The 115,343-nt window shown below is 42.8% G+C and carries 109 protein-coding genes and 2 riboswitches (2 of these 111 cut by a window edge); of the genes, 19 read left to right on the forward strand and 90 right to left on the reverse strand.

The features are described 5' to 3' along the window. From SFC25_RS07730 to SFC25_RS07765, 8 genes are all read right to left on the reverse strand, one after another. On the reverse strand, nt 1-962 hold the 5' portion of the coding sequence (locus tag SFC25_RS07730; protein WP_411214713.1) for a hydantoinase B/oxoprolinase family protein. Its footprint begins 1,012 nt before the window's first position; 962 of the gene's 1,974 nt are visible here — the first part of the coding sequence; the start codon lies at nt 960-962; the stop codon falls past the left edge of the window. Then, complete coding sequence (locus tag SFC25_RS07735) at nt 962-3,016, reverse strand: hydantoinase/oxoprolinase family protein (protein ID WP_411214714.1); 2,055 nt, start codon at nt 3,014-3,016, stop codon at nt 962-964. Before SFC25_RS07735 ends, SFC25_RS07730 begins: the two co-directional genes overlap by 1 nt. Before the next feature lie 178 nt (nt 3,017-3,194). Beyond that, on the reverse strand, nt 3,195-4,148 hold the full coding sequence (locus tag SFC25_RS07740) for a transketolase family protein (RefSeq protein ID WP_411214715.1): 954 nt from the start codon (nt 4,146-4,148) through the stop codon (nt 3,195-3,197). Further along, nucleotides 4,145-4,993 carry a transketolase gene (locus SFC25_RS07745; RefSeq protein ID WP_411214716.1) on the reverse strand — a complete coding sequence of 283 codons (849 nt, stop codon included), beginning with the start codon at nt 4,991-4,993 and terminating at the stop codon, nt 4,145-4,147. The genes SFC25_RS07740 and SFC25_RS07745 overlap by 4 nt, the downstream gene beginning before the upstream one ends. A 29-nt stretch (nt 4,994-5,022) precedes the next feature. Then, complete coding sequence (gene ulaA / locus SFC25_RS07750) at nt 5,023-6,399, reverse strand: PTS ascorbate transporter subunit IIC (protein WP_411214717.1); 1,377 nt, start codon at nt 6,397-6,399, stop codon at nt 5,023-5,025. Between the two features lie 21 nt (nt 6,400-6,420). After that, nucleotides 6,421-6,705 carry a PTS sugar transporter subunit IIB gene (locus SFC25_RS07755; protein WP_411214718.1) on the reverse strand — a complete coding sequence of 95 codons (285 nt, stop codon included), beginning with the start codon at nt 6,703-6,705 and terminating at the stop codon, nt 6,421-6,423. 17 nt (nt 6,706-6,722) lie between these two features. After that, nucleotides 6,723-8,783 carry a BglG family transcription antiterminator gene (locus tag SFC25_RS07760; RefSeq protein ID WP_411214719.1) on the reverse strand — a complete coding sequence of 687 codons (2,061 nt, stop codon included), beginning with the start codon at nt 8,781-8,783 and terminating at the stop codon, nt 6,723-6,725. A gap of 483 nt (nt 8,784-9,266) precedes the next feature. Further along, nucleotides 9,267-9,821 (reverse strand): TetR/AcrR family transcriptional regulator, encoded by a 555-nt coding sequence (locus tag SFC25_RS07765; RefSeq protein ID WP_411214720.1) that lies wholly within the window; start codon nt 9,819-9,821, stop codon nt 9,267-9,269. 412 nt (nt 9,822-10,233) lie between these two features. Here SFC25_RS07765 and SFC25_RS07770 point away from each other — a divergent pair, with 412 nt between their 5' ends. After that, a complete protein-coding gene (locus SFC25_RS07770) occupies nt 10,234-11,730 on the forward strand; it encodes a glycine betaine uptake BCCT transporter (protein WP_411214721.1) in 1,497 nt (498 codons plus the stop codon). Nucleotides 11,731-11,813: 83 nt separating this feature from the next. Here the strand turns inward: SFC25_RS07770 and bglA are convergent, their stop codons facing one another. Continuing rightward, a complete protein-coding gene (gene bglA, locus SFC25_RS07775) occupies nt 11,814-13,253 on the reverse strand; it encodes a 6-phospho-beta-glucosidase BglA (RefSeq protein ID WP_411214722.1) in 1,440 nt (479 codons plus the stop codon). 14 nt (nt 13,254-13,267) lie between these two features. Continuing rightward, complete coding sequence (locus SFC25_RS07780) at nt 13,268-15,169, reverse strand: beta-glucoside-specific PTS transporter subunit IIABC (protein ID WP_411214723.1); 1,902 nt, start codon at nt 15,167-15,169, stop codon at nt 13,268-13,270. Nucleotides 15,170-15,336: 167 nt separating this feature from the next. On the opposite strand from SFC25_RS07780, the gene SFC25_RS07785 reads away from it, so the two are divergent. Then, nucleotides 15,337-16,044 (forward strand): GntR family transcriptional regulator, encoded by a 708-nt coding sequence (locus tag SFC25_RS07785; protein ID WP_411214724.1) that lies wholly within the window; start codon nt 15,337-15,339, stop codon nt 16,042-16,044. A 200-nt stretch (nt 16,045-16,244) separates the two neighbouring features. Here SFC25_RS07785 and SFC25_RS07790 read toward each other — a convergent pair whose 3' ends face one another. Continuing rightward, complete coding sequence (locus tag SFC25_RS07790; protein ID WP_411214725.1) at nt 16,245-17,066, reverse strand: bacteriochlorophyll 4-vinyl reductase; 822 nt, start codon at nt 17,064-17,066, stop codon at nt 16,245-16,247. 354 nt (nt 17,067-17,420) lie between these two features. Next, complete coding sequence (gene fumC, locus SFC25_RS07795) at nt 17,421-18,809, reverse strand: class II fumarate hydratase (RefSeq protein ID WP_411214726.1); 1,389 nt, start codon at nt 18,807-18,809, stop codon at nt 17,421-17,423. A 132-nt stretch (nt 18,810-18,941) separates the two neighbouring features. Between fumC and SFC25_RS07800 the strand changes: the two genes are divergently transcribed. Beyond that, nucleotides 18,942-19,829: a LysR family transcriptional regulator gene (locus SFC25_RS07800; RefSeq protein ID WP_411214727.1), complete on the forward strand. Its 888-nt coding sequence runs from the start codon at nt 18,942-18,944 to the stop codon at nt 19,827-19,829. A 164-nt stretch (nt 19,830-19,993) separates the two neighbouring features. Here the strand turns inward: SFC25_RS07800 and SFC25_RS07805 are convergent, their stop codons facing one another. From SFC25_RS07805 to SFC25_RS07815, 3 genes are all read right to left on the reverse strand, one after another. After that, nucleotides 19,994-20,467, reverse strand: a complete 474-nt coding sequence (locus tag SFC25_RS07805) for a GNAT family N-acetyltransferase (RefSeq protein ID WP_411214728.1) — start codon at nt 20,465-20,467, stop codon at nt 19,994-19,996. A 111-nt stretch (nt 20,468-20,578) separates the two neighbouring features. Next, nucleotides 20,579-21,829: a serine/threonine transporter SstT gene (gene sstT / locus SFC25_RS07810; protein ID WP_411214729.1), complete on the reverse strand. Its 1,251-nt coding sequence runs from the start codon at nt 21,827-21,829 to the stop codon at nt 20,579-20,581. Between the two features lie 133 nt (nt 21,830-21,962). Next, nucleotides 21,963-23,030 carry an SDR family oxidoreductase gene (locus tag SFC25_RS07815; protein WP_411214730.1) on the reverse strand — a complete coding sequence of 356 codons (1,068 nt, stop codon included), beginning with the start codon at nt 23,028-23,030 and terminating at the stop codon, nt 21,963-21,965. A 246-nt stretch (nt 23,031-23,276) separates the two neighbouring features. Here SFC25_RS07815 and SFC25_RS07820 point away from each other — a divergent pair, with 246 nt between their 5' ends. Next, nucleotides 23,277-23,579, forward strand: coding sequence for an aminotransferase yhxA (locus SFC25_RS07820; RefSeq protein ID WP_411214731.1), 303 nt, complete (start codon nt 23,277-23,279; stop codon nt 23,577-23,579). 23 nt (nt 23,580-23,602) lie between these two features. Beyond that, nucleotides 23,603-23,998 (forward strand): DUF350 domain-containing protein, encoded by a 396-nt coding sequence (locus SFC25_RS07825; protein WP_411214732.1) that lies wholly within the window; start codon nt 23,603-23,605, stop codon nt 23,996-23,998. A 28-nt stretch (nt 23,999-24,026) separates the two neighbouring features. Here the strand turns inward: SFC25_RS07825 and SFC25_RS07830 are convergent, their stop codons facing one another. Beyond that, complete coding sequence (locus SFC25_RS07830; RefSeq protein WP_411214733.1) at nt 24,027-24,488, reverse strand: RNA helicase; 462 nt, start codon at nt 24,486-24,488, stop codon at nt 24,027-24,029. 75 nt (nt 24,489-24,563) lie between these two features. On the opposite strand from SFC25_RS07830, the gene SFC25_RS07835 reads away from it, so the two are divergent. Next, on the forward strand, nt 24,564-25,805 hold the full coding sequence (locus tag SFC25_RS07835; RefSeq protein ID WP_411214734.1) for a glutathionylspermidine synthase family protein: 1,242 nt from the start codon (nt 24,564-24,566) through the stop codon (nt 25,803-25,805). 45 nt (nt 25,806-25,850) lie between these two features. Here the strand turns inward: SFC25_RS07835 and SFC25_RS07840 are convergent, their stop codons facing one another. The 3 genes from SFC25_RS07840 to SFC25_RS07850 form a co-directional block, all read right to left on the reverse strand. After that, the gene (locus SFC25_RS07840; RefSeq protein WP_411214735.1) at nt 25,851-26,543 is read right to left on the reverse strand and encodes a hypothetical protein; all 693 of its coding nucleotides are present in this window, start codon (nt 26,541-26,543) and stop codon (nt 25,851-25,853) included. 115 nt (nt 26,544-26,658) lie between these two features. Beyond that, nucleotides 26,659-26,940, reverse strand: a complete 282-nt coding sequence (locus SFC25_RS07845) for a hypothetical protein (RefSeq protein ID WP_411214736.1) — start codon at nt 26,938-26,940, stop codon at nt 26,659-26,661. Nucleotides 26,941-27,216: 276 nt separating this feature from the next. Further along, nucleotides 27,217-27,813, reverse strand: coding sequence for a hypothetical protein (locus SFC25_RS07850; RefSeq protein ID WP_411214737.1), 597 nt, complete (start codon nt 27,811-27,813; stop codon nt 27,217-27,219). A 484-nt stretch (nt 27,814-28,297) separates the two neighbouring features. On the opposite strand from SFC25_RS07850, the gene SFC25_RS07855 reads away from it, so the two are divergent. Further along, on the forward strand, nt 28,298-29,188 hold the full coding sequence (locus SFC25_RS07855; protein ID WP_411214738.1) for a glycine betaine ABC transporter substrate-binding protein: 891 nt from the start codon (nt 28,298-28,300) through the stop codon (nt 29,186-29,188). Nucleotides 29,189-29,237: 49 nt separating this feature from the next. Here the strand turns inward: SFC25_RS07855 and rlmD (SFC25_RS07860) are convergent, their stop codons facing one another. Together rlmD (SFC25_RS07860) and SFC25_RS07865 are read right to left on the reverse strand one after the other, a co-directional pair. Further along, the gene (rlmD, locus tag SFC25_RS07860) at nt 29,238-30,641 is read right to left on the reverse strand and encodes a 23S rRNA (uracil(1939)-C(5))-methyltransferase RlmD (protein WP_411214739.1); all 1,404 of its coding nucleotides are present in this window, start codon (nt 30,639-30,641) and stop codon (nt 29,238-29,240) included. A 198-nt stretch (nt 30,642-30,839) separates the two neighbouring features. Then, the gene (locus SFC25_RS07865; protein ID WP_411214740.1) at nt 30,840-32,366 is read right to left on the reverse strand and encodes an AbgT family transporter; all 1,527 of its coding nucleotides are present in this window, start codon (nt 32,364-32,366) and stop codon (nt 30,840-30,842) included. Nucleotides 32,367-32,949: 583 nt separating this feature from the next. Here SFC25_RS07865 and SFC25_RS07870 point away from each other — a divergent pair. The 3 genes from SFC25_RS07870 to SFC25_RS07880 all read left to right on the forward strand — a co-directional run bounded on the left by SFC25_RS07870 (nt 32,950) and on the right by SFC25_RS07880 (nt 35,682). Then, a complete protein-coding gene (locus SFC25_RS07870) occupies nt 32,950-33,708 on the forward strand; it encodes a DUF5694 domain-containing protein (RefSeq protein WP_411214741.1) in 759 nt (252 codons plus the stop codon). Between the two features lie 230 nt (nt 33,709-33,938). Then, nucleotides 33,939-35,249, forward strand: a complete 1,311-nt coding sequence (locus SFC25_RS07875; protein ID WP_411214742.1) for an MATE family efflux transporter — start codon at nt 33,939-33,941, stop codon at nt 35,247-35,249. A gap of 172 nt (nt 35,250-35,421) precedes the next feature. Beyond that, nucleotides 35,422-35,682: a hypothetical protein gene (locus SFC25_RS07880; protein ID WP_411214743.1), complete on the forward strand. Its 261-nt coding sequence runs from the start codon at nt 35,422-35,424 to the stop codon at nt 35,680-35,682. An 84-nt stretch (nt 35,683-35,766) separates the two neighbouring features. On the opposite strand, the gene SFC25_RS07885 is transcribed toward SFC25_RS07880, so the two are convergent. Continuing rightward, nucleotides 35,767-35,991, reverse strand: coding sequence for a DUF3953 domain-containing protein (locus SFC25_RS07885; RefSeq protein WP_411214744.1), 225 nt, complete (start codon nt 35,989-35,991; stop codon nt 35,767-35,769). 66 nt (nt 35,992-36,057) lie between these two features. Beyond that, nucleotides 36,058-36,717, reverse strand: a complete 660-nt coding sequence (locus SFC25_RS07890) for a hypothetical protein (RefSeq protein ID WP_411214745.1) — start codon at nt 36,715-36,717, stop codon at nt 36,058-36,060. A gap of 329 nt (nt 36,718-37,046) precedes the next feature. Here SFC25_RS07890 and SFC25_RS07895 point away from each other — a divergent pair, with 329 nt between their 5' ends. Next, nucleotides 37,047-37,292, forward strand: coding sequence for a hypothetical protein (locus SFC25_RS07895; RefSeq protein WP_411214746.1), 246 nt, complete (start codon nt 37,047-37,049; stop codon nt 37,290-37,292). Nucleotides 37,293-37,807: 515 nt separating this feature from the next. Here SFC25_RS07895 and SFC25_RS07900 read toward each other — a convergent pair. The 8 genes from SFC25_RS07900 to SFC25_RS07935 all read right to left on the reverse strand — a co-directional run bounded on the left by SFC25_RS07900 (nt 37,808) and on the right by SFC25_RS07935 (nt 46,305). Next, nucleotides 37,808-38,791 (reverse strand): tRNA dihydrouridine synthase, encoded by a 984-nt coding sequence (locus SFC25_RS07900; protein ID WP_411214747.1) that lies wholly within the window; start codon nt 38,789-38,791, stop codon nt 37,808-37,810. 263 nt (nt 38,792-39,054) lie between these two features. Further along, nucleotides 39,055-39,732, reverse strand: a complete 678-nt coding sequence (locus SFC25_RS07905; protein WP_411214748.1) for an N-acetylmannosamine-6-phosphate 2-epimerase — start codon at nt 39,730-39,732, stop codon at nt 39,055-39,057. Between the two features lie 132 nt (nt 39,733-39,864). After that, nucleotides 39,865-40,878 carry a hypothetical protein gene (locus SFC25_RS07910; RefSeq protein WP_411214749.1) on the reverse strand — a complete coding sequence of 338 codons (1,014 nt, stop codon included), beginning with the start codon at nt 40,876-40,878 and terminating at the stop codon, nt 39,865-39,867. Nucleotides 40,879-41,710: 832 nt separating this feature from the next. Continuing rightward, nucleotides 41,711-42,061, reverse strand: coding sequence for a hypothetical protein (locus tag SFC25_RS07915; protein WP_411214750.1), 351 nt, complete (start codon nt 42,059-42,061; stop codon nt 41,711-41,713). Then, nucleotides 42,062-43,909 carry a DUF6792 domain-containing protein gene (locus tag SFC25_RS07920; RefSeq protein ID WP_411214751.1) on the reverse strand — a complete coding sequence of 616 codons (1,848 nt, stop codon included), beginning with the start codon at nt 43,907-43,909 and terminating at the stop codon, nt 42,062-42,064. Beyond that, on the reverse strand, nt 43,906-44,517 hold the full coding sequence (locus SFC25_RS07925; RefSeq protein WP_411214752.1) for a hypothetical protein: 612 nt from the start codon (nt 44,515-44,517) through the stop codon (nt 43,906-43,908). Before SFC25_RS07925 ends, SFC25_RS07920 begins: the two co-directional genes overlap by 4 nt. 291 nt (nt 44,518-44,808) lie before the next feature. After that, on the reverse strand, nt 44,809-45,411 hold the full coding sequence (locus SFC25_RS07930; RefSeq protein WP_411214753.1) for a hypothetical protein: 603 nt from the start codon (nt 45,409-45,411) through the stop codon (nt 44,809-44,811). A 294-nt stretch (nt 45,412-45,705) separates the two neighbouring features. Next, nucleotides 45,706-46,305 carry a hypothetical protein gene (locus SFC25_RS07935; protein WP_411214754.1) on the reverse strand — a complete coding sequence of 200 codons (600 nt, stop codon included), beginning with the start codon at nt 46,303-46,305 and terminating at the stop codon, nt 45,706-45,708. A 245-nt stretch (nt 46,306-46,550) separates the two neighbouring features. Between SFC25_RS07935 and SFC25_RS07940 the strand changes: the two genes are divergently transcribed. After that, nucleotides 46,551-46,880: a hypothetical protein gene (locus SFC25_RS07940; RefSeq protein ID WP_411214755.1), complete on the forward strand. Its 330-nt coding sequence runs from the start codon at nt 46,551-46,553 to the stop codon at nt 46,878-46,880. Nucleotides 46,881-48,383: 1,503 nt separating this feature from the next. On the opposite strand, the gene rlmD (SFC25_RS07945) is transcribed toward SFC25_RS07940, so the two are convergent. Both rlmD (SFC25_RS07945) and SFC25_RS07950 read right to left on the reverse strand, forming a co-directional pair. Beyond that, on the reverse strand, nt 48,384-49,769 hold the full coding sequence (gene rlmD / locus SFC25_RS07945) for a 23S rRNA (uracil(1939)-C(5))-methyltransferase RlmD (RefSeq protein WP_411214756.1): 1,386 nt from the start codon (nt 49,767-49,769) through the stop codon (nt 48,384-48,386). Nucleotides 49,770-49,877: 108 nt separating this feature from the next. Continuing rightward, complete coding sequence (locus SFC25_RS07950; protein WP_411214757.1) at nt 49,878-50,795, reverse strand: diacylglycerol kinase; 918 nt, start codon at nt 50,793-50,795, stop codon at nt 49,878-49,880. A gap of 367 nt (nt 50,796-51,162) precedes the next feature. On the opposite strand from SFC25_RS07950, the gene SFC25_RS07955 reads away from it, so the two are divergent. Then, complete coding sequence (locus SFC25_RS07955) at nt 51,163-51,825, forward strand: O-methyltransferase (RefSeq protein WP_411214758.1); 663 nt, start codon at nt 51,163-51,165, stop codon at nt 51,823-51,825. 37 nt (nt 51,826-51,862) lie between these two features. On the opposite strand, the gene SFC25_RS07960 is transcribed toward SFC25_RS07955, so the two are convergent. From SFC25_RS07960 to SFC25_RS08015, 12 genes are all read right to left on the reverse strand, one after another. Further along, entirely contained in the window at nt 51,863-52,573 is a 711-nt protein-coding gene (locus SFC25_RS07960; RefSeq protein WP_411214759.1) for an alpha/beta hydrolase, read from the reverse strand. Between the two features lie 108 nt (nt 52,574-52,681). After that, nucleotides 52,682-54,112: an Asp-tRNA(Asn)/Glu-tRNA(Gln) amidotransferase subunit GatB gene (gene gatB / locus SFC25_RS07965; protein ID WP_095223450.1), complete on the reverse strand. Its 1,431-nt coding sequence runs from the start codon at nt 54,110-54,112 to the stop codon at nt 52,682-52,684. Continuing rightward, a complete protein-coding gene (gene gatA, locus SFC25_RS07970) occupies nt 54,109-55,575 on the reverse strand; it encodes an Asp-tRNA(Asn)/Glu-tRNA(Gln) amidotransferase subunit GatA (protein WP_411214760.1) in 1,467 nt (488 codons plus the stop codon). Before gatA ends, gatB begins: the two co-directional genes overlap by 4 nt. A gap of 11 nt (nt 55,576-55,586) precedes the next feature. Continuing rightward, the gene (gatC, locus tag SFC25_RS07975) at nt 55,587-55,877 is read right to left on the reverse strand and encodes an Asp-tRNA(Asn)/Glu-tRNA(Gln) amidotransferase subunit GatC (protein WP_093727350.1); all 291 of its coding nucleotides are present in this window, start codon (nt 55,875-55,877) and stop codon (nt 55,587-55,589) included. 278 nt (nt 55,878-56,155) lie between these two features. Next, nucleotides 56,156-56,287 (reverse strand): hypothetical protein, encoded by a 132-nt coding sequence (locus SFC25_RS07980; protein ID WP_411214761.1) that lies wholly within the window; start codon nt 56,285-56,287, stop codon nt 56,156-56,158. A gap of 13 nt (nt 56,288-56,300) precedes the next feature. Continuing rightward, a complete protein-coding gene (locus SFC25_RS07985; protein ID WP_411214762.1) occupies nt 56,301-57,563 on the reverse strand; it encodes a helix-turn-helix domain-containing protein in 1,263 nt (420 codons plus the stop codon). A 218-nt stretch (nt 57,564-57,781) separates the two neighbouring features. Further along, nucleotides 57,782-58,996: a CamS family sex pheromone protein gene (locus SFC25_RS07990; RefSeq protein ID WP_411214763.1), complete on the reverse strand. Its 1,215-nt coding sequence runs from the start codon at nt 58,994-58,996 to the stop codon at nt 57,782-57,784. A gap of 13 nt (nt 58,997-59,009) precedes the next feature. Further along, entirely contained in the window at nt 59,010-61,016 is a 2,007-nt protein-coding gene (gene ligA / locus SFC25_RS07995; protein ID WP_411214764.1) for an NAD-dependent DNA ligase LigA, read from the reverse strand. Nucleotides 61,017-61,030: 14 nt separating this feature from the next. Then, a complete protein-coding gene (gene pcrA, locus SFC25_RS08000) occupies nt 61,031-63,250 on the reverse strand; it encodes a DNA helicase PcrA (RefSeq protein WP_411214765.1) in 2,220 nt (739 codons plus the stop codon). Between the two features lie 13 nt (nt 63,251-63,263). Further along, nucleotides 63,264-63,953, reverse strand: coding sequence for a heptaprenylglyceryl phosphate synthase (pcrB, locus tag SFC25_RS08005; RefSeq protein WP_411214766.1), 690 nt, complete (start codon nt 63,951-63,953; stop codon nt 63,264-63,266). Between the two features lie 139 nt (nt 63,954-64,092). Beyond that, nucleotides 64,093-65,085 carry a Gfo/Idh/MocA family protein gene (locus SFC25_RS08010; RefSeq protein ID WP_411214767.1) on the reverse strand — a complete coding sequence of 331 codons (993 nt, stop codon included), beginning with the start codon at nt 65,083-65,085 and terminating at the stop codon, nt 64,093-64,095. Between the two features lie 14 nt (nt 65,086-65,099). Beyond that, the gene (locus SFC25_RS08015) at nt 65,100-65,402 is read right to left on the reverse strand and encodes a YerC/YecD family TrpR-related protein (RefSeq protein ID WP_411214768.1); all 303 of its coding nucleotides are present in this window, start codon (nt 65,400-65,402) and stop codon (nt 65,100-65,102) included. A 165-nt stretch (nt 65,403-65,567) separates the two neighbouring features. Between SFC25_RS08015 and SFC25_RS08020 the strand changes: the two genes are divergently transcribed. Then, nucleotides 65,568-65,834, forward strand: a complete 267-nt coding sequence (locus tag SFC25_RS08020; protein ID WP_411214769.1) for a YgaP family membrane protein — start codon at nt 65,568-65,570, stop codon at nt 65,832-65,834. Between the two features lie 38 nt (nt 65,835-65,872). Here the strand turns inward: SFC25_RS08020 and purD are convergent, their stop codons facing one another. The 17 genes from purD to SFC25_RS08105 form a co-directional block, all read right to left on the reverse strand. Continuing rightward, on the reverse strand, nt 65,873-67,126 hold the full coding sequence (gene purD, locus SFC25_RS08025) for a phosphoribosylamine--glycine ligase (RefSeq protein WP_411214770.1): 1,254 nt from the start codon (nt 67,124-67,126) through the stop codon (nt 65,873-65,875). A gap of 18 nt (nt 67,127-67,144) precedes the next feature. Continuing rightward, nucleotides 67,145-68,671: a bifunctional phosphoribosylaminoimidazolecarboxamide formyltransferase/IMP cyclohydrolase gene (purH, locus tag SFC25_RS08030; protein ID WP_411214771.1), complete on the reverse strand. Its 1,527-nt coding sequence runs from the start codon at nt 68,669-68,671 to the stop codon at nt 67,145-67,147. A 5-nt stretch (nt 68,672-68,676) separates the two neighbouring features. Beyond that, nucleotides 68,677-69,249: a phosphoribosylglycinamide formyltransferase gene (gene purN / locus SFC25_RS08035; protein ID WP_411214772.1), complete on the reverse strand. Its 573-nt coding sequence runs from the start codon at nt 69,247-69,249 to the stop codon at nt 68,677-68,679. Then, nucleotides 69,246-70,271, reverse strand: a complete 1,026-nt coding sequence (purM, locus tag SFC25_RS08040; RefSeq protein ID WP_411214773.1) for a phosphoribosylformylglycinamidine cyclo-ligase — start codon at nt 70,269-70,271, stop codon at nt 69,246-69,248. The genes purN and purM overlap by 4 nt, the downstream gene beginning before the upstream one ends. A 10-nt stretch (nt 70,272-70,281) precedes the next feature. Continuing rightward, nucleotides 70,282-71,694 carry an amidophosphoribosyltransferase gene (gene purF, locus SFC25_RS08045; RefSeq protein WP_411214774.1) on the reverse strand — a complete coding sequence of 471 codons (1,413 nt, stop codon included), beginning with the start codon at nt 71,692-71,694 and terminating at the stop codon, nt 70,282-70,284. Beyond that, complete coding sequence (purL, locus tag SFC25_RS08050) at nt 71,670-73,892, reverse strand: phosphoribosylformylglycinamidine synthase subunit PurL (protein ID WP_411214775.1); 2,223 nt, start codon at nt 73,890-73,892, stop codon at nt 71,670-71,672. The genes purF and purL overlap by 25 nt, the downstream gene beginning before the upstream one ends. Beyond that, the gene (gene purQ / locus SFC25_RS08055) at nt 73,876-74,559 is read right to left on the reverse strand and encodes a phosphoribosylformylglycinamidine synthase subunit PurQ (protein ID WP_411214776.1); all 684 of its coding nucleotides are present in this window, start codon (nt 74,557-74,559) and stop codon (nt 73,876-73,878) included. Before purQ ends, purL begins: the two co-directional genes overlap by 17 nt. Beyond that, nucleotides 74,556-74,807: a phosphoribosylformylglycinamidine synthase subunit PurS gene (gene purS, locus SFC25_RS08060; protein ID WP_411214777.1), complete on the reverse strand. Its 252-nt coding sequence runs from the start codon at nt 74,805-74,807 to the stop codon at nt 74,556-74,558. The genes purQ and purS overlap by 4 nt, the downstream gene beginning before the upstream one ends. Further along, nucleotides 74,804-75,517 (reverse strand): phosphoribosylaminoimidazolesuccinocarboxamide synthase, encoded by a 714-nt coding sequence (gene purC, locus SFC25_RS08065; RefSeq protein WP_411214778.1) that lies wholly within the window; start codon nt 75,515-75,517, stop codon nt 74,804-74,806. The genes purS and purC overlap by 4 nt, the downstream gene beginning before the upstream one ends. Before the next feature lie 26 nt (nt 75,518-75,543). Further along, complete coding sequence (gene purB / locus SFC25_RS08070) at nt 75,544-76,839, reverse strand: adenylosuccinate lyase (protein ID WP_411214779.1); 1,296 nt, start codon at nt 76,837-76,839, stop codon at nt 75,544-75,546. Continuing rightward, the gene (gene purK, locus SFC25_RS08075) at nt 76,836-77,963 is read right to left on the reverse strand and encodes a 5-(carboxyamino)imidazole ribonucleotide synthase (protein ID WP_411214780.1); all 1,128 of its coding nucleotides are present in this window, start codon (nt 77,961-77,963) and stop codon (nt 76,836-76,838) included. Before purK ends, purB begins: the two co-directional genes overlap by 4 nt. Beyond that, nucleotides 77,950-78,441, reverse strand: coding sequence for a 5-(carboxyamino)imidazole ribonucleotide mutase (gene purE / locus SFC25_RS08080; RefSeq protein ID WP_411214781.1), 492 nt, complete (start codon nt 78,439-78,441; stop codon nt 77,950-77,952). The genes purK and purE overlap by 14 nt, the downstream gene beginning before the upstream one ends. A gap of 101 nt (nt 78,442-78,542) precedes the next feature. Then, nucleotides 78,543-78,642: riboswitch (purine riboswitch) on the reverse strand. Nucleotides 78,643-78,761: 119 nt separating this feature from the next. Next, nucleotides 78,762-78,980 (reverse strand): NETI motif-containing protein, encoded by a 219-nt coding sequence (locus tag SFC25_RS08085; protein ID WP_411214782.1) that lies wholly within the window; start codon nt 78,978-78,980, stop codon nt 78,762-78,764. After that, nucleotides 78,943-79,518 carry a DUF2179 domain-containing protein gene (locus SFC25_RS08090; RefSeq protein WP_411214783.1) on the reverse strand — a complete coding sequence of 192 codons (576 nt, stop codon included), beginning with the start codon at nt 79,516-79,518 and terminating at the stop codon, nt 78,943-78,945. The genes SFC25_RS08085 and SFC25_RS08090 overlap by 38 nt, the downstream gene beginning before the upstream one ends. A 42-nt stretch (nt 79,519-79,560) precedes the next feature. Beyond that, nucleotides 79,561-80,328 carry a TspO/MBR family protein gene (locus SFC25_RS08095; RefSeq protein ID WP_411214784.1) on the reverse strand — a complete coding sequence of 256 codons (768 nt, stop codon included), beginning with the start codon at nt 80,326-80,328 and terminating at the stop codon, nt 79,561-79,563. Nucleotides 80,329-80,491: 163 nt separating this feature from the next. After that, nucleotides 80,492-81,826 (reverse strand): NCS2 family permease, encoded by a 1,335-nt coding sequence (locus SFC25_RS08100; protein ID WP_411214785.1) that lies wholly within the window; start codon nt 81,824-81,826, stop codon nt 80,492-80,494. A 111-nt stretch (nt 81,827-81,937) separates the two neighbouring features. Beyond that, nucleotides 81,938-82,039: riboswitch (purine riboswitch) on the reverse strand. A gap of 96 nt (nt 82,040-82,135) precedes the next feature. After that, nucleotides 82,136-83,650 carry a UDP-N-acetylmuramoyl-L-alanyl-D-glutamate--2,6-diaminopimelate ligase gene (locus SFC25_RS08105; protein WP_411214786.1) on the reverse strand — a complete coding sequence of 505 codons (1,515 nt, stop codon included), beginning with the start codon at nt 83,648-83,650 and terminating at the stop codon, nt 82,136-82,138. Nucleotides 83,651-83,827: 177 nt separating this feature from the next. On the opposite strand from SFC25_RS08105, the gene SFC25_RS08110 reads away from it, so the two are divergent. Further along, complete coding sequence (locus tag SFC25_RS08110) at nt 83,828-84,880, forward strand: FUSC family protein (protein ID WP_411214787.1); 1,053 nt, start codon at nt 83,828-83,830, stop codon at nt 84,878-84,880. Nucleotides 84,881-84,897: 17 nt separating this feature from the next. Here the strand turns inward: SFC25_RS08110 and guaA are convergent, their stop codons facing one another. From guaA to SFC25_RS08145, 7 genes are all read right to left on the reverse strand, one after another. Further along, nucleotides 84,898-86,418, reverse strand: coding sequence for a glutamine-hydrolyzing GMP synthase (guaA, locus tag SFC25_RS08115; protein WP_411214979.1), 1,521 nt, complete (start codon nt 86,416-86,418; stop codon nt 84,898-84,900). A gap of 249 nt (nt 86,419-86,667) precedes the next feature. Beyond that, complete coding sequence (locus tag SFC25_RS08120; protein WP_411214788.1) at nt 86,668-88,860, reverse strand: transglutaminaseTgpA domain-containing protein; 2,193 nt, start codon at nt 88,858-88,860, stop codon at nt 86,668-86,670. Beyond that, nucleotides 88,853-90,097, reverse strand: coding sequence for a DUF58 domain-containing protein (locus SFC25_RS08125; RefSeq protein ID WP_411214789.1), 1,245 nt, complete (start codon nt 90,095-90,097; stop codon nt 88,853-88,855). Before SFC25_RS08125 ends, SFC25_RS08120 begins: the two co-directional genes overlap by 8 nt. After that, nucleotides 90,087-91,055, reverse strand: a complete 969-nt coding sequence (locus tag SFC25_RS08130) for an AAA family ATPase (protein WP_411214790.1) — start codon at nt 91,053-91,055, stop codon at nt 90,087-90,089. The genes SFC25_RS08125 and SFC25_RS08130 overlap by 11 nt, the downstream gene beginning before the upstream one ends. Nucleotides 91,056-91,210: 155 nt before the next feature. Further along, nucleotides 91,211-92,428 (reverse strand): cation:proton antiporter, encoded by a 1,218-nt coding sequence (locus tag SFC25_RS08135; RefSeq protein WP_411214791.1) that lies wholly within the window; start codon nt 92,426-92,428, stop codon nt 91,211-91,213. Between the two features lie 3 nt (nt 92,429-92,431). Further along, a complete protein-coding gene (locus SFC25_RS08140; RefSeq protein WP_411214792.1) occupies nt 92,432-92,929 on the reverse strand; it encodes a cation:proton antiporter regulatory subunit in 498 nt (165 codons plus the stop codon). Nucleotides 92,930-92,940: 11 nt separating this feature from the next. Further along, nucleotides 92,941-93,159 (reverse strand): AbrB/MazE/SpoVT family DNA-binding domain-containing protein, encoded by a 219-nt coding sequence (locus tag SFC25_RS08145; RefSeq protein WP_411214793.1) that lies wholly within the window; start codon nt 93,157-93,159, stop codon nt 92,941-92,943. A 259-nt stretch (nt 93,160-93,418) separates the two neighbouring features. Between SFC25_RS08145 and SFC25_RS08150 the strand changes: the two genes are divergently transcribed. Next, entirely contained in the window at nt 93,419-93,694 is a 276-nt protein-coding gene (locus SFC25_RS08150) for a hypothetical protein (RefSeq protein WP_411214794.1), read from the forward strand. Nucleotides 93,695-93,731: 37 nt separating this feature from the next. On the opposite strand, the gene SFC25_RS08155 is transcribed toward SFC25_RS08150, so the two are convergent. The 3 genes from SFC25_RS08155 to SFC25_RS08165 form a co-directional block, all read right to left on the reverse strand. Further along, on the reverse strand, nt 93,732-94,820 hold the full coding sequence (locus tag SFC25_RS08155; RefSeq protein ID WP_411214795.1) for an N-acetylmuramoyl-L-alanine amidase family protein: 1,089 nt from the start codon (nt 94,818-94,820) through the stop codon (nt 93,732-93,734). Between the two features lie 216 nt (nt 94,821-95,036). Continuing rightward, nucleotides 95,037-95,846, reverse strand: coding sequence for an N-acetylmuramoyl-L-alanine amidase (locus SFC25_RS08160; RefSeq protein WP_411214796.1), 810 nt, complete (start codon nt 95,844-95,846; stop codon nt 95,037-95,039). Between the two features lie 183 nt (nt 95,847-96,029). After that, nucleotides 96,030-96,503 (reverse strand): VOC family protein, encoded by a 474-nt coding sequence (locus SFC25_RS08165; RefSeq protein ID WP_411214797.1) that lies wholly within the window; start codon nt 96,501-96,503, stop codon nt 96,030-96,032. A gap of 129 nt (nt 96,504-96,632) precedes the next feature. Here SFC25_RS08165 and SFC25_RS08170 point away from each other — a divergent pair, with 129 nt between their 5' ends. After that, nucleotides 96,633-98,375, forward strand: a complete 1,743-nt coding sequence (locus SFC25_RS08170) for a methyl-accepting chemotaxis protein (protein WP_411214798.1) — start codon at nt 96,633-96,635, stop codon at nt 98,373-98,375. A gap of 41 nt (nt 98,376-98,416) precedes the next feature. On the opposite strand, the gene SFC25_RS08175 is transcribed toward SFC25_RS08170, so the two are convergent. Beyond that, the gene (locus SFC25_RS08175; protein WP_411214799.1) at nt 98,417-98,629 is read right to left on the reverse strand and encodes a hypothetical protein; all 213 of its coding nucleotides are present in this window, start codon (nt 98,627-98,629) and stop codon (nt 98,417-98,419) included. A 227-nt stretch (nt 98,630-98,856) separates the two neighbouring features. Between SFC25_RS08175 and SFC25_RS08180 the strand changes: the two genes are divergently transcribed. Continuing rightward, nucleotides 98,857-99,144, forward strand: a complete 288-nt coding sequence (locus SFC25_RS08180) for a hypothetical protein (RefSeq protein ID WP_411214800.1) — start codon at nt 98,857-98,859, stop codon at nt 99,142-99,144. A gap of 27 nt (nt 99,145-99,171) precedes the next feature. Here the strand turns inward: SFC25_RS08180 and SFC25_RS08185 are convergent, their stop codons facing one another. After that, nucleotides 99,172-99,669, reverse strand: a complete 498-nt coding sequence (locus SFC25_RS08185; RefSeq protein ID WP_411214801.1) for a GNAT family N-acetyltransferase — start codon at nt 99,667-99,669, stop codon at nt 99,172-99,174. A gap of 459 nt (nt 99,670-100,128) precedes the next feature. On the opposite strand from SFC25_RS08185, the gene SFC25_RS08190 reads away from it, so the two are divergent. After that, a complete protein-coding gene (locus SFC25_RS08190) occupies nt 100,129-100,353 on the forward strand; it encodes a YozQ family protein (protein WP_411214802.1) in 225 nt (74 codons plus the stop codon). Between the two features lie 38 nt (nt 100,354-100,391). Here the strand turns inward: SFC25_RS08190 and SFC25_RS08195 are convergent, their stop codons facing one another. From SFC25_RS08195 to SFC25_RS08270, 16 genes are all read right to left on the reverse strand, one after another. Beyond that, a complete protein-coding gene (locus tag SFC25_RS08195) occupies nt 100,392-101,894 on the reverse strand; it encodes a PH domain-containing protein (RefSeq protein WP_411214803.1) in 1,503 nt (500 codons plus the stop codon). Then, nucleotides 101,894-102,388, reverse strand: a complete 495-nt coding sequence (locus tag SFC25_RS08200; RefSeq protein ID WP_411214804.1) for a PH domain-containing protein — start codon at nt 102,386-102,388, stop codon at nt 101,894-101,896. Before SFC25_RS08200 ends, SFC25_RS08195 begins: the two co-directional genes overlap by 1 nt. Before the next feature lie 226 nt (nt 102,389-102,614). Further along, nucleotides 102,615-104,093 (reverse strand): DHA2 family efflux MFS transporter permease subunit, encoded by a 1,479-nt coding sequence (locus SFC25_RS08205; protein ID WP_411214980.1) that lies wholly within the window; start codon nt 104,091-104,093, stop codon nt 102,615-102,617. A gap of 179 nt (nt 104,094-104,272) precedes the next feature. Then, on the reverse strand, nt 104,273-104,896 hold the full coding sequence (locus tag SFC25_RS08210) for a TetR/AcrR family transcriptional regulator (protein ID WP_411214805.1): 624 nt from the start codon (nt 104,894-104,896) through the stop codon (nt 104,273-104,275). Between the two features lie 158 nt (nt 104,897-105,054). Then, entirely contained in the window at nt 105,055-105,963 is a 909-nt protein-coding gene (locus SFC25_RS08215) for an aldo/keto reductase (protein WP_411214806.1), read from the reverse strand. A 22-nt stretch (nt 105,964-105,985) separates the two neighbouring features. Further along, on the reverse strand, nt 105,986-107,182 hold the full coding sequence (locus SFC25_RS08220) for an ornithine--oxo-acid transaminase (RefSeq protein ID WP_411214807.1): 1,197 nt from the start codon (nt 107,180-107,182) through the stop codon (nt 105,986-105,988). Nucleotides 107,183-107,315: 133 nt separating this feature from the next. Further along, nucleotides 107,316-107,921: a YczE/YyaS/YitT family protein gene (locus SFC25_RS08225; protein WP_411214808.1), complete on the reverse strand. Its 606-nt coding sequence runs from the start codon at nt 107,919-107,921 to the stop codon at nt 107,316-107,318. Beyond that, nucleotides 107,911-108,354 (reverse strand): GNAT family N-acetyltransferase, encoded by a 444-nt coding sequence (locus SFC25_RS08230; RefSeq protein ID WP_411214809.1) that lies wholly within the window; start codon nt 108,352-108,354, stop codon nt 107,911-107,913. Before SFC25_RS08230 ends, SFC25_RS08225 begins: the two co-directional genes overlap by 11 nt. Nucleotides 108,355-108,524: 170 nt before the next feature. Further along, nucleotides 108,525-109,109, reverse strand: coding sequence for a DUF2238 domain-containing protein (locus SFC25_RS08235; protein ID WP_411214810.1), 585 nt, complete (start codon nt 109,107-109,109; stop codon nt 108,525-108,527). Nucleotides 109,110-109,213: 104 nt separating this feature from the next. Continuing rightward, a complete protein-coding gene (gene dltD / locus SFC25_RS08240) occupies nt 109,214-110,374 on the reverse strand; it encodes a D-alanyl-lipoteichoic acid biosynthesis protein DltD (protein ID WP_411214811.1) in 1,161 nt (386 codons plus the stop codon). Then, entirely contained in the window at nt 110,374-110,610 is a 237-nt protein-coding gene (dltC, locus tag SFC25_RS08245) for a D-alanine--poly(phosphoribitol) ligase subunit DltC (protein WP_095230896.1), read from the reverse strand. The genes dltD and dltC overlap by 1 nt, the downstream gene beginning before the upstream one ends. 15 nt (nt 110,611-110,625) lie before the next feature. Then, the gene (gene dltB / locus SFC25_RS08250; RefSeq protein WP_411214812.1) at nt 110,626-111,783 is read right to left on the reverse strand and encodes a D-alanyl-lipoteichoic acid biosynthesis protein DltB; all 1,158 of its coding nucleotides are present in this window, start codon (nt 111,781-111,783) and stop codon (nt 110,626-110,628) included. Next, nucleotides 111,780-113,285 carry a D-alanine--poly(phosphoribitol) ligase subunit DltA gene (dltA, locus tag SFC25_RS08255; protein ID WP_411214813.1) on the reverse strand — a complete coding sequence of 502 codons (1,506 nt, stop codon included), beginning with the start codon at nt 113,283-113,285 and terminating at the stop codon, nt 111,780-111,782. The genes dltB and dltA overlap by 4 nt, the downstream gene beginning before the upstream one ends. Nucleotides 113,286-113,302: 17 nt before the next feature. Continuing rightward, nucleotides 113,303-113,449 carry a teichoic acid D-Ala incorporation-associated protein DltX gene (locus tag SFC25_RS08260; RefSeq protein ID WP_038558452.1) on the reverse strand — a complete coding sequence of 49 codons (147 nt, stop codon included), beginning with the start codon at nt 113,447-113,449 and terminating at the stop codon, nt 113,303-113,305. 15 nt (nt 113,450-113,464) lie between these two features. Further along, nucleotides 113,465-114,136 (reverse strand): response regulator transcription factor, encoded by a 672-nt coding sequence (locus SFC25_RS08265; RefSeq protein ID WP_411214814.1) that lies wholly within the window; start codon nt 114,134-114,136, stop codon nt 113,465-113,467. An 82-nt stretch (nt 114,137-114,218) separates the two neighbouring features. Beyond that, nucleotides 114,219-115,343: the 3' portion of a sensor histidine kinase gene (locus SFC25_RS08270; protein WP_411214815.1), read on the reverse strand. It continues 621 nt past the right edge of the window; 1,125 of the gene's 1,746 nt are visible here — the last part of the coding sequence; its start codon lies off the right edge, out of view — the gene reads right to left on this strand; the stop codon is at nt 114,219-114,221.

Below are 115,343 nucleotides of genomic sequence, written 5' to 3' on the forward strand. Positions count from 1 at the left end.
ATGACCGAGAATGGTCTTGTGATCCCGCCATTATTCGGAATGTGCGGATCAGATGTAATGATGAAGTTGATCAGCCCTTGATAAAGAAAACTATGCTTCTGTCCGTTCGTTACCAAGTTGAATGCTGTTTGTGTTTGTGGATCACTATCCGAGAAATCAAGTGCAATTTCTCCGTCTTTCACACGCAGCGTAACAGCCAGACGGATCGGCACCTCTGATACCATGTCGTCATCCAAGTAATCAGCAAAGGAATACTCTCCGTCAGGAATTTGGCGTAGTACTTCTCGTGAGCGCGATTCTGCTTGCTCCAGCAAATCAGCGATACCATTTTGTACAGCTTCCATTCCAAACTTCCCAATCATGCGATGCAAACGGTTTTCAGCAGTATTGACGCTTGCCACCATTGCATTGATATCCCCTTCATTCAAATCAGCTACACGGCTGTTCAAACGAAGGAATGCCAGTACATCCTTGTTTGGTTTACCTTTGCGATACAGCTTCACAGGCGGAATCCGCAAGCCTTCCTGATGCACATCCGTCGCCGTCGGGGAAATACTTGCAGGCACAAGTCCGCCGACATCACTGACATGAACGAAAGCCCATGCGTAGCTAACCAGCTTTCCATCATGGAAAATCGGCTTGAACACATGCACATCCGGCAGATGGGTAGCAAGGCCATCCGTGGTATACGGATCATTGGTGATGATAATATCGCCTTCCTCGATTTCTTCTCCTACTGATTCAATCGCTTTGCGCAAGCTGAGTCCAAGGAAAATCGTGACACCGACTGATTTCGGATACATGTAAAATTCGCCCTCTGGAGTCGCTAACGCTGTCGCAAAATCGGCGGATTCCTTCACGAACGTTGTGAAGCTAGTCCGCTCGATGACATGCCCCATTCCAGTAGCAATCGCATTGAAATAACTGCGCATAATCTCTAGTTGTGCTGGGTTCGAACGCATTAGTCCATCTCCTTTCTTTGCAGTAACAAGTTGCCTGCTTCATCTGTTTTTGCTTTCCAGCTTGGCAGAACGACAGTCGTTGTATCCTGCTGCTCGATGATAGCTGGTCCCTGTACCTCCATACCTGGCTGGAGTGCTGTTCTGTCAACAATGGTTGCACTGTAAGTCTGTCCATTGATCCGAACGGAACGATCGCCTGGTTCCTGGGATTGTTCATTCCGCATCGTACGGGCATGACTATTCGCTCCTGTTTCTCCAACAATGCGTACTTTAAAGTTCATCAACTCGATGCTTGCGTTGGAATCGCTATGTCCGTATAGGCGCTCATACTGTGCGTGGAAAATTTCCGCTAGCTTCAAACTAGGATCTGCTTCCAGCCATTCCAGCTGAAATGGTACTTCCAGTTCGAATGCCTGTCCTTTATAACGCGCATCAATGGTATAGTGCAGCTGTATTGATTGAAGGAAAGCATCCACTTGCTGGCGGTCAAGCCAATCTGTTGCCTCCTGTTCCATCGCTGAAAAGATTGTATGCCATTCTGCTTTGTCCATATCTTTGAGCAGTACCTGTCTGGAGGTGATTGCATCATAAACGAAATCAGCCGCCAAAGAGCCCTGTGCACAAAGGTTTCCTGGATTTGCAGGTATGATTACTTGCTTAGCTTGTATTTCTTCCGCAACCATATTGGCAAGTACCGGTCCTGCACCCCCGAAAGCCATCAAACTGAAGTCACCTGGATCAATGCCGTGCTGCTCCAAGACATTGCTTAACTCGGTGAACATATTCGCTACAGCTACTTGAATTGTCTGGTCAGCAGCTTCCAGCACATCGCTATTTAAATGGTCAGCAATTTTTTGGAAAGCTGCGGCTGATTTATCTTGATCGAGACCAACGTTTCCTCCTGCAAATGAAGCACTATTTAAGTAGCCACTCAAAAGAAATGCATCTGTAAGCGCCGGCTCCTCTCCGCGTCCGTAGCACGCAGGTCCTGGATCAGATCCTGCTGAAAGCGGTCCGACTTTCAGGATGCCGCCTTTATCAATCCATGCAAGCGAACCGCCGCCAGCCCCAATCGAATAAATGGCCACGGATGGAAGAATCGTCGGCAGTCCGCCCAATTCGTTCGTTTGCGTATAAAGAATTTCTCCGCCTTCAATGAGTGAGATATCCGCACTTGTCCCGCCAACGTCAAAAGTGATGACATTATCGATTCCTGATGCGTCAGCAGCTTGAACTGCTCCCATGACACCAGCAGCAGGTCCTGAGAATAGAGTTTTCACAGGCTGCCCAGCCGCAGCATGGATCTCCATCAATCCGCCATTGGACTGTGTGATGAACGGCTTCGCTTGGATACCTTCCTGCTCAAGACGCTCTACCAATGTTTCAAAATAACGCTTTACATTTGGCTGGATATACACATTCATAGCGGCAATGACCGTACGTTCATATTCCCGCATCTCTGTCCAAATCGAGGAAGAAGCTTCAACATATAGATGCGGAGCACGTTCCCTAATTCGCTCCACTACCTGTAATTCATGTGCCGGATTACGGTAACTGTGTAAGAATGAAACAACAAGTCCTTCCAATCCTGCCTCAACAGCTTGATCGATTGCCTGATCCACCATGTTCATATCCAATGACATGAACACTTCCCCGTCTGCTTGCATCCGTTCTCTTATAGGATAAACATGCTGCCGCTCAATCAAGCTTTCTGGTAATCTAGAATGCAGATCATATGGTACTGGCAGACGCAGGCGCTGAATGGAAAGAATATCCCGGAAACCTTCTGTCACGAATAAGCCAATTCTTGCACCATTTCGCTGCAGCAGTGTATTCAGCCCGATTGTCATCCCATGTACGAAATAGGATATTTTCGTCAAATCAATGCCCTTTTCCTTAAGCAGCTGCAATCCATTGGATATCCCGCTCGCCGGATCTTTAGGCACAGTAGGCGTTTTAACATTCCAAATCCCTGATCCATCTATCTCCTTCAAGGTAAGATCGGTAAAAGTCCCCCCGATATCGATCCCCAACTCGTAGTTTATATCACCCAACACACATCTCTCCTAAATAATAACAATTTCTTATAACCTATAAATCTGACAATATCAATAGGGATTATACCGTTTGCTAATTATTTTGACAAATCAACAGCTTGAACAATAACAAAAGAGATCAAGTGTTACTTGATCTCTTCGTTTAGGTACTTTATTAAAATGAACGTGTTGCTTATTATCTGGCTAACAATTTATTTGCTGCCTCCGCAATATCCTTATCTGTCAATTTATAAAACGACTTCAAATAATCAACTTTACCAACTTGCCCATACTGCTCCCGTACACCTATTCGATACATTGGCACCGGGTGATTCTCCGCTAATACTTCCGAGACCGCACTACCTAATCCGCCGATCACATTATGGTTTTCGGCCGTTACAATTGCTTTTGTCTCCTGGGCATATTCTGTGATTAACTCTGCATCAATCGGTTTGATGGAATACATGTCGATGACAGCTGCTTGAATGCCTTTCTCTTCAAGGATGTCTGCTGCTTGTAAGGCTTCTGCGACCATAATTCCAGTTGCAATGATTGTGACGTCTTTCCCATCTCGAAGCAGTTTTCCTTTACCATCTTCAAAGGTTTCGTTTTCCTTATAAAGCTTGATGGCATTCTTCCGTATTGTACGGATGTAGTGGATACCGCGCTCCTTTTCAATACGTCTAAGCAAGTATCCAAGCATGGTAGAATCGCTAGCTTCATACACATGGGCTTTCGGCACCAGCCTCATCAGCCCAATGTCCTCAAATGTCATATGAGTGCCGCCATTATGCTCTGCCGTAATTCCCGCATCAGACCCGAGGATCTTGATATTGGTTTTAGCATATCCACCAGAAACAAAAAGCTGATCAAATGTCCTCCTTGTGGCAAACTGGCCGAATGTATGCACATAAGGAATCTTCCCAGTAAGTGACAAACCAGCTGCCACACCCATCATGTTGGCTTCCATAATACCGCTGTTAATGAGCTGATTCGGTATCTCTGCCTTAATCTTATTTGTTGTTATAGCACTCATCAAGTCAGCTTCCAAAGCAATTACTTCCGGATTTGCTTTCGCCAGTTCCAGGATGGTTTCAGCATAGACCTGGCGCATCTCTCGTTTTTCCTTTTCATAAACAGTCGAGATCATTTTGCCACCTCCTGCTGCAGTTTCGTTTCCAGCTCATAGATTGCCTGTTCAATTGCTGCTGTATCTGATTCATTTGGTCTGATGTGATGATTATCCGTCAACTCTTCCAAATAACGAACTCCCTGCCCCTTGATAGTATCCAAGATGATAGCTACTGGTTTCTCCTTTTGACTAATACCTTTTGAGATTGCATGATGGATTTCTGCTACGTCACTTCCGTCCACTTTGCAAGAATAAAAGCCAAAGGCATCCATTTTTGCAGTAAAATCGATAGGGTCAATGATATCTTTCGTCAGACCGTCCAACTGCTTCTTATTATCATCAATGAAAACGAATAAATCGTGCAGTTTATGATGGGCAGCGAATTGGAAAGCTTCCCAGCATTGCCCTTCATTCAATTCTCCGTCCCCTACGATACAGAATGTCTTGTTCTTCCGCTCGGAGAGCTTATGAGACAATGCAACCCCTACAGCAGCTGATATACCTTGACCGAGCGAACCAGTGGTCATATCCACTCCTGGTGTGAGGTTTTTGTCTGGATGAGAGGGCAGTTTTGTTCCATTTTCATTTAGTGTATACAGCATCTCTTCAGGAAAATAACCTTTTACAGCGAGTGTCGCATATAGTCCCGGACCGCCATGGCCTTTGGATAGGATGAAATAGTCCCGATCTTTCCAGGCTGGATTCGCCGGATCAACTTCCATCACTTCGCCGTATAATACTGCTAACGTTTCAATGATAGATAAGCTTCCCCCATAGTGGCCAAACCCCAAATGATGAAGTTCTTTCAGTGTCTTCAACCTAATTTCATCCCGGAACCTTTCTACCTTCTCTTTATCCATCATCTATCTTCTCCCTTCTTGTTCAGCATCTATTAGGCACCAATCTGGTTGGAGTCATTCGTCTTTTTATTGCGCTTGAACAATCCGAAGACAACAGCCAAAACTACAAGACCAACAACCGTTATGGTGACACCTGCTGCACCGAACAGTTTCGCCACCTGTCCAAGTACAATGCCAGAAGCCGCAAAGTCTGCATCTGAGAATGTCGTGCTGGCAAAACCGAGATCTCCCAGTACCGGCATCAAAAATACCGGAAGGAAAGTAATCAATAATCCATTCGCGAATGCTCCAATAGTCGCTCCTCTTACACCGCCAGTGGCATTTCCGAAAACGCCAGCTGTAGCTCCTGTAAAGAAGTGCGGTACAACGCCTGGCAGGATGATAACCGCTCCTGCTAGACCGAGTGCCACCATGCCAACAATTCCTCCAAGGAAGCTGCAGAAAAATCCGATAAGCACTGCATTTGGTGCATAAGGGAAAACAACCGGACAATCCAAAGCTGGTTTAGAATTAGGAACTAGTTTCGTAGAGATACCTTTGAAAGCAGGAACAATTTCAGCTAGCACCAACCGGACCCCCGTCAGGATGACGAAAACACCTGCTGCAAATGTGACACCTTGGATGATAGAGAATACAATATAATGAGTGCCTCCACTTAATTCTCTCTCTACAAATCCCGGACCGGCAAATAGTGCGATGATGACATACAGCACAACCATCGTAAGTGAGATTGTAACCGAACTATCCCGCAAGAATCCCAGTCCTTTTGGAAACTTGATATCTTCGGTAGATCTGGATCCCTTTCCGACCACCTTGCCTACCACTCCGGAAAGCGCATAGCCTAAGCTGGAGAAATGACCAAATCCCACATTGTCATTGCCCGTTATCTTCCGCATGAATGGCTGACAGATTGCTGGGAAAGCAGCCATGATCAACCCTAGTGCCAAGGAACCGACAATGATAAGCGGAACTCCCTTCAGCCCTGATACAGCAAGGATTACAGCCAGCATGCAGGCCATATATAACGTATGGTGACCTGTTAGGAAAATGAATTTCAATCTAGTGAAACGCGCGATCAGAATATTGGCTAACATACCAAAGAACATAATAAATGCAGTTGTACTTCCATATTCCGTCAGAGCCATCGCCACGATAGCCTCATTGTTCGGCACGACACCATTTACATTGAAAGCATGCTGGAACATCTGCCCAAATGGATCAAGAGAGCCAACAATGATATTCGCACCCGCCGAAATTACTAAGAAACCAAGAAAGGTTTTCGTTGTGCCTTTAATAATCTCGCTGAGCGGTTTCCTCAGGATGATCAGTCCGACCAAGGAAATCAATGCAACCAATACTGCCGGCGTGCTAAGAATATCAATGACAAGCTTCAGAAATCTTTCGACCATTGTAATCTCCTCCTCTGCTCTTTAGGAAATGATGCCTTTCTGTTGAAAAACCTCTTGCAGTTTTGCCTTGATTCCGTCCATATCAATAATGCTATCTATCACGATTACTTCACCTAAGTGATGCATTCCCTCTGCGATATCCTTGGCAGCAATGAACAAATCCGCATCATCAGGCGTCGCGGAGCTCAGGTCTGAATGACTCACTTCCACTCCAGTGATTCCCAGATCTGACAAAACCTGCTGAACGTTCATCTCCAACATAAAGCTGCTTCCTAGTCCAGATCCGCAAACTGCTAGTATCTTCATGATTACTCCTCCAATTTTCAAGATATAGTTGAATAACTTTTAAATAGTGCAAGTATTTCTTCCTTACTATCAGATTCAATCAGTGTCGCAACATTATCTTTTTCACTTAACAGTTTGGTCAGCTGCGACAGTGCTCTTAAATGGGTTTTATTATCAATCGCCGCGATGCAAAATAACAATCGAACCCCTTTGGTTTGATCTCCAGAAAAATAGACAGGCTCCTTCAACTGGAGAAAACTCATTCCCACTGCATGTACACCCGATTCCGGTCTGGCATGCGGGATGGCAACATCCGGCCCAATCACGACATAAGGCCCCAGTTTTTCTATATTTTCTATCATGGCCTCTACATAAGATTGCGAGATAGATGCATTTTGCAGCAGAGGCTTGGCAGCGCAGGCAATGGCATCTTGCCAGCTCGGTAAACTTTCAGCGAGTTGAATCGTATCTTCATATAACAAGTCCTGTAACACTGGCTGATTCTCCTTTCTGCGTTCTGTTTTACGTTGGAACTGGAGTGTTCGCAGTATGTTTTCTAATTTTCTCTCATCATGGATGGTGGCATATCGGCTGATTTCCTGCAGAAGCTCTCTTACTGATACGCCATCGTATTGGATACCGAATAATGTTTCATACACGCCATTGACCAAAGCACTTTTTTCAGTAGGTGACATGATCGGTTTTACGTGAAAGCACGGGATCCTGGACTGTAAATCAATTGTTGAAAAAATAACGTCATAATCCATTACAGTCCTCTGTTCGAATTGACGAAGCGAGCATGTATCTTCGACCACAATCTCCGAGAATAAAGATTCAAGCATGTATTTCACCATCAGGGACGAACTTATTCCGCTCGGGCAGACAACTAGAGCTCTTTTCTTCCTTGGCATTTGCTGTGTCGGTTTTTCTAATAACGCGCCAAAATGAATCGTAATAAAACCCAGCTCTTCTTCCGAAATCACGATGTTCAGCAGATCTCCTACCGGTTGCATCAGTTCTTGAACAATCAGATACAGCTCTTCATGTTCATTTTTTATTTGCTCTATAAGCGGGTTGTGTATCGGAATACGATATTTCATCCGATAGTAAGCAGGTCTCAGATGTTGATAAAGAGTGCGTACAACATTAGCCCTTCGTTCAAACACAACAGCAGCCTTATTTTCAAAATCCAACACCAATTGTTCACACAGTCTATAAAGCAAGTCTCGTGTATTGTTTTCCTGCTGTATTTGGCCTAATGATAGAGCCAGCAAGTGAATGCTGAAATAACAGATTTCGTTTTCATCAAGCGGCAGTTGGAGCTTTTTAAATACAGAGAGTGTCACATCCCACATTGCATCCTGTTTCATAGTAAGAATTTCATCTTCATGAAAACGTACAATTTTGCCTTCACGAAGTCTGCAGGTATACAACATCAAAAAGTAAGTGAAATGATCCAGCCTTTCCTCGACAAACTGGAGCCCGAATTCCTTTTCCATAGTCTGTAATAGATCTTGCACATCTGCGGCTGTGACATCATTTAGATGTGCTGTAAGATGTTGTACTATTGTTGGGAAGACAGGATTTTGCAGCATCTTCGCTAAATGATTTTGTACTAGAATTCTTTTGTCCGCTTCAGTCCCTATGAGATGATAGCCATTCTGTCTTGTATATCGAATTTCTACAAGGAATGGGCTGATTCGCTGATTGGCGCGTTTGATATCAGCAACCACCGTATTCTTGCTAACTTGGAGCACATGAGTTAAATGATAGGATGATACTGGCTCCTTTCTTATGAACAAATACAGGTAAAGGAATTGCAATCGATCTTCTTCTGTTAAAACAAGCTGCTGAGCCCTTTGAATCAGCTGCTTCTTTTGATAACACTCCACCACCTCCTCAGGAACACGAATGAGTTGTGCACCCTTATATAAAATCTGCGGCAGCTGCTCTGCCGAAAGCCAGTCATTCAGCTTTTCCAAATCATACGTCAGCTGCCTTTTAGATAAATGAGTGAGATCCATGAGCTGCTGCAATGTAATGTGCTGTGAACGGATAAGCTGCTCAAGCAGGATGGCTGGGCGCTTGTCTAGCATCATTGGATTCACCTCCTGATTTCATTCTATAGTAAAGCGCTTACATTTTGACTGGTGATTCGGTACAAAAGTTGTATAGGCCGCAGTACAAAATTGGGATAACGAATTCCAATACTGCAGAACATGGCCAATAAAATAAGCTGACTTCAAGCCAGCCACTGCTAACTGCTGTTATCTGCACGTTTACAACCAGCGGCTTTGCCTTCTATCAGCTTTATATGTTTCCATAAAAAATACCCTCCAAATTAACACTCTGTATCACTTGAAGGGTGTCTTTTTCATGCTAGAGTCTTTTAATCACTGCAGCTTTATTTAAATAGTTAACAGGACAAAATTCTCCTGCTAACAAAAAAATCCGCGTTTCCATTATGAAATGAAATTAGTTGTACTCATATGAATTAAAACTCTCAAAACTTCTTTTCTTTGTTAAAAGCATACAAGCTTGTGTATAAATAAATCCATAACAGTCGTCCGATATGATAAAAATTACGATGTATGCTGAAAGAGTATTTTTGCCATTGCAATTGAGTAGTCTGCAGCTTTATCTGCCCCAATTAAAGTGGTCATGGATGTCGTTCCTTCAAGAAGCAGTGTCAGTTGATTGGCTAAATCCAATGGATTGTTATCCCAATTATCTTGGGCAAGCTGCTGAAAATATTGCAATAATCTTATCTTATGTTCTCTAGCAATGTTTTCAATTTCGTTATCAATCCCTGTATAGTCCTCTATTGCTCTCAGAAACATATCTCCTTTATAGGAATGTTCCTTTAACCAGCGACAGTGCGCTTCTACAGCTAAAATAAAAGGAGAACTTGAACCTTTCTCTATATAAGAATCCAAATAAGACCAATAGCGTTCTTCCCTTCGCTTCAGGACTTCTTCAACCAATTTATTTTTAGAAGGAAAATGGTTATAAAGCGTCATTGTCGCGACATTTGCTTCTTTGATAATTTGCTTAAGACCTACTCCGCGGAATCCATGCTCATAAAATAAGCGTTCCGCTACTTGTAGTAACATATCTTTTTTGGTAGATCGACTCATATGCACAACTGCTCCTTTAATTAAATAGACCTAAACTACAAATTACAACCTACAGTAATTACAAGTCAAACAATTTTTTTCTGCCTCCGAAAAAATCTTACCCTTCCTTGTATTTCACTAAGCAGATACGTATAAGCACAGGTGATGATAGCGGATCCACAATTTATTTAATGTGTCAAAAAAGTATTTTATTATGGGGCATTAACAATGCTGAAACAGCTTAATTGGTTGATTGGATGCACATCTTATGTTAAAAATAGAAAGGTCGTTCTATATATCTCAAATGAGTTACGATTAATTTTATGATTAATAACAGCTGCTTTAGAAAAAGCAACAGCATCAACAATACCATTTCATCATCGATAAAACAGCTGTTATTGGTCATACGCATTTTTGGAAGGAGAATAAATTTATGAATAAAGTAGGTAAAGTTTTTTGGATATCTTTAATCCTTTGCGCTATTTTTGTTCTTTGGGGTGTAATCGCACCAGAGAACATGGATTATATTACTACTGAAGCACAATCCTTTTTGACCTCGAAATTTGGCTGGTTTTATATTCTATCAGTTGCTATCTTTCTAATCTTTTCCATCTATTTGATTTTTAGCCGCTATGGTTCTTTGCGATTGGGAAAAGAAGGAGATAAGCCAGAATTCAAACGTATTACATGGTTTGCCATGTTGTTCAGTGCCGGAATGGGTATAGGACTTGTTTTCTGGGGTACCGCAGAACCGCTGGCTCACTATGCTGCACCGCCAAATGCAGATCCAGAGAGTATCGAAGCGGCTAAGAATGCACTGCGTTATTCTGTATTCCACTGGGGATTACAAACTTGGGGCGTTTATACAGTCATTGGTTTAGCGATCGCTTATTTCAAGTTCCGAAAAGGAGCTCCCGGACTTATCAGTTCGACCTTCCAGCCATTGATTGGAGACAGGACAAATGGATGGATCGGAAAACTGATTGATATCATTGCTGTATTTGCAACTATCTTCGGTGTTGCGACATCTCTGGGATTGGGCGCTTCCCAAATTGCCGGAGGATTGTCGTTCATCAGTGATATAAAGAATAATTTCGGTACACAGTTCATCATTATCATCATTGTTACCATTCTATTTATGGCATCTGCTTGGTCCGGCCTTGGCAAAGGAATCAAATGGCTGAGTAACGCTAATATTGTGCTGGCAGTACTACTTCTCTTGCTAACTTTATTCCTTGGGCCAACACAGTTCATTCTTAACACGTTTATCTCGACAATGGGATCATACGCGCAGTCCCTGCCTTCACTAAGTTTCCAGACAGGCTCATTCAATGATGATTTCAATGGCTGGGTACAAAGCTGGACGATATTCTATTGGGCATGGTTTATTGCGTGGTCACCTTTCGTAGGTACTTTCATTGCGCGTGTATCAAAAGGACGGACTATCCGTGAATTTGTAATAGGTGTCTTGTTCATCCCGTCCATCTTCTGCGCGTTCTGGTTTGTAGTCTTTGGCGGTACTGGTCTGTTCCAAGAAATTCATGGAATCAATACAGGGCTTACTGATCTTGCACAGGAACAATCACTATTTGGTGTATTTGAAGGATTGCCGATGTCTACCTTGCTTTCAGTCGTTGCCTTGTTCCTGATTGGCACATTCTTCATCACATCTGCCGACTCTGCAACATTCGTACTGGGTATGCAAACCGCAGGGGGAAGTCTCAACCCATCAAATAAGATCAAATTGACTTGGGGAATCATCCAAGCGGCAATCGCTTCTGTATTGCTGGCCACCGGCGGACTTAACGCCTTACAGACAGCTTCCATTGTCGCCGCGTTTCCTTTCGCCTTTATCCTCCTGTTCATGGTCTGGTCGCTCATGAAGGCTATGAATGAGGATTGGAAGAAGGAAAAACAAAGTAAGCGATAAGACTTATATAATGAGGAACTTAAAATCCTCGATGCATAAAAAGGACCTCTGGGAAGGTGTCTCCACCTCCAGAGGTCCTTTTTTTACAAGTTTTTTCCATTCGAAGCGATTACTTGCCTATACCAATCAAACGAATCTTTCTTAGAGCGTTTCATTGAACCATTTCCTTCATTATCACGATCAACGTGAATCATGCCATAGCGCTTTTTCATTTCACCAGTTGTGAAGGAAACGATGTCGATGATGCCCCAAGGCGTGTAGCCTAGCAGGTCGACACCATCATAGTTGACGGCTTTCATGAGCTCCTCGATATGGGAGCGCAAGTAATTGATGCGCTGCGGGTCGTGGATGGATCCGTCTTCTTCCACGGTATCTATCGCACCGAAGCCGTTCTCAACGATGAACAATGGAATTTGATAACGATCGTAAAAGCGATTCAATGTGTAGCGCAAGCCTGTTGGGTCAATGGACCAACCCCAATCACTTGCTTTGATATACGGGTTTTCCACACTTTTAGCCAGACTGCCATTTGTGTTATTCGTATCCTGCTCCACTTCTTTATCACTTTTGACTGTCGTACTCATGTAATAACTGAACCCAAGGTAATCCACTGTACCATTTTGAAGAATCTCATCATCGCCTTCTTCAAAAACAATGTCATAGCCTTCCCGTTCAAATTCCTTCAGTACATAGTTCGGGTAGTAGCCACGAACATGTACATCAGGGAAGAAGTAGCGTTCACGCATCAGCTCTTCTGCCAGCATCACATCGCTTGGATTGGAGGAATACGGATAGATCGGTACATGGGATACCATGGCGCCTATTTGGAATTCAGGGTTGATTTCCTTTCCTCTGCTAACAGCTAATGCACTGGCAATAAGCTCGTGATGACCAGCCTGGTACATCACTTCACGTGCATTTTCACCCTCTTTGACAGTTACACCAGAGTTTGTCCAAAGGAACAATGGGTTTTCAGTATCCATCTTGTTATTGATTTCATTAAAGGTCATCCAGTATTTAACTTTGTCTTTGTAACGGTTGAAGCACACTTCTGCGAATCGGACAAAGTGGCGGACAACCTCTCTGCTGCGGAATCCGCCGAATTCACGCGCCAAATGTAATGGCATTTCGAAATGGGAAAGTGTGATAACTGGTTCAATGCCATGCATTAATAGTTCATCGAAAAGATCGTCATAGAACTTCAAACCAGCTTCGTTCGGCTCTGCTTCATCGCCTTTTGGGAAGATACGTGTCCAGCCGATGGATGTACGCAAGCATTTAAGACCCATCTCTGCAAATAACGCAACATCCTCTTTGTAGCGATTGTAGAAATCAATAGCTTCATGGTTTGGATAAAACTTATCCGGTTCTACCGTTTCAGTAAGTTCCCGGGGCACACCGTGTGCACCGGCTGTCAAAACATCAATAACGCTTGGTCCTTTGCCATCTTGATTCCAGCCACCCTCAAATTGGTGGGCGGCAAGTGCGCCGCCCCATAAGAAGTCCTTCGGTAATGTACTCATCTCTCTATCTCCTCCTATTTCACAACCGTCAGCAAGTCATTGCCTTGCGTTGTTGTCTCTGTTTCGTCAATGATGATTTCTTTATAATTAGCTGGATTGGTCACAATGATGGGCGTAATCGTCTGCACACCTGCAGCTTCAATCGCTCCTATGTCAAACTCACTCAATATATCTCCTTTTTTCACACTGTCTCCTTCTTTCACATGCAGTGTGAATGGTGAGCCATCAAGTTTAACTGTATCAAGTCCAACATGGATCAATACTTCCGCACCAGACTTGGAGCGTAATCCGATTGCGTGCTTTGTTGGTGCGAGCATTACAATCGATCCGTCAAATGGCGCATAAACTTTATTTTCACTCGGCTCAATCGCCAGCCCTTTCCCCATTGCACCCGAACTGAAAACTTCATCCGGTACTTCTTCCAATGCAAGCAATTTACCGCTTAACGGCGCATGAACCATTTCTTCATTATTTTCCGCTGCAGATGCTTCTGCTTTAGCATCGCCCGTACCTGCTGCAACGCTGCTGTCAGCTTGTTCTGCAGTATCTTCTCCGAACCCGAAAATCTGGATAAGAATGATTGGCAATACAATAGCGATAGCTACCCCAATCAAAATGCCCCATATACTCATTGGGTAGTCTGAGCTAATACCATTTACAATCGTTAATGGTCCTGGCAGTCCCGCATAAGCAAAATAGAATGGATTGAAGAAACTTGCGACAATTGCTCCAACTGCGCCAGAGATACAACCAATGATAAATGGTTTCTTAAATCGCAGTGTTACACCATAGATTGCTGGTTCCGTAATACCGAAAATACCGGTAATACCTGCCGAAGTACCAATTCTTTTCACTTCTTTACTTTTCGCTTTTAGGATAACGCCGATAACCGCACCAACTTGGGCGATAACTGCAATTGTTTGATAAGCTTGGAATGAATCGCGGCCGTATAGATCATAATTTGCAAGCGCAAGCGGTGTGATTCCCCAGTGTACGCCGAAGATTACGATAACCTGCCAGAAAGCTCCGATAATTGCTCCTGCAAGCCATGGAACATTTTCAGCTAAGAAATTGTATCCGTTTGCAATTCCGTTCGCACCCAATGTCGTAATGGGACCAATAACTATAAGCGTCAACGGAACAATAACTAAAATACTTAGCAAGGGAACTAAAATCGGACGAACAACCTCGTGTATGCGTTTGTTCAAGAAGCACTCCAAGTAGGAAAGGATCCATACCAGGAATAATGGCGGTAAAACTGATGATGTATAGGTTGTCTCTGTTAAAGGCAGCCCAAGGAAATTCATGCTGTTTCCATCTGCAATGCTGGCAGCCATTGTTGCCCAGTCAGGACTGACAAGTGCCGCAGTAGCCGCCACCGCGATATACATATTCGATTTGAAATGTCGGGACGCTGTTATGGCAATGAAAATCGGCAAGAAGGTAAATGGCGCCCATGAGATAAAGCTCAATACCTGATACGTGCTTGTCTCTGCAAAGCTCGGGAATGGCAAGTTGATTAAAATAAGTGCACCTTGCAGAATACCTGCAGCTGCCAAGATATAGATGAATGGTGCAAATACAGCAGACATCGTCGCAATGATACGGTTCAAAATCGAACCTTTTGGCTTATCATCGTCACTATCGGATGTATCTAAATTCACCAGTTTCGCAAACTCATCATATACATCACCGACATGCTGACCAATAACTACTTGGAACTGCCCGTTGTTCTCTACTACAGTAATAACACCCGGAAGACTATTAACCTCTTGTTTAGCCGAAGGCTTGGATCGTTTCAGCACTAAACGCAACCGTGTAGCACAGCGGGTAGCGTTTACAATATTCTCTTCCCCACCGACAGCCTCCAATATATCTCCAGCAAGTTTTGGATAATCCCTTACTTTTTCAGCCACTTGGAACACCTCTTTTTCGTTTAGTATACGCTTACATTATAATTATACCGGTATAATTTATCAAGTATAAACTAATAAAATTAATAGTGCACTATAAAAAAGTAGGGTTTTCGTTAAAGACTTAGTGTGCTAAAATCGCTCTATCTAAACAAATAAGGAATGTAGCTATGTTAAAATATCAGCAAATCGCCAATGAAATCCAACAGGATATCGAAACGAAGGATCTTCCGCAGGGTACTAAGCTACCCGTGCTGGAAACTTTGATGTCCCAATACAAAACAAGCAAAAGCACCGTCATCAAAGCACTCAGCCTGCTTGAACGAAAAGGGCTCGTCTATCAAGTACGCGGCAGCGGAATCTTTGTCCGGCGCCGCAGCCGCAAAGGCTACATCAGCTTCTCGAACCAGGGATTCAGTGACGAACTGAGCGGATTTGATATTTCAGCCAAAGTGCTGGAGCTTGATATCCGGAAACCATCAGCTGAAGTCGCCTTCAATCTGAAAATTGATCAGGAAGATGACGTCTATTACGTCAAACGGATTCGTTATATCAACGGTCAAACACTTTGTCTCGAAGAATCCTATTACAATAAAGCAATCGTCACTTATCTGAATAACGAAATTGCAACAGGGTCTATCTTTGACTATATCAGCAATGCCTTAGGCGCCAAGATCGGCTTCTCTGATTTGTATGTGCATATCCAGAAGCTGAATGAAGATGAGGCACAGCTTCTTGGACTTCTTGCAGGTGATCCAAAACTATTTGTGGAAACAATATTCTATTTGAACAATGGTCAGCCGTTCGACTTCTCACGTATATCGTACAATTACGAGCAGTCGCAGTTCTTCTTCCAGTCGACTGGGTATTCTTTGTAATGGAACAATTCAATTAAGAGTAGGTAAACGGGACAACATAACTCCACCAAAATCAAGAAGCAACCAAGTGCATAAGCTGCCTGGTTGCTTCTTTGTGTCTGAATCTTACGTTCATTCAAAGTATTATTTTTGTATTCTATATATTCTCAATGATAATTTACCAACTTCAAACTTCTGTTAACTATTAATTTAATTAAAAATTAGGACTTATTTAAGATTTTATTTTCTAACTCAATAAAGTCTGCATCAATGATTTCTGGCATTTCTTTCTTTATTTGATTAAAGTCATTTTTCAAGTCAGTCCCAGAATAAGTCATTGACTCATAGAAAACATCATTTAAGCGATTACCCATTTTTTTCATTGATGTATATGTAAGACCTCCAGAAACTACTCCCCCTAAAACAGGTACTACTTTCGCAAAACTCTTAGCAAATGAGTCCTTTGTCATTTTAACCCCTATCATAGCAGCGATTTTTTTAACTATTGGATAAATTAAAGTTTTAGTTAGTGCTTTTTGAGGCAACTTCTTAAGTATTTGCTGAGAAAGCTTGGAAGAAAAAACTTTTAATATAGACGCAGATCCGCCAACTCCAAACATTACGCCGAGAAAAAGTATAAGCTCTCCTTTTACTCGTTCCATATCGATTTGGTTATCTTGCCACATATCTTTGTAACCATACAAATATGCAAGTTCTTGAGCTAATCTTAACGCCACTCCAAAAAATTGAATTGTATCAGCAGGAATTGTTGCTGCCATAGCAACTCCCCCTGGAAGCCCCGCAGCAAAAGAAGCAGTTGATGTTTGTAAAGTGCGTTTCTCTACTATTGATTTTGCAATTCTTTTTAATTGACTTGAAGAAATATTAGCTTCTATAGGCCCTTTTTCTAGTACTAATTTTAATTGATCTGCACTAATTTGATCTGCAAGAGTTTTAGCAAGAAACTCATTTCTATTTACTTTTACACCTGGTAATTTTAAAGCATTTGAAATAATAAGTTCAACTGATGTACTTTCAGCCATATACTAACCTCCTATTTTCTAACAAAGTAATTATTATTTCTCAATTTTAACATATTTATTGTTCATTTTATCTTACGTTTTTCCTATGATATTTTTATTGAACATTTATATTTCTTTATTTTTAAGGAAAAAGTACTGTGTATTTACAGCGTAATTAAATAATTGGATTGCACAACAGTTTTCGGTCGGACAAGTATAGCAAGGTATAAACATCATTTATCTTGATTAAATAATTCTGGAACCAAAAATAAACAGCCAATCGCCGAGTTAATATCGTCAATTGGCTGTTTAATGCTTTTTAGTCTCTTTCTGAGTTAGTAGCTTCATTCATTTCTACAAAAATGGTTTTCTTAGTTAGATATTCGGTTTAACCATTTCCTCCGGCTTCACCATCTCATCAAACTGCTCCTCTGTCAGCAGCTCGAGTTTCATAGCGGCTTCTTTCAGTGTAAGTCCTTCTTTATGTGGAAGCTTAGCGATTTTCGCCGCGTTTTCGTAACCGATATGTGGATTCAATGCTGTTACCAGCATTAAGGAATTTGTTAGATTATCCTGTATCGTTTGCTCATTAGGCTCAATGCCTACTGCACAGTTATCATGGAAAGATACCATGCTGTCACTCAAAAGCTGAACAGACTGCAAAAAGTTATAGATGATCACTGGTTTGAATACGTTCAATTCGAAATTACCCTGACTTGCTGCAAATCCGATCGTCGCATCATTTCCCATGACTTGGATTGCTACCATAGTCAATGCTTCACATTGAGTCGGATTAACTTTCCCTGGCATGATAGAGCTGCCCGGCTCATTTGCAGGGATGATAATCTCGCCGATACCGCAGCGTGGGCCGCTTGCCAGCCAGCGTACATCATTGGCAATTTTCATTAAATCGGCAGCTAGTGCTTTTAATGCACCATGAGCGTATGTCATTTCGTCATGGCTTGTTAAAGCATGAAATTTGTTTGGTGAGCTAAAGAATTCCTGCTCTGTGAATTTGGTGATCTCTTCTGCTACAGTGTCACCAAACTGTGGATGGGCATTGATGCCTGTTCCTACAGCTGTGCCACCAATAGCTAAGGCGCGTAGTTTCTCTGTTGCTTCGGTAACCATTTCCTTTGAACGATCCAGCATATGCACCCAGCCGCTGATTTCTTGTCCGAGCGTTAACGGTGTAGCATCCTGCAGATGAGTACGGCCAATCTTCACGATGTTATGGAACGTTTCCGCTTTTTTATTCAGCGTATCACGCAGCTGTTCCACTGCCGGAAGCAGCTGTTCATAAACAGCTAGTACACCAGCAACGTGCATCGCCGTTGGGAATGTATCATTCGAGCTCTGACTGCGGTTCACATCATCATTCGGGTGCACTACTGTTTCTGAACCTTTTTCTTTCAATAATGCAGTAGCAAGATTTGCAACCACTTCATTCATGTTCATATTACTTTGCGTACCGCTTCCTGTCTGCCATACAACAAGAGGGAAATTATCATCGTACTTACCCGTCAGGATGTCATCACAGACCGCAACAATAGCGTCAGCTTTTTCTCTATCCAGGTTTCCAAGACGCTCATTAGCTATTGCCGTGCTGCGCTTCAATATAGCAAATGCCTTCACTACACGCTCTGGCATTCTTTCTGATCCTATTTTAAAATTCTCTTTACTTCGCTGTGTCTGTGCACCCCAGAATTTATCTGCTGGTACTTTTACTTCTCCAAAAGTATCTTTTTCAATTCTGTATTCCATGGTAATCCTCCTCAGATTTCTTATATCTTTTACCATATAAAAATCGTAACACTCTATCTCTATAATGTATAATGCATAACAAATATGTTTTTAATTACTCTATGTAATACATCATCGTTGGAGGCTTTCAGTATGGAATGGGAACAACTCGAATATTTTCAAACACTAGCACGCGAACAGCATGTCACAAGAGCTGCTCAGATTCTATCCATTACGCAGCCAGCTCTCTCCCGTTCGATTGCCCGATTGGAAAGCCAAATTGGTACACCGCTTTTTGATCGCCAAGGCAGAACGATCAAATTGAATAAATATGGTGAACTCTTATTAAAGCGAGTCGATCTCATCTTAAAGGAATTCCAGGAAGGAAAAGACGAAATCCAATCTTTGCTCGACCCGGACAAAGGAGAAATTTCACTTGGATTTCTGCACACGCTCGGCACAACAATCGTGCCCAATATTATTGCAGCATTTAAAGAGGAATATCCGCACGTCCGTTTTCATTTGAAGCAGAACCACTCAAATTGGCTGCTTGAAAACTTGCATTCCGGCGACCTGGATCTTTGTCTGCTTGCATCATTCCCCGGGGAATCTAAAATGGCATGGACGCCATTATGGCAAGAGGAGCTTTTCTTATTCTTTCCGAAAGATCATCCATTAGCCAAACGGGAATCTATCACTTTAGAAGAAATTGCAGACGAGCCCTTTATCCTCATGGAAGAAGGCTATGCATTACGCGTAACAATTGATTCAATCTTCGAACAGGTCGGTCTTGTCCCTAAGATTATGTTTGAAGGCGAAGAGGTGACGACGATTGCCGGTTTCGTCGGAGCTGGGATGGGCATTTCCATTCTTCCTGATGTGAAAAGCTTGGATCGAACGAAAATCGCTAGGGTTCGAATAAGCTCACCAAGGTGTGAGCGGACAATCGGTATCGCCAGTATGGAAGGGAAATTTTTATCCCCTATTGCGGAGAAGTTCAAGCAATATATTGTGGAGCATTTCCATCTAACAGATACATAAAAAAAGAAGCATGTGCAATTTCGCATGCTTCTTCTCTCAATCAATTATTGTAACCACACAAGTACTCCTTTAAAGTCATTTGACATACGGTTCGGATTTTCTTACAAAGCTTCCCCTTCAATACCGATAAAAAGATGTATATCACATCTATCCCCCATAAGTCGTTATTCAAATGAACTTGTATGGAACTTCTGAACAAACACCCTATTTTCGTATACTTCCTCCATCTCTCCTTTTGTAATATCAGAGACTATATTCCTCCAAAAAGCTCGAGCTGGTTGATTATTTTCAATTTGAGAGACATTCCAGTACCCGTCGAATGCTTTGAAAAGTTTTCTAGCAGCTGCTTTTCCAAATCCCATCCCTTGATAACCAGCTAATATGAAGAACTCAAGCACCGTATTTATCTTCCCATCACTTTCTATGAGTGCAAATCCGATGACTTCAGCTTCCAGACAGATAAAGTAAGCATGATGTGTTTCTCCCTCCCAGTACTGACTCAGGTCAAAGGGCTTATACATACAGTCGCTTTCAAGTTTAATCTTCGGGATGTATTTACTGAATTCGTAAATGTAGAATTGCATAAGGTTATGAAGCAGTGCTTCTTCGGACTTCTTTACTTTTCTTATATGTACCATGTCTAGTCTCCAATATTCTAATATACTTACAATTTAACTAATTATAACAAAGGAAGAGTATCCTTTCTCGAAATGGAAAAACTGCATCTTATTAAAGATGCAGTTTTAGATTTAAGCTGTTTTATTATTAACGTTGATCTTGATCTTCTCTCCAGCTTTTCTTCTTTCCTTGAACTCAGCAGCTGCAGTGAACAATACATCAGTAGACGAATTCAAAGCTGTTTCAGCCGAGTCTTGCACGACTCCGATGATGAAGCCTACGCCTACTACTTGCATTGCCACGTCAGCCGGGATACCGAACAGGCTGCTTGCGAGCGGAATCAAGAGTAAGGATCCCCCAGCCACGCCAGAAGCACCGCATGCACTAATAGCTGCTAAAACACTTAAAAGGATGGCGGACACGATATCGACTTCGATATTCATCGTGTGGACAGCTGCAAGCGTTAAGACAGAGATTGTAACTGCTGCACCCGCCATATTGATCGTTGCACCGAGCGGGATTGATACGGAGTAGCTATCTTTGTTCAAGCCAAGTTTTTCGCTAAGTTTCATATTCACTGGTATATTCGCTGCGGAACTCCGAGTAAAGAACGCTGTTACACCACTCTCTTTTAAGCAAGTAAGCACCAGCGGGTAAGGATTCTGTCTGACCAGCATGTAAACAATAATGGGATTTACAACCAGCGCTACGAAAACCATGCACCCTAGGAGTAACGCGAGCAACTGTCCGTAACTTGCTAGGGACGATAAACCATTTTCAGAAATGGATGTGAAAACAAGGCCTAAGATTCCGAGTGGCGCAAACTTGATCACCCATGTAACTACTTTTGAAACAGCATCAGATAAATTGGAGATGACAGATTTGGTTGTATCCGATGTATTGCGCAATGCCAATCCGAAGAGGATAGCCCAAGCAAGGATACCGATATAGTTCGCGTTTACGATTGCATTGACCGGATTATCTACGATATTCAGCAGCAAAGTCTGCAGTACTTCGGCAATACCTCCAGGAGCTGCCGCTGCATCCTCAGGACGATCTGCAAGTGATAGGCTGAGCGGAAAAATAAAGCTAGCTGCAACAGCCACTACTGCAGCAGCAAAAGTGCCGACAAGATAAAGCACTATGATTGATTTCATATTCGTCTGCTGTCCTTTTTTGTGCTGGGCAATTGCTGCCATGACCAAGAACAACACAAGTACAGGTGCAATCGCTTTTAATGCACCAACAAACAAAGTACCTAGAAGCGTGACAGGCTGTGCAGCATCCGGAATCGTAACTCCTAATATAATACCGACAATAAGACCAATAATAATTTGCTGCACTAAGCTTAACCGATTCCACAGTTTCAAAGCATTCCTCATGAAAATCCCCTCACTATCTTTTGCTGTACTAAGGGAGAAATAAGTATCGTCCACCCTAAAAGGACAACTGTCTTTTTAATAAAAACAATTATAGTGTTATTTTTGCGGGATTACAAGATTAATCGTTGAATTATCATTTATTTACAGTTTGGTTAGTTTCTTCCCTAATTATTTTTTTCATTTTTCGTACTGCCCATACACTTATTCCTGCTACAATAATCCGAGTTAATACCGGATGCTTCGCCGCTTTAACGAAGATGCTCCGCTTTCGTTTCCATCCGAGATTCGTTCCCCGTTCATGCATTCCGTAACCTGCATGGTACAGATTACTTTCCTCAGGAGAGTTTGATTTTCTTTTTTCATCATACTGTTTAGAAGGAGAAATACGCTCCCATAACTTATCTGTCAGCCTTGGAAAATTCGCCCCTAATAATTGAAACAGCTTTGCCTGGGAGCCGACATAAATATCCCGTTTTGGATGCGATGCTGCATATAGAATCGCTTCCGCTACCGCTTCTGGAGGATATATCATACCCTTATGGACTGGCTGATACTCAAGATAACTTCTGGCATGCTCATTATACGGTGTATCAATCATGCCCGGATGGATTAGCGTTATGGAAACCGGCGTACAATCTCTTTCCATCTCAATTCGCAAGCTCTCAGTCCACCCGTGGATGGCAAATTTTGAAGTCGCATATATAGACTGAATCAGCGTACCTCTATCACCAAAAATACTTCCAATATTGATCAGCGCTCCTGGAATGCTCCGCTCGCGATAATGCTGTACCGCTGCCCTCGATCCATAGACAACTCCCCAGAAATTTGTCGCAAAAAGGCGCTTCATATCCTGATAGCTGATATCCATCGCGTTACCGTATATCGCTACTCCTGCATTATTCACCCATGTGTCGAACCGGCCAAAAGATGTTAGCGCCGTTTCCGCAATCATGTTCACTTCCTCTTCCATACCAACGTCAGCTCGTACATAGACAGCTTTATGACCTGCTTGCCGTAATTCTTCTGTCAGCTCTTTCAGCGCTTCTTCGTTTCTTGCAGCAAGAACTACTTTCGCACCTTCTGCTGCTGCCATCCTGGCTGTTACTAGTCCGATGCCGCTGGATGCGCCTGTTATGACGATAACTTGATCCTTTAATTTCTTTAGTTTTGTTTTATAACCTTCAAAGTTTTCATGGCTCAAGTCCGTTCAGTCTCCTTTCGCTTTCTCTGCTCGTTAGTATGAAACTGATCCGCCATTACATGCATCACTTGGATAAACATTCATTCAAAGTTATCGGAAACTGAAACCAATACCTCCCTTTTCCGTATACTTGTATGTCGAGAAAACAGCTGGCTACTTTTAATTCATGGATGATGTGCACCAGACATACATTTCTAAAGGCTGCCGCTTTTCTCTACATAAAATAATGAAAAGGATGAATCGCTTTTGAGTAAATCAACGAAATGGATCACTGGTATCTCTGCTGTCGCCCTCATTGCAGGAATGACAGGATGCTCCAATACGACAAAAGCCAGTTCTCCTCCTAAAGACACAGACTGTAAGGAATGGGAACAGGAAGGCGATGCGTGGGAATGTGAGGACTCCGGTTCTTCCCACTACAATCATTACTTCTATAATGGAGCGTTTTATAACAGTAAGAGCAATCTGAACAGCGCCATCAAGAAGAGCACTTCGAGCACGAAGGCAAGCAAAGGATTCGGCAGCGGATCCAAATCATTTGGCGGATAATATGTATAAAGGGGAAAATTGAAATGGAATTATTTTTAAGCTTCTTATCTTATTTAGGGGCCGCAATTGTACTGTTAGCCATCGGTACTGCCCTTTTCGAAATCTCAACGAAAGCAAAGGAATTCAAGCTGATCACACAAGGAAACCAAACAGCAGCTTTGGTTCTTGGAGGAAAAGTAGTTGGTCTTGCATTAGTGCTAGGGTCATCCATCGCACATTCCATCAGTATGATGGATATGGTCATCTGGGGTGCTGTAGGGATCATCAGTCAAATTGGGCTGTATTATATTGCAGAGCTGGCTACTGTTCGTTTCAGCATCAACAAGGCAGTCGAGGATGACAATAAAGCGATTGGAATCTTGCTGTTCCTGCTATCACTTTCACTCGGCTGGATTATTGCACAATGTCTTACCTATTAAAAAAATCCCCTCTACAGGGGATTTTTCTTTATCCTTTTACATACAGCACATAACAGGACCGATCTTCATCAATCTCAGTAGACGTAACACTCATTTTATCAAAGGACGGTACTTCCACAGCGTCCTTCGTCAAATAACGCAGCACGTCCCAGTGCCTGTCTACTTTGATTGTATTCAAATATGTATTCGCTGCATTCCCTTCACTGCCAGGATACAGCACTTTTCTAAATTCTATTGGAATCCCATGAGCCGGATCATAAGTTCTCTCATCTTGCTGCCTCTGGTTCTCACCAAGGTCCTTTAAGGTAAGTTCTTCTTCCTTGCCGTTCATTTCATTGGCCAGTAATTCATATTGTCTGCCTTGCAAAATATGATAGGTGCATAATTGCCTTGCCAGCATTTCATCTTTTTCTATGGAAGGAACTGTATATTCCAAGAACGACTCATAAGTATGTAATCCGCGATCAATATAGTACGTTAATTTATTCATTTCCTGCCTCCTGCAATATTCCAGTATCTAGTATACTTAGTATAAAACAAATCATTTCTGAAAGGTGATTCTGTCGTGAAGACGTTCCAACAAAAACGAGAAAACTTCTACCATTCCATACCTGACTTTTGGGCTGATATGTATGGAGAAGAATATAGTTTGTATGATATACGTCCCATCACCGAAAAAGATGCAGATTCCAAAAGACTTTTTTCATTCCGCTGCGGGAAAATTCTATTCAAGACCGGCGAGCTATTAGCACGCGAAGACATAGATGATGAGAGCTTGCTTCAGCTTGGCTTTCCTAAGGAAACACTGCGCTTCATCCGCCTGCAAACGATGAAAAACAAAACCATCATTGGACGATTTGATTCCGTGAAAGTTGATGGAGAAGAAAAGCTATTGGAATTCAATAGTGACACACCTACATTTATCAAGGAACTCTTCCATGTTAATGGCTTGGTATGTAACGAATTCGGATATAATAACCCGAATCAAGACGAGGAGAAAAGACTCAAAGCCGTACTAAGAGACGCAATCATCGGGGAAGCACGCAAACTGAATACGACTGCCCCGAATATTGTATTCACCTCTCATAGCGACAATATAGAAGACAGGAATACAGTGCTTTACTTAAAAGAACTGGCAGATATCCCGTCAAGATATACACCATTAGACAAATTGACTATTCGCAAAGAAGATGGTCTATACGACGATCTCGATAATAAGATTGATATCCTCTACCGTCAAACCTTCCCTATCGAGAGTCTTATCGAAGACGAAGATCCCGATAGCGGCGAAAGAATCGGAGTCTTGCTGCTGGAGCTGGTGGAGAAAAATAAACTGCGGATCATCAATCCTCCAAGTGCATTCCTGCTCCAAAATAAAGCTGTCATGGCTATTGTCTGGGCACTACATGAGGAGGGTAATCCATTCTTCACAACCGACGAACATGAGTGGATCGAACAGCACTTCCTTCCTACCTACCTTGATCCCGCTCCATTCCTGGAATCAGGTTCCAGCTTTGTTAAGAAGCCAGCATTCGGGAGAGAAGGCGATACAGTCGAAATATACAGTAATAATGGAGAGAAAGTGATTGAGGACAAGCACAAAAGCTATACCGGCTATCTTCCGGTTTATCAGAAGTATGTGGATTTACCGAAAGTCACTGTTAATACTGTTAAAGGCGAGAAAGAACTGCATCTTATGACAGGTACTTTCCTGTTGAATGGTAAGCCAAGTGCCCTTGGATTTCGGGTAGGGAATCAAATTACGGATAACTTGTCTTATTTTTTGCCTTGTGGAATAGACAGGTGACCTAAAAATCAAAACGGACACTTAAAGTATATCTTTGTGTCCGTTTTAATCTTCTATTAATTTTGGTTCAGTTTCTGAATCAAATAATTGAATTGTCTTTAGCCAGTCTATTATTTCTTCTTTTGCACTTTCTATTTTTTCCTCACTGCATTCGTTCAATTGTTTCAATTGATCTCCTTTAACACACCTTATGCTGGAAAAAACGTGGATTTGACGACCTTTCCCTTCCTTCCATATCAAAGTAGCGAATTCCATGGATTTATCAAATTGATACTCTGCAACTTTCATTTGTTGACTTGCGTAATCAATAGGTATTTCTTCGAAGTTCAATTCAACTCCCATACGTGCGCTGATAGATTCCCTGCTATGCTCTTCATCTGCTAAGAAGCTATAATACTCTACCGTGTGTTCGACATAAATATCTTTTGGTTCATGAGGCGACATAGTAACAAACTCACTGCGATTATCCGGCCCTATATTATAGCTCCTTTCACCAATTATCATGTCTTCTGGGAAATCCATTGCATATGCCATAGTTTGAGATAGGAATGGAAAATGACCATTTCTAGTTGGTTCTACTGATGTCAAAAAATCTCTGGTAAATGAATCCTGAAATGCCGCTACCTCCGGGTATTTTTTTGCTTCGGGGGTAGAACCAGTATCTTCTTTATCGCTTGGAGAACAGCTTACAAGAACTAGTACGGTGAATGCTAAAACAGATAGTATTATCCCTCTCATCTTGATCACGCCTTTAAGAGATCTAGGTCTGACGCATAACAAAATAGTGCTGCTGCTCAATATTATCTATTCTGTCTTATCCTCATAAGTAACCGACAACCTCTGCTTCTTCATATCAGCGACTTGCATTGAATGAATTAACAGCTTTGCTGATCTTTGACATCACATCAGTATAAATAGACTCATCCCGTCCCTTGCGCGCGGTTGTCTCTTTCTTCATTGCATCGATGATTTTGCCTTTCTGGTCTTCACCGACAATGATATTGTTAACCAAGGCATAGAACGCATCATCGTCTGCTCTCATATTATCTACATGCGTACGCAATTGCTTTTTCTTATCATTATAATCTTGGTTCGGAATAAGCTGTTCCGTTACAGTGAATGTAAATTGAGGCATTCAAATCCTCCTCGATAGATCGAATAACTGAGATACGTTTTAATTAATATCAATTAACAGCAATTTACTTCTAAGTGTCTTTTGGTGTCTTTTGGTTTCTTTTGACTCTATATTCTGGAACTCATTCTATATACATAAATAATAATAAAAAGGAATGTCTAGCAAACCGTCATAGTCAAATGGTGAGCTATATCTTCTTACAATAGTCCCCACAATGGTGTAAACTTGCTGACACTCATCTAGTCTCTATCTCCAACTTTCTACTCTATATAAATTCTACCTAGAAATTAGTTGTATGCTATTTAGCCATTTTTTTATTTCTGCTTTTTTGTTTTCTATTTGCTCTTTACAAACATTTTCCTCCATATCCTTTGAACATCTAAGGCTTGAGAAGATTTGAATTTGTCCCTCTACACCATCTTTTGTAATCAATGATACTATCCCAGAAGAATTCTCGTATTTATATTCAGCTATCTCAAGTTTCTGATCGTAATTTGTGGACACTTCTTCAAAATTAATTTCGACACCCACTCGTCCTTCTATTTGATCTCTTCCATGTTGCGGATCACTTATAAAACTGTAATATTCAACACGATGGTCGATAAAGGGACCATTTGAATTTTGAGAGGAAAATATCACTACTTCACTACTTTTACCCGGATCAATACTGTAACTTTTATCATTAATCTTCATATCTTCAGGAAAATCCATTCTATAAGCACCAGTTTTGGATAAGAACGCATAATAACCCTCTTTTGTTGGTTCGGTAGACTCCAAAAATTCTCTCGTAAATTCATCTTGAAATGCTGTTACTTCTGGAAATTTATTAGCTTCATTTGTTGAGGAAGATTTCGAATCGTTGTTATTATTCATAGCACAGCCTCCTAGTACAAATATCGTCATTAATAAAGCAACAATATATTTAGCCTTCATAATTACTCACCTCTGTAGATGATTATATTGAATTATTACTATAGTCGTTTAAAAGTATACAAAAAACATCCATTAATTCCCAGTTATTTGGTGAGAAATTTAAAAAACAAAACTTTAGTCGCGCAAATGAAGCAGCAGCAAATAGCCCGAATAACTTAGTTATTAAGTTACTACATTGTGTCAATATGTCTTTTATTCTGTGTATTACTTGGAAAAATCTTTTTCACTTTCTGTAAGCCGTTACATTCATATAACACCTTAAAACGGACCATAACGGTGTATTTAAATGGATGATACAGCTTAATCCCTCTAATGCTGTTATACAGCAGCAAACACCAATTTATACAGTTTTTATAGAATTTACTGTATTTACTGTATGAGTTAACATAATATTTGTGCTTATAAAGAGAAGGGGGAAGATTTTTTGATTAAAAAAAGAATAATCGGTATTATATCAGTCTTGTCTTTTGTTTTTGTTTTAACAGGCTGCGGCAGCTCTGAGAGTAACAGTGAAGCTGCAGATTTAGGCGAAGAATTAGATTATACAATTACAGGTATTGAACCAGGAGCCGGTGCAATGGGGCTTGCTGAAGATACGGTAGAGGGTTATGAGAACTTAAATGACTGGGAACTTTTTGAGAGCTCAACTGCAGGAATGTTAACCGAGTTAGGTGAGGCTATTGATAATGAGGAGCCCATTGTGATAGTTGGATGGAATCCGCACTGGATGTTTGCTTCATATGATTTAAAATACTTAGAAGATCCAAAGGGTACTATGGGCAAAGAGGAAGGCATACATACAATAGTCCGAACAGGTTTAAAAGAAGATTTTCCTGAAGCTTATAAAGTACTTGATCATTTTAACTGGGATATAGAAGACATGGAAACTGTGATGAATGACGCTCAAGATATGGAATTTGCGGAAGCTGCAAAGAAATGGATTGACGCAAATGAAGATAAAGTGAAGGAATGGACGGAAGGCGTAGATAAGGTCCAAGGAAAAGAGTTAGAATTAGTCTCTACCCCTTGGGATTCAGAACGTGCTTCTGGTGAAGTTATAAAACAAGTATTAGAACAGCAAGGATTTGAGGTAACTGTCACTCCTGTTGATCCAGCTGTTTTGTTCCAATCAATTGCCCAAGGAGAAGGTGATGCTTCCGTTGCTCCTTGGTTACCAGTAACGCATGGACCATTCTTTAAACAGTATAAGGATGATATCATTGATTTAGGTGCAAATTTGACAGGTGCAAAAAATGGTATTGTTGTACCATCCTATATGGACATTGATTCAATTGAAGATTTACCAGCAAAATAACGAAAAAAAGGCAGATCACTCGCTCTATGTGATCTGCCTTTTTATTAGCTTAATTTAGAGTTAGTACAGCAACACATTCTACATGTACAGTATGCGGGAATAAATCTACCGGCTGAACTTCCATCAACGTATAACCGAATTCATTTAGTTCCTTAATATCGACTGCAAATGTTTCTGGATTACAGGATACATAAACGATTCGCTTTGGTTTAGATCGGCCGATCTTTCTCATTACTTTCCCACCTGCTCCAGACCGCGGCGGATCCAACAGCAGCAAGTCCGGCGTGCCAAATTTATCTAAGACCTGATCCATTCCAAATCTGGCATTATCGGCTAGAAAATAGGTATTGGAAATACCATTGTCTGCTGCATTTCGTTTTGCTGATTCAATGGAACTTTCCACGATCTCAATCCCAGCAAGTTTCTCAACTTTGCTGGCAAAAGGAAGTGAGAAGGTTCCTACTCCGCAAAACAGCTCCAGCATGGTTTCTGTTTTTTTCGGCTGTGCCATTTCCAGCGCAGTGTCAATCAGCTTCTGCGCCTGAACTGGATTGACCTGGAAAAAGGTATCAAACCAAAGACGATAACGATAGCCTCCGATTTCATCATAAATGAAATCACGTCCGGCCAATAGATGCATGTCCTCCGCTTGGATGCTATCGGCCCAGTCCGTATTCACAAACCATAATAGACTTTTAACCTTCGGATAATTTTGCTCGATTCGCTTCTTGAGCTGTTCAGCAGCTTGAATCAATTCTGCATCCGGTGCTTGTGTCGCAAACAATGCCAGCATAATCTCTCCTGTAACAAATGACTGCCTTACCATCAAATGACGAAGCAGACCCTCATGTGTATCTTTGTTGTACCCACTTAACGCATGGTCCTTCACCCAGCTCGCAACTTCCATTGCAACTGCCTTCATGTCTTCTTCCATGATCAAACATGTCTCAAGCGGAATGATCTTACGGAAATTCCCCTGTTCATGTAATCCCATGGAACCATCCAGCGCAAAGGCAAAATCCATTTTATTGCGATAATGCCAAGGATTATCCATACCAATCGTGTCCTTCACAAGCTTTGGATCAAAGCCTTGTCCTGTCAGAGCATCCTTCACATGTGCTGTTTTATGTTTTAGCTGCCCTTTATACTGCCAGTGCTGCCATGCGCATCCGCCACATAAATCAAAATGAGGACAAGGTGCAGCAACCCTTTCAGGATGTGCCTCCACGACTTCCTCCAAAGAGGCTATGGATCTTTTCGCATGCGGCCAAGCTACAGTAGCCCGCACTTTTTCTCCTGCTAATGTCTTCGGAACAGTCAGTTTCACTTTCCGCAGCTTGTCTTGTCCCTTATCCACCCATACAACTGCCTGGCCAGCCCCTTTATTATCTAGCTGGCTTATTTCTGTATCCATGATTTCTGGATCGATGATTACTCTCGTTGCTTTCTTCATGATGTTTCCTCCCTTCTTATGAGGAATCTATTAATCTATTCAACTAAATGAAAGGTAATTTCCTGAAATGATTCCTATACTTTTTTATCATGTTTTGCAGCAGGATGCCAGATAAAGTTTTTGCTCTAAATATATCTCCATACTCACAAATGGAAAAGGGACCTGATTCCATTCCAGGAATCGGGTCCCTTTTAAGCATTAAGGATATTCGATTGGTGTGCCAGGTCCTATCGGTAATCCAGTCCACATCCAAATCAAAAGCATCAACACCCAGCCAATGGTAAAGACAATGGAGTAAGGAAGCATAGTAGAAATCAATGTACCGATCCCAACCTTTTTATCGTACTTTTGTGCAAAGGCGATGACGATTGCGAAATATGGCATTAAAGGAGAGATAACATTAGTGGTTGAATCGGCTATTCTGTATACAAGTTGTGTGAATTCAGGAGAATAGCCCGAAAGCATCATCATCGGGATGAATACAGGTGCCATGATGGCCCATTTAGCAGAAGCACTGCCGATAAACAAGTTAATAAATCCTGATACTACGATGAAGGTAAGAATTAGCGGAATACCCGTAAAGCCTGTAGAGTCAATGAAAGCAGCACCTTTTACTGCTAGCACGGTTCCAAGATTGGACTCATTAAAGTAAGAAACAAATTGAGCTGCGGCAAAAGCTAATACAATGTACGACCCCATCGTCGCCATCGTTTCCGATAATTGATTGGCAACGTCTTTATCATTTCTGATTTCTTTTGTAATGAGCCCATATACAAGCCCTGGGATAAAAAATACGATCAAAATGACTGGGACAAGCGTATTCAAGAACGGTGCATTGATAATATTATCTTCACCCGCTCTTAAGGGTCCCCAAGAAGGAATAACGAGTAAAGCAATAGCGGCAATTGTTAGGAGAAAAGCAATAAGAGCACCCCATAAACCCTTCTTCTCTTTCGGTTTGAGGTAATTGACTTCTTCATTAACATTCCCTTTATATGTTCCAAGCCGTGGCTCTACAATCTTATCGGTTACCCATGTACCTAGAATGGTAAGGAGGAAAACGGAAGCAAACATAAAGTAGAAATTCATTGCATAATTGATGCCTTCAGCGTATTCTGGGCTGATGATTGCTGCGGCATCCTGTGTCATACCACCAAGCAGCGGATCAAGTGAAGTTAAAAGTAAATTGGCACTATAGCCACCGGATACCCCGGCAAAAGCTGCTGCAAGACCTGCCAGTGGATGACGCCCTAATCCTGCGAATAATACTGCACCTAATGGTGTCAATACAACATATCCAGCATCTGCTGCCATACTCGACATAACACCGCCAAAAACTAATGCTGCTGTCATCAGTGTACGCGGAACTGACGTTACAAGACCGCGAAGCGAGGCACTGATCAATCCCGACCGTTCTGCAATTCCGATTCCAAGCATCGTTACCAACACTGTCCCAAGCGGAGCAAAATTAGTAAAGTTTGTTACTGCACTTTCAAACAGATATAAAATCCCTTCCGAGTTCAGCAGGTTTTTGACAGCGATTGTTTCCCCTTCATTTACAGGGTCTTCTACACTGACTCCAATAACAGAGAAAATTGCCGATAACACAATCACTACTGCAGCAAAAATGAAAAATAACGTAACTGGATGAGGAAGCTTGTTGCCGACTCGTTCAATACCATTCAAAGACCGCATGATAAAGCCTTTTTTTTGCGACTGCTCCATCCCCTGCACCTCCTGTTTAACTTAGTTTGAAAATTCAAACAATCGTATAAAAATAACAACCTAAGTATAGACAAGAGTTATGGTGAATGAAATAGGCAAAAAATCCAGTTCTTGGTATTATGATTTTATATATAAAAGACCCAGTATAATGAAATAATATTTCACATATACCGGGTCGATATGAGGATCATCATGTAGTAAAAAAGGGACGGCAATTATATATTTCTATCCGATTTCTATTATTAATTTCTTCCGCCGCGGGAATTTGATTTAGCTTTTCCTCTTCTTTGTTCATCAGGACGTTTGCCTTCGCCATTCTTTTTCTCACGAGGTGCATAGGAATCTTTAACCATGGAATCTCCCTCCTCTTTTCATAAAATTGTTCAGAGTTAGGATTTCCGTAATTAGATGCGTTATGCAAAACGCTGTAACAAGTAATTTAAAAAGAAGAGCAGGAAATGAACTAAGCGTTAAACTTGGGAAATAGTTGTACTATGTGTATTGCAGGATTTTTAATTAAAAAGACATTGATATTCAATCCAAGAGTTATTCACTAAAAAGTGACTAGGAGGAGAATTATAAAATGGTTAAAGTTAAACCATCTGTTCTAGTTTTGGGAACTTTCCATATGGGAGAGCGTGGCGACCGAGATATTTATAAGCAAGATACAAGAGATATGAAAGCTAAAAAACAGCAGGACGAAATTGAAGAAGTCGTTGAATGTATCAAGCTATTCAATCCAACCAAAATCGCAGTTGAATTTGAATCAATCAGAGCAGATCTTCTTGATAGCCAGTATAACGATTACGCAAAACAAGGGATAGAAGATGCATTAGAAAGTGACGAGATACATCAAATCGGTTTTCGACTTGCTAAAGAACTCGGTCATGACAAACTATTTCCAGTGGATTGGAATCGTCCTGTGGGAGGTGTTCCTTTAGGGTATGTTTATGATTTTTTAAAGGATATCGACCAAGAGTTGTATGATCAAGTGGTTGAAGAAGGTGAAAGGAATAATGAAAATATACAATTCTTACTGGATACAAAAACAATTAGAGAAGTTTTGGTTTATTTGAATGATCCCCGTAATACAAAAAAGCAACAAGAAACGTATATGAAATTTGCATTAGCTGCCTATGAGGATTTTTATGTTGGCATTGACTGGCTTACAAATTATTGGTATCGCCGTAACCTCATTATATTCACAAATATAATGAGACATGTCCAAAAGCCCGATGAACGAATTCTGGTGATTTATGGGGCAGGACATAAATATCTTCTTGATAATTTTTTTAATGAAAGTGCCATGTTCCATGTTCATGCAGTTTCAGATTATTTATAATTAAAAGTTCCCTAATGATGTGCATAAACGGTCAAACGAGAAATCTTCGAATTTGTACCGTTTTCTGTTCTATGTTATAACCTAAAATAGTGTTTTGCTAAATGATTAGACGGTATGCATCGTTTATACCACCAATCCAGCTAAATTTAATGATGGATAGCATATCCATATATAAACGTTAGGAAGTGTCATTCACCTTGGTGCAACAGGATTTCACAGAAGGCCGGATAATGAAGCAGCTCTTCACTTTTGCCGGACCTATTATGCTTACGAACTTATTACAGGTTTCGTATCAATTCATCGACAGTCTTTGGGTCGGAAATCTTCTGGGCGCGAATGCGCTTGGTGCAGTTACCGTATCCTCCACTGTTTTGTTAACAGTACTTGCATTCATAATCGGAATCAACAATACCACCTTGACGGTTTTGTCCCAGCAGAGAGGACGAGGAGACGCAAAAGGATTAAAAGACTATCTAAACGCCTTCGTTGTCGTACTCGGATTATTATCCATCTTTGTTGGTATTATCGGTTTGCTTTTCTCCCGACAGATTGTAATCATGCTGCATACACCTGCAGAAATGGTGGATGAAGCCAAGGCCTATTTGCAAATTAACTTTATAGGTATCCTATTTTTAATGGGATACAACTTTATCGGCACTGTCCTAAGAGCTTTGGGAGATAGTAAAACTCCGCTAAAATTTGTTTTCATTGCTGTCATTTTGAACACTGTACTCGTTCCATTATTCATATCAGTCTTTGGCTGGGGTATCCAAGGTGCAGCATATGCTACCGTATTATCCCAAGCAGTCGCTTTCCTTTTGGGTTTGGGATACATACTCCGCAATGGACTTGCTCCGCTGTCTATCCCCTACTTACCAAAGAAGGAACAAGTATTGCTTATTTTAAAGCTCGGCATCCCATCCGGACTGCAAATGATGGTTATCTATGCTGGTGTGACGGCCATTATGAGTGTCGTCAATTCATTCGGGGGATCGGTTGTCGCCGGATTTGGAGCTTCGCAAAGAATTGACAGCCTGATCACCCTGCCTGCCATGGCATTAGGAACAGCCGTTAACAGTATGGCTGGACAGAATATCGGAATCAGCCGCTGGGATCGGGTTAAAGAAATCGCCAAGTACGGAGCATTGTACAATTTAGCCATTATGCTCGTGATTGCGATTCTGGTTTTCTTACTAGCAAAACCTTTAACCAGTTTGTTTATTAAAGAAGAATCAGCTGTCTCATTCGGCACTGATTACTTAAAAATCATTGCTTTCTTCTATCCCTTTATCGGGCTTAATTTTATTCTGAATGGGATTGTTCGCAGCTCAGGTGCTATGTACCAAGTACTGATTTTGAACATCTTATCCTTCTGGCTGCTCCGCTATCCGCTGACATATATTTGCTCCTCCCTCATCGGAGAAAATGGGATTGCGCTAGGAATGGGAATTAGTTTTATTCTCAGCAGTATCTTTTCTTTTAGTTATTATAAGTGGGGGAAATGGGATAAGAAAGAATTGTTTGCAGAGGAAAAGCAATAACCGTTCACTTAAAATTATGTGATTTGGTACAATAAAAGAAAACCAATGTTATGAGGTGATTAGATTGAACCTTCTCACCACGTCTATAGCCATCATACTCAGCCTGTAATTGTCTGTATTTTCTTTGGGAGACATTTACGGGCTGAGCCTTATCCCAAGGAGTTGGTGGCAAGTGAAACCATATAGACAAAATAGAAGCCGTGCATATTACCGGCATCATCGAAGAAGAGTCATTCAGCGTAAAATGAAGATTGCAGAACTTTTCGGTTGGCACGTACCCCATACTGGCTATTACGCAAAAGGAAAGGTACATTGCTCATGCTGGATGTGTACCCAAAAGACGAATAGAGATGGACTTCCTCATTCGCAATTCTTACAATTAGACCGTTTGAACCGTCAATTATGCAACTACTTAGATGACCAAGCAATCTAAACTATTACAGAGCAGGATGAAGATCTTTCTCCTGCTCTTTTGTATTGCTTAGTAAGACAAAATATAATTCCTTTTAATTGAGATTCAAAAAGTATATAATGCAACAAAAAGCACAAATACAGAAACAGTAAAACACGTAAGAGCATCTGCCTGTCGCTTTGCCTTAAACTCAGAAATTCCCATGACAATCATCATTAAACTCAAGAAGAACAACATAAATGGAGATAACCCATGATTACCTGTAACCAAACTATAAACTGCTATCGTTACTACTATAAAAGCTAAAGCAATTCGTAATATCTTTAACAAATAAACAGCCCCTAACATGATCTGCGTATCAATTGAACCCTTTATCGGGCTCACTAATTTTCATATTTACAGTTTCCTTATCTTCTCATCAGACTTAATAATGATATTTATAACTGATGCACTACCTCCTTCTACGTGATTCTCCATATTAGAAACATCAATATCCGTCTTAATTTTCACCACTTTCTTCTCTCTTCCACCTAATTCAACTTCATAAGGAGCCTTATTATTCATGAGTGAAACCATTGGAACATCATCTTCAGAATAGTAATCTTCATGAAATTCAAGAGTAAGTTGAACTTCATCGCTACTGTAATTTTCAAAAGAAAAATTGCATTCTCCACTCAATGTAGATTCATCAACCATTTCAAATTCACAATTACTATTCTCCACATTGTAATAAACAGCATCAATTCCTGCTGCAAAAGTCTTTTGATAAGTACTGACTATCAATTGAGGCAAAACGATGACTAGGATAACTGCAACCAAGACTGCACGCTTATGAAATTTCTTCAACGATCTGATAAGGAAAGACAAACTCGCAATGAATAAAATCAATGAAAATACACCAATGAAGTTCAAACCATTTACAGTACGAATTGGAAAATTAAATACTGATAAAATGGTCTCTCCATAAGGGCTTGTATGTGGAAAAGGAAAACTAATCACTGTAGATATAACAAAAAGAAGTAGCGCAATCCATAACATCTTTTTACTTTTTATCAACTGTGCACCTCCACATCATTTAAAATGTACTTGCTATGCTTACGAAAACAAAACAGTTTTAGATTCAATCGAAAGACACTAGCTGTGATATACAAAATCATTAAGATTAAAGGGACAAGTTTAGCTGCATTAACTTTAGTGGTATAATTTGTAAAAGATTGAAAACACAAGGTACATTAAACTTCAATCAACCTTTATCCTGTTCGATAATAGGAAGCTAGAAAAAGGAAAAAAGAAGAGATTATATCTTGATTAATGAGGATTTGATAGAGATCATCTCTCCTAAATCAAGTGATAAGTGATAACTCAATAAAGGAGAAGTAATAGAAATGTCTGCTATAGACTGGTTTATCTTGGGAGTTATCTTAGTAGGAATCCTAATATGGATAATCTCTGGAAGAGTATTTTATATGCTTATTTATTTTGCGTTGTTTTCATTAGGTTCGTTTATTTACAGATTAAGCAATGACCATTCCTTTAGTGATGCATTAAGTTCGCTTGGTTTAGTGGATATTTTCGTTCTTGTTATTGCTTTGGTGTTGCTGATTGACAAATTGAAGGATAATAAAAACTGAGCAGCCATAGACTAATTTAGCTAGTGGTGCTAATTCCAAATAGATCTTCTAAACGTAACCTACTCACACCATTAAGTTGAATTTTCCAGCATATATGTAACAAGGTCAAGCTTTCAAAGGACGTGAATGCTTTGAGATTCCTTAATACATTTATTTCTATCGTATCCCTAATAGTAACCATAGCAGCGCTTCTAACGCTTTATACATATGCTACTTTCGTATCACAAGGTGCAGTATACGCCACTTCCTTGATGAATTCCCTTATTATTTTTTGTATATTCAATCCTATTATCGGACTGATTTTTTCGTTTTTTATCAACAAGAAAATTGTTAAACTAACACTCATAATTATTAATTCAATCGTTGCTGTAGTTGTAATACCAAGTATGGTAATAATAGCTGCATTTAGATTTGGTTTTGCATCCTTTGTTTAGGTTATATAAAAAATGACTGGTACAATTCGGTTCGAAACCGACTTTATACCAGCCATTTATCAATTTCTGCCTAAAACACTTCTACTGCTCTGCAGCCTCATCAAGATACTTTCTTTCAAATTCATCGAGCAATGCACGCACTTCGTCTGTTGACTTTGTGTTCATGCATTGGTTTCTTAATTCACTTGCTCCTCGGAAACCGCGAAGGTAAATCTTGAAAAAGCGAGGAAGAGGCTTGTACGCACGTGCTTCTGTTTTAGAATATTCATCATGAAGATCCAGATGCAGTCTCAAAAGATCAAGCAATTCCTTGCTGCTGTGATCTTTCGGTTCCTTTTCAAAGGCAAACGGATTAGTAAAAATACCGCGCCCAATCATGATCCCATCCACGCCGTATTGTTCAGCAAGTTTCAGGCCTGTTTCACGGTCAGGGATATCGCCATTGATCGTTAGAAGAGTATCTGGTGCTATCTCGTCACGAAGTTTCTTTATTTCCGGAATCAGTTCCCAATGCGCATCTACTTTGCTCATTTCCGCTCTAGTGCGCAAATGGATGGAAATATTGGCAATATCTTGTTCCAATACATGTGTCAGCCAATCACGCCATTCGTCTATATCCGTATAACCAAGTCTTGTTTTCACGCTTACTGGCAAACCGCCTGCTTTTGCAGCTTGAATCAGTTCTGCTGCAACTTCTGGACGACAAATCAGGCCGCTTCCCTTTCCATTTCCCGCAACATTCGGTACAGGACAGCCCATATTGATATCCAGGCCCTTAAATCCCATCTCTGCCATACCAATACTCATTTGACGAAAGTTCTCTGGCTTATCTCCCCATATGTGAGCCACCATTGGCTGTTCATCTTCCGTGAAAGTCAAACGACCGCGAACACTATCCTTTCCATCTGGATGGCAGTAGCTTTCTGAGTTCGTGAACTCTGTAAAGAACACATCAGGTCTTCCAGCTTTACTCACTACATGACGGAACACAACATCGGTCACATCTTCCATTGGTGCTAAAACAAAAAATGGTCGTGGTAAATCACGCCAGAAATTATCTTTCATATATAAAATCCTCTCATTAAAGTTACAAAATCAAATATTATTAAAAGAGTAAATGCCTCTGTTTCTTTTAGCTTATAACATGCTTAAGCAGTAGAAATAAAATACATTAAAAATACAACATTTTATTTTACTATTAACGAGTAAAAAGTGCAAAGAAAACTGAATAATAGTTAGGTATACATAAAAAACCTGAAATTCGGTGAGATGATCATATCACCGAATTCCAGGTCCCTATATCAAATATATATGTACATTTTAAACCTTCAATTTAATGTCTCTACAAACCGTTCGGTAATCTGCTGTGGTCTGGTAATCGCACCACCGACCACAACGGAATGGGCACCAAGTTGCAAACAGCGTTTTGCCATTTCAGGAGTTATGACATTGCCTTCAGCAATGACAGGCACACTAACATTCACAATTACTTCTTTTAAAAACTCAAAATCGTTATCATATAGCTTCTTATTCTTTGTTTCCTCCGTATAGCCGTACAATGTAGTCGACACACAATCAAATCCAAGCTGATCAGCTTGTATAGCATCTTCTAAAGTGGCAATATCCGCCATCAATTGTATCGATGCATCCTTTTCTCGAACATAACGTACTAATTCCCCTAATTCAGTGTTTTCAGGTCTGCTTCTATCTGTAGCATCCATAGCAATCATTTCACACCCACTCTTAAGCAGCTCATCGATTTCTTGATATGTAGGAGTAATGTATACGGAGGAACCCTTATAATCACGCTTAACAATTCCAACAACTGGAATGTCCACTTCTTTTTTTATTTCTATAATATCCTCTTTAGAATTTGCCCGTATACCTTTTGCGCCGCCTTGCATAGCGGCTAATGCCATTTTGGACATGATGAATGAACTATGTAGGGGTTCTTCTGGTAAAGCCTGACAGGATACGATTAGATTATTTTTGACTTTGTTCAGCAATTTTCTTACCTCCCAAATGAAAAGATGCGAACACCTAAAGATTTGGATTCCATTAGCGAATCCCAAATCTTATTTGAGGTGAGTATTGAACTTAGGCATCCACTAAGAAGCCGCCTTTGCAGACTTTTCCTTTTATTCCCTTTCTCTGAAACAAGCAATGAAGGAACATACTAAGATGAATAATTCTCCAAGAATTGTAAATACCTCCACAGCCCATTCACCGTCCCAAACCCAACTGGACTTGTTAATGAAGAAAAATAAAAGTGCTACCAACAAGAATAAATTGCTCTTCCAAAAAAATGAAAAACCTCTCTTTATTGAAAAGAACTTTTCTTTTTTAATTTTACTCGACTTGTTTTTGTCTTTTTTAGAAGGCCCAGTTTCTACTTTTTCTAGAAATTCTATAAATGATTGTTGCGCAGTTTCAACATATAGACGAACCGGCATACTGATTATCAAGTATTTACTATTTTCCTCTTCATCAAGTTCAATATTCCAGATATATTTTCCACCGGGAACGATTATCATCCCTGTCTCCAATTCCCATTTGCTGTGATTGCTTTTTCTTTTACTAAATAAGGTTCTACTAGCTTGTTGGTTATTTTTTTTAAAGTCTTTTAGGAATAAAGGGATTTTAGGGTCAAAATCTCCTTTCTCTGCTATTTGATCTAATAAGGCAGGATCCATATGATGAATCTCTTCAAACTGGTCATCCTGCATCTCTAATATTATTTTTATTGGGTCTACCTTTAATGTTGTATCAAGATTATAGAAATTACCAATTATTTCACTTAATTTAGAGGTTCTTACCTGTAAAAATGTATGTACTTTGGATTGAACCCATTCCACAATGACCGTCGAACTTTTTGATGGATACACCAACATCAGTTTATCTAAATTCTCGAAACGCCCAACTTTATTTGCTTGTTTTGATTTAATAACAATTTGTTCTAATAAGCTTAATTGTTGATCTTCATATTTTGCATTTTCAAGAATCGTTTGAGGATTTTTAATAATCTCATCTATTTCCTTCCTTGAGATCATGTACTCTTTCCCAATATCTCTTACTTTTTTAGCAGATAATGATTGAGCAATAATTGCCACAAGCACTTCTGTCGTAATGCTCACTTTTTTATTTTCTATCATATCTATTTTCCTCCAACAAGCTTACTAGATTATGACATTATATTATGTATTTTAAATCATAACGATACACTGTTTTGAATAGATCAGTTATTAAAAATAAAACCCAATATAGCCCACATTAAAATATGAAATATAAAGAACAGTAGAGCAGCTAGTTTATTTAATATAAAGGGGAGTCTTCTAAGTACAGTCTGTATATAATAATTGAAACCTGATGTCAGGATTGCTATATATTTGAATAAGTAGTCTAATATACTTTCTGGTTTTTCATAAACATTTGCTTCATAGAGGGCAATGACTATTCGTTGTAGAAAAATCGAAAAGAATGCAAAAATAGCATTGGTCGTAATCATTACAGCAATATAAGAACTTGGTATAGGAATATTAATTCCTAGTAAAGGCAAAGATAGCAAATTCAATAAGATTATACCCAGCGCTAGTCCAATAATTTTCTGCATATGTTATTCGTGACCTTTCCTTCCTGATATTTGATGTTAATTACTTATTTTATCTTCAAAAAATAGTGAAATCTCTTCACTTAGCTTCTTGCTGTATATTTTACTATCATAAGGAACTACTAACACTTCTTTTTCTTGAATTCTCTCATAATCAAGATGCCAAACCAAGTCTTTACTCGGTAATAAGAATATAACTTGTCTAATTTCAAAAAAGTCTTCTATCTTTTTATTGAGCTGGACTATAGACGTTACATGTCATATCAAAACTTCGCATGACCGACTTGATAGATTCGATAATGCGATGACAGAAGAAGAAAAAAGCCAGCGGGAAAACGACAACAAATATTTCTACACAAAAAAGACTTTGCCTCTTTTTAGAACGCAAAGTCTTTTTCTACTGTGTGATCCTCATAGGTCACCGATAGACGCTGTACCTTCATTTCTTCCACTTGCTCGTTAAAGGAGTTGACAGCTTTATTTATCTTTTCGAACACATCTTTAAAAAGTTCCTCGCTGTGATCCTTGCGCTGATTCATCTCTTTTTTCATTGCTTCGATAATTTTACCTTTTTGATCTTCTCCAACGATGATATTGTTGACTAATGCATAAAACTCATCATCGTTACCTTGGATGTCTTCCACAAGGTTTCGCAACGTCTGCTTTTTATACGTATAATCTTCATTCGGAATCAACTGTTCTGAGACAGTGAATGTGAACTGCGGCATTTATATCCTCCTCGATAAATCGAATAACTGCGACAGTTGTTCTTCTTCTTCAAACAAGTCCTCGATGGATTTACGGTAATTCTCGATATAAACATATCCCGTTTCTACCGTTTTAGTAAGCTCTGCCAGCTGTTCTTCAAAATCATTATGCTTAAGAGGCGGGAATATCTCATGTACAGATATCTTCTTCATCTCTTTCGAAAACGTTGGATAATAGCCATGCTTACTCAGCAGAAATTTGTAAGTACCCGGACTGCCTTCCATTTGATCAATTTCGTCCCGTACTTTTCGTTCTTCATCTTTATAGGACGCATCCAATTCATCATGAATGGCCTGTTCCAGTTCACTGATCTTTGATGCTTTTGCTTCTAAGATGGGGATAGACTGCTGATACATGCGGAGTGCCGCGGAGATATTAACTTTGATAAGATCACCATCACTTTTTGTTGCAGTGAACACCATATCGGTACCTAAGTAGCCTTTCTTGCCGTCTGACATGACAGAAAGCAATTCGGAGATGCTGTGGCTCTCTGTAATGGCACTCAGATTGTCCAGAATACCGCTTTCTTTTATTCGATCAACACTCTCCATGATAGCTTTTACATGATCAAGATAAATTCTTAATCCCGCCCCTATGTCTCCGCCGAATACAGCGTTAGGGTTTCCTGAATCACGGATATTTACATTTCTCCCGATAGCCTCGTTTATTTTTTGCAGTTCTTGTTCAATTATGGCTATCTCCTCAATCATGACATCTTTCTGCTCTTTCGTGATATATGCTGCTTCATATAAGCTGCCGAAGATTTCCTCCGAATTTTCTGTTATGGGCGTTAACTTATCCAAAAGGGTGGGGACCTTTTCTTCTAGGGATCTAATCATAGTATCTATTTCAGATGAATGAGTGAAATAAAAGCCTACCCCACTCCAGAAACCGTCGATACCCTCGAATTGCTTTAAGTCCACTCCTATTAATGCTTCAACCCCACCGTACGTCCCCCCCCTCTCAGACCCCACAGCAAAATCAATTGCCAGACCCTGAAAATTCTTTACTACATCATCGGGGATACCTTCCATCAATTCACGAAGACCTGGTGTATCAGGATTGGTATCTACCATCGTCACATTGCCTAAGGTAAAGAAGCCGCGAACCGCGCTTGCTGCGTAGAGCGGATCGTCTTTTGAGATGATTTGGTGGATGTTTTCTTCTTTATCTTGATAGTATTGCATTGCAAAATCATTTAATCTCTGAGGTTTTATATCGTAAATCTCTTGGTTATTCCTAATATTGAACTCGCTTCGAACTGCGTAGTTAAATTTACTATCAACTTGAAATAATTCATAATAATTCGGCTGTGCTCCATTTATACTAAATACTTCATCAAATGTATCAAAAGCTAAATAAGATACAGTATTATTATTATGACCTAAGGAATGTGATAAGCCATATGTTTTAATATCATTAACTTGAAAATGTTCTTTCGCTTCAATCACAAATTCGTTTGCTGCCTCAGCTTGTTCTGCTGTTTGACCTGCCAGCATAGATTTAAGATTATATAACCAATCATCTCCACCTTGAGTTCCTTGAGATATCACGTACAGCTCTTCTTGACCGTCATTACTTATTTTAATAGCTGTGCCATCATAGTAAGATCTATCTATAGATTCACTTTTGGCGTCTGAAGAATGAAAGATATCTATTTTTCCTTCAAATAGTTGGCCTGTTTCTTCGAGATACATCTGCCGTATCTTATTTTCCAACTCCTCCGGTCCCAAGTCTCCATACTCTATATCAATTAATCTGGCTTTAATTTCAGGAGATTCTAAAAAATGCATACCCAATACAATCACTCACTTTCTTCAATTGTAGAAAATTGTATTGATTTAATCATATCCATAATTGATTCTCGCTGGGTGTCTTTTGCTTTCAAACATTGATTCTCATTTAAGTCTTCTCTGCAATCAATGTCACTAAATATTGTAATACCTTCATTATTTTCGTTCCATATAAGAGCAGCTATAACGCTAAAAGGACCACTCTCATATTCTGCAACTTCTAGGTGTTGTTTTTTGAAATCTGTATTAATTTCTTCAAACTCTAATTTTTGACCAGAACTGTTTCTCATTCGTTCTCTACTGTTTTCAGGGTCGGACATATAATTAATATAATCTATTCTATGATTCACAAAAGCTTCTTTTTGCTCATCAGTTTGAGACATTGATATAAACTCACTATTATTTTCCGGACCCACATTGTAACTTCTTTTATCAATAGTAAAATCCTCTGGGAAAGACATCGTAAAACTTTCCGTCCCCGATTTAAAAGGATAATATCCGCTTTTAAGAGGATCAACAGATTGTAAAAACTCACTCGTAAATTCATCTTGAAATGCCGGCACATCTGGCAGTTCATTCGCATTCATCTCAGATGGAGACACCGAATTATTTTCGTTACTCATACCGCATCCTCCTACAATTAATGTCATAAAGATTAGTACGATGACCGTTTTCAGTCTCATCGAGCCTTACCTCCAATAGTGGATAGCTATAGTCCCTCAAAGTATACAAAAATGAGTTATTAAATCCTAGTTGTTTAGCTTAATTTTCCAAAAACGCTTCTTTAGGCGCAGGTATAAAATGCCCGCCATATTTTTACAATAAATACAGAAGCCGATCTATTTTAAAAATCTTACAAATCTCCCTTCTGCATAATTTAACAGCAGCGCAGGATTTACCGAACATTTCAAGTTTCACATAAACACAATTGATTTCAGCATTACGATTGCTTTTTGTTTTTGCTCTTCTTTTGATTGTAAGCATAGATCCTCTTCTACGTTTTCTTTGCAGTTAACCGTTGTATGGACTACAATCATCCTTCCATCATCTGACCAAATAATCGGCGCTAATACTAGAAGCGCTTCGTTCTCATACTCCGCTATCTCCAAATGCTGGTTTTCGTGAGAAGATTCAATTTCCTTAAATTCCAGCACCCTATCTGAACTCTTCATCATCTGTTCCTTGCTGTGCTCTACGCTTAAATAAAAATTGTAATAATTAATTCGCATATTAATAAATGCTGTTCTGTCTTTAATCGATTCACTAGGATATTGAATTACAATAGTCTCACTTCTATTTTTAGGAGCAATATTGTAACTTCTTTCTCCAATAATCATGTCACTTGGAAAATCCATTTCATAAGCTCCTGTTCCAGAAACAAATGGGAAATACCCTTCGTGTGTTTGCTCGGTAGATTCTATGAAATCACGCGTAAACTCATCTTGAAATGCTGGTACATCTGGCAGTTCACTTGCATTTATCTCGGATGGAGCTACCGATTTGTTTTCTTTACCCATATCGCACCCTCCGATAATCAATGTCATTAAGATTAGTACGATGATCGCTTTCAACCTCATCCAACCTTACCTCGATTAATGGATTGATGCTACAGTTTATAAAATGTATACAAAAACGGATTGACCAATCCCACCCATTTAGTTTTATTTTCCAAATATACTTCTTTAGACATTTAGACAAAATACCCAGCGGATAAATCTTAAATTATTCATCACAGTAACTTTTATTCCATTCCATTATATTATTAACTAGCTAGATTATTATTATTGTATAAAGTTAATAGTGCAAGCTATTCACTCTCTTCTATTTAACTGAATTGATTTGAGCATTTCCATAGCCTTGTTCTTTTGTTCTTCTTTAGACACTCGACAAACTTCTTCTACGTCTTCCATGCAATTAATCTTTGTATGAACCTGCACTATTTTTCCATTAGAGGACCATATTAAGGCATAGATAACTGAAAGAGAATCATTCTCATATTCTGCTGCTTCTAGTTTTTGGTCTTTATGTTGTGATTCTATCTGTTTAAAGTCTAATTCTCTTTCTGAACTGCTTTCCATTTGATCTTTACTATTTTCAACGCTGAAACGTGAACTGTAATAGTTAATTCTCATATTTATAAATGCATTTCTATCATAGTTTGGATAAGATAAAACCATTGTCTCGCTCCAATTATTTTCTGCTATATCATAACTCCTCTTCCCAATAGTCATATCTTCTGGAAAATCCATCTTAAAACCCTGAGAACCCGACTCTAATGGATAATAGCCTACTTTTGTTTGTTCCATGGAGCTTAAGAAATCACGTGTAAATTCATCTTGTAATGCCGGTACATCTGGTAGTTCATTTATATTCATTTCAGATGGAGACACCGAATTATTTTTGTTATTCATTCTGCACCCTCCCACAATTAATGTTATTAAGATTAGCACGATGACCGTTTTCAGTCTCATCTAGCCTTACCTCCAATAATGGACAGCTATAGTCCTTACAAGTATAATTTTGCGACACTAGTAAATCTTATCTATCCTATGGAAATAACATATAATTTGTTTACTATCAAAAAATACATTGTCTTATCAAATAGAAGAACAGTAAAATAATACTATAAATACATTTTTAGGAATAGGGGATTTGTATGGGAACTAAAAGAAGCGAAGACTCAGAAGTATTAAGGCTTGAGGCTAATTTCAATAATCAGATTTCTGCCTTAGCTATAGCAGATGCTAAAAAAAATAAAGAATTATTACCCGAGAGTATAAATACATTGCAATCAGAAATTCAGAATAAGATTCAAGTTGATGTTAATGAATTGTCAAGTGTCGCACTTGACTTAATTAGGCAAAATGATAAATTAACTGACGAAGAAGTTGGTATTGAGTTGCTTCGAAATATTGCATTAAATAATAAAAGTAAATTCATGAGGAAGTTAGCCTCAAAAATGATAAAAGAAAAAGGGGGGAATTAAACAGTGATTAAATCTTTGTTTGAAAGAATCAAACTAATCTTATTGAAACTAATCAAAGAACATGAAAAAGAAATAAAGGATTACTTATGGCAATTATTAATGTCAATAGTTCGACATGTAAGAGAAAAGAATAAAAATTCGTCTCACAAAGAAGCCTAATAAATTTGAAGACTATAATTAATAACCGAGGAGGATAGAGTCCTATAGAACATGAAACTCTGGTTTTATCAGTATTAACTGCGGCATGGTCTATGGTGAAGGACAATACAACGGAGACGAAGAACATTGCCAGGAGTTTAAATAATACTTAGACTAATAACTCAGTCTTAATTTCCCTCAATCGAGTGATGGGAATTTAAGACTTTTGTTTTTACGTTTGCTTTTAAAGAAGATACTCTCAATAGATTAAAAAAGCTAATCTTTTTAAATTCGTAATTCCAGGTCTCTTGTAACAAGATTTATGTTGCAGCAAATATTTTAGCAACGTTTTGTTTATTGTATTTATATTTCTCTTCTTTTATTTCGATTTATTTCTGCTTCTTTGTGAGTTTCAATAAAGTAAAGTATCTAAGCACACGATTCCTCCTAATTGTCTTAAAGTATTAGGATTTATCTTCGATATGAAATTTTGAAATTGTTTTTCATCTCTTAATAATACAGTGACACCGCCATAAAAGAATTCTAAGTCACCTAATAGTCTCCATCTTTCATTTGTCCAATCTGTAAGATTTGTCCCCTGATAAAAACCGGATAAATCAAAATCGACTATTCTCCAGTGCTCGTTTACCGGCATGATGCGCCTAGCAATTCTCACTAACTTCACTCAAGTCGCGATAAATACTTATGTTAATCGGAGTAATATCATAATCATCAAAATCCGCACGAACACTTGAATAATTTACCCCCTCTATAGAGGAATGACAAATTTGAACATTTATTTGTTCTGTATTGGGCTATTATTGGTTTACCTGGGGCTAACTAATTAAAGTTCTCCAGCTACACAATACAGCGAAATATTACAGATTTGGGATGGTGTTATATTTCCTGCTTTTTTATCCGATTTTCATTTGATCTTATACAAACAGGTGACTCATTTGTGTTATCCCTATTTCATTATTCTTATCTCTCACAAGTACAATATAAGGAATAATACAAACACAACTAAAATTCTTTTCTCTACTATATACAACAATAATAAACATTTCCTAAATAAGACCCTTCCAACCCGAATTCCACCGTTCGAGTTAAAATAAAGATTTCCTACCGCCCCCCATTTTCACATTTTTTCTGTTCAAAATTTGGCCGTTTTACATCCGCTTTTCCACACATTTTTTCACCTTTTTTTCTCAGTTAAAATAAAGTTCTCCGATAAAAGAAGGAAGAGAATATCGAGAAAATCCAGTAAGGACATCGCATGAAAAAGACCCGGAAATCGGAAATGTTTATTCCACCGAAATCCAGGTCTTATTTGAAAAAGTCTATTTTTAATGGGAAGAGTTTGTTTTAGTTAGACACCTTCAACTCAATCTCCGCCACACACTCAATGTGCCCAGTCTGAGGGAACATGTCTACAGGCTGTACTTGCTTCGTCTCGAAGCCACCATCTTCTAAGAAGCGTAGATCACGAGCTAGCGTGCTTGGGTTACAGCTTACATACACTATGCGTTTTGGCTTCATGTCGATCATAGCTTGAAGCAGATCTTCTTCACAGCCCTTACGTGGCGGATCAACAACGATGACGTCAGGGTTTAAACCTTGTGATTTCCACCATGGCATCACTTCTTCGGCTTTGCCGACGTAGAATTCAGCGTTGTCCATGTGGTTTAGTTTGGCGTTCATTTTAGCATCGGAAACTGCTTGCGGCACAATTTCAACACCGTAAACTTTCTTCGCTTTTTGAGCTAGGAATAACGAGATTGTACCAATTCCTGAGTAGGCGTCAATGACAGTTTCATTTCCGCTCAGGTTCGCATATTTCAATGCTTGGTCGTACAATACCTTCGTTTGTGCCGGATTGACTTGGTAGAAGGATTGCGCTGAAATGGCGAATTTGATGTCTCCGATTGTATCGTAAATATATTCTTCTCCCCATAGCAGCTTCGTCTTGCGGCCAAGGATTACATTCGTACGTTCCTTGTTGATATTTTGTACAATCGATTTGATTTGCGGATACGTTTCATGCAGCTCCGCAACAAGCTCTTTTGCATATGGCAGTTCGTTTACACGTGTAACGAGTACAATCATCGTCTCATTCGTCTGCTGGCCTGTGCGGACCATGATATGGCGCAGCACACCGCGATGTGTTTCTTCATTATAAGCAGGAATGCCAAGACGGCTGGCGATGCGGCGGACAGCTTCTACCATTCGGTCATTGACTTCTTCCTGGATAACACATGTTTCCATGTTTTCGATGATGTCGTGACTGCGTTTGCGGTAAAAGCCCGTGATCATTTCACCGTTTCGTTCTGCTGTTGGAATCTGGATCTTATTACGATAGCGCCATGGATCGTCCATACCAAGCGTTGGGTGTACAGGTACGTGTTCCAGATGTCCGATTTTCTTCATGGCGTTTTGTACTTGCTTTTGCTTCATGTCCAGCTGCATCGTATAGCTCATATGCTGCAGCTGGCAGCCGCCGCATTGGATATACACATCACATGGAGGCTCTACGCGATGTTCACTCGGTTTGGTTACTTCAAGAAGTTTACCAAAGCCGAAGTTTTTCTTTGTCTTAATCACTTTTACTTGCGCAGTCTCACCTGGGAGCGCATATGGTACAAACAATGGGTAGCCATCTATCTTGCCGACACCGTCTCCGTCATGCGTCAGGTCTTCGAAGGTCAATTCAATTGTTTGATTCTTTTCAACTGGTGGCGCTAATTTTGCCATTTTCATCGTCCTTTTTGTTTTGCTTTCAAGATTGTATCACATTGTGGCTGAAATCAGAAATCCAGGTCTATTGCCCGGGAAATATGTCGAAAAAAGAAACAAGACAGCTTATTCAACTAAGCTATCTTGTTTCTGAATGAATTCTTCTGTCACGAAGTATTCAATGTGCTGATGTAAATTGACGAATTCACCTGGCAGTAAACCGCCATATTCACCATCGATGTTCAACTGCATTTTATCAGCAGGTTTTACCTTGATTCGGTTCGCTCTTGTATAGAAGATAAGATCATGATCCAAGTGCGCTCCTCGGATTGCCAAGGAAGCGATACGGATGAATTCAGCTATATTCGTTTTGCGTAGAATCACCAAATCGAATAATCCATCATTCAACAGCGCGTCCGGGGCAAGCTTCTCAAAGCCGCCGACTGAGTTTGTGTTAGACACAAGGAAAAGCATGATCTCATCCTCGAACCATTTTCCATCATACTCAATCTCTACCTTGATTGGACGAAGAGACGGCAGCATTTCAATGCCTTTCAAGTAATAAGCCATCTGGCCGAGCATCGTCTTCGTCTTGCTTGGAACATCATAGGTAAGCTCTGTCAGCTTCCCTCCGCCAGCGATATTCATGAAGTAGTGGTCATTGACCTTGCCTATATCAAGCTTGCGAGTCCTGCCTTCCACAATAATCTCAGCAGCCCGCTTGATGTTGCGCGGAATGAATAGTGCACGAGCTAAGTCATTCGTGGTACCGACCGGAATGATGCCGAGCTTCGGCCGGTTTGGCTGTTCAGCTAAGCCCGATACGACCTCGTTGACAGTACCGTCCCCGCCGCATGCGACGACAAGATCATAGCCGCGCTCTACTGCTAGACGCGCTGCTGCCGTTGCATCTCCTTCACATGTGGTTGCATGCGCCGAAGTCTCATAGCCTGCCTTTTCAAAAATTTCTAATACATCCGGGAGTTCCCGTCTGAACGCTTCTTTACCTGAAGTTGGATTGTAAATGATCCGAGCGCGTTTCATTGTATTGCCTCCTACCAAACCTTACGTTCACATTGTCCAAGTCTTATCATAGCTTTTTTTTCCTATTTTGAAAAGGTCTTTGCCCGTTTCTGGTAGCCTGTCTCCTGTCAGTATAGGAATAATATGACCTTTTTAACCTGGTGTCCGGAAATTCCCTGTCATTTTGCCGAGTACGTTAACAGGTTCTCCCCTTCCAGATTTTTCATGAAAAATTCCATCTTACCACCTTATAAACTGGCATATTACTGCCTGTTTTTGTATATGTATTGATGTTCTGCTTTATTTTGTAACGTTAACATAACGAAGTAATATAGTTTTTTCTATTGATCCGATAAACTAAAAGAAAGATGAAGAGGAGATGAAATGCATGGAGAAAAAATGGAACGACGTAGATGCCGTATTTTTGAATAGCTTGCTGCCTGCTGGAGAGGATCATGAATATGTACTGGAGGCAAATCGAGAGGCAGAACTGCCTCAGATCGATGTATCCCCCTTACAGGGCAAGCTGCTGCATTTACTGGCCAAAATCAGAGGTGCCAAGCGAATCCTGGAAATCGGTACTCTTGGCGGCTACAGCACGATTTGGCTTGCCAAAGCGCTTCCCGCTGCCGGAAAACTGTATACCCTGGAAAACCACCCCTATTATGCCGAAGTAGCACGAAGCAATATTGAAACAGCTGGACTGGCGGATAAGGCAGAAATAGTCGTCGGTAATGCGATTGACACACTGCCAGCACTCTATGAAAAGCAAAAAGACGTTTTTGATTTCATCTTCCTCGACGCCGATAAACAAAGCTATCCAGAATACCTGAAATGGGCTATCAAGCTAGCAGCACCTGGAGCCGTTATTGTTGCCGATAATGTCGTCCGCAGAGGAGAAGTAGCAAATGAACAAAGCACAGACGAACGCGTACAAGGCGTACAGCAGTTTTTGAAACTGCTTTCTGAAGAACCTCGTATCGAAGCTACAGCTGTGCAGACTGTCGGAAGCAAAGGCTATGACGGATTTGTTCTTGGATACATTAAATAAGTCGACTGGGCGCTTCCTTTCCATCAAGCGCCCCTTTTTAACTGAAATTTTCGTTCAGCCAAGACTTGAGTCCGTTGACCATATCCTCCGTAAATTGATGGTCGACTTCATTGTAAATATCGAATGTAACCTCTGGACTGCTGCAATGTGCATAATACACAAACTGCCCATAGGAATCGATAGTTTGATCACTATCTCCATGCATAAGCAATACAGGTTTGCCGCTATATGTATAACGTATCGGATCATACAATTCAATCTTTGCCCTTTCCTCTCCAGACAGTTCGCCTCTCCCGTCTGTTCTCCTGAAGAATTCATCTGACACTGCAAAGGCGCCAGATCCATTCACATTGACCAAACCTTGCATACCAGGATACTTCGCAAAAATACCGCTTGCTATAAAACCACCCATGGAACTGCCAATGAGTAAAATGTTTTCCTTCTCTATTTTCAAGTCTTCCACCAATAAAACGAATTCATCGATTGTCTGAAACACTGTTCCCCAGAATAATTGCTGACGCGTACTATTGTCAAAGTAATCATCTACGGTCCCTCTGCTATCATGATGGACTATATCAGGTAAAACGACGGTATATCCTTGTTCCTGAAGTTCTTCTGCCAGTTCATAATATCCCGCAGTACTCCCTGCCCAGCCATGATAGATGACGAGTATTGGAGCTTTAGTGTCAGTACCTGGGAAAAAGTGATATGGCAGTTTCTGATGATTGTTAGGCTTATATGCATACATCTTGCCGCCTCCCTTTTTTAATATTCTACCAAGACTTGAATCAATTAGGATAAGGTATTGAAAAGTTCACTATACAAAAAAGCCCGCCATAAGGCGGGCTTCTTCTACTTAGCGCTTATTCATTTCCGCAATCAGGATTTTGTTTACCATCGGCGGGTTGGCTTGGCCTTTTGTCTGTTTCATGACTTGACCGACCAGGAAGCCGAGTGCACGGTCTTTCCCGTTCTTGAAGTCAACAACAGACTGTTCATTTTGATCAAGGATCGCTGTAATGATTTCTGTCAGCTGACCTTCATCAGAGATTTGGACAAGTCCTTTGTCTTTTACGATTTGCTGTGGATCGCCACCATTTTCAATAAGCTCCGCGAATACTTTCTTCGCTAGTTTAGAGGAAAGAGTGCCATCCTCAATCAATGTAATCATTTTAGCTAGTCCTTCTGGCGTCAGTGCTGTATCAGCAAGGTCTTTTTGCTGCTTGTTCAAATACGCAGAAACCTCACCCATCAGCCAGTTGGAAGCAGCTTTAGGATCAGCGTCAGCCTTCAATGTCGCCTCGAAGAAGTCGGACATTTCCACGCTTAGCGTCAATACCATGGCATCATAAGCAGGCAAGCCAAGCTCATTTACGTAGCGGGCTTTACGAGCATCTGGAAGCTCAGGGATGGATGCACGAATCCGTTCCTTCCAAGCATCATCAATGTACAATGGTACAAGATCCGGTTCTGGGAAGTAACGGTAATCGTCAGAACCCTCTTTAACACGCATCAGAATCGTCTCTTTTGTAGACTCATCATAACGGCGAGTTTCCTGCAGGATTTCTCCTCCAGCAAGCAATACCTTCTGCTGGCGTTTTTCTTCAAACTCCAGACCTTTTTGAACGAAGGCGAAGCTGTTCAAGTTCTTCAGCTCTGCTTTTGTACCGAATTTCTCTTGTCCGATCGGACGAAGGGAAATGTTGGCGTCACAGCGCAGGGAACCTTCTTCCATCTTCACATCAGATACGCCAGTGTACTGGATGATGTTGCGAAGCTTCTCAAGGTAAGCATACGCTTCAGCTGGTGTACGAAGATCTGGCTCAGACACGATTTCAATCAATGGTGTTCCTTGACGGTTGTAATCGACAAGGGAGTAACCGTCGCCTGTGTGAGACAGTTTACCAGCATCCTCTTCCATATGGATACGTGTGATACCGATTTTCTTTGTGTAACCGTCCACTTCGATTTCGATCCAGCCATTCTCACCGATCGGCTGATCGAATTGAGAGATCTGGTAAGCTTTCGGGTTATCCGGATAGAAGTAGTTCTTCCGGTCGAATTTTGTATGTGTCGCGATTTCACAGTTCAGTGCCATCGCTGCTTTCATAGCAAAGTTCACTGCTTCTTTATTCAAGACTGGAAGCACACCTGGGTACCCAAGGTCGATTGGGTTGGTGTTTTCATTTGGTGCGGCACCGAATGCATTTGGGCTCGGGCTGAAAATCTTGGATTTCGTTTTCAGCTCCACGTGTACTTCGAGTCCGATGATAGTTTCGAAATTCATCCTTTTACGCCTCCCAATGCCGGTTTCTGTTTGTGATGATCTGTCGCTTGCTCGAATGCATAAGCAGCGCGGTAGATCGTCGCCTCATCAAAGTGCTTCCCGATGATCTGCAAGCCGATCGGCAGCCCTTCACTGGAGAATCCGCAAGGCAGGGAGATTCCTGGTACGCCTGCAAGGTTTACAGGGATTGTCAGGATATCAGTTGCGTACATAGTCAATGGATCTTCTACTTTTTCGCCAACTTTGAAAGCTGGAGTCGGAGTTGTTGGTCCAACGATGACATCATAGTCCTCGAACACTTTGTCAAAATCGTTTTTGATCAATGTACGTGCTTTTTGTGCTTTTTTGTAGTACGCATCATAGTAGCCGGAGCTAAGAGCGAACGTACCAAGCATGATACGGCGTTTTACTTCCTCACCGAAACCATCGCGGCGGGAATATTTGAATACATCGATCATGTTTTCCGCTTGTGTAGAGCGAACACCATAACGGACACCGTCAAAACGCGCCAAGTTAGCAGATGCTTCAGAAGAAGATAGCAAGTAGTATGCTGCTACTGCATAACGGGAGTGCGGCAGGGAAACTTCTTCCCATGTTGCGCCAAGATCTTCATATACTTTCAATGCAGCCTTGATGGATTCACGTACTTCATCAGAAACACCTTCGCCAAGATACTCGGAAGGTACGGCAATGCGCAAACCTTTCACATCTTGTTTCAAAGCTTCTGTATAGTTCGGGATTTCCACGTCTGCACTAGTGGAATCCATTTCATCATGACCTACGATTGCTTGCAGTAAGTGTGCGTTATCTTCAACCGTACGAGTCATCGGACCGATTTGATCAAGAGAAGATGCGAATGCAACAAGACCGAAACGGGATACAAGACCGTATGTAGGCTTCAGGCCAACTACACCACAGAATGCTGCTGGTTCACGGATGGAACCGCCTGTATCGGAACCTAGGGAGAAGAATACCTCTCCAGCAGCTACAGCAGCTGCGGACGCGCCGCTGGAACCGCCAGGAACATAATCTGTATTCCAAGGGTTGCGTGTTGTGAAGTAAGCGGAGTTCTCATTGGAAGAACCCATCGCAAATTCATCCATATTCAATTTACCGATTGTAACAGTTTTCTTATCCTTAAGCTTGGAAACAACTGTCGCATCGTAAAGCGGGTCTGTGAAGTTATCTAGGAACTTACTCGCACATGTTGTACGAAGACCTTTTGTTACGATATTATCCTTGATACCGATAGGAATACCGAATAGCGGGTTGTCCCCGCCCTGCTCGTCCAATTCCTTTGCTGCTGCACGTGCATTTTCTTCATCAAGCGTCAAGAAAGCTTTCACTTCATCGTCTACTTCCTTGATACGCGCGTAGGAAGCATCCACAAGATCCGTTACTGTGATCTCTTTGTTATGTAGCTTTTCCTGCAATTCTTTCAATGTATAATCAAACAAAGACATAATCTTCCTCCTCAGTCCAAAATCGACGGCACACGGAACTGGCCATTTTTCTGATCCGGTGCATTTTTCAATGCATCCTCCCGGTCGATCCACTTGCGCGGTTCATCCTCACGCATAACGTTCTTCAAATCAAGCACGTGCGTCGTAGGCTCCACGTTATCTGTATCAAGCTCATTCAAAAGCTCGGCATACCCGATAATCGCATCAAGTTCCTTCGTCATTTTTTCTGCTTCTTCATCAGTAATTGCAAGACGCGCCAAATGCGCTACATGCAACACCTGTTCTTTCGTAATCTCTGACATACTGTCACCTCCGGAATTCACCTTACATGTATATAAAAATGATCATAGCAAAAGGAGCTGCCGTAAAGCAACCAGACTATAACATATAACTATTTTAGCACGTTTTGACCGCCAAACGAAGCCAAGCACAAGAAAAAGAAAAAGCCCGCCTTATCCGAAAATAAAGCGGGCGATTGAGGGTCTTACTTAAGGGAAATAGTACATGATGTACTTATTCGGCGAAGGAATGGAATTTCCTTCTTGGAAAAAGAAAAAAATGCAGCATGAGCTGCATTTTTTTAGAATGGAAGATTTACGATTGTATATGCACTTGGTTGATTATCAGCCGTATTGATCTCGTTAGAAGAAGATAGTAGAAGTCCCGCGCCAAGTGCAACCACAGCAGCAATAGTAAGTACCAATTTTTTCATTTAATTTTCCTCCTTAAATTTTAAGCAAGTCTTCATAAGACTTACTTGCTAACTTATAATAGTAGGCAGCATTTTTGTATTTCTTTATATCCTCAAAATGCGCTGCAATCATATTAGAATAAATTATTGTATATACTTTATCTTCTTGATCCAGCAAATATGGAATCAATTGATTTGTAACTAAGTCTTCGTATATATGATGTTCCTCATTTAAGATTGCTTTAAAGACGTTAATTTCCAGTTTGACCAACTTACTTCCTATAGAGTTCTCATCCATAATCTGTTCTGCTTTTACTATATAAGTCTCAGCTTCTGCGAACTCTTTTGTAATGATATACTCACGAATAAGAGAAGTTACTGTGGTTAATTTATAGTTTAACGGAACATTCTTAAGATTAAATGCAGTTTTATAGAACTCGATTGCTTCAATAGAGTTACCTGCACGAGAATGTAAGTAACCTAGATTATGGTTTGTTAGCTGTATAACATCGTTATTGTCAGTAATTTCACCCAAGTGCTTTGCTAAGTTATATTGTTTGATTGCTTCTTCAAGCATGTGCAACCTTCTATAGGATATACCTAAGATTATATGACATTGCGCACATCGTACAAACTTATAACTATTCCTAAAGATAGCTAATGCTTTATTGGCATATTCTAAAGCACTGAGATCATTAACTAACTTACTGTGTAAAATACTTATCACATATAGGAGATCCGCTTTCTCATCATCTAAAAGGTCTAATTTGTCCATAATAGATTCTGCTTCTTGATAAAATCTAAGCGCTTTAGTAAATTCAGAAAGCTCCATGTGATAATAATTACCTACAAATTTGTTCCAATAAAAAGCTTGCAATGAATCAAACGAATTTTGAACTTGTTCTAAACGCTCAATCTGATCCTTCGCTTCCTGCACTCTGCCCTCAACCAAAAAAAACCTGATCTTCTGTATTTCAAACAACATCTCATGGTCGGAATTATTCGCTTTGAACAGAGTTTCGAGTTCCTCGAATCGCTGTCTTCTTTCGTCGGCATTATGTACTTCGTACAGCATACCGTACCATTCCTCAGCCTTCTCCTTGATCATATCCTCATTCTCCGCGTTAAGCTGGATTCCGAGTCGTTCACATAATAATGCGATGACTTCCGGGCTGGCGTCGGTTTTCTGGTTTTCGATTTTGGACAGATAGGATTCTGAAACAATGCCCGCTGCTAGGTCTTCTTGCGTCATGTTTTGCTTGATTCTATGTAGTTTAATTAAAGGGCCTATTTCCATGTGGGCTACACCTCGAAACATAGTTATTTCTTTCTGCGTAAGAGCTTGTGCCCAAGACCATTGCTGGGATGTGTTTCTGTTTTCATTCTAACACATCCCGGCTATAAGTATATTGGGAAAGTAGGGATTAAAGCGTATGCTTCTCTACCTATTTTCTGGTGATACTTTCCTAGTCTTGTCTAATAATGCATTTTTTTGTCTTTTTTTGTTTGGCTGCTTTAATTAAGAATATAAACTTCAGGTTCTTTCGTATCATGTTCCCTCGTTATGATGGCTTCTGTCTGATCATTGGAGGTGATGTTGATTTCCAAGTCATAATAATTCGGGAAGATATCCATGATCTGGCTGTATGCATACTGCGTAAAGGCAACTACTTCAGCATTCCCTTCGAATTGAATCGGGATATCGATTGTCAGCTTCTTAAGCTCATCATTTTGGTAGAAGCCTCTGCCGACCATTCCTGTGTAGTTCGGGAAGAAGCTTGCCACTTTAGTCGTAAATGCAGAGATATATTGGCTTTCGTCTGGGTAGTTCTCATCCGCATCATCAGATGGGAACAACACGTTCTTTTCGTCGATTTTATCCCAGTCCCCGACCGAGCTGCTGCCTTTATCCACTGTAGTTTCGGCAACGAAGTGCCCTGGTACGACAGATTCTTTTTTAGCTTCCTGATAAACAGCGATATGAATCGGAACGTCACTTAACCCGTCCATATTGCGCATTCTCTCGACAATTTTTTTAGCCATTTGGTTTGCCTGTGCGAGCATTTCATCTTGCGGAATATCCTCACGATAAGGACCTTTTCCACCAGTCGTAAACTGGTATTCCGACTTCATTGCAAGAGCGATGGAGACTCCGCCCAGCTTGATATCACCGTTATCATCCTCGACCATATAATCCTGCTCCAGGATGTGGGATAGATACTTCGGATTATCACGGAAATCTTTTTCCGATGCTTTTTCTTCGTTCAGCTCAGGGTTAAGTCCGAGTTCCTTTGCTTCTTCTTCTTTGGATATTTTGCCCTTATCATCCTTTTGTGCCTTGGCATAACGGCCGATCCAGCTGTAAAGCGTATCACTATCGAGCATTTGTCCTTCACGGAAGTAATAATCTTCCGGACTGAATACATCCTTTGAATGGTTGCGAAGCCCTTCTTCTACTTCGTCAATATCCAAACGGTTGGCAATCTGGTTGATGATTACGCCGCGGGCTGCGCTAGTCTCATAGTTGACGACACCCTTTGATTTACCGCTCTCATAAGGCAGCAATACTTTATATTCTTCGTCAGAGAAATTGTAGCTGGAAACGACGGATGTTTTTTCCCCGCCATCTGCCGTTTCCTGCTTCACTTCTTCTTCCCCGCCGCCAGATGGTCCGCAGCTTGCCAGCAATACGAGTGCTCCTATAGACAGAACACCTGCTAATTTCTTCATGTGTTTCTCCCCTCTATTCCTGTAACGCTTCGATCAGACGTGCTTCATTCCATATCTCTATACCGAGCTTCTCTGCTTTATCATATTTCGATCCAGCATCCTCGCCTGCAATCAATAAATCTGTCTTTTTGCTGACACTGCCAGTTACAATACCGCCAAGTGCTTCGATTTTCTCTTTTGCCTCTGGCCTTGTGAGAGCGTCCATTTTACCGGTCAAAACAATCGTTTTGCCGCTGAAGATGCTGTCACTTGTTACTTCCTGCGGCTTGATGCCCTTATACGTCATATTGACGCCTACAGCTTTCAGCTCTTCAATCAGCTGGGTAACTTTGTCTTCTTGGAAATGCTGATAAATGGAATCAGCCATTTTCTCGCCGATTTCATCAATCGCAACAAGTTCCTCAACGGTTGCCTGCTGTAATCTTTCAATGGTTTCGAAGGCTTGAGCCAATGTTTTCGCAGCTTTCGCTCCAACAAAGCGGATGCCTAGTCCGAACAATAGGCGCTCAAGTGAATTGTCTTTAGACGCTTCAATTGATTTAAGCAAATTATCAACTGATTTTTCACCCATACGCTCCAGACCTAATAAAGCATCTCGGTCGAGCTTATATAAATCATCGATTGTATGCACCAATTCAGCGCGGTACAGCTGGATGATTACTTTCTCTCCAAGTCCATCAATATTCATGGCATTACGGGAAACAAAGTGGATCAACCCTTCAACAAGCTGCGCCGGACAGCTTGGATTGATACAGCGAAGAGCTACCTCTTCTTCCAGGCGGACAGTTTCACTGCCGCATTCCGGACAGTGCTCCGGCATATGGAACTCCTGCTCTTCTCCTGTACGCGCATCTGTAACGACACGTACAACCTCCGGGATAATGTCTCCGGCCTTTTTAATGACTACCGTATCCCCGATTCGAATATCCTTCTCGCGAATCAAATCTTCGTTATGCAAGGTTGCCCGCTGTACTGTCGTACCAGCCACCCGGACCGGTTCCAGCAATGCTGTAGGAGTAATAACACCAGTACGGCCCACATTCAGCTCGATATCGTACAGTTTTGTGGTTACTTCCTCAGCTGGGAATTTGTACGCAATTGCCCAGCGCGGTGTACGGGCTGTGAAGCCAAGTTCATCCTGTTGTTCACGCTTGTCCACTTTGATTACAATACCATCGATCTCGTAGCTCAGCTCGCGGCGTTTAGCGCTCCATTCCTCGACATATGCAAGCACTTCCTCGATTGTCTGGCAGCGGCGGCGTTCTTTATTTGTCTTAAAACCTAGCTGCTCCAAATAGTCGAGCAGCCCGCTATGGGAATCCAGATTATTCGTCTCCCATTGACCGGAACCATAGAGAAAGACATCCAAATTACGGCTGGCTGCAATCTTCGGATCAAGCTGGCGCAAAGATCCAGCCGCTGCATTACGCGGATTAGCAAATGGTGCTTCCCCGTTTTCTTCCTTCTGAGCATTCAAAGCTGCAAAGGATTTTTGCGGCATGAATGCCTCCCCGCGCACCTCGATTGCTTCTTCTAAATCAATTCGAAGCGGGATGCTGCGAATTGTCCGTAGATTCTGGGTTATATCTTCACCAGTTGTTCCGTCGCCACGCGTCGCGCCTTGAATGAACTCTCCATTTTCGTAACGAAGGGAAACAGCCAGTCCATCGATCTTCAGCTCACAGATATAGGAATAGTCATCTGTATCCAAGCCGTTTCGGACCCGCTTATCGAAGCTCCGCAGATCTTCTTCATTGAAAGCATTGCCCAAGGACAGCATCGGCACGCGATGCTCCACTTTATTGAAACCTTCAAGCGGCGTGCCGCCGACTCGCTGGGATGGCGAATCGCTTGTGACGAGGTCCGGAAACTCTGCTTCGATATCCAGCAGTCGTTTCAGTGTCTGATCATACTCATAATCGGACACCTGCGGATTATCAAGGACGTGATAATCATAATTATATTGATTGAGCTTTTTGCGCAAATCAGCAAGCTCTAAGATTGCTTCTTCTTTGTTCATGCTTGCCACCTCAGTTAAGCTTTTGTGATCGGTGCGAATGAAGCAAGCAGTCGTTTGATACCGACAGGTGCAGGGAAAGCGATATCAAGCTCCATCGCTTCTCCTTCTCCGTTGACCTTGACTACTGTACCTTCGCCCCATTTCTTATGGACGGCCTTGTCGCCAGGACCCCAACCGAGCGCGTCTGCTCCGGATTTCGGCTTCGGCTTACGGACGATACGTTTTTGCTCTTGCGGTTTAGCTGCTGGACGGCTGTTTCCAAGTCCAAATGGATTTTGTTTGGTTTCTTGGATACCCTCCAGCAATTCATTCGGAATTTCACCGATGAAACGGCTGACAGGGTTCATATTCGTCCGGCCAAACAACGTCCGCATCTTGGCATTGGTGAGGAATAATTCCTCTTCTGCGCGGGTGATTCCGACATAAGCAAGGCGGCGTTCTTCTTCCATTTCTGTCTCATCCATTTGGGAACGGCTATGCGGGAAGACGTTCTCTTCCATCCCAATCAGGAATACGACAGGAAACTCAAGACCTTTGGCACCATGCAGAGTCATAAGGATGACTTTATCATCGCTGGATGGATCTTCATCCATGGAATCGATATCTGCAATCAACGCAAGATCTGTCAGGAAAGCAACCAGTGTTTTATCTTCACTCGTCTGCTCGAAGTTTTTTGTTACTGTCTTGAACTCTTCCAAGTTCTCAAGCCGGCTTTGCGATTCAATGCTTCGTTCTGCTTTCAGCATCTCCTCATAGCCGGAACCTTCCAGCACCTGCTCGACCATATCTGTAGCAGTCAGGAATTCTGTCTGCTTGCTCCAGTTGCTGATCATCGCCCCGAACTCACTTAGCGCATTGGCTGCTTTTGCACTAACGCCAGTGAAATCAACTTCTTTAAGCGTATCAAACAACGAAATTTCATGCTCATTCGCATATGCTTGCAGTTTTTCGATGGATGTTTTCCCGATGCCCCGTTTCGGCTCATTGACTACCCGCTCGAAGCTGATGTCATCATCCGGGTTTGCAATCAGACGAAGATAAGCCAGCATATCCTTGATCTCTTTACGATCATAGAACTTCGTGCCGCCGATCATTTGATATGGAACGCCCGCTTTTACAAACGTTTCCTCAATGGATCGGGACTGGGCATTCGTCCGGTAAAGGATGGCAATATCACGGTAATGACGTTTTTTCTCCATCATCACCATTTCTTCGATTTTCTCTGTTACATATAGCGCTTCGTCACGTTCGGTAGCCGCTTCATAATAACGCAGCTTCGAGCCATCGATATTATCTGTCCAAAGATTCTTCGGCTTGCGTCCTGTATTGTTGCCTATTACTTTGTTGGCTGCATCCAGAATCGTCTTCGTCGAGCGATAATTCTGCTCGAGCATGACGACCTTCGCGTTCGGATAATCCTTTTCGAAAGAAAGGATATTGGTAATGTCTGCACCCCTCCAGCGATAGATGGATTGATCAGAATCCCCGACTACACAAAGGTTCTTATATCGGGAAGCCAGCTGGTTTACCAAGCGGTATTGCGCATGGTTCGTATCCTGATACTCATCCACGTGGATATACTGGAAACGACGCTGGTAATATTGCAGCACTTCCGGCACCCTGTCGAACAGCTGGATTGTCTGCATGATCAAATCATCGAAATCCAGTGATTGATTGCGGCGCAATGTTTTCTGGTACAAATCGAAAATTTCAGCTACTTTTCTTTCGTAGACACTTCCAGCTTCCTTACTGTATTGTTCAGGAGTAATCAGTTCGTTCTTCGCTGAGCTGATAGCACCTAGCATTGCTCGCGGATCGTATTGCTTCGGATCAAGGTTAAGCCGTTTGAGCGCTTGCTTGATTACGGAAAGCTGATCGCTTGTATCCAGTATGGAAAAATTGCTATTGTATCCTATTCTGTCTATATCACGCCGTAAAATGCGTACACACATAGAGTGGAAAGTCGAAACCCAAATCTGGGAACCTTCTTCTCCTACCAATTTGTGTACACGTTCCCGCATTTCACGAGCTGCTTTGTTTGTAAAGGTAATCGCCAAAATACTGCGCGGAGATACTTCTTTCTCACCTAATAAATAAGCAATTCTATTCGTCAGCACACGTGTCTTACCGCTTCCGGCACCCGCCATGATCAGGAGCGGTCCTTCTGTGTGCTGTACTGCCTCTGCTTGTTCTTTGTTCAAACCATTTATTAAATCATTCGCCAATCGGCTCATGTTTGCACCGCCTTTACTTCTTTCCTTTTACTGCTCCCACTGTCTTCAGAGCAGACTTTATATTATCATACACGCTGTTTCCGACAATAATCACATCAGCATATTGCTTCATCTCCGCTGCTTGCTCCGGTGAAGCGATGCCGCCTCCATAGAAAAGCAGCGTATTGGAAAGCTGTTGCTTCACCTTGCTGACAAGTGCAGGATCAGCATACGCTCCGCTGTTTTCCAGGTAAAAAATTGGGAGCTTGTACATATGCTCCGCCATATATGCATAAGCAACGGTATCTTCTTCGGTTGGCAGCTCACATCGAGTATGGCTGAAAACCTTCGCTTCCGGATTGATGACACAATATCCTTCCATCATGATTTCATCCCAGTGCATCATATCCCGATATGCCTTGACTGCTTCATGATGCAGTCCCATGACCCATTGTTTGTCCTTGCTGTTCATCACCATCGGCACATAATAAAAATCGAATCCAGGTGTCAAAGCGTCCATCGTACTGATTTCCAGTATGACAGGAACTGTATGACGGCGAATCCGCGCGAGCAAATCGAGCACACCATCCAGTGTCACATTGTCTGTACCGCCGACAATGATGGCATCCGTACCGGATTCACAGATTCTCTCCAAATCTTCATCGCCAATTTCCTTTGCTGGATCGAGCTTGAATATATGTTGCCACTCTTTCATGTTATACACGTGCGTATCCTCCATTACTTGCTTCCATAACGTTCATTATAGCAAAAATCGACTGGATAATTCAGTGGTTACAGTGAGGAAAATACGAAGAGTTTACGAACGAAGAAAGCCCGGCAACCAATTGCCAGGCTTCAGTATGTCATTGGATCCGGTCAGCTGGGAAAATCAAGCCGAATTGATTACGCGCTTTCTCCATGATTTCCGCTACGGATAGTGCCAGTTCATGTGTATTGATGCTTGATTCGCGCTTTCCTGATTGAATCAGATTCACGAATTCCTCTATTTCATATCTCATGTGATGGCCGTTATCCTGCGGAACGCTGATCGTCTCCTCTGTACTGTCATGGTACTGTATCTTCACATCTTCAAAATGTCCGATATGATCGATCCGGATAGTCGCATCTTCTCCTTGTATTTCAGAAGGCAGAGTAGAGCTGGTTATTTTTGAATAGTACACAAGTGCCTCCATACCATCGTACGTCAGCGTTATCGTTGCCTGGCCATCCACACCGGATTCAAGCAACGTTCCGCTCGCCTTGATTTCTTTTGGCTTGCCGAACAGCGCAACGAGCGGATACAGACAATAGATACCGATATCCATCGTTGCACCATTGCTGAGTTCCGGATTGAATGCATTCAGAATCGTCCCTTGACGGTAAGCATCGTAGCGTGATGAGTACTGACAAAGCTGCGCCACATAGCGGCGCACTGTTCCGATTTTCTCCAGATTCTGCTGAACAGCATGGAAATTCGGAAGGAATGTCGATTTCATTGCTTCCATCAGTAGCACATCATGCTGCTTTGCAGTTTGTATGAGATCCTTTATTTCAGCAGTATTGGAAGCTAAAGGCTTTTCACACAAAACATGCACACCATGCTGCATGAAAATCTTGGCTTGCCCTGCATGCAAAGCATTCGGGCTCGCAATATAAACCGCATCGATTTCTCCGCTCGCCGCCATCTGTTCGATATCGGTAAACGTATGTACTGCTTTGTGCTTACCAGCGAATTCCTCCGCCTTTTCAAGCTTACGTGAGTAGACAGCCGTCAAATCAAAGTGATCGACCTTTTTAGCTGCTTCCAGAAATATTTCTGTAATCCAGTTCGTTCCGACTACACCAAAGCGTACCATCCAATGTCAGCTCCTTAATCTTCTGTTTTTTCTTCCAAACGCTCAAGTACCGTATTATATCCATCGTTACCGTAATTGAGGCAGCGCTTCACACGGGAAATCGTCGTTGTCGATGCGCTCGTTTCCTGGACAATTGCGTGATACGTTGCTCCATCACGCAGCATCTTTGCCACTTGCAGGCGCTGTGTAAGCGATTGTATTTCGCTGATCGTCGCAATATCATCGAAGAAGCGATAGCATTCCTCGATATTCTTTAACGATAGAATCGCCTGAAATAATTCATCTAAATGCTCTCCACGGAGCTTATCAAGCTGCATACAGCTTCCCTCCCCCATACGCACATATGTGCTTCTTACCTTATCCTTTATCATACATCATCTGAGCGAATTTGCGTAATACGACGTACATGGAATTTTTATACTAGCATAAACGCTGAAAACAGCAGGAAAACTAAGACCTATAGAATGAAAGGGGGGCTACCATTGAAACCTAATATGGGGATAATACAGGCGATGATCCGAATTACTGCCGGAGTCAGCATAGTCGGATATGCAACAGCAGTCCTTGTGACAAGACCGAAGAAGTTAATGGCTCACTTAGCCTTGCTGGCAGGTGCGATGAAAATTGCGGAAGGAATCGTACGCTACTGCCCGAGTATGACCATCATCAATCAATTCCTTCATAAACAGGATTCCCAAGATCAAAATCAAGATTCCCGGGGGAAAGAACAGGATTCCCAAGGGGAATAAAAAAGAAGAACTGGCCCGTATACCAGTTCTTCTTTCCTTTATTTCCCGAATCCAATATCGGTCCGATAATGGAAATTCGCATTATCTTTAAAGATCTCAAGACCTTTTTTGACACTTTTTACAGCATCGATTCGATTATGATGTACAGAACCAATGAACAAGATGCGTCCCCCGTTGGAAACATAACCGTCTGCCGCTTTTTCCGTACCCGCGTGAATACAGTATACGTCCTGCGGCAGTTCCGCTAAGTCCGGGATCGGAAGCTGCTTATCATAACTTCCCGGGTAGCCGCTTGCTGCAATGACTGTGCCGGTAGCATAAGCATCCTTCCATGTCAGGTTGGGATCTTCACCAGCCGAGACATCCTCCATGACCTGCAGCAAATCATTTTCCAACAGCGGCAGGATGACCTGTGTTTCAGGATCACCAAACCGGGCATTGAATTCAATCACTTTGGGACCATCTGTTGTTTCAATAAGACCAGCGTACAATACACCAGTAAATGAACGGTCTTCTTTAACAAGTCCAGCTGCTGCAGGCTTTAATATTCGTTCAATCGCTTCATCAATCACAGCCTGCTGCAAATCTGGTATGGGGGCGTACGCACCCATACCGCCTGTATTTGGTCCCTGATCATTATCGTAAACGCGCTTATGATCACGAGCAGGTACGAGCGGATAGACATTCTCACCATTGACGAAAGCCATCAGCGAAAATTCTTTGCCGTCAAGAAAATCCTCAATAATAACGAGGCTGCCCGCTTGGCCGAACTGATTATCGACCAGCATACTTTCTACAGCTTCATTTGCTTCCTCGACTGTCATGGCCACAACAACGCCTTTACCAGCGGCAAGACCATCTGCTTTCACAACAATTGGCGCACCTTTTTTCTCAATATATGCTTTTGCTCTCTCTGCATCAGAAAAAGTTTCACTTGCTGCAGTCGGGATAGCATGAACACGCATAAAGCTCTTCGCGTAATCCTTGCTTCCTTCAATCAAAGCTGCTTCCTTCGTTGGTCCGAATACGTTAAGTCCTTCTTGCTGGAAAGCATTGACGACACCTGCAAGCAAAGGAATTTCCGGTCCGACAAACGTCCAGTCGATTTGTTCCTCCTTTGCAAATTGGATAAGGTCGTCCACAGCTGTTACATCAATCGGTACACAAGTGGCCAAGTCAGCCATTCCGCCATTTCCTGGTGCTGCGTACAATGCTGTTACCTTGGTACTTGAAGCTAGCTTTGCGACGATGCTATGCTCGCGGCCGCCGCTGCCTATCACAAGAACTTTCACAATGTCTCCCCCTGACAATTAGTGCTTGAAGTGGCGCATGTCTGTGTAGACCATGGCAATGTTATGTGCATTGCATACAGCGACAGAATCTTCGTCCCGTTTAGATCCTCCTGGCTGGATGATCGCTGTCACACCAGCTTTAACTGCGGCTTCAACTGTATCCGGCATTGGGAAGAAGGCATCCGACGCAAGTACCGCTCCTGCCGCTTTTTCGCCTGCTTGTTCCAAGGCAATTTTAGCAGCACCAACTCGGTTCATCTGTCCTGCCCCTACACCAATTGTCTGATCATCTTTGGCTACAACGATAGCATTGGATTTCACTTGTTTTACAACTTTCCATGAGAAAAGTAGATTTTTCATTTCTTCTTCTGTCGGCTTACGGTCAGTCGCAACAGTAAGTTCTGCTTCTGTTACAGCACCTGCATCATAATCCTGCACGAGCAAACCGCCGCTTACGCTAACAACCTTTTTCGGCTGCTGGATACTATCTGCAGCAAGCTCCAATAAACGGATATTCTTTTTCTCCGTCAATAAAGCCAATGCCTCATCCGTGAAGCCAGGTGCGATAACGATTTCCAAGAAGATTTCTTTCAGCTGCAATGCCGTGTCTTTGTCCACTTCACGGTTCAAAGCTACAATGCCGCCGAAAATGGATGTAGGATCTGCTTCAAATGCTTTATGGAACGCATTCGAAATAGTTTCACCGATACCGACGCCGCAAGGGTTCATATGCTTGACTGCTACCGCAGCAGGCTCCTGGAATTCCATAACGATCTCCAGTGCTGCATTTGCATCCTGGATATTATTATAAGAAAGCTCCTTGCCATGCAGCTGCTTTGCGTTCGCAATAGAAGCGCCTTTGACAATAGGATCCTTGTAGAATGCCGCTTTCTGATGCGGGTTCTCTCCATAACGCAGCGATTGGACTTTTTCATACGTAAGCGTCAATGTTTCTGTATCTTGTTCCTCATTCAATTCCGCAAAGTAACTTGCTATCATTGCGTCGTAATTTGCTGTGTGACGGAAAACCTTACCTGCTAATCGGCGTTTCGCTTCATAAGAAAGCTCTCCCTGCTGCAAAGCAGACAATGTCATATCATAATCATCCGGATCAACTAGAACAGTGACACCAGCAAAGTTTTTGGCTGCCGAACGAAGCATTGTCGGTCCGCCGATGTCGATATTTTCAATTGCATCCGCTTCTGTAACACCTGGCTTCTCAATCGTATTTTTAAACGGATAGAGATTCACCACGACCAAATCGATTGGCGTAATGTCGCGTTCTTTCAGCTGCTGCATATGGCTTTCGTCATCTCTTCTAGCCAACAAGCCGCCGTGGATGGCTGGATGCAATGTCTTAACACGTCCGTCCATGATTTCATCAAATTTCGTTACGTCAGACACCGCTACAGCTGGAATGCCTGCTTCTTGAAGCTGTTTCAAAGTGCCTCCAGTCGAAATGATGTCATAATCCAGTTCTGCCAAACCTTTGGCAAAAGAGATGATTCCTGTTTTATCTGATACGCTGATTAACGCACGTGGCATTACAGTCATTCCTTTCTATTTCGTTCTGTAAGTATGTATTTGATTGTTTCTGGATAAAGGCGGTGCTCAATTGCTTGAATACGTTGATGCAGTGATTGATGGGTATCTGTTTCCAGGACTGGAACAGCTTCCTGGGCGATGATATTACCGGTATCCATACCCGCATCAACAAAATGGATCGTCACTCCGCTCACTTTCACACCTGCAGACAACGCTTGTCCGATAGCATCTTTGCCGGCAAATGCAGGAAGCAGCGACGGATGGATGTTCAAAATCCGTTCAGGATAAGCTTCAAGAAGCGTGTTTCCGATTAAGCGCATATAACCCGCCAGAAAAATCCACTCGATCTGTTTTTCTTGCAGTTTAGTAAGGATAGCTTGTTCATAGGCTTGTTTATCTGCAAAGGTTTTCGGGTCGCAGACTAAAACCTCTGCATCCCATTCTTCTGCTTTGCTAATGACAGGAGCATCCGGTTTATCACAAACAAGCAGCTGAATTGTACAAGGTAATTCCAAAGCCTGCACAATTGCTTCTGCATTGCTGCCGCTGCCGGAAGCAAAAACGGCAGCCGGAATCACGCGGAAAACTCCACGCCCGTCTTATCCGTTACTTCGCCGATGATCCAGGCACTCTCACCAGCTTCCCGAAGTATAGCCATCGCTTCTTCCGCATCTTCCTGGGAAACGATCAGCGCCATGCCGATTCCTGTATTGAATACACCAAGCATATCCTCAAAGACTAGCTGTGCTTTTTCCATTAGAAATTCATAAACAGCCGGCAGCTCCCAGCTTCCAGTCTGTATTCGAACGCCTAGATCTTCAGGCACTGCACGCGGAAGGTTCTCATGGAAGCCGCCGCCAGTAATATGAGAGATACCATGGATGTCCATTTTCTCTTGGACAGCACGCACTGCTTTAGCATAGATTTTAGTAGGCTCGAGCAGGATTTCTCCTAAAGGACGGTCAAATGGTGCGTACACTTCATTGAGGTCCAGTCCATGCTGATCAATTAGACGACGCACTAGGGAAAAGCCGTTAGAATGCAGACCGCTGGAAGCAATCCCGATAATCGCGTCTCCTGCTTTGACGGCATCGCCGCTGATCAGCTTGCTCTTTTCCCCGATACCGACGACAAAACCAGCTAAATCGTATTCCTCCGCTCCATACATACCAGGCATTTCAGCTGTCTCGCCGCCGATTAGCGCAGCACCCGCTTCGACACAGCCATCAGCGATACCTTTCACAATCTGCTCGATTTTTTCCGGTTCATTTTTACCGCAGGCAATATAATCCAGGAAGAACAACGCTTGCGCACCTTGAGCGATAATGTCATTCACACACATAGCGACAAGGTCGATTCCGACTGTATCATGCTGATCCATATCAAAAGCCAGCTTCAGTTTCGTGCCAACTCCATCCGTCCCGGAAACGAGTACCGGTTCTTTATAGGAGAAAGATGATAAGTCGAACAGTCCGGCAAACGCGCCGACACCACCGATCACTTCCGGTCGGTTCGTACGGTTGATATGTTTTTTCATTAAATCTACTGCGCGATAGCCTGCTTCGACATCCACGCCGGCTTGTTTGTAAAGTTCGCTCATGCTTGCCCTCCTAACATTTGTACGCCGGAAGTACTGTATCCGGATAAATTTCGGTTGGATAGTTTCCTGTAAAGCACGCTTTGCATATACCATGTGTCATTTTGTCATTGTCCCCGACAATGCAATCCTCCAGGCCTTCGACTGACAGGAATGAAAGAGTATCTGCTTCAATCAGCTCGCGCATCTCCTCAATGCTGTGGTTAGCAGCAATCAGTTCAGATGTTGTCGATGTATCAATTCCGTAGAAGCATGGATTTTGGATCGGCGGGGAAGCAATGCGCACATGCACTTCTGTTGCACCAGCTTCTTTCAGCATCCGGACGATCCGTTTGCTTGTTGTCCCGCGCACGATTGAATCATCGACCATGACGACGCGTTTACCTTCCACAATACCGCGTACAGCTGACAGCTTCATCTTCACGCCTTGTTCACGAAGCTCCTGAGAAGGCTGGATAAATGTGCGGCCAACATAACGGTTCTTGATCAAACCAAGCTCGTACGGTATACCGGAAGCTTCGGAAAAACCGATAGCCGCCGAAATGCTTGAATCCGGTACACCTGTTACGACGTCCGCTTCAATCGGAGCTTCCTGTGCGAGCACTTTCCCCATTTTTTTACGGGAAGCATGCACGTTCTGTCCGTTCAAATTGGAATCCGGACGAGAGAAGTACACATACTCCATCGAACAAAGCGATCTCTCAAGAGTGGAAGAAAAACGCTGTGTATGAAGTCCAGCATCACTGATTGTAATCAATTCGCCCGGCTCTACTTCACGAACATATTCCGCTCCTGTTACATCAAACGCACATGTTTCAGAAGATACAACCCAGGCATCACCAAGTCGGCCAAGTGACAATGGACGCAATCCCTTCGGATCGACTGCTACAAACAGCTGGGTTTCGGTAAGGATTGTAAGACTGTAAGCACCTTTGACCATACTGAGTGCTGACTTGATTGCCTCTTCCAATTCTATCTGGCCGCTGCGCTTGATCAAATGGGCAATCACCTCTGTATCAGAGGAAGTCTGTAAAATGCTGCCCTGTGCTTCCAGCTGCTGCTTCAGGCCGTATGCGTTGACGAGGTTTCCGTTATGTGCGATTGCCAGGCTATCTTTCTGGGAGCGGAACAGCAATGGCTGTACGTTCTCATAGCCTCCGCCGCCAGCCGTCGCATAGCGTACATGGCCAATCGCAGCATTGCCGTTCAGCTTATTGAATTGTCCTTCGGAGAATACCTCATTGATCAGGCCGATTCCTTTGTGTAAATGGAGGTTTTCCCGATCGGTCGTAACGATTCCGGCTCCCTCCTGTCCGCGATGCTGCAGGGCATGAAGGCCGTAATACGTTACTTCTGCAGCTTTCTCATGTCCCCAAATCGCAAAGACGCCGCATTCCTCATTCAAGCCTTTGATTTCAGCAAGCATGGGATAGCTCCTTTCCAAAGTGCCTCGAGTGTCGGTACTGCTTCTGAGATGATTGATTGTCCGTCTTGATCTACAGCAAGCTCCGCTTCATCTGTTACCAAACCAATTTTCTTCGCTCCTGGTACTGCCTGTTCGAAAGCCGCCTGGTTTTCTGGGGAAACTGTCAATAAGAAACGGGACTGTGATTCGCTGAAAAGCGCCACTGTTACATCGCCGTCGATTGTTACCTTAGCGCCAAGCTCCGTGCCGAACAAGCTTTCTGCCAAAGCAACAGCAAGACCGCCTTCTGCAAGATCATGTGCAGATGCTATGAATCCTTGCTGGATGCCAGCTAGTACTGCTTTCTGATTGCTTGCTTCCACAGCAAGATCAATTGCAGGTGCTTTACCGTAATAACGACCTTCCAGCACATTCTGCAGCTCGCTTCCGCCGAATTCGGCCTTCGTTTCACCCAGCAGATAAATAGCATCGCCAGCTTGCTTGAATTGGCTTGTCGTTACATGCGCCAAATTCTCAACCAAACCTACCATTCCAACGATCGGTGTCGGGAAAATGGCTTGCTGGTTGGACTCGTTATAAAGCGATACATTACCACTGATGACTGGTGTTCCCAAAGCAAGACATGCAGCGCTCATACCATCGACGCTTTTTTCCATCTGCCAGAAGTTCTCGGGTTTGTCCGGGTTTCCGAAGTTCAGTCCATCTGTCAGCGCAAGCGGCTTCGCACCTGAACTGATGATATTACGAGCTGCTTCTGCCACAGCAATCTTGCCGCCAGTTTCTGGATCCAGATAGATATAGCGGGAATTACAATCTGTCGTCATTGCAATTGCTTTCTCTGTTCCGCGTACGCGCACGATTGCCGCATCACTTCCAGGTGCGACGACCGTACTTGCACCAACCATGCTATCATATTGATCATACACCCATTCCTTGCTGGCAATCGTCGGCTGCTGCAATAGCTGCTTCAGCGTCGCTGCATGATCCAAAACAGCTGGCTTGTACTCGATAGTCTGGAATTCTGTGTAATAGTCAGGTACCTTTGATTCTTTGTAATAAACTGGTGCATCTTCTGCCAAACTATCAACCGGAATCTCTGCTGCAACTTCACCATGATGCAAAAGACGGAACTGTTTGTCATCCGTTACAGTACCTACAGCAACAGCTTGTAATCCGTATTTTTCGAATACTTCGATGATGCCCTGCTCCTCGCCCTTCTTCACGACAAGCAGCATACGCTCCTGGGATTCAGACAGCATCAGTTCATATGGGGTCATGTGCTGTTCGCGCTGCGGTACAAGATCAAGATTCATTTCCATGCCCATACCAGCTTTGCTGGCCATTTCACTTGCACTTGATGTCAAACCAGCTGCGCCCATATCCTGAATACCAACAAGTGCTTCGTGCTGAATCACTTCCAAGCATGCTTCGATCAAAAGTTTTTCCATGAACGGATCACCAACCTGAACAGAAGGACGTTTCGATTCAGATTCCTCGCTCAAGTCCTCTGACGCAAACGTTGCACCATGGATACCATCACGGCCGGTCGGAGCACCTGCGTAGATAACTGTATTACCGACACCAGCTGCAATCCCTTTTTGGATATCCTTCTGGTCGATCAAGCCAACACACATCGCATTGACAAGCGGATTGCCTTCGTAACTAGCATCGAACTGGATCTCACCGCCAACAGTCGGTACACCGACACAGTTTCCGTAACCAGCTATACCGTGGACAACTTCCTCCAGCAAATACTTCACACGTGGAGTCGTCAGGTTACCGAAACGCAAGCTGTTCAAAAGCGCAATTGGTCGCGCACCCATGGAGAATACGTCACGAATGATACCGCCGACACCTGTAGCCGCACCTTGATAAGGCTCGACAGCCGAAGGGTGGTTATGACTCTCTATTTTGAACACAACCGCTTTGTCATCCCCGATATCCACGATTCCAGCACCTTCACCAGGACCTTGCAGGACATGCGGTCCTTCAGTCGGGAATTTGCGCAATAATGGCTTGGATGTTTTGTAGCTGCAATGCTCTGACCACATAACCGAGAAAATGCCTGTTTCCGTGAAATTCGGCTGTCTGCCAAGGATATTCTTGACGGATTGGAATTCCTCATCTGTCAAACCCATATCCCGGTACAGACGATCTTGTTCGATTTTTTCCGGACTGATTTCAGCTTGTTGTAACATACATTTCCCTCCAGTGTTGTAGTACGGATTGGAACATCGCAAGTCCATCGCTTGAACCGAGCAGACCCTCCACAGCTCGCTCTGGATGCGGCATCATACCTAGCACATTACCTGCTTTATTGACGATTCCGGCAATATCATCCCGGGAACCATTCGGATTGTTCTTGTAAGTAAAAACAATCTGATTATTTTGCTTGAGCTCTTCCAGCGTTCTATCGTCGCAATAGTAATTTCCTTCGCCATGGGCGATCGGAATTTGAATTTGCTGGCCTTTTTCATAGCCGCTTGTGAACATTGTGTCGGCTCTTTCGACAACAAGCGTCTCATAATGACACATGAACTTCAGCTTTTCATTTCGCAGCATCGCACCTGGCAGCAAGCCTGTTTCCAATAAAATCTGGAAGCCATTGCACACTCCAAGGACTGGTGTACCAGCTTCTGCTTTTATCTTGATTTGGTTCAAGACATCCGATACTGATGCGATTGCACCGGAGCGAAGATAATCACCGTAGCTGAATCCGCCCGGAAGCAAGATAGCATCATAGTCTGCCAGATTCGCATTTTCATACCATACTAGTTCCGCTTCTTCACCTAAACCGTCCTTGACTGCATGGTACATATCGCGGTCACAGTTGGAGCCTGGAAAAACAATGACAGCAAATCTCACGAGCGTACACCCTCCTCGACTGTATAGCTGTATTCCTCCATGACAGGGTTGGCAAGCAGCTTATCACACATACGCTGTACTTCCAGTGCTACATCAGCATCATCTTGCAGTGTCATTTCGATGTATTTACCGACACGTGTATCTGCGACATCCGGGAATCCATTTGCCTGCAGTGCTTCCTGTACAGCCTTACCTTGCGGGTCTAAAACCCCTTCTTTCAGCGTGATAAAGATTTTTACCTTTTTCATTTTGCTGCCTCCAGTCGATTTAGAATTGCATCATATACGTCGATCAAGCTACCAAGGTCTTCTCGGAATACATCCTTGTCCATCTTGCCGCCATTCTCTTTGTCCCAAAGCCGGCATGTATCGGGAGAAATTTCATCAGAGAGAAGAATACAGCCGTCTTGGTCACGGCCGAATTCCAGTTTGAAATCGACCAGCTGCAGACCTACTCGGTCAAAGAACGTCTGCAGATGCTGGTTGACTTCCAATGCAGCTTGCTTAATAAAGGCAAGCTCTTCTTCATTCACATCCGTCAGCATTAAAGCATGGGAATCATTGATGATCGGATCATCCAAGCTGTCATCTTTATAGTAAAGCTCTGTTAAAACGGGTTGGAAAACGGTCTTTTCCGGAATACCAAGCCTTCTCGTAATGCTTCCTGCTGCAACATTCCGAACGACCACTTCAAGCGGTACGATAGTTGTCTTCTTCACAAGCTGCTCTGTTTCGCTGAGCGGCTTGATGAAGTGCGACGAGATGCCCTGCTCCTGCAGGTATTCGAAAATATGGGTCGAGATAAGGTTGTTGTAGCGGCCTTTACCTTCAAAGCTTGCTTTCTTCTTACCATTGAATGCTGTGGCATCATTTTTATAAGACAGCACGAGCTCTTGCTCATTTTCGGCTGATTGAAACACTTGCTTAGCTTTTCCTTCGTACAGCAATTTTCCTCTCACGTTCTCCCACCCCGTTTGTCAGTATATTATTCTAGTCCGATCTTATGGAAAATCTGATCTACATTTTTCAAGTGGTACGTATAGTCGAAGCAGTCATCAATTTCTTCCTGGCTAAGGAAAGCAGAGATTGATGTTTCAGCTTCAATAAGCTGTTTGAATTGTGTTTCTGTTTCCCACGCTTCCATCGCTTTCGGCTGAACGATATCGTATGCTTGCTCACGGCTCATGCCTTTGTCAATCAAGGCAAGCAATACACGCTGAGAGAAAATGACGCCGTATGTGCGGTCGATATTGCGTTTCATGTTTTCAGGGAATACTGTCAAGTTCTTTATGATGTTAGAGAATCGGCTCAGCATATAATCCAGTGCGATTGTCGCATCTGGTAAGATGACGCGCTCTGCGGATGAATGGGAGATATCGCGTTCATGCCAAAGGGCAACGTTCTCATAAGCTGTGACCATGTGGCCGCGGATCAGACGGGACATGCCGACCATGTTTTCAGATCCGATCGGGTTACGTTTGTGCGGCATTGCCGAAGAACCTTTTTGACCTTTTGCGAAGAACTCTTCCACTTCACGCGTTTCAGTTTTCTGAAGACCGCGGATTTCCGTTGCGAACTTCTCGATGCTAGTTGCGATCAATGCCAGCGTGCCCATGTATTGTGCGTGGCGGTCACGCTGCAATGTTTGCGTGGATACTGGTGCCGGCTTCAAGCCAAGTTTTTTCGTCACGTATTTCTCCACATACGGATCGATATTTGCATATGTACCGACCGCACCGGAAAGCTTGCCGTATTGAATCGTGTCAGCAGCAGCGTCAAAACGCTCCAGATTACGTTTCATTTCTTCATACCATAACGCCATTTTCAAACCGAAAGTCGTTGGCTCAGCGTGCACGCCATGTGTGCGCCCCATCATGACCGTATGCTTATGTTCTTTCGCTTTCGCTTCCAAGATATCAATGAAGTTGACGATGCCTTTACGGATGATTTTGTTTGCCTGCAGCAAAAGATAAGATAATGCAGTATCGACTACATCTGTGGATGTCAGTCCGTAATGCACCCATTTCCGCTCTTCGCCCAATGTCTCGGAGACAGCGCGAGTGAAGGCAACCACATCATGACGTGTTTCCTGCTCTATTTCCAAAATGCGATTGATATCAAAGGATGCATTTTCGCGCAATGCTTTTACATCGGCTTCAGGGATGATGCCTAGGTCACTCCACGCTTCGCATGCTAAGATCTCAACCTCAAGCCATGCCTTATATTTGTTTTCATCCGTCCAGATGTTACCCATTTCTTCTCTTGTATAACGTTCAATCATGCTTTGTTTCCTCCTAGTGATCGTGTAAAAGCATCGGTTGCATCCAGCAAAGTCTCACGTGACGTCCCAACCATTGTGAAATGCCCCATTTTCCGTTTTGGCTTAGCTTCTTGCTTGCCGTAATCATGGATGTGGGCGAGTGGTCTGTCAGGCTGCTGCCAATACTGGTCCAGCTCTTCTCCTAATAAATTTATCATAACGGCGGCCCCGATAAAATGGACCGGCAAAAGAGGCAGTGCACATATGGCTCGGATATGCTGCTCAAATTGCGATACCGTACAAGCTTCAATTGTATAATGACCGGAATTATGCGGCCGCGGCGCCACTTCATTCATATAAAGCTCATTGCCTGAGACGAACATCTCGACGGTAAAGGTACCGACAACTCCAGCTGCTTTTGCCAGCTTGCCAGCAGCATGACGCGCTTGCTCGGCTACTTCGCCCGTGATGCTGGCAGGTGCGATAGTCCGATAAAGGATGTGGTCTCGGTGTTCATTTTCTGCTGTCGGAAAATACGTGATTTCTCCATCCTGTCCTCTTGTCAGCACAATCGATATCTCCTTATCGAATGTTAGCCATGATTCTACAATGCAGCGTCCATTTTGGCGGACAAAGGCAGCAGCTTCTTGCAGATCATCCTTAGATTCCAGTTTTAACTGACCTTTGCCATCGTATCCGCCGCGGCAAGTTTTTACGACAGCTGGAAAACCGATTTCTCTAACTCCTGTCAGCAATTCCTTCTCGTCTGTCACAATCGCAAACGGCGCTACTGGCAGATCCAGCTCTCTCATGAGATTCTTTTCATTCGCTCGATCCCGGCTGATTTCCAGTAGAAGAGAACCTTGCGGAAGCTTTCCCTTTTCCTCCAGAAGTTTAGCGGCATCCAGATCGACATTTTCGAATTCATACGTTACAACATCGCTTAAGCTTTCTAGTTTCCGGATCGCGTCCCTATCATCATAAGCCGCTTCAATATGCATGTCCGCCACTTGTGCTGCTGGACAATCATGCGTTGGATCAAGAACTATGATTCTATATCCCATATGTTTCGCAGCTGTTGCCATCATGCGGCCGAGCTGCCCGCCTCCAAGAATGCCGATAGTGATGATATTATTTGGTCGCAAGCTGATTCCTCATTTCCGCTACTTGTTTCTTCATACCTTGCTGATATGCCAGCAGACGTTCCGCAATTTGTTTATCATGTGTACCAAGAATTTGGGCCGCCAGTATGCCGGCATTTTTAGCTCCTGCTTTTCCGATTGCTACAGTAGCCACCGGAACACCTCCTGGCATCTGAACGATAGAGAGCAAAGAATCCATTCCATCAAGTGCTTTTGTCTGTACTGGAACACCGATCACAGGCAAGGTAGTCTTGCTTGCTACCATTCCTGGCAGATGTGCTGCACCGCCAGCACCGGCAATGATCACCTTCAAGCCTCTTTCCCTGGCACTCGCTGCATAATCAAACATATCCTCAGGTGTCCGATGGGCTGAAATCACGTCTTTCTCAAAAGGAAGATCCAGCTCTTCCAATAGCTTGCACGTATGCTCCATGGTCTCCCAATCAGAGATACTGCCCATGATGATACCAATCTCTGCCATCTTAATCCCTCTTTCTTCTTTTTGCCGTAAAAAAAGCCTATTCACCTCTCCCGCTAACTGAGAGAAGACGAATAGGCATACGGTGTCGTAGGCTCATAATCATGCAGTTCATCTTCCCTCATAGTCCGCCATTTACGGTAGCAGGTAGAGACTTCCGGACCGTATTTCCGGAAATATATGAGGTACGATCTATAAAGCACAGCTTCTAGCTTCATGCTGTATTGTTGTCAAATCCAGCCGTGTCTTTCATGCATGTTTATGATAACAATTCTGACACACATCGTCAATGAAAAAATCGAACGATGGTTATATTGTTATATTTAATGTTCGGTTTTTAGTAATTTTGTATCAAAAACAACTTTCCTTCCGATCGGTTCTACCTTCTTTGACCCATTTTCGGTAGTCTCGCGGAAGATCGGTTCTTCTACTTTCCGGACTGGCAAGTAGCCCTCTGCTTTAATACGGTCCAAGCAAGCATCGATTGACTCATTTTCACCGAGCTCAAATCGTTTCTTTGCCGGTTTCTTTTCTTTTGGCATTACGGATACGCTCCCTTTTTACACTTTTCACCCAGAAACCGCCAAAAATCTGACGAGGCTCGTAGGCAATGATAAACGCCTTCGGATCGATTTCCTTGATGGCTTCATAAAGCCGGAGTTCATATTTTCGCGGCGTCAGGATTTGCATCGCAAGGCGGTCCCCATCCATTCCATAAGCGAACCAGCTGGTGACACCATACCCTTTTTCACGAAGTCGTCTTGTAAACTCGATACTCGGATCGGAAGAGATGACATTGACGGTTATATAGCCGAGCGCAAGCTTCTCTTCTATCTTCGAACCAAGGATAACACCGATTCCGAAACCAAGTGCGTAGGCGATCAGGTTCTGGATTTGATCCAAATTGTCCAGTACTAAGCCAAGACCAATCGTATAGATCGTAATCTCGAATACACTGACGCCTGCTGCAATATATCGCCTTCCTTTTAGTGTCAGGATGACCCTTAATGTATTAAGGCTTACATAGACGATGTTGACGACAAAAATGATCAGCAGCATGACGAGCGGTATTTCCAGCAACTTGCTTCCTCCTCTTACACATAAAAATTATTACTTGTTGAATCAGTAGCCATACTTACGTTTTTTCCTTCGTAGCAAATGAATCGGTATGGCTATCAAGATGATTACTGCCATGATACTAGCTACCGCTGTGATAGCCGGAAATTCTTCTGCACGAGCGGCAGCAATGGCTAAATATGCCCAAATAAATACGAGCGGATAAATACTATCACGGAAAACGTTCATAAAGCCAATAGCAAGAATCGCACCGACGATTAAAATTATGATTGTCCAAACTTCTCCTGACAAAAGCCATCCTTCCACATTATCTACGCCAAGCGATACAAATAGAATGCCTACGTTCAAAATTGTCGCGACGGAAACCCAGCCAAGATAGATAGAAAATGGAAACAAATCAAATTTCCGGCGATCAGATGAAGTAGCGATGGTTTGATACAGGATGATCAAGGAAATCAGCAGCGCTACCATTGGAATGATAGATAAGCTGAAGAACTGATAATGGAAGGTGAAGAGCCAGGCGATGTTGAAAATACAACTTGCGATGAATGCTCCAGCTGCTTTTCCGTACCATTCTGTCTCGCGTGTCGACCGCAGGAACAAGCGGATGACCCAAATAAAGACGAAAAGATAAATTACTCCCCAGATGCTGAAAGCATAGCCTGCCGGCTGAAATAATACGCCAAGCTGATCAGATAATTGACGGGTGTTCTTCCCTCCGAGCGGCAAGGCATTGGACAGATAATTGACGACGATGGCTGCGATAAATGCCAGTAAGCTGAACCAAGCCAGCTTCACTGAACGGTTACTCATAGAAATTCCTCCTCCTCGCCCGCTGACAGACGATAATCTCTCGTTAGTATAATACAATTATACCCGCCGCCGTCGCAATCAACGCATAAAGGTAAAATCCGACCAGAAATTTGTCATATTTCGCCTGTAAAAAAAAGCCGCCCCCGGTAGGAGCGGCTTCTATTTATGCCAAAAAGATGAAGTATAAAAGGAATACTACGAACAAGAACCACATTACTGGATGGATCTCTTTCACACGACCTTTTACCAACAAGGTAAGCGGGTAGAAAATAAAACCGACCGCAATACCTGTAGCAATACTGCCTGTAAGTGGCATCATAAGAATTGTGAAGAACGCCGGAACAGCCAGCTCAACTTTATCCCACTCGATTTCCTTCAAGGAAGAACACATCAGCACACCAACCACTATCAGGGCAGGCGCTGTCACTTCATTTGTGATGACGGATAACAGCGGGCTGAAGAATAATGCCAAAAGGAAACAAATAGCTGTAACAACTGCTGTAAATCCTGATCTCCCACCTGCACCTACGCCTGTTGTTGATTCAACATATGCAGTTGTGTTGGAAGTACCAAGCACAGCACCAGCAACAGTAGCACCAGAGTCTGCAAGCAAGGCTTGTCCTGGATTCGGAAGCTTGCCGTCTTTCATTAGTCCAGCCTTCGTTGCAACTGCAACCAACGTACCTGCTGTGTCAAAGAAATCAACGAATAGGAACGTCAGGATAACAGTAAGCATTTGAATAGTGAAGATATCACCGAAATGCGCAAATGCTGCTCCGAATGTAGGAGCAAGACTTGGTACGCTGCCGACAACGTCTCCTACTGCTGTTGGCGGATCGATCAAGCCGACAATCATACCGGCTGCAGCTGTAATGATCATTCCAATGAAGATTGCTGCACGAAATCCTTTTACTAAGAGAATTGCTGTAACAAAGATACCAAAGATTGCTAATAGTGCTGGACCGCTGTGGATATCTCCAAGAGCCACTACTGTATCCTCACTCATAACTACGAGGTTGGCATTTTTTAATCCAATGAAAGCGATGAAAAGTCCAATACCAGCACCGACTGCCAATTTCAAAGTTGGCGGAATTGCGTTGATCAGAAGCTCACGCAAACCAGAAAGAGAAAGAATCATGAAAATGATACCGGAAGCAAGAACACCTGCCAATGCTGTTTCCCATGGGATGCCATAGGTAAGGACAACCGTGAAAGCAAAGAATGCATTCAATCCCATACCAGGAGCAAGCGCTATTGGCAATTTGGCGAAAACACCCATGATAAGTGTTCCAATTGCAGAAGCAATCGCTGTAGCAGTGAAGATTGCACCAGCATCCATACGGCCGCCGGGAAGTGCACTATCAGGAACTCCTTGAAGAGTTAAGACATTCGGATTAACAAAAAGGATGTACGCCATGGATAAGAATGTCGTGATCCCTGCAATAATCTCGGTCCGGTAAGACGTGTTCAATTCGTCAAAGCGGAAAAAACGTTTCATAACTTGTTACTCCTCCTGTTGCTTCGATTGGGCAGGATAAGCTTTCAAATAAAAAACACTTCTGCCAAAGGCAAGAAGCGTTTCTTATCTACACCACATCTGATTATGTAACTCAGATCGAAATGTCAGCGTAGTCAGGTTAATGACGGTAACCTGGTAGAAACTCATGGGCCATATTCCCAAAATTATACGAAGACGAAAAATATATAGTATTAATACTCTTTCACTATAAAAGCATTTTGCCTGCTTCGTCAATCTTTTTTCGGTAATTAGACCTAAGAATAGTATTAGTAATCGTTTCCAACTTATTCAGCTGATCGTCGACTTGATCTTTTCCGCACTTTGTTCCTCAAAATAAGATTGAATAATTGCGTGATCAGAGTGCGGAACAGCCTTCCCTTTGACAAACTGAGCCCCATTGATTTGTCCACCCGTAAGCAGGACAATGTCTCCTTCTTGGCTGAGCTCGAGCGCAAGACGGACTCCATCTGCCCTCGTCAGTGCCATGGATACATTCTGTACAGAGTCGGAAAAGCCCTTACATACCGAATCTATTATGGTTTGAGGGTCATGATAGCCTGGGTGATCAACCGACACAACAATCTCATCTGCCCTTCCCTCCACAGTCTTGGCCATTTTCGGCATTTTTCCGAAATCTCGTATACCCACTCCCAAGATCATTACAATCAAGCGATGATGCGGAATAGTATTTACTGCATCCAACAGCTGATCCAACGCAGCTGGTGTATGGGCATAATCAAGGATGATTTTCCTTTTGCCGAATTGTTCGAGTACTTCAAAACGACCTTCTGGACTTTCAATAGCACCCAGCACATCCACAATCACGTCCAAATCAAATCCTAGAAGGATCGCTGTTCCGACAGCAGCAAGTAAATTGGCAATATTATATTCGCCAAATATCGGAGTATGAACAGCATAAGATTTCCCATCAGCATATAGATCAAATCGCGTGCCTGCCATATCTGTTCGCAGATTAAGCGCAGCCAAATCTGCTCCGCTTTGCTGCTTTAAGCTATAAGTCAGCACTTTCCCTCGATACATATCCAGGATATCTGCAGACATCCCTTCATCATCGAGATTGACGATTGCAGAAGATGCTTGATCAAACAATTTCAGCTTTGCACCCTTATAATTATCCATTGTTTCATGGAATTCCAAGTGCTCTGGGGACAAATTGGTGTGAATAGCGACATCGAAAGTCATCGCCGCTGTACGCTTTTGTTCCAGTGCAATAGATGTTGCCTCCAGGACAACTGCTTTTTCCCCTTCGGCCGCCAGCTGTTTGAAAAGAACATGCAAATCAGCGGATTCTGGCGTTGTAGGCGTACTCTTGAAGAAGTCCACCTTTTCTTTAGAGGAGATAATGCCACAAGTTCCGATAGAAGTTGTCCGAACCAGGAGTTGATTCAGTATCGAACGGACATATGCCGCTACGGTCGTCTTTCCGTTTGTACCTGTTACAGCTATTGTAATAAGCTTTTTCCAAGCCTCGCCGGACAAAAGAACTGCCATCTGCGCCATCGCCAGTCGAGCATCTTCTACGACAAGGAAAGTGCGGTCATCGTACTGCCGATAAAAGGATTTTAAAAGATCTTCTTCCGTTCCGATAATGATAGAAGCACCTTGCGCAATAGCGTCCTCAATATAGGCATGCCCGTCGTGATTATCCCCTTGTATACAGACAAATACATCTCCACTCGCCACACGCCGGGAATCGAATCTAACGATGTTGGCAATTGAACTAGATGCACCGTAAATGCGTTTGAAATTGACTTTATTCTGTTTAACCAAATTAATTATCATGGCTACCCCCTGTATTTCCGGTCCAAGTTTTCTTCTTTTACCCAGAACACGCGGCGGTTATACCCTCACTCTAAAAAACAAGCTCCAAGCCCTATAATACTTCCAGTTACAACCATTGCCTGCCAGCTTTATACACTTTATAATGTAAACATGCTACATCAAAGGTGTTGACATTAAGTGAAGAAGTTTTTCATCGGCAGCCGTGTCATCAAGACAGGGATTGCTGTGTTTTTTACTGCATTAATTTGTGAAATTGTACACATATCGCCCGCTTTTGCTGTAATTGCCGCTATCGTGACGATCGAGCCGACAATTCACGCATCCATACAAAAAGGACTGATCCGCCTGCCGGCCAGTATGGTCGGAGCAGGTTTTTCCGTACTTTCGATCTATTTATTCGGAGCTTCTCCGCTGACTTACACGGCAGCGGCTTTTTTGACAATTTTGGTTTGCTACAAACTGAAGCTCCATGCAGGTTTGATCGTAGCTACGATTACAGCGGTTGCAATGATTGACGTAGAACATACAAGTCTTTGGGCGGATTTCTGGGCCCGGCTCGGCGGGAGTGTTATTGGGATCATCATTTCCACATTGGTCAATATGCTTATCCTGCCGCCAGATTACTTTAAGAAATCGCGTCAGCAGTTAGATTTGGTTATATCGCATACGAATGAGCTGCTTCATGCATTTGTTGATATAAGGATCAGGAAAACTCAAGGAGACCAGCCAGTCCATAGCTTAACAGCTTCATTCCGACAACTGACAGACGAAAGGCTTCTCTTGGAACAGTATGTGCAGCAACAGCAACAGGAAATACGCTACCACCTTCCGAATTCAAAAGCGAAAGCTGTATTGGATAAAGAAGCAGCGCTGACTCAGAAGCTGAAGCTGATTCACTACCATCTCTGGAATATGATACATGCCGGACAGAGCGGCAAACAGCTGCATTGGAATACGGAACAACGTTACGGTTACATTGCAGCAACCGAAACCGTTCAAGAGCGTCTGTCACTTTGGATGAAGGACGACCAAATGACAGACGATAGGCAATTCCAAGACCTGTTCCAGCTATTTTGGAGTATTGATATGCCCAAGGATCCGGCAGATGGCTACTTCCCGATTGAAAGCATCTATCTGTATGAACTGCTATCCATTCACGAGTTAATTCATGACCAGCAATCCGGAAAATCACATCTGCTTGCACAAAAAGAGGCCATGCTATCTGATTGATAGCATGGCCTCTTTTATTATTCCCACTCGATTGTTGCTGGTGGCTTACTAGTTATGTCATACACGACACGGTTAACATGATTCACTTCATTGACGAAACGTACAGAAATACGCTCCAATACATCCCAAGGGATACGAGCCCAATCGGACGTCATACCGTCGATACTAGTTACCGCACGGATTCCTAATGTGTAATCATACGTACGAGCATCTCCCATTACACCAACGCTTTTGAATCCAGGAAGCACAGTGAAATACTGCCAGATATCACGTTCAAGACCTGCTTTCGCAATCTCCTCATGAAGGATTGCATCGGATTCGCGGACGATTTCAAGCTTTTCTTCCGTGATCTCACCGATAACACGGATTGCTAGACCAGGACCTGGGAATGGCTGACGGTGAACGATTGCATCCGGCAAGCCAAGCTCTGTTCCCAGTTCACGTACTTCGTCTTTGAACAATGTTTTCAATGGCTCGATCAATTCGAACTGCATATCTTCTGGCAGTCCGCCCACGTTATGGTGGGATTTGATTGTCTGTGCTGTTTCTGTACCACTTTCAACGATATCCGTATACAGTGTACCTTGTGCAAGGAAGTCCATGTTTTCAAGCTTGGATGCTTCATCATCGAATACATAAATGAATTCATTACCGATGATTTTACGTTTCTGCTCTGGATCGGAAACGCCTTTCAGCTTGCCCAAGAAACGGTCTTGTGCATGCACTGCAACCAAGTTGATTTTGAATTCGTCACGGAAAGTCTTCTCAACCATTGCACCTTCGTTTTTACGAAGCAAACCATGATCCACGAAAATACATGTCAGCTGGTCGCCGATTGCTTTGTGGATAAGAGCAGCTACTACGGAAGAGTCCACTCCGCCGCTCAATGCACATAGGACATTTTTGTCACCGACTTGCTGACGGATTTTTTCTGTTTCCATCTCGATGAAGTTTTCCATTGTCCATTCCGCTTTTGCGTGGCAGACGTCGAATACGAACTGCTTCAGCATATGATTGCCGTACTCGGAATGGCGCACTTCTGGGTGGTACTGAACACCATAAAGGTTACGTTCTTTGTTGCTGATGGCAGCAACTGGGGTGGACGGGCTTGTCGCATCGACGCTGAAGCCTGGAGCTGGATCCAATACTTTATCACCATGGCTCATCCAGACTAGCTGTTTTTCCGGTGAGTCTTTAAAAATGACGGAAGGATTTGTCAGTGTAATTTCCGCACGGCCGTATTCCCGGCTGTCGGCACGCTGCACATTACCGCCGAAATGCTGCATCATCAGCTGCATACCGTAGCAGATACCCAATACTGGAATTCCTAGTTCGAAGATTTCTTCGTCACAGCGGAAGCTATTTTCGTCATATACACTATGCGGTCCGCCGGAAAGGATGATTCCTTTCGGGTTCATCTTACGAATCTCATCTGCTGTCAGTTTGTGGGAATGTAATTCGCTGTATACACCGAACTCCCGGATCCTTCTTGTGATCAATTGGTTGTACTGGCTGCCAAAGTCCAGTACCAATATCATATCTGTATCGATATCCAAAGTCTGTCCACTCCTTCATTATTCTCTAGATATAAGCAGGTCGGGTGCATGCACCACATTTTACCTTTATCACGTCTTGAAAAAACAGAAGCTGAATCCGCGCCATATTCAAGGCGGAATCCAGCAAAAGTAACGTTGTCGGCTCAAGCCTTCACAAACGTCAGCAGCGTTGTACTGCGTCCTTCTGAAGGTGCTTATTGCCTCTTATTCTATCAATGTGCCCAAAATGGGTCAAGATGCCGCTTGTTTAATTAAATTTTCCCACAATTCGACGGCATTTATCCATGCAGGTGCGCTTTTTTCGTTGCGGTACAAGATTCGTTCGTATTCTTTCGTCAGCTCAGACATCCGCTTATTGCCGAATTCCCGGTCAATTGCAGCGGCATATTCCCTGAGTGTCTGACCGGAATGACGTTTAAAGCCCTTATATGCCAGTAGGCGCAATAAGTAATGATAGGCTTTTCCATACGTCTCCTCGGATTGTTCACTTCTGTATTTCCGAATGTAATAAGCTGTCAGCCATTTATAGCGGGTGACATAGAGTGCAATTACAGCCAATAAAAGTACGGCTGATGGAAGGATCCAATACAGCGGATGAACGGAAGTACTATCCGTCTGACTGTCTGCCACTGGTTCTTCCTCCGGCTGCTCCTCTTCCGGCTGCTCTGGAGCCTGGTCTTGTTCTTCCTGTTCAGGCGTATCGGTTTCAGCTTCAGGAGTCTCTTCTGCCGCATCTTCTTCGCTGGTAAACTCGGCAGGGTTTGTAAATCCTTGCGTTGGTTCAAAAGGCACCCAACCAGTGTCAGGGAAATACACTTCCACCCATGAATGGGCATTCCCGTTCGTAACCAGATAAGAGGACATACCCTCTGGGGTGGATACATTCGGATTCGATCCAGGCTGGCCTGCCGTGAATCCTTTCACCCAGCGAGCGGGAATATCCGCTGCCCGCAGCAGCACGACCATTGAGGAAGAGAAGTTATCACAATAGCCGATCTTGCTTTCAAATAGAAACTGATCGACATAATCCTGATCATCTTCCGGAACAGGTATATCCTGTGTCTGGTACTGGAAGCCATTCTGATTAAAATATTGTTCCACTGCCTTTGCCTTATCATACCGCGTATTGGCTGAAGAAGTGATCTCGGCAGCCAATTCACCGACACGCTCCGGCAAATCTTCGGGCAGCTGCGTATAGCGAAAATGGGTATTGTCATCATCCAGCTCGGAATCATTGCGCAGATCATCAATATTATACTGTGGTTCCTCAAAGGCTATCGTATAATTTTCATCCGGATATTGTGCACGATTGAACGTTTCTACGACACCAAAATCAGAGTCAACCGCAGCTCCTACCTGCCCGCTGAAAAATGTCTGCACACCATAAGGATATACGAGCCTGTCCAGCACTTGATTTTGACTGGGATAGACAATTGCCTGCCGTGATTCAGTAGCAACATTCTCTGTGTAAAGATCGATACCGACCGGATCTCCGCTCTGGAAGCTTTGCGGTTCTGCTTCCCTTGAACGTTCCCAGCCCTTTCCTGTATACACATCTTTACTGTCAACACGCCAATAGCCGCTCGCTTCCGTTGCTGCCCAGAAAGCAATGGAATTGTCTTGAACAAACGGCCCTCCGAGACGGGAATCATTTTCACCGTAGCCGACTTTTTGAATACCGCCTTCTCCGTCATTTTCATTGTTGTTATCTGACATCGTTTGGATGAAAGGAACAGGATCAGCCCATTGGGGCGGCAGCTTCGGTGCTGCATAGCCTACTGCGGCTGAAACAGCGAGTATGGAAAGGAGCGGGATGCTCCAGAGCAGCACATGCTTCGGAAGCTGTCGTTTTTCTCCGTCTTGATAAAGTCTGGCAAAAGCAGAAATACCCATCGCAAAAAAGCTGATCAGAAAGACACGGACAATTGCTGCACTGCCATCATAAGGAGTGAACGTATCAAGTATCCCGATGTACAGGAAAGTCATGATTATAAAGAAGAAAATACGATTGACTACGATGAACCAGTAATAAAGCAAATAACTCATAAGCCAGAGTAAAATCAAAAATAGCAAAGTTCTAAAAAATGGTGACAGCGAGACAAAATCACCAGTGAATAGAAATTGCAGATTGCTTTGAAGCTCCGTCAGGATGAACGTGAACCAGCTTCCCGAGACCAAGTTCTCCTGTATAAGAAATGCTTGCAAAACGATTACCATTAAAATAAATTTCAGCAAAAAGCTGAGCCACCACCGCAGTTTGAACATGGACAGCAAGAAACAGATTGCTGTGAACATGATAAAAATAGGTAAATTGCCTGTATCGCTGATTTGATCCAGCGGACGGAGCCATTCCCAAAACAAAAGGAATCCACACACAAAGATAAGATAACGCAGCCACTGTATTTGTCCGATCCTTCTACGCATTCCGCTCCACCCCCGTTTGGACTGTCTGCTGTACCGGATACATATCCATCTGATGACCAAGCTGGCGAACTTCGCGTATAAGATTCTTTTCTTTTGTTCCCACCGTTGCATGACGACAGATATATAGAACAGTCAATACATAGCCACCTTGCCTCAATTTGCGGAGTACTGCCATCTCTCTGCTGTCCAAGTCGGTTGTGACGTAGTAGACTGTTGACCCTTTCGGCTGCCGGGACAGCTCAGCTGCCAATGCCTGAAGCCGCGGCGGTTCCTGCTCCTGCCGAACGGTAGTCAAATACTGCTGCACACGGTGAAGCTGCGCACTGCCCATTGCAGCGGGCAGCCACTTGGCTGGATTCCCAATGCTCATAAAGCCGACTTGTTCATTCCTGCTTTTTAGCTTCTGATAAACAGAAAAAGCGATGACAACGGCATATTCAAAAAGATCTTCCGCCTGCCCAGCTGCTCTTCTATCCAATACCACAAGTACATCCGCACTTTTCTCCTGTTCAAATTCCTTTGTCATCATATCCTGTTTTCTTGCAGACGCTTTCCAGTCGATCCAGTTAAAGCGGTCACCAGGGGTGTATTCGCGTATGCCAGAAACAACACTGGTCTGTTTGGAACGCGGTGCATAGGCAACGGCAGCACCTTCTTCGAAGACGCTTTGTGGATTTCCGACTGTAATCTCCCTTTCAGCTGGGTAAACATGCAGCTTATGTCCGACTTCAAAAACAGCCTCTTTTTCGACCAGCTGAAACGGGTCGCCAGTACGCAGACGTATCTGATAAAAGCTATGCTCCCCCCTCGGAAGTCTATCCAGCACATAGCAAATTTCGAGATTTCTCCGGAACCAAGGAAACAGGATATGCTGCTTCGGCTGTCGCGACTGTGCAATCTGCAGTGTTCCGTCTGACCGGCTTACTTTCAGAAGAGATCGATCATACAGATCTTCCATTTCCAGATACACAAGCGGAAACGGGACACGGCGGGTCAAGCTAACTTTGACCGTTACTTCTCCACCGCTCCTGACATATGTCTTGGAAAGCTTGCGATCCACCTTCCAGTTTCCAAGCGGGTAGCACAGTACGAGCAGTACATAAAGCAGAATTGGAAGAAAAGCATAAAACAAAAACCAGCTCACAAAACCGCCTTGGAACATACTGTAACAGAACAGGATGGCCGTCAGTATGACAATGCTCCCGGTCTTGAAGGCGAAACGGAACTTACCTTTCATGTACAGATTCCCTCTCTACAGGCACGTCTATTGCTTTCAGCAGACGCTGCACCAATTTTTCAGGTGTCAAGCCATCATAGCGCGCTTCCGAACGGAGTAAGATCCGGTGGCAAAGTACAAACGGCGCCAATACTTGCACATCATCCGGAATTACATAATCGCGGTTATGAATATAAGCATACGCCTTCGCTGCCCGCATCATGGCGATGGATCCGCGCGGGCTGAGTCCCAGGTAAACATCAGGATGACTGCGGGATAGCTGCGCTAAATCCACTATATATTGCTGTATCTGTGGATCGACGTACACGTTTGCCGCCGCTTCTTGCATATTTAGCAGATCTGTTTTCGTCATGACTGGCTCAACACGGTTGATTGGATGTTTCGTCCCAACAGCATCAAGCATCTGCATTTCTTCATGTGCATTTGGATATCCCATCTGTATCTTCAGCAGGAATCGGTCCAATTGCGCTTCAGGCAGCGGATAAGTACCTTCATAATCGACCGGGTTCTGTGTTGCCATGACAAAAAACGGATCAGCCAGAGGGAGTGCATTACCTTCTACAGTTATATTCTTCTCTTCCATTGCTTCAAGCATAGCGGACTGTGTCTTTGGAGAGGTACGGTTAATCTCATCAGCAAGAACGATATTTCCCAGAATCGGTCCAGGACGGAACTCGAATTCCAGCGTTTTAGGATTGTATATTGAAACACCAGTCACATCAGATGGCAATAAGTCAGGTGTGAACTGGATACGTTTGAAATCACAGTCAACAGAACGGGCAAGTGAACGAACAAGCATTGTTTTACCGACACCAGGAACATCCTCCAACAGCACATGACCACCAGCAAGCAGCGCAGTCAGACTAAGTACAATCGGCTCTTCTTTTCCAATAATCACTTTATTAATATTATCTATTATCCGCGATACTGCCGGATGATAGTTTGCTAGCTTTGACATACAAGCATTCCCTTCAAATTGGATTCGACAGAATATTTTGGACAAGCGTTCCCTTTATGTTACCTGCCATACAGGGCATGCCGCAAGCTATTTACTTGTAAAATTATTGCTATAAACAAAAGGAAGGTACACTGCTGTGTACCTTCCTTTTGTATTTAGGATTGGCGAACCCTTTTCGGCTTGACTTCCTGCCATTTGAATATCTTGTTAAGGAAATGGAAGATATGCTTTGATTCTTTTGTCATCAATGGACCAAGGATGGCAAGAATCAGTACGTACAGCGCTGAAAACGGCTGCAGCACACCCATAAGTCCGCCGGCCATCCCAAGATTGGCCATGATAATGGAGAACTCTCCCCGCGAAACAATGGTCAAACCGATATTCGTGGACGCTTTATGTGACAGACCTGCCCGCCGGCCCGCTATCATACCAGCAACAAAGTTACCGATGATTGTGATGGCTACTGCTCCGAGTGCAAGCCATACAGCGTCTCCGAGTGTCGTCGGGTCGATACTCAGACCAAAGCTGAAGAAGAAGATGGCACCGAAGAAATCACGGAATGGAACAACCATATGCTCGATCCGCTCACCTTGATCGGTCTCAGAGAATACAAGTCCGAGTAAGAGGGCACCGATGGCTTCGGCGACGTGGATTGTCTCCGAGAAACCTGCGATAAAGAATAGTGATGCGAAAATGACGATGATAAATACCTCATTAGAGGAGATACGTAGAAGCTTGCTTAAAAGAGGTGCTGCCTTCCGTGCAATGACGAAAAACAACAGCATGTAACCTAGCGCGATCAGAATGGACAGGATTGTTCCTCCCAAGGAATTGGAGTCTCCCAATACCAAACCTGATACAGTGGATAAATAAACAGCGAGGAAAATATCCTCAAACATGATGATACCCAGAATCAACTCTGTTTCGGTATTACCGGTACGACGTAAATCAACGAGAACTTTTGCGACAATCGCACTGGAACTGATTGTAATGATACCAGCGATAATCAATGTTTCCTTAATCGGAAAACCTAGTACAAACGGATACAAGAAGCCGAGTGCAAAGTTTATTCCAATATAGATACTGCCGCCTACGACAATATTTTTACCTGATTTAATCAATTTCCCGATTGAGAATTCGAGGCCCAGATAGAACAGGAGGAATAGTACACCAATTCGTCCGAGGAATGCAATGATATCTTCACTGTGGACAAACTGGAGATTGATGATGCCAAAACTAGGTGCGTGTGGTCCGACCAGCATCCCGATGATAATGAGGAACGGGATGATGGAGAAGTTTAACTTGTTGGCAAGTATGGCTGCGATTGCGACTAAGACAAGCGCAGTCCCTACTTCAAAAACTAAATGGTCCATAGCCTATCCCCTTTCTTTCAAGAATAATTCACTGCTGGCACGCTTGATGTCAGCACGCTCCCCGGAAATAACAAGTGTATCTCCGCTTTTGAAAATCGAATCAACACCAGGATTCAGCTGCTTGGAATGATCCTTGCGTACAATTCCGATGATATTGATGTTGTAGTTCTGACGAATGCCGATCTCTCCGATGGTCTTGCCGATAATCGGTGCATTCGGACCAAGCTTGAACCATTCGATCACAAGGTCATCAAATGCGACTTCAATTGTTTCCACTGCTTTCGGCTTGTACGTCATGCCGCCAATGATGGAAGCCAGCTGTCTTGCCTCAGAATCGGTGAAAGTAACACCAGAGATGCTTTCATCCAGATCCTCGTCATCGTAATGGTAAACTTCCCGACGGCCATCATCATGGATGATTACGACAACTTTATCGTCGTTTTCCGTCATAAGCTCGAACTTTCTTCCGATACCCGGCAATTCTGATTCACGGATATTCATAGTAGTACCTCCTATTTCAATTGTTTTGCTTTCCGGACGACTTCCTTGAATTTACTGTCGCTTAGTATTTCCTGCAGATCATGAATTGAATCAAGATCAGCCTTCGCCATGAACACAATTCCGCCTTCTTCAACGAATGCAACATGCTCCCCTTCCTTGACGTTAAGCACATCCCGGATATGTTTCGGTACGGTGATCTGCCCTTTTGAACTAAGCTTTGCTAATTCCATGATTTCGCCCTTCTTTCAAGTTTTCCTTACATTCTTTACTTTCCTTACAAGTAAAGTTTACTATAATTCCAAAAAGCATTCAAATGGTGCGCTTACATTAGAAAACTTTTTTTGACGCTCGAGTTCAATTATTTGTCACAAACTTATAAGGTTTATTTTGCCATATTCCACTAGTCAACATCGTGCGTATCCTTTATACTATAAATAGGAACAGACGTTCTAAAATTAATAGAGCTTACCTAGGAGGACGAACAGCAAGATGCAATTTCGATACGCATATACTGCAGGCAAAGAAGCAGTTATCCGGCATGAGCTAGAGCGGAGCATTTCCAATTATGTAAAGGAAATCATTCCGGATGCACATCGACTCTATTCCAAGAAAACATCTTCGACAAATAAAGGACAAGTTCGGCAGGATTGGCGCAATATAATCAATAAGGATGGCCAGGAAATAAACCAGATCTATATCGAGATGTACAAGGAACTAACGGATGGGGCCTCCTATTATATTGCCGACGTCGAATTGGCAAAATAAAAAACGATGCGGAATGGTTCCGCATCGTTTCATATTTTTATTGATAATAATTCTCCAGCCCCTGCACAATTCCAGAAGCAGCTTTTTCTTGATAGCTGCTTGTTGCCAGATTAGCAGCTTCTGCTGAATTGGTGATATAACCAATCTCCGCTAGGATTGCGGGTGCATTCGTATTACGCAATACACTGAAATCAGCTGCCTGTGTGCCACGGTCAATCGATCCAAGCTGAGAGGAGAGATTCTCTTGCACTGTCGAAGCAAGCTGGACACTCGTGTCGCCATCTGGATAGTAATATACTTCCGTTCCATTGACGTATTCTTCCGAAGTGGCATTCAGGTGAATACTCACGAACATAGAAGCATTCGCGGCATTTGACATAGCTGCCCTTGCTTCCAGCGCTACGAATGTATCATCGTCACGTGTCATGATCACATTTGCCCCCAAATTCTCCAGCTGCGTTTGGGTTTTTAATGCAATGGAGAGAACGACGGACTTCTCATAAAAGTAATCCCCGATTGCACCGCTGTCTTTTCCGCCATGACCTGCATCAATCACTATCGTCTTTCCTTTTAATGGTGACAAGCTGTAAGATGCTTCGTTCTCACTTGTTGAGATGAAGTCCATGCTAACATAACCCGTTGTACCATTATGTTCAATCTCTGCCCAGTTGTTATCGATTGATAAAATAGAGACTGCATCTCCATTATATAGACTATCAACCACATCAGCAGACATACTCGGAGTCGCCCGAACATTCAAGGATGTAGCAACCTGCACATATCCTTCTGTCGCGTCAGCAGTCTGGGAAGTCTGCTGCACGTCGGCTTGTACAGATCCCGAATCCTGGGCTCCGCTGACAAACACCATACTTATGTATCCTTCTTGCCCATAATAATCTATCTTGCCCCAGTCATGACTGACTTCTTTAATTTCTATTGCCTGTCCGCCTTGCAGCTTACCAATAACTTCTGCATCATTAGAAGGCTCTGCTCTTACATTCAGAGACGTCGATACGTCGATAGTTCCGCTATTCGCATAACTCGTTGCCGGCATAAAAGCAACAACTGCTATAAGTGCGATAATAAAGACCAGCAGCGAGCGGCACATCAGATGTTTCTCTAGCATACGATTCCCCTTCCGTGTTTGTAGAATTTTGTAGATTCGCCATCCATTATAGATGAATATGTTGCCAATTAATAGTCTAATAGTCTTACCAAATAATTTACAATTCCCTATCTCCAGAGGAAATCCTGAGCTTACACCCGCTACTTGACCAAGTGATGGAAAGTGAAAGGCAGCAAATACTAGATTTGCTGCCTTTCAACGGAGTGAATAAATAGATCATTCTGCGTATTCTTTTACTCCTTGCACAAGTCCAGCAGCTGCTTTGTCCTGATATGCACTCGATGCAAGCTTCTGGGCTTCAGCAGCATTTGTAACGAATCCGATTTCTGCCAATACAGCAGGCATGCTTGTATTTCGAAGCACATTGAAATCTGCACTCTTGATGCCTCGATCGCGTGATCCAAGCTGGTTAATGAGACCGCGTTGCACACTGGATGCCAGCGATTGGCCGCTTGATGAACCAGGAAAATAATAGACTTCCGAACCGCTGGCAGAAGTTGCCGAAGAAGCGTTTGCATGAATGCTGACAAATACATCTGCTCCTGCTGCATTTGCCTTAGCTGCTCGGTCTTCCAGTTCAACAAAGGAATCTCCGGATCTGGTCATGATTACGTCAGCACCTTGCGCTTCGAGTTTTGCTTCTGTTTTTTGCGCAATTGGCAGGACAACATTTTTTTCGAGTACGCCATTTGCTACAGCACCGCTGTCTTTTCCGCCATGCCCAGCATCAATAGCAATTGTCTTACCGTTTAATGCCTCTGAACTCGTCTGTATGTAAGTCATGCTCACGTAGCCTGTCTTGCCGTTATATGTAATCTTGCCCCAGCTGTTTGTCACTTCCAGCAGATCAACTGTATCCCCCGGGTAAAGGCTCCCTATTATGGCAGAAGAAGTAGACGGCTCAGTCCGAACATTCAATGTCGTATCCACATCCACAGTCCCGCTCTGGGCGAAACTTGTTGACGGATAAAGCAGGATAAACGCGCCAAAAAGAACTAGAATCCCTATCAGTAACTGTCGTTTCATATACATGCATGTCCTCCTTTGCTGATGCTAATCAGATGTTGTCAACAATTATAGAGGACATGCTGTATAGCAGATAGACCCAAACCAGTAAAGGGTGCAGACGTTCTACATGACATACTTGTTTTTCCAGACATGGGTGTACCTGCATAACCTTCTTCCCATTACGAAACTGCCACGCTTGAGTCAGCGATTAGCAAAAATCTGTTCTGTGCTATGGGAGTAAACTTCGATTATATTTCCAAATGGATCCTGACAGTAAACAAGGTAGTACGCTTTTTCTTCATCCAGCGGCCAAATTTTGCTGATGATTTTTCCGCCAGTCTTCTCAATCTTTTTTGCCATCCCGTGCACATCTCCGCCTTCTGCTACGACACATAGATGGAATATCCCCGGATCCCAAGGTTTTCTGCTAGTTGCCCCTTGTGTTGCTGGAACGACAAACTCGAATAATTCTATTCCCACCTGATTTGATGCACTCATATGGACATTCCGGATATGCTTCACTTCATCTCCTTGAAGATCACGTGTCATATCGCCTTCTTCAGGTTTCATATCGAATGGTCCAGCAATGATCCGGAAGCCTAAGGCTTCCTTATACCAATTGATTGCAGCATCAAGATTGGAAACCGTCATGCCAATGTGCGTAATTGCCGTCATTTCGCATCTTCCTTCCATTTTTTGGATGATTTTTACAAAAAATTTATATCCTTCTCCTTTTTCACTTCACAAACGTTTTCAAACACCGATTATATAGGTGAACGGATCTATGTTCAGAGGGGGATTACGATGCAAAAGAGAAATAGCTTAGCAGTAAGGTTAATGGTTATCGTTGCAGTGATTACGATTATCTGTGGCGCAGCTGTTGGTACCATCAGTTATCTGACAGCTAAAAACGAGCTGATTGATGCTGGTAAGATGGATCTGCAGCATATGGCAAACGCTGCAACAACCGTTCTTACACTATTAAATGAACGTGTAGAAAATGGTGAAATGACTTTAGAAGAAGCACAAGAAGAAGCTCGAACGATCTTAAACGGTCCTATTGAGGGCGGCGCACACGATTTATCGCAATCAAATTTCAATTATAAAAATGGCGCTGGTTATATTATCGCGTACGATTCCCAAGCAAATATGGTGCTTCACCCTAGAGAGGAAATTGGTTCGCCTCCGGGAGATGACAATACGAAGAAAAACCGGGAAGATATGATTGTTTTAGCACAATCAACGGATGATAATGATAGCTTCATGACTTACGATGACACGGATGAGAAAACAGGAGAAGTCAGAGAAAAGATGGCTTACGTGAACTATTTCCAGCCGTGGAACTGGACAGTTGGCATTACGGTCTATACTGACTTATTCTATAAGGACTTGGAAACTGTTAAATGGATTATTGCTGGTGTTACGGCCGGTATTACACTACTCAGCCTTATTCTTTTCTACTTCCTGATCCGTCCTAAACTGACCCAATTAAAAGCAGTGACCGACGCGGCTACACAGCTGGCTGCCGGTGATTTTAGAGAGCAAGAGTTAAAAGAAACGAAAGACGAAATTGGTGTACTGAGCAATGCATTCACAAAGATGTCCGGTGAACTGCGCACATTGGTGCAGAACATCATTCAATCAAGTGATAAAGTATCAGATGCAGCTTCGGAGCTTTCCGCAGTAAGTGAGGAGACGTCCGCCAGCAGCGAACAAGTTGGTGTAGCAGTGGATGATATCGCAAAAGGAGCCAGCTCCCAAGCATCTGACCTGGAAACAACAACATATCATCTAAGCGGATTCAACGATAGTATCCGCATGATGACAGCGCAAAGTGATGCAATTGCCCAAGCTGCACTTCAAACAAGTCAAGCAACAACAAAAGGCAGCAATATGATGCATGATTTAACATCGGCCAATAACGCTTCCATGCAGTCAGTAGAAGCTATCTCAGCTGGAATGCAGGAGCTTGATAAGAACCTGCAGCAAATTGTCCAGATTACGGATGTAATTGAAAATATTACAGAAGAAACGAATCTGCTTGCTTTGAATGCAAGTATCGAAGCAGCACGGGCAGGAGAACATGGGAAGGGCTTTGCTGTCGTAGCAAGCGAAGTTCGAAAGCTTGCGGATCAGTCTAACGCGGCTACGAAAGAGATTCAACAAATGATCAGCTCAATTACGAAAGAAGCAGCAGAAAATGTAGCGCGCATTGAAGCAAATAAACAGCAGGCAGAACAGCTGAATCACTCAGTGGTTGCTACAGCCGCTGAGTTCACAGCTATTGAGGCAGCAGCTGAAGCTACAAAGAATGCTGGTAACAGGTTACTCGAAGAAATCAAGCAAGTCACTGCACAAACGAATGATATTACGGACAGCATCCAAAATGCATCCAGTGTATCTGAAGAAACGGCTGCAAGTGTTGAGGAAATTGCAGCATCAATCACTGATCAGATTCAGGCTGTCGCGAACATCGCAGCATCTGCAGAAGATCTGACGCATATAAGCCGTCAGCTGAATGAATCAATTGCAGTATTCAAGCTATAAAAAAACGACCCATGAGCATCAGCTCTGGGTCGTCTTTTTTATCAGGTGCATCCTTCGCATTCGTAATAGCGTTTGCTTGCATCCAATGTACGCAGCAAGGTGCCGATTTCGACTTCTTCTGGTTCAACGAATTCCAAATCTGCCACGCGTTCCTTAATGGACTGGCGCGCTTCCTCTTCAGAAGCTGCAACATGACTGAATTCACTTGTTTCGCCAGTTGGCAGGATTTTGTACTCGAATAAGTATCTTTGCATATTACCGGCCTCCGTAACACAATATCTAGTGTACATCCACTATACACCATCCCATATATACAGGTCAATCGTAAAGATGCACTTCTGCTATATTGCTAGTTTTCTTAATAATCTGTTTCCCAGACCCGCCGCTTGCTAAACGGTTTTTCAGTCCATAAAGGAAATTTAACTCCAACCTTAATAAGTTGGGACAGCCTAGCATACGTTATACAAAGGAGGTAGGGACGTTGGAATTTCCTATGATCATGACGAACTTCTGGGATGCCGTGCTTGGTGTACCCATCGTTCTTATTTTTACGCAAATCGTAAAGCACCTGCTGCCGCTTCCCGGCAAGTATACGCCTACGATTGCCTTACTGAGCGGTTTGATTTTATCTATCTTTTTCAGCCATCCCCACAATCTGATTGCAGCAATCTTCATGGGCTATTTTTATGGCTATGCTGCTATTGGAAGCTATGCAGCCATAAGAACTACCCTTCGCGCCTATCGGAAAGACAAGCATGATTATCGTTAACAAGACGAACGCCGCTCAGGCGTTCTTTTATATTCCGTAAACGGCTTGGAGAATCGTCTGTTTTACTTGCGCGAATGCTTCTGCATCATAAGCCCTCGGGTAGCTCATAAGCTGCAAAGGCAGAGGTGTTTCTCCCTGCCGTAAAGGCGGCTGCTCGTAAGGGAATTCGTGCAGATGGAACCCCAGCTTTTCATAGAAGCGCACGCGACGGGCAGCATTTTCTTCCCTGTCTGGCGGCTCCACCTCGAGAATTATTGGTTTATCTGAGCCGGTCAAGACTTCCTTCATGATTTTACTGCCCATTCCTTGTCCCCGAAAATCTTCATTGACTGCAATATGCTCAATAAATGCTAGTTCCGGCAATGTATAAATCGCACAAAACGCCGCTAGTTTACCTTGTTTTTCATATATGTGTATGTGATAATCTTCCCTCTCAAGCAAAGCTTTTTGATCCGCATAGCTTCGATATTCCTCAGGAGGGAAAGCATTTTTCATCAATTCATAAATTACATTGAAGTCCTGCATTCTAAAACGTCCTTTTTCTATTAGTATACATGAAAAAAAGCGTCAGCCGCAGCTGACGCTTTTTTTCTCCTTTAGGACACCACTTCGGAAATACCTTTCACTACTGCAAAAAACGTCACCCAAAGCGGAATGCTCAAGCCTGTACCATATAATAATCCTACGAAAAAATTATTCTCATTTTTCTTCATTACTGTCCACTCCTTCTTTTTTGAGGATGCAGAACTTGCTTATATACATTTTATAATGAAAGCGTTTACATGGTAAAGGATTTTCTTATGCCAAATTTCTGCACCATACGCTTTCTTACTTCAAGCTTTCCCATATACAGGCGATTATAAACGCCTCTTCCAAGGAACAGGACCTTTGCATGATATAGACCGGACAAATGACCGTTAAACTCCCAAACATATTTTGACACTATTTTGAGAAACTAAACCTTATACGGAAGGAGGAATACTGATGTCTAAATCCAAGCAAGAAACCGCAAATGAAGTAGCTGAAAAGATGTACGATGCAAAAGATTATAGCTACTCAGATCTTATTGATAAGGGAACTGCCCTTACACATGAACAAGTTACAGATACTTACACCGAAGGAACCATTGATGGGAAGATCGATAATGTAAAAAAAGATGGATCTCTTAAAAATGGAGAAGGAATAGAGATCCCCCGAGAAGGATTTTAAACGAAAAGGGACAGCCCGATTGAGCTGTCCCTTTTTCCCTATTGCCTTCGGACATCTTTTGTCCGTTGGTGGAACCATTCATAAAAACGGTTCGCTTCACTTGCTGGAATATCTTTGATCTTATTGTGTATTACCGGTTTTGCCCGATTGACGGATTCGATCGTTGCTAAATGGAGCCAGCGCTGCAGAGGATTCTGATTCCTGGCAATCTCGATCATTTTATTTCTTTTTGTCACAAACAGTGTTGTTGTGAATGCTCCCATTTTTATCTGGAAGAATTTCTCGCTGATCAAATAGCTTGTATGTTTGAAATTCAAGTAACGATACATTTCGATCAAGATAAGCAGCACAAGAGACACAATCCACCACTTTATTTCGTAGCCTAACAATTCCGGACGCCAGAAGTACAAGGTAATGGTTACTCCGAGCCAAATAATACTTGGCTGGAGCAGCCTATAAATCAGTACTTTTTGCTCCAGCTTCTCCATCGAAAGCTGTACCTGATACTCCGGTAAAACCTCTGTAATCATAGCCTGTGCCTGTTTTAGCGAAAAATATGGATATAGCGAGTTGATCGTTTCCGTCTCCTCACTAATATCCAGTGAACCTGTACTAATCAGCTTCACTTTCGCTAATCCTAACAATCGATGTAATATTGGCTGCGTGATCTCGATACCTTGTACGCGATCTTTTCGAATGGAAAAGGCTGACTCACTTAAAAGTCCCGTCTGGATATAAATGTGCGTATCATCGGATGCAAGCTCATAATTGCCGTACTTCTGCACGACTCGCCACATCCCGACTAGCAGGGACACCACAACTATTCCAATAACCCCAAGCGTCGTAATCCACCAGATTTTCAATAGCGGTAAATACTGACGCAATTCGCTCCAATCAAAGAAAATATCAAATTTCAGAACGAAGGATATCAACAGCGGTACAACGAGTATGAAACTTAAGGAAGTGAATGAGGCTCTGATAAGTTCTTTCTTTGTTGGCTTAAAGTGGATCGTTTTCTTCTCAGTACGGGGAACACTCTGTTCAGATACCGTATTTTCATCTTCCAGATCCTCTTCGCTGATCACTGTGTCCTTTATCGGAGCTTGCTCCTGTACATTTCCTTTTGTCAGCTGCTCTAAACGAGAGGCTTCTTCTTTGGTTAGGACCTCGAATTCTACAGCTTTCTCCTTAGAGCCTGTTTCGAATTTAATCGCAGTCAATCGAAGCAAGCGATGCAGAAGATTTGTGTGCTTCGTTACATTTTGGATTTTGTCATAGGGAACAGTTCGACTTGATTTTGAAAAGATGCCGCTGTACAGATGGAATGCTCGCTCATCGGCTATGTATTTCTCTGTAAACCATCTTAAAATACTACTGGCTATGGAAAGCACAATCATTCCCAGAATGAAGTATTTTGCATATGTCCCCCAACCATCTGTGTTATTGAAAAAGATAGTGATAATAAGAGGGAAAATCCAATTCCTAACTGTTTTTGCGATACCAAAGAGCAGGTTAGCTGGATGATAACGTCTTTTCTCCATCAGTCATCCTCTTCCTTTGCCTTGCTATATGCCGCAATTTCATCTCTTAATGCATAGGCTTCTTTATCAGGCAATGCCGGGATGCTGTATTCACCAGCCATTGTTTCGATCTCCACTGCCCGAAGTTTGTATCTTCTTAGAAGCGGTCCTTGCTTCGTTTCAACAGATTGGATTTTTGTCACTGGTATAAGCTGATCTTTTTGGAACCAAGCACCTTGCCTCAGCTGTACATATTCCTCGTCTATATCATAGCGCCAGTTACGGTGGTCGATGACTGTCGCGAAATAGCCTATAATCCCAAATGGAATGGAAATGATCAGCAGAGCGAGAAGCACGAGCCCGATCCAAGCTGGCCAATCAAAAATATAGTCCAATCCAAATAGGACAGCAAAAATCAGCAGTACGACTACATCAAAAATTACATCCCCTATCAATCCGACGCGCAAGGATTCTTTCGGCAGTTTATGCTGGGGTTCTTTTACTTGAGTTTGCATCTGTTTCCTCCCTTTTCTCTCTCTAATTCTATTACGTACAGCGACATAAATAAGTTCCAAAATTGTACTAAGGAGATAGTACACCACTGTTAAAAGGTAATCAATATGATTTTGGAAAAATATTCTTAAGATTTTCTTAAGACAAAAGAGTGAAGAAGAAGTTTCTACCACAGATGAACATCTCACCTACAAAAAAATGGACCCGATAAAACCGGGTCCATTCTTTTTATTTTGCAGGCTCAGGATTTACCTGACCGCTCCTATCTTGTTTTTCGATTTTCCTTACAGCATCACTGCTAGTATCGACACGTTTTACAAACAGAGCCAGCACCAATGCCACAATATTAATCGCTAGTGCTACATAGAAGGAAGCGTGGATACCTGCCAACAATGCTTTCTGCGTCATTAGCGCAGTAGTTGCTTCTGTTAAAGTGGCTGGGTCCACTCCCGCCATCAAGCTTTCACCTTCATTTTTCGTTACAGTGTTCATGATCGTTACAAGGATAGCTGTACCGATTGAACCAGATACCTGCTGAGCCGTGTTGTTAACAGCTGTACCATGCGGGTTCAGGACAGTTGGGAGCTGGTTCAGACCATTTGTCATGATTGGCATCATTACCATCGACATACCGAACATCCGCAATGTGTAGATGAAGATGATATAGGCATAGCTGGAATCCAGCTGTAAGTGTGCAAGCATATAAGTAGAAACAGCTGTTATAGCCAATCCGACCACTGCCAAAATACGCGGACCGAATTTATCGAACAATCGGCCGGTAATCGGCGACATCACACCCATGATAATAGCACCTGGAAGCATCATCAATCCGGAATCCAATGGGGAAATTCCGCGTACATTCTGAACGTATGCTGGTGTCAAAATCATACCGGAGAACATTGCCACAGCATTCACGACAGAGATAACGGAAGAAAGTGCAAACATCGGATGTTTGTAAACTCGTAAATCCAACAATGGTTTCTCCATTCGCAACTGACGCATAACAAAGATAACCAAAGCAATTGCACCGACAATCAAAGTTGTAAGGACAATTGGATCTGTCCATCCGTCAGAGCTTGCGGAACTGAATCCGTAAAGCAAACCACCGAAACCGATGGAAGAAAGCACGACAGATAGATAATCCAGTGTAGCTTCTGTATTTTGCTGCATAACATTTTTGAGCTTCCAGACAGCAAGCAACAGACTGATCACTGCCAATGGAAGAATCATTTCAAACAATAGACGCCAGTCATAGTACTCTACGATATAACCTGACAAAGTAGGTCCGATAGCTGGTGCCGTAATCATAACAAGACCGAAGATACCCATAGCAGTACCGCGTTTTTCACGTGGGAAACTAACAAGCATAATGTTCATAAGCAAAGGTCCCATAACAGAAGATCCTGCCGCTTGAACCATCCGTCCAGTAAGCAAAAGGCCGAAGTTTGGCGCGAAGGCTGCCAAGGCAGTACCTAAAGTAAAGATAACCATTGCTGTTATGAACAGCATACGGTTGGAAAATCTAGTAACTAAAAATGCGGAAGCTGGAATCAGCACCCCGCTGACCAGCATATAACCGGTCGCAAGCCATTGTACTGTTGAATAATCCTTGATATCCAAGTCAACCATGATAGATGGCAAGGCAACATTCAGCAAAGAGTTATTCAAGAAGGAGACAAATGCTCCGACGAATAAAATAGCCAGCATCAAATATGGTACTTTTCTAGGTTGTGTTGCTTCGGTGTTCAAATTTCTATCTCCCTTTATTCAATTTTAGTGCTGTAAAAGCGGTCGTTTGCAGAGTGTTGCGTTGATTCCTTGCTTTTGCAATGTCTCAACTAGCTTCTTCATCAAATCATCGCTTTTTTTGATTACAGTGCTGTACATCAGTCGACCTCTTTTCTTTGCAGTCCTTTTTTTATCAAGCTAATTTGTGCTTCATAATTGAAAATGGCTTCTTCATCCGTAAGATCATGCACGAATACCTGTACAAGATTATGAAAAGTAATAGCTCCGACAATTCGAATGACATGGGTCAGCTCCTGTTTATCTGCGATGTTCAGATAAGAGGTATCCACCATTTCAAGTGTTTGAGAACGCTCATTCTTTAAGCTTTCTTTATATATGTTATTTGCCATAGTATTTTCTTTCCTATGGTTCATATTCAGAAAAGCATACCGAAGGAAGTCATTATGCTCTTCATGATGACGCAAAGATATCATATATCGGAACTGCTCCACCAAGGCTTCAAATAAGTTCCCTTTCTTTTCCTGAAGAATTGAATTCAGCTTTTTATTATTCTCCTGCGCTACCTGATTCAGCAAATAATAATAGAGGTCTTCTTTATCCTCAAAATACTGATAAAAGCTGCCTCTCGGTATTCCGGCATCTTTAATGATGTTTGCGATAGACGCTTCATGCAGAGGGACACGGGAGAATTCCTTTTTAGCTGATTGGATCAATGTATTTTGTTTATCTTCCGGTAAAGAAAGAAAGGTTTGCTTCGGCATTTCTTCCCTCCTGCCTAAACATATGACACTGTGTCACAATTGATGATAACTTGATTATATGTGACACAGTGTCACATGTCAAGACTATTCTGCTAGTTATTACCATACTAAGAGAAGCGGATTGCCCGATGGACAATCCGCTTCCCTTCTTTCATAAATCAAGGCAGGTTATTTCCTGCTGTTCGATACAATTTGTACCACTCTTCCCTAGTCAGCTGTATATCCTGTGCCTTACAGATAGACTGGATCCGCTCGGGGTTCATAGAACCAATGACCGCTTGGATAGATGCAGGATGGCGCAATATCCAGGCAATCGCAATCGCTGACTTGCTCACAGCATACTTATCAGCCAGTTCCTGCAAGCTTGCGTTAACTTCCGGGAAGTCTGGGTTGTCGACGAATACACCCTGAATCATTCCGAATTGGAATGGGGACCAAGCCTGTACCGTCATCTTATTAAGCTGACTATACGGAAGTAAACCGCCATCGCGCACGACTGATTCCCTATTCTGCATGTTTACATTCAAACCGGCGTCAATTAGAGGCGTATGCATCAGACTGAATTGCAGCTGATTGATAATCAAGTCATCTTTCATATATTGCTTCAACAGTTCAATTTGGTGCGGATGATGGTTGCTGACACCGAAGTATCTTACTTTTCCGCTTTCCTTCAGCTCTTGGAAAGCCTCGGCCACTTCTTCCGGCTCCATCAGCGCATCTGGACGATGCAGCAGCAAAATATCGAGATAATCAGTCTGCAGCCTATTGAGGATTCCATCCACGCTGGACTGAATATGTTCCTTCGAAAAATCAAAATATCCTTTGCGAATTCCGCATTTGGACTGCAGAATCACATCTTCACGCTTCACTGTACTTTCTTTGAGTGCAGCAGTGAAGACTTCCTCTGACGCACCTGCGCCATAAATATCAGCATGATCGAATAGGTTGATGCCCGCCTCACTGCTTGTTTCAATTACTTTCACAGCTTCCTGCGTCTTCAGATCATTCATACGCATACAGCCAAGGGCGATCGGGGCGGTGTTCAATTCACTTGTACCTAGCTTCATCGTTATCTCTCCCTTTTGTCTTTTACTGCAATACTTGCTTCAATCGTTCCAAAGCCCATTCCAGCTCATCTTCGCTAATGATTAAAGGTGGAGCAATACGGATTACAGTCTCATGCGTCTCTTTGCAAAGCACACCGAGCTCTTTCAGTTTTTCGCAATAAGGTCTTGCCGGCTCCGTCAATTCAATACCGACAAACAACCCTCTGCCTCTGATTTCCTTGATCTTATCTGACGTCAGCTGCTGCAGCTGTTCCTGGAGATAGGTTCCGAGACGCTGAGACCTGGCAGCAAGATTTTCTTCTTCGAGCACATCCAGCGCTGCAATCGAGACAGCACAAGCTAACGGATTACCCCCGAATGTGGAACCGTGTGAGCCAGGGTTGAAGACTCCCAACACATCTTTATTGCCTGCCACACAAGAAATCGGGAATACACCGCCGCCTAATGCCTTGCCAAGGATGAACAAATCAGGAGTGACATCTTCCCATTCACAAGCAAAGCGCTTGCCCGTACGTCCTAATCCTACTTGAATCTCATCTGCGATAAATAAGACATTCTCTTGCTTACATAATTCCGATGCTGCTTTGAGATACCCTTCTGGCGGAATAATAATACCAGCCTCCCCTTGGATCGGTTCCAGTATGAAGGCAGCGGTGTTTGGCGTGATCGCTGCCTTCAGAGCTTCCAGGTCACCATATGGGATAACGTTAATTCCCGGGATCATCGGGCCGAAGCCGCGGCGGTATTCCGCATCTGAAGATAAAGAGACAGCAGTCATCGTCCGGCCATGAAAGTTGCCGCTGCACACAATGACTTCTGCTTGTTCGTCTGCGATTCCCTTCACATCATATCCCCAGCGTCTAGCTGCCTTAAAAGCAGTCTCCACAGCTTCAGCACCAGTGTTCATCGGCAGAATCATGTCCTTACCCGTTAAAGCCGCAACTTTTTCATACCATAATCCTAGCTGATCATTATGGAAAGCACGGGATGTGAGCGTAACCTTCTGTGCCTGCTTGATTAGTGCTTCGATTATCTTCGGATGCCGATGCCCCTGATTCACGGCTGAATAAGCACTAAGCATATCCATGTATCGCTTGCCATCGGTATCCTCCACCCATACTCCTTCCGCCTTCGAGATAACGATTGGAAGCGGATGATAGTTATTTGCTCCGTATTGCTCTGTCAATTGCATCAAATCCTGTGCATCTGTAGCCTTCATCCCAACTGCCCCTTTCCAGGTTCATTTGGCGCCCATGATACAGCGCAATCACTCTGCTTTTATTCTAACAAAGTAATAACACTATGTAAGCGCTATATCAGAAATAAAAAAATGAATCGTCTTCCGTTAAGAATTACGATTCATAGATTGGCATTATACCGAAGCGCTGAAGAACAAAAAATGCATATTGCAGTAAAAAACCTCCTAATAAAACAGTCAGCACCGTACCCGGTCCAATAGGTCCAGCAAGCAAAAAAGCAGATATAAGGCAGACCGCATACAAAAATGTCCTGGCAACAGCTACACTTGTATGCAGCTTATCGATTAATACAAGCATAAGCCGATCAATCGGAATAGGGGCGAACTTTGTATGCAGGTACAATGCTGTTCCTGCCGCAAGCAGCAGCTGTGCAGCAAGGAACAAACCCGCTCGGCTGATCATCGACTCCAGATGCATTCCTGACAGCAGAAATAACCATCCATCGAGAAAAAGACCGGTTGCGAATGCGGTCAGCAATCCAGCTATTTCAGGTGCGGTACGAGTAAGCAGGGAATTTACCATAATAAAAATACCCGCAAGGATGATTTCCCACATGCCTACTGTCATCCCTGCACTTTCAGCTAGTCCAACAAGTACTGCATCGAACGGCGATGTGCCAAAATCTGCTTCTATAGTTAAAGCAATGCCAAGCGTCATCAAGAGAAGACCTGAAAAAAAGAGTAATCCTCTAATCCTCATTTTCCTGTTTCTCCATAATAAGATGAGGAATCCCATCCTCATCGAATTCATCTGAAACGCCTTTATATCCAAGCTTTTCATAAAATCCTTTTGCTTGGACTTGCGCATGGAGTTTGTATTTCTTTGTATCTGTCTGTCTCGCTATTTCTTCAAGACTTGAAATGATAACACTGCCTAATCCATACTTTCGATACTGCTTCAGCATACAAATACGCTCCAATTTAGCGTATTTATCTACGTAACGAATACGGCCAGTTCCAACTGCTTCTCCTTCATGATAGACAAGGATGTGTTGGCAGCTGTCTTCTAACAAATCAAACTGATCAAACTCATCCTCTACCGGTACTCCTTGCTCCTCTACGAATACTGCTAACCTTATTGCTTTCGCTTTTTCTAAGTCATTCTTATCTTGTATCACTTTATAGGAAGCCATCCCATACCCTACCTTCATTATTAATATACCTATTTAAACAGCAATTTGTTGTAAATGCAACATAATAAAGGTAAGCACTAAGAATTATCTTCCATTTACGATTTACATTCTTTGTGAATTTTGCAGGTTTACCAACAAAAAAAGAGCCGCAATGTTACTTGCAGCTCCCTTCACCCACGTATCTCTTTTCCCTCAAGCGGCTTATTCCGGAATAAAGCATAAATCCCGAGGATGACTCCCCCGAGCAATCCAGCAATCAAATCCGTCATTGTATCTGTGTTCCCGCTTCGCTGCATCACACTTGTCACCGTCATATCTCCGATGAATTCGACACTTTCCCATATTGCACTTCCTATCGTTGCCATACCGCAGACAAACAGGAAGATGATCCACCGTGAAATATAGATGCCTGCTGGCCGCAGCACTTTATAACGATAAATGGCCAGAGCTAGCCAAGCGATATACATGCTTCCAACTACATGCAGCGTTACATCCCACCATTTATACTTATCATAAAAATGGAATATGGCACCCAAGATAAACGTACAGACAAGCAGACCGTAAAATCCGAGAATATGCGGTACTCGGAAAGGCGTACGCTGGAAGAATAGCAAGCCAAGCGGCAGTGCACTCATAATTACCCTGCCTCCGCCTTTGGTCCAGGAATTTGTATCTCCATTTTTCAGTTCTATCACAAAGGAGACAACCATAAAGCATATGAATAAAAAGCTTAAGACAATTATCGTTTTCTTCAAACCTCGTCTCTCCTTAGACTATTTTTCCATAGTCTAACCAGTTAAGGAGGATTCTAGTGAAAAAATAAAAAAGGCGATCCACCGGCCAGGTGAATCGTCCTTTTCTATTGAAGGAATTTCTCCATATCTTCATCTAAATAGACCCAGCCCTTCCAGCCGAGATGAATCGTGTCACGCATAAAATGCGGATCATATTCGTGGCCGGAATAGTCAGCATAGGCAAAACCATTATCATCAATCTGCTTTTTGATTCGATTATAATAGTCTTCCCTCCCTTGCTTCGGGAATCCTGTGTAATCGTAATATTCTCCGTTGACCGGGATGATGACAAAGAGCGGCTTAGCATCTGCTTCTTTCAGGATATCCAGCATCAGTTGGAAATCCTCGTACTCAGGAGATTCCGCATAGGAATGTCCTTTGTTTTTGCCTTCCATCTCTTTGATATGGTTCTTCTTGTGTTTATAGACCTTATCGTCGATGTGGAATCTTGAATCCTTTGTGCGTTTTTCACCGTAGGCATCCGCCAGAGCCTGCAGTTCCTCCCACGTCTTGTCCTTCACTTTACCGGACTGATGCCGATTCGAAGGTTCGTCCTTGATAAGTGTGTAATACAAATCCTTCTTCTTCAGCATGGATATGTAAGCTTTCGCTGGAGCGGCTAATAAATTGAATTTGATATCCTTATCATCCAAATACGCCTCGTAAAGCTGATAAAGCATTGTGTCATTTTTGACTGCATCATATGACATCAGCCTTTGCATCAATTTCTGCTTCACTTGCTCATCTATTTCTTTATTAAATGGCAGCTGATAGGCCTGCAGCGAGGAATAGTTCGGTGCAAAATGCTGTTCATCAGTACCGTGTTTGACGAACCACTGCGGCGAGACGATGATGACCATCTGTTTGTTCTTCAGCTCTTCCGCATGTGCTGCAAAGTTGAGATCATTGATGATGGATGTTGTTCCGCCTTTTCCTACTAAGTAAGGCGAAAAATCAGCTCCAGTTGCTTCAAAGTAATTCGATGGGTGGAACGGGTCCCAGCGTGATAACTCAGAAGATCCGTAAATTGGGACATACTCTGGATCAGCAAGCATCTCACTTTGTAAATACGTTCCCTGGAACATATTCGGTTCGAGGCTCGTTGCTGACTCTTCCAACCGATCTTCCGGTACCAGCTTTTCCAGCCAGGAAGCCGGCACAAAGACGAGACCGGCGAACAGGACCAATGCAAGAATAATCGGTCCGAATAGATACTTCTTCTTCATTATTTCAGCTCATTCAGACGATCGATAATGGCATTTGGTGTATTCCACGTATCCCGGTCGAACTCTGTTATCGGTACATTGATGCCCAGCTGTTCTTCAAATTGCACGATCAGCTCCACGGTTGCAAACGAATCCAGCAACCCTGCTTCGAAAATATCAAGATCGTGTTCCTCTTTTACAACATCATCTTCACAAACTTCTGCAATAACTTGTAGTACTTTCTCTTTAAAATCCATTAGTAAATTCCCCTTTTATTGAAATGGCCTTCCGGAAAACAAATAGAATCCGAAACAGACGACATGGAAAGTGATGACAATCGACACAATTGTCATCATCTTGCCGGTCGGCCAGCGCTTATGTTTTTTATTCCATGTCTCAAAATAATTGAACGCAGTCATCATCAGGGCATGATAAGCACCGTAGACGATGTACTGAACTGCTAATCCATGCCATACTCCCATCAGCAGGAATAGAAGGATATAGCCCAGATTCGACACGAGCATTTTGTTTTGTATCCATTTTTTCTTTTTCATCAGGAAAACAAAACGCATGAACACATAATCCCGGAACCAGAATGACAGTGACATGTGCCATCTGTTCCAGAAATCCTTTATGTTCCGGCTGATGAATGGCATGTTGAAATTCTCCGGCGAACGAATGCCCATGATATAGCTGACACCGACTGCAAATAACGTATACCCGGCAAAGTCGAAGAACAGATATAAACTGTAGCTGTACATATACAGCAGATGATAACTGAACCGGCCATCTGCGATATGATCAAGATCCATAATGAAATAGGTGTTGATCGCATACCCGATGATGAACTTGTACAAGAAGCCGAGGAAAATCTTGTTGATTCCTTTATAAAGCAGCTCCTTGTATTCTTCTGGTGTCCAACGCTTCTCCTCGTCCTTCTGGAAACGTCGGAACCGATCAATCGGACCAGAAGAAATCGTCGGGTAAAACAGCATGAAATTGACAAGCTGGTAAATCGACAGCTGCTGTTTGATCAAACCATCTCTCGTTTCGATGATGATTTGGACAGCACGGAATGTCAGATACGAGATACCAAGAAAGCTTGCCCAGTTATCCACTGCCAGGAACGGCAGGATTTTTGATAGGATCAAAGGCATAATCGATAAGAAACTCATCAGATAGAATACAAGACTGCTATTCTTTTTCTGCCGGTATGAGATATAGCCTTTGATCAGCACCAGCTGCAGGATAGTGAAGATGATGAGTGTATAAAACCCTTCATCTCCACCCGAAAAAATCAAGGCCAGGATGGCAATCGATACGAATACATTGTAATAACGCAAATGCTTGCCCATGATACCGAGAATCATCGTCGGCAGGAGCAGAATGCCTAGAATAATAAAGAAAAGGAACGAACTATACGGGGTCATGCGAATACCTCTTCCGTCATCCTCTTACGATCCGCTTTTCCGTTCATTGTCATCGGGATAGTCATATGATAGGTGAATTTACGCGGGATCATATAAGCTGGCAAGCGCAAAGCAAGATCCTTCCGAATAGCTGCTGTGAGCTGATATTCCTTATCAAAATTGTGTTCTTCTGGAACGACTGCAGCAATCAAGTATTCAATTTCCTCTTTCGGTGCATACGGAATGATGATCGCAGCTTTAATATATTCGGATTGCTGTAGATGGAATTCAATTTCCTCCAGCTCCATCCGGTAACCATGCAGCTTAATCTGATAATCCAGTCTGCCCTGACAATATACGAGGCCATTCTTGATTACACCTGCATCCCCAGTTTGATAAGCTTGCATATCATACACAGTGCCGTATGCTTTTTCAGTCAGCAGCGGCTCACCAAGGTAGCCTTTAGTCACGCTCGGTCCTGCGAGAATAAGCTCTCCTTTTTCTCCATCTGGCAGCGGATTACCGGATTCGTCCACGACGAGGATACGCATATCCGGTTTCGGGCGGCCAACCGGCAATGCTTCCTCTTGTAACAGTAAGTCTTCTGTAACCTCAATCGACGTTACGGCAACTGTTGCTTCTGTTGGCCCATATGTATTGAAAATCCTCGCTTGCGGGAATCGTTTTTTTAATTCTTTTGCTGTTGCAAGCGGCAAAACTTCTCCACAGAACAGGAAGGTATCCAGCTCTGGAAGCATTTCTGCATGAAAATCTGGGTTAGGAAAACACATTTGAACAAAGGATGGTGTGGAAGTCCAAATCTGCAAAGCTGAATGGCTGAGATTTTCAAAAAGCAGCTTCGGCTTATTGATTACTTCCTTGGTCAGCGCATGGATTGTCCCGCCGCTTTGCAGGGCCGGGTAAAAATCCATCACAGATAAATCGAATGAGAATGGCGCCTGATTGAGGAATACTTTTTCTTGTTCGAGCGGAAAGTCACTCGTCATCCAATCAGTAAAGGATTGCAGGTTTGCTGCTGTTACCTGTACACCTTTCGGATTTCCGGTGCTTCCCGATGTGTAGATGATATAAAATACTTCCTCTTCCTTCACCCACAAGTCCCGATTGCTAACCTCTTCTTCTTCCAGCTGCAAAGCTGCTGTATATAAAACAGCTATATTATTAAGTCCAAGATCGGTATCGGTTGTATTGATGACCAATCCTGCACCGGATTTTTCCACGATAAGACGCACCCGCTCCATCGGAATGGATGTATCAATAGGTATGTATGGATAGCCAGCCTTTACACAGGCAAGGAAGGATACCGGCATATCCGTCCCCATATGGCCATACACAACAATTGGCGTCTGCCGTTCAAGCTGACAGCTGCTTTGTATAAGAGCAGCCAGTCTGTCTGATCGGTCCCAAAGCATCCTGTAGCTGATTGCATCCTCTCCATTACGGAATGCTGTCTGCTCCGGACTGCTTACCGCATGCTGTGCAATAGTTGTTAAAAGTTTCATTGTTATATCTTCTCCAATTAAAAATCGTTATAGATGTAGTTACCTGTATTGGCTGTATGGAAGCCATATAGCATGAACAAGGTGACAAGGATTGCCAAATAAAAGCACGTGTGCACGACAAAGCGAACACCCGTATGTGCATACAGCTGCTTGATCTTATTCATTTTTTCCTCTGCCTTCTATTCAAATTTATACCCAGTACCAATAACGGTCCGAATATGGTGGGATTCATCTCCAAGTTTGGCACGCAGCTTTTTAATATGCGTGTCCACTACGCGATTATCTCCCTCAAAATCGATGCCCCATACATGATTCAGAATTGTTTCACGTGAAAGGACGTTGTTTTTATGCTGCAGCAGGAGCAGCAAGAGGTCATATTCCTTCGGCGTCAGCTCGACCTGTTGTTTATTCAACTCCAGCTGACGTGATTTCGTATTGACCACCGCATGGCCGAAGCTGAGCATATGTCCATTCGGCAAGTAATGTTCTGTTGCCCGCTTCATCAAGGAATTAGCCCGCGCAACCAATACTTTCGGACTGAACGGTTTCGTCACGTAATCATCTGCTCCCAAATCGAATCCATGAATTTTATCATCGTCGCTGGATTTGGCTGTCAACAGGATGATTGGTACACCCGATTTTGCCCTGACCTCTTTTGTAACCGCAAAGCCATCCATCTGCGGCATCATGATATCCAGAATGACCAGATCGGGATAAATAGCGTCAAACCAATCAATTGCACTGCTGCCATTATCAGTTTCATGCACTTCCCAGCCATCCATTTTGAAGTAGTCCGCCACTACTTCCCGGATGCGCAATTCATCCTCGACAAGTAGCACTTTCTTTCTCATCGTGCATCCTTCCTTCCAACTGATATACATAAATTAACAAGCTCATATGTCCTTCATGTGTCCAATAAGCAATTTTTCCTAGTTACTTATAAAAACGCACGATAAAGCGTACCCCTTCTGGCGTATTTTCCACGTCATAGATAAAGTGGTGTAAATCGAGTATTTGCTGTACGATTGCAAGTCCCAAACCTGTGCCGCCTGTCAATCTGCTTCTGGACGACTCAGTACGATAAAATCGATTCCATATCTTATCAAGCTGCTCCTCCGGAATATGAGGGCCTTTGTTGTCAATCATGAACACACTGCGGGCAGTGTCCAGATCTGTTTCGATACGGATAGTAATAACGGAATCTGTTTCACTATGACGGACTGCGTTGACAAGCAAATTCCGCATCACCCGCTCCATCCATTCATAATCTGCCGTAATCGGCATTTCATTCCGTGGCATCACTTCAATGGAAACCTGTTTTTCCTTGGCCATGCAGTACATTTTATCGGAAAGATCTTCTATCATTTCACTAAGCAGGAATGATGATTTTCTTAGTTTGATAGCTCCGTTCTCAAGCTTGGCCAAATCAAGCATATCTCCGATCAGTACTTGCATCTTGTCGGATTCCTCAATGATTACATCAATATAGTGATCCTGTTTATCGGGACTGATTCCGTCCTGCAGCCCTTCTGCAAAGCTTTTGACGATACTGAGCGGTGTCTTCAGTTCATGGGAAGCATGTTCGAAAAATTCGCGCTGCGCTTTCTCCATCTGTTTGCGTTTCTCCATATCCTGCTTCAGCTTTTCATTGGCACGTTTCAGATCCTCCAATGCAATATCCAAATTCTGCGCCATGATCAGCATGTTATTGGAAAGGCTGCCTAATTCATCTTTTTGTTTGATTGGCTTCACCGACGTAAAGTCCAGATGCACCATTTTTTTCGCCATTTCATTCAGCTTGATCAAGGGACTGCTCACAAGACGCGAGTAGAACAAAGAAAGCAATAGAATGAGGACGAAACCAGCTATACCGATATATAGATAAAACACACGCAGTGCTTCATTTGTATCTTTTGTTTCCTGTAAGGATGTGACCGAGAACAGATATTGCATTTCTCCGTCTTTTTTCACTGGTTCTATCAGTACAAGGTTCTGCTTTCCGCTCCACGACTCCACCCAGTCCAGCTGCTGGCTTTCACCTTTGTTAAGTTGTTTAAG

Source organism: Terribacillus saccharophilus (assembly GCF_046592595.1).
Lineage (GTDB): Bacteria > Bacillota > Bacilli > Bacillales > Amphibacillaceae > Terribacillus > Terribacillus saccharophilus_C.

What these genes read in the sequence shown, in the direction of transcription:
- SFC25_RS07740 (WP_411214715.1), bottom strand. Translation starts at nt 4,148, where the DNA reads ATGATCTCGACTGTTTATGAAAAGGAAAAACGAGAGATGCGCCAGGTC.
- SFC25_RS07745 (WP_411214716.1), bottom strand. Translation starts at nt 4,993, where the DNA reads ATGATGGATAAAGAGAAGGTAGAAAGGTTCCGGGATGAAATTAGGTTG.
- ulaA (WP_411214717.1), bottom strand. Translation starts at nt 6,399, where the DNA reads ATGGTCGAAAGATTTCTGAAGCTTGTCATTGATATTCTTAGCACGCCG.
- SFC25_RS07755 (WP_411214718.1), bottom strand. Translation starts at nt 6,705, where the DNA reads ATGAAGATACTAGCAGTTTGCGGATCTGGACTAGGAAGCAGCTTTATG.
- SFC25_RS07760 (WP_411214719.1), bottom strand. Translation starts at nt 8,783, where the DNA reads ATGATGCTAGACAAGCGCCCAGCCATCCTGCTTGAGCAGCTTATCCGT.
- SFC25_RS07765 (WP_411214720.1), bottom strand. Translation starts at nt 9,821, where the DNA reads ATGAGTCGATCTACCAAAAAAGATATGTTACTACAAGTAGCGGAACGC.
- SFC25_RS07770 (WP_411214721.1), top strand. Translation starts at nt 10,234, where the DNA reads ATGAATAAAGTAGGTAAAGTTTTTTGGATATCTTTAATCCTTTGCGCT.
- bglA (WP_411214722.1), bottom strand. Translation starts at nt 13,253, where the DNA reads ATGAGTACATTACCGAAGGACTTCTTATGGGGCGGCGCACTTGCCGCC.
- SFC25_RS07785 (WP_411214724.1), top strand. Translation starts at nt 15,337, where the DNA reads ATGTTAAAATATCAGCAAATCGCCAATGAAATCCAACAGGATATCGAA.
- SFC25_RS07790 (WP_411214725.1), bottom strand. Translation starts at nt 17,066, where the DNA reads ATGGCTGAAAGTACATCAGTTGAACTTATTATTTCAAATGCTTTAAAA.
- fumC (WP_411214726.1), bottom strand. Translation starts at nt 18,809, where the DNA reads ATGGAATACAGAATTGAAAAAGATACTTTTGGAGAAGTAAAAGTACCA.
- SFC25_RS07800 (WP_411214727.1), top strand. Translation starts at nt 18,942, where the DNA reads ATGGAATGGGAACAACTCGAATATTTTCAAACACTAGCACGCGAACAG.
- SFC25_RS07805 (WP_411214728.1), bottom strand. Translation starts at nt 20,467, where the DNA reads ATGGTACATATAAGAAAAGTAAAGAAGTCCGAAGAAGCACTGCTTCAT.
- sstT (WP_411214729.1), bottom strand. Translation starts at nt 21,829, where the DNA reads ATGAGGAATGCTTTGAAACTGTGGAATCGGTTAAGCTTAGTGCAGCAA.
- SFC25_RS07825 (WP_411214732.1), top strand. Translation starts at nt 23,603, where the DNA reads ATGGAATTATTTTTAAGCTTCTTATCTTATTTAGGGGCCGCAATTGTA.
- SFC25_RS07830 (WP_411214733.1), bottom strand. Translation starts at nt 24,488, where the DNA reads ATGAATAAATTAACGTACTATATTGATCGCGGATTACATACTTATGAG.
- SFC25_RS07840 (WP_411214735.1), bottom strand. Translation starts at nt 26,543, where the DNA reads ATGAGAGGGATAATACTATCTGTTTTAGCATTCACCGTACTAGTTCTT.
- SFC25_RS07845 (WP_411214736.1), bottom strand. Translation starts at nt 26,940, where the DNA reads ATGCCTCAATTTACATTCACTGTAACGGAACAGCTTATTCCGAACCAA.
- SFC25_RS07850 (WP_411214737.1), bottom strand. Translation starts at nt 27,813, where the DNA reads ATGAATAATAACAACGATTCGAAATCTTCCTCAACAAATGAAGCTAAT.
- rlmD (WP_411214739.1), bottom strand. Translation starts at nt 30,641, where the DNA reads ATGAAGAAAGCAACGAGAGTAATCATCGATCCAGAAATCATGGATACA.
- SFC25_RS07865 (WP_411214740.1), bottom strand. Translation starts at nt 32,366, where the DNA reads ATGGAGCAGTCGCAAAAAAAAGGCTTTATCATGCGGTCTTTGAATGGT.
- SFC25_RS07870 (WP_411214741.1), top strand. Translation starts at nt 32,950, where the DNA reads ATGGTTAAAGTTAAACCATCTGTTCTAGTTTTGGGAACTTTCCATATG.
- SFC25_RS07875 (WP_411214742.1), top strand. Translation starts at nt 33,939, where the DNA reads ATGAAGCAGCTCTTCACTTTTGCCGGACCTATTATGCTTACGAACTTA.
- SFC25_RS07895 (WP_411214746.1), top strand. Translation starts at nt 37,047, where the DNA reads ATGTCTGCTATAGACTGGTTTATCTTGGGAGTTATCTTAGTAGGAATC.
- SFC25_RS07900 (WP_411214747.1), bottom strand. Translation starts at nt 38,791, where the DNA reads ATGAAAGATAATTTCTGGCGTGATTTACCACGACCATTTTTTGTTTTA.
- SFC25_RS07910 (WP_411214749.1), bottom strand. Translation starts at nt 40,878, where the DNA reads ATGATAGAAAATAAAAAAGTGAGCATTACGACAGAAGTGCTTGTGGCA.
- SFC25_RS07915 (WP_411214750.1), bottom strand. Translation starts at nt 42,061, where the DNA reads ATGCCGCAGTTCACATTCACTGTCTCAGAACAGTTGATTCCGAATGAA.
- SFC25_RS07925 (WP_411214752.1), bottom strand. Translation starts at nt 44,517, where the DNA reads ATGAGTAACGAAAATAATTCGGTGTCTCCATCTGAGATGAATGCGAAT.
- SFC25_RS07930 (WP_411214753.1), bottom strand. Translation starts at nt 45,411, where the DNA reads ATGGGTAAAGAAAACAAATCGGTAGCTCCATCCGAGATAAATGCAAGT.
- SFC25_RS07935 (WP_411214754.1), bottom strand. Translation starts at nt 46,305, where the DNA reads ATGAATAACAAAAATAATTCGGTGTCTCCATCTGAAATGAATATAAAT.
- SFC25_RS07940 (WP_411214755.1), top strand. Translation starts at nt 46,551, where the DNA reads ATGGGAACTAAAAGAAGCGAAGACTCAGAAGTATTAAGGCTTGAGGCT.
- rlmD (WP_411214756.1), bottom strand. Translation starts at nt 49,769, where the DNA reads ATGGCAAAATTAGCGCCACCAGTTGAAAAGAATCAAACAATTGAATTG.
- SFC25_RS07950 (WP_411214757.1), bottom strand. Translation starts at nt 50,795, where the DNA reads ATGAAACGCGCTCGGATCATTTACAATCCAACTTCAGGTAAAGAAGCG.
- SFC25_RS07955 (WP_411214758.1), top strand. Translation starts at nt 51,163, where the DNA reads ATGGAGAAAAAATGGAACGACGTAGATGCCGTATTTTTGAATAGCTTG.
- SFC25_RS07960 (WP_411214759.1), bottom strand. Translation starts at nt 52,573, where the DNA reads ATGTATGCATATAAGCCTAACAATCATCAGAAACTGCCATATCACTTT.
- gatB (WP_095223450.1), bottom strand. Translation starts at nt 54,112, where the DNA reads ATGAATTTCGAAACTATCATCGGACTCGAAGTACACGTGGAGCTGAAA.
- gatA (WP_411214760.1), bottom strand. Translation starts at nt 55,575, where the DNA reads ATGTCTTTGTTTGATTATACATTGAAAGAATTGCAGGAAAAGCTACAT.
- gatC (WP_093727350.1), bottom strand. Translation starts at nt 55,877, where the DNA reads ATGTCAGAGATTACGAAAGAACAGGTGTTGCATGTAGCGCATTTGGCG.
- SFC25_RS07980 (WP_411214761.1), bottom strand. Translation starts at nt 56,287, where the DNA reads ATGAAAAAATTGGTACTTACTATTGCTGCTGTGGTTGCACTTGGCGCG.
- SFC25_RS07985 (WP_411214762.1), bottom strand. Translation starts at nt 57,563, where the DNA reads ATGGAAATAGGCCCTTTAATTAAACTACATAGAATCAAGCAAAACATG.
- SFC25_RS07990 (WP_411214763.1), bottom strand. Translation starts at nt 58,996, where the DNA reads ATGAAGAAATTAGCAGGTGTTCTGTCTATAGGAGCACTCGTATTGCTG.
- ligA (WP_411214764.1), bottom strand. Translation starts at nt 61,016, where the DNA reads ATGAACAAAGAAGAAGCAATCTTAGAGCTTGCTGATTTGCGCAAAAAG.
- pcrA (WP_411214765.1), bottom strand. Translation starts at nt 63,250, where the DNA reads ATGAGCCGATTGGCGAATGATTTAATAAATGGTTTGAACAAAGAACAA.
- SFC25_RS08010 (WP_411214767.1), bottom strand. Translation starts at nt 65,085, where the DNA reads ATGGTACGCTTTGGTGTAGTCGGAACGAACTGGATTACAGAAATATTT.
- SFC25_RS08015 (WP_411214768.1), bottom strand. Translation starts at nt 65,402, where the DNA reads ATGCAGCTTGATAAGCTCCGTGGAGAGCATTTAGATGAATTATTTCAG.
- purH (WP_411214771.1), bottom strand. Translation starts at nt 68,671, where the DNA reads ATGCCACGTGCGTTAATCAGCGTATCAGATAAAACAGGAATCATCTCT.
- purM (WP_411214773.1), bottom strand. Translation starts at nt 70,271, where the DNA reads ATGAGCGAACTTTACAAACAAGCCGGCGTGGATGTCGAAGCAGGCTAT.
- purF (WP_411214774.1), bottom strand. Translation starts at nt 71,694, where the DNA reads ATGCTTGCTGAAATCAAAGGCTTGAATGAGGAATGCGGCGTCTTTGCG.
- purL (WP_411214775.1), bottom strand. Translation starts at nt 73,892, where the DNA reads ATGTTACAACAAGCTGAAATCAGTCCGGAAAAAATCGAACAAGATCGT.
- purS (WP_411214777.1), bottom strand. Translation starts at nt 74,807, where the DNA reads ATGAAAAAGGTAAAAATCTTTATCACGCTGAAAGAAGGGGTTTTAGAC.
- purB (WP_411214779.1), bottom strand. Translation starts at nt 76,839, where the DNA reads ATGATTGAACGTTATACAAGAGAAGAAATGGGTAACATCTGGACGGAT.
- purE (WP_411214781.1), bottom strand. Translation starts at nt 78,441, where the DNA reads ATGGCAGAGATTGGTATCATCATGGGCAGTATCTCTGATTGGGAGACC.
- SFC25_RS08085 (WP_411214782.1), bottom strand. Translation starts at nt 78,980, where the DNA reads ATGCCAAAAGAAAAGAAACCGGCAAAGAAACGATTTGAGCTCGGTGAA.
- SFC25_RS08095 (WP_411214784.1), bottom strand. Translation starts at nt 80,328, where the DNA reads ATGAGTAACCGTTCAGTGAAGCTGGCTTGGTTCAGCTTACTGGCATTT.
- SFC25_RS08100 (WP_411214785.1), bottom strand. Translation starts at nt 81,826, where the DNA reads ATGAAACGTTTTTTCCGCTTTGACGAATTGAACACGTCTTACCGGACC.
- SFC25_RS08105 (WP_411214786.1), bottom strand. Translation starts at nt 83,650, where the DNA reads ATGATAATTAATTTGGTTAAACAGAATAAAGTCAATTTCAAACGCATT.
- guaA (WP_411214979.1), bottom strand. Translation starts at nt 86,418, where the DNA reads ATGATATTGGTACTGGACTTTGGCAGCCAGTACAACCAATTGATCACA.
- SFC25_RS08120 (WP_411214788.1), bottom strand. Translation starts at nt 88,860, where the DNA reads ATGCGTAGAAGGATCGGACAAATACAGTGGCTGCGTTATCTTATCTTT.
- SFC25_RS08125 (WP_411214789.1), bottom strand. Translation starts at nt 90,097, where the DNA reads ATGAAAGGTAAGTTCCGTTTCGCCTTCAAGACCGGGAGCATTGTCATA.
- SFC25_RS08130 (WP_411214790.1), bottom strand. Translation starts at nt 91,055, where the DNA reads ATGTCAAAGCTAGCAAACTATCATCCGGCAGTATCGCGGATAATAGAT.
- SFC25_RS08135 (WP_411214791.1), bottom strand. Translation starts at nt 92,428, where the DNA reads ATGGACCATTTAGTTTTTGAAGTAGGGACTGCGCTTGTCTTAGTCGCA.
- SFC25_RS08140 (WP_411214792.1), bottom strand. Translation starts at nt 92,929, where the DNA reads ATGAATATCCGTGAATCAGAATTGCCGGGTATCGGAAGAAAGTTCGAG.
- SFC25_RS08145 (WP_411214793.1), bottom strand. Translation starts at nt 93,159, where the DNA reads ATGGAATTAGCAAAGCTTAGTTCAAAAGGGCAGATCACCGTACCGAAA.
- SFC25_RS08150 (WP_411214794.1), top strand. Translation starts at nt 93,419, where the DNA reads ATGCAATTTCGATACGCATATACTGCAGGCAAAGAAGCAGTTATCCGG.
- SFC25_RS08155 (WP_411214795.1), bottom strand. Translation starts at nt 94,820, where the DNA reads ATGCTAGAGAAACATCTGATGTGCCGCTCGCTGCTGGTCTTTATTATC.
- SFC25_RS08160 (WP_411214796.1), bottom strand. Translation starts at nt 95,846, where the DNA reads ATGAAACGACAGTTACTGATAGGGATTCTAGTTCTTTTTGGCGCGTTT.
- SFC25_RS08165 (WP_411214797.1), bottom strand. Translation starts at nt 96,503, where the DNA reads ATGACGGCAATTACGCACATTGGCATGACGGTTTCCAATCTTGATGCT.
- SFC25_RS08170 (WP_411214798.1), top strand. Translation starts at nt 96,633, where the DNA reads ATGCAAAAGAGAAATAGCTTAGCAGTAAGGTTAATGGTTATCGTTGCA.
- SFC25_RS08175 (WP_411214799.1), bottom strand. Translation starts at nt 98,629, where the DNA reads ATGCAAAGATACTTATTCGAGTACAAAATCCTGCCAACTGGCGAAACA.
- SFC25_RS08185 (WP_411214801.1), bottom strand. Translation starts at nt 99,669, where the DNA reads ATGCAGGACTTCAATGTAATTTATGAATTGATGAAAAATGCTTTCCCT.
- SFC25_RS08190 (WP_411214802.1), top strand. Translation starts at nt 100,129, where the DNA reads ATGTCTAAATCCAAGCAAGAAACCGCAAATGAAGTAGCTGAAAAGATG.
- SFC25_RS08195 (WP_411214803.1), bottom strand. Translation starts at nt 101,894, where the DNA reads ATGGAGAAAAGACGTTATCATCCAGCTAACCTGCTCTTTGGTATCGCA.
- SFC25_RS08200 (WP_411214804.1), bottom strand. Translation starts at nt 102,388, where the DNA reads ATGCAAACTCAAGTAAAAGAACCCCAGCATAAACTGCCGAAAGAATCC.
- SFC25_RS08205 (WP_411214980.1), bottom strand. Translation starts at nt 104,093, where the DNA reads ATGCTGGCTATTTTATTCGTCGGAGCATTTGTCTCCTTCTTGAATAAC.
- SFC25_RS08210 (WP_411214805.1), bottom strand. Translation starts at nt 104,896, where the DNA reads ATGCCGAAGCAAACCTTTCTTTCTTTACCGGAAGATAAACAAAATACA.
- SFC25_RS08215 (WP_411214806.1), bottom strand. Translation starts at nt 105,963, where the DNA reads ATGAAGCTAGGTACAAGTGAATTGAACACCGCCCCGATCGCCCTTGGC.
- SFC25_RS08220 (WP_411214807.1), bottom strand. Translation starts at nt 107,182, where the DNA reads ATGAAGGCTACAGATGCACAGGATTTGATGCAATTGACAGAGCAATAC.
- SFC25_RS08225 (WP_411214808.1), bottom strand. Translation starts at nt 107,921, where the DNA reads ATGAGGATTAGAGGATTACTCTTTTTTTCAGGTCTTCTCTTGATGACG.
- SFC25_RS08230 (WP_411214809.1), bottom strand. Translation starts at nt 108,354, where the DNA reads ATGGCTTCCTATAAAGTGATACAAGATAAGAATGACTTAGAAAAAGCG.
- dltD (WP_411214811.1), bottom strand. Translation starts at nt 110,374, where the DNA reads ATGAAGAAGAAGTATCTATTCGGACCGATTATTCTTGCATTGGTCCTG.
- dltC (WP_095230896.1), bottom strand. Translation starts at nt 110,610, where the DNA reads ATGGATTTTAAAGAGAAAGTACTACAAGTTATTGCAGAAGTTTGTGAA.
- dltB (WP_411214812.1), bottom strand. Translation starts at nt 111,783, where the DNA reads ATGACCCCGTATAGTTCGTTCCTTTTCTTTATTATTCTAGGCATTCTG.
- dltA (WP_411214813.1), bottom strand. Translation starts at nt 113,285, where the DNA reads ATGAAACTTTTAACAACTATTGCACAGCATGCGGTAAGCAGTCCGGAG.
- SFC25_RS08260 (WP_038558452.1), bottom strand. Translation starts at nt 113,449, where the DNA reads ATGAATAAGATCAAGCAGCTGTATGCACATACGGGTGTTCGCTTTGTC.
- SFC25_RS08265 (WP_411214814.1), bottom strand. Translation starts at nt 114,136, where the DNA reads ATGAGAAAGAAAGTGCTACTTGTCGAGGATGAATTGCGCATCCGGGAA.